Source organism: Stenotrophomonas sp. YJH_SMC_43, assembly GCF_059372535.1.
The window spans coordinates 1,064,924-1,177,456 of the sequence record NZ_JCAFVQ010000002.1 but is presented as its reverse complement, the minus strand read 5'-3'; the positions used below and the strand labels follow the sequence as shown (position 1 = coordinate 1,177,456).

Annotated in this window: 107 protein-coding genes and 1 tRNA gene (1 of these 108 running past the window's edge); 40 read left to right on the top strand and 68 right to left on the bottom strand. The window is 65.5% G+C overall.

Features of this window, described 5'->3' with window-relative positions:
• Positions 1–2,770, top strand: the 3' portion of a protein-coding gene (locus tag AC5QAH_RS11940; RefSeq protein WP_049453303.1) for a TonB-dependent receptor. It extends 308 nt beyond the left edge of the window; only the last 2,770 of its 3,078 coding nucleotides appear in the window; the start codon falls outside the window, past its left edge; it ends in the stop codon at positions 2,768–2,770.
• A 199-nt stretch (positions 2,771–2,969) separates the two neighbouring features.
• Positions 2,970–3,164, top strand: coding sequence for a heavy-metal-associated domain-containing protein (locus AC5QAH_RS11935; protein WP_019338512.1), 195 nt, complete (start codon positions 2,970–2,972; stop codon positions 3,162–3,164).
• Positions 3,165–3,242: 78 nt separating this feature from the next.
• Here AC5QAH_RS11935 and cueR read toward each other — a convergent pair whose 3' ends face one another.
• From cueR to hisS, 19 genes are all read right to left on the bottom strand, one after another.
• A complete protein-coding gene (cueR, locus tag AC5QAH_RS11930) occupies positions 3,243–3,698 on the bottom strand; it encodes a Cu(I)-responsive transcriptional regulator (RefSeq protein ID WP_495232353.1) in 456 nt (151 codons plus the stop codon).
• An 11-nt stretch (positions 3,699–3,709) separates the two neighbouring features.
• Complete coding sequence (locus AC5QAH_RS11925; protein WP_495232352.1) at positions 3,710–6,211, bottom strand: heavy metal translocating P-type ATPase; 2,502 nt, start codon at positions 6,209–6,211, stop codon at positions 3,710–3,712.
• Between the two features lie 128 nt (positions 6,212–6,339).
• The gene (locus tag AC5QAH_RS11920; RefSeq protein ID WP_495232351.1) at positions 6,340–9,297 is read right to left on the bottom strand and encodes a TonB-dependent receptor plug domain-containing protein; all 2,958 of its coding nucleotides are present in this window, start codon (positions 9,295–9,297) and stop codon (positions 6,340–6,342) included.
• Between the two features lie 295 nt (positions 9,298–9,592).
• Positions 9,593–10,222: a hypothetical protein gene (locus AC5QAH_RS11915; protein ID WP_239682753.1), complete on the bottom strand. Its 630-nt coding sequence runs from the start codon at positions 10,220–10,222 to the stop codon at positions 9,593–9,595.
• 165 nt (positions 10,223–10,387) lie between these two features.
• Entirely contained in the window at positions 10,388–11,125 is a 738-nt protein-coding gene (locus AC5QAH_RS11910; protein WP_049453315.1) for a copper homeostasis protein CutC, read from the bottom strand.
• The gene (locus tag AC5QAH_RS11905; RefSeq protein WP_049453317.1) at positions 11,122–12,120 is read right to left on the bottom strand and encodes an isoaspartyl peptidase/L-asparaginase; all 999 of its coding nucleotides are present in this window, start codon (positions 12,118–12,120) and stop codon (positions 11,122–11,124) included. The genes AC5QAH_RS11910 and AC5QAH_RS11905 overlap by 4 nt, the downstream gene beginning before the upstream one ends.
• Positions 12,121–12,171: 51 nt before the next feature.
• Positions 12,172–13,194, bottom strand: coding sequence for a glucokinase (locus AC5QAH_RS11900; protein WP_043397228.1), 1,023 nt, complete (start codon positions 13,192–13,194; stop codon positions 12,172–12,174).
• 84 nt (positions 13,195–13,278) lie between these two features.
• Positions 13,279–13,563, bottom strand: a complete 285-nt coding sequence (locus AC5QAH_RS11895; protein WP_005409434.1) for a hypothetical protein — start codon at positions 13,561–13,563, stop codon at positions 13,279–13,281.
• Between the two features lie 34 nt (positions 13,564–13,597).
• The gene (locus AC5QAH_RS11890) at positions 13,598–15,187 is read right to left on the bottom strand and encodes a calcineurin-like phosphoesterase C-terminal domain-containing protein (protein ID WP_010482581.1); all 1,590 of its coding nucleotides are present in this window, start codon (positions 15,185–15,187) and stop codon (positions 13,598–13,600) included.
• A 148-nt stretch (positions 15,188–15,335) separates the two neighbouring features.
• Positions 15,336–15,956, bottom strand: coding sequence for a bifunctional phosphoribosyl-AMP cyclohydrolase/phosphoribosyl-ATP diphosphatase HisIE (gene hisIE / locus AC5QAH_RS11885; protein WP_043397222.1), 621 nt, complete (start codon positions 15,954–15,956; stop codon positions 15,336–15,338).
• A complete protein-coding gene (hisF, locus tag AC5QAH_RS11880) occupies positions 15,946–16,722 on the bottom strand; it encodes an imidazole glycerol phosphate synthase subunit HisF (RefSeq protein ID WP_012480036.1) in 777 nt (258 codons plus the stop codon). The genes hisIE and hisF overlap by 11 nt, the downstream gene beginning before the upstream one ends.
• Positions 16,716–17,450 carry a 1-(5-phosphoribosyl)-5-[(5-phosphoribosylamino)methylideneamino]imidazole-4-carboxamide isomerase gene (gene hisA, locus AC5QAH_RS11875; RefSeq protein ID WP_010482585.1) on the bottom strand — a complete coding sequence of 245 codons (735 nt, stop codon included), beginning with the start codon at positions 17,448–17,450 and terminating at the stop codon, positions 16,716–16,718. The genes hisF and hisA overlap by 7 nt, the downstream gene beginning before the upstream one ends.
• Positions 17,447–18,049, bottom strand: coding sequence for an imidazole glycerol phosphate synthase subunit HisH (gene hisH, locus AC5QAH_RS11870; RefSeq protein ID WP_012480034.1), 603 nt, complete (start codon positions 18,047–18,049; stop codon positions 17,447–17,449). Before hisH ends, hisA begins: the two co-directional genes overlap by 4 nt.
• The gene (gene hisB / locus AC5QAH_RS11865; protein ID WP_311069135.1) at positions 18,046–19,119 is read right to left on the bottom strand and encodes a bifunctional histidinol-phosphatase/imidazoleglycerol-phosphate dehydratase HisB; all 1,074 of its coding nucleotides are present in this window, start codon (positions 19,117–19,119) and stop codon (positions 18,046–18,048) included. The genes hisH and hisB overlap by 4 nt, the downstream gene beginning before the upstream one ends.
• The gene (gene hisC / locus AC5QAH_RS11860; RefSeq protein WP_049453329.1) at positions 19,116–20,210 is read right to left on the bottom strand and encodes a histidinol-phosphate transaminase; all 1,095 of its coding nucleotides are present in this window, start codon (positions 20,208–20,210) and stop codon (positions 19,116–19,118) included. The genes hisB and hisC overlap by 4 nt, the downstream gene beginning before the upstream one ends.
• A complete protein-coding gene (gene hisD, locus AC5QAH_RS11855) occupies positions 20,207–21,502 on the bottom strand; it encodes a histidinol dehydrogenase (protein ID WP_049453331.1) in 1,296 nt (431 codons plus the stop codon). Before hisD ends, hisC begins: the two co-directional genes overlap by 4 nt.
• A complete protein-coding gene (gene hisG, locus AC5QAH_RS11850; RefSeq protein WP_019338500.1) occupies positions 21,499–22,410 on the bottom strand; it encodes an ATP phosphoribosyltransferase in 912 nt (303 codons plus the stop codon). The genes hisD and hisG overlap by 4 nt, the downstream gene beginning before the upstream one ends.
• A gap of 34 nt (positions 22,411–22,444) precedes the next feature.
• Positions 22,445–22,753, bottom strand: a complete 309-nt coding sequence (locus AC5QAH_RS11845) for a YerC/YecD family TrpR-related protein (RefSeq protein ID WP_167345309.1) — start codon at positions 22,751–22,753, stop codon at positions 22,445–22,447.
• A 519-nt stretch (positions 22,754–23,272) separates the two neighbouring features.
• The gene (gene hisS, locus AC5QAH_RS11840) at positions 23,273–24,667 is read right to left on the bottom strand and encodes a histidine--tRNA ligase (protein ID WP_049453131.1); all 1,395 of its coding nucleotides are present in this window, start codon (positions 24,665–24,667) and stop codon (positions 23,273–23,275) included.
• A gap of 126 nt (positions 24,668–24,793) precedes the next feature.
• On the opposite strand from hisS, the gene AC5QAH_RS11835 reads away from it, so the two are divergent.
• The gene (locus tag AC5QAH_RS11835) at positions 24,794–25,546 is read left to right on the top strand and encodes a Crp/Fnr family transcriptional regulator (RefSeq protein ID WP_043397202.1); all 753 of its coding nucleotides are present in this window, start codon (positions 24,794–24,796) and stop codon (positions 25,544–25,546) included.
• Between the two features lie 129 nt (positions 25,547–25,675).
• On the opposite strand, the gene thrC is transcribed toward AC5QAH_RS11835, so the two are convergent.
• From thrC to thrA, 3 genes are read right to left on the bottom strand one after another with little or no spacing between them, the layout of a single operon-like run.
• Positions 25,676–26,965, bottom strand: a complete 1,290-nt coding sequence (gene thrC / locus AC5QAH_RS11830; RefSeq protein WP_049453133.1) for a threonine synthase — start codon at positions 26,963–26,965, stop codon at positions 25,676–25,678.
• Between the two features lie 29 nt (positions 26,966–26,994).
• Entirely contained in the window at positions 26,995–27,909 is a 915-nt protein-coding gene (locus tag AC5QAH_RS11825; protein ID WP_043397198.1) for a homoserine kinase, read from the bottom strand.
• A complete protein-coding gene (gene thrA, locus AC5QAH_RS11820) occupies positions 27,906–30,410 on the bottom strand; it encodes a bifunctional aspartate kinase/homoserine dehydrogenase I (protein ID WP_049453135.1) in 2,505 nt (834 codons plus the stop codon). Before thrA ends, AC5QAH_RS11825 begins: the two co-directional genes overlap by 4 nt.
• Before the next feature lie 27 nt (positions 30,411–30,437).
• Between thrA and AC5QAH_RS11815 the strand changes: the two genes are divergently transcribed.
• Entirely contained in the window at positions 30,438–30,758 is a 321-nt protein-coding gene (locus AC5QAH_RS11815; RefSeq protein ID WP_162489810.1) for a hypothetical protein, read from the top strand.
• 9 nt (positions 30,759–30,767) lie between these two features.
• Here the strand turns inward: AC5QAH_RS11815 and AC5QAH_RS11810 are convergent, their stop codons facing one another.
• Positions 30,768–31,718 (bottom strand): EamA family transporter, encoded by a 951-nt coding sequence (locus AC5QAH_RS11810; protein WP_049453138.1) that lies wholly within the window; start codon positions 31,716–31,718, stop codon positions 30,768–30,770.
• A 166-nt stretch (positions 31,719–31,884) separates the two neighbouring features.
• The gene (locus AC5QAH_RS11805; protein ID WP_010482600.1) at positions 31,885–32,580 is read right to left on the bottom strand and encodes a helix-turn-helix transcriptional regulator; all 696 of its coding nucleotides are present in this window, start codon (positions 32,578–32,580) and stop codon (positions 31,885–31,887) included.
• 81 nt (positions 32,581–32,661) lie between these two features.
• Here AC5QAH_RS11805 and AC5QAH_RS11800 point away from each other — a divergent pair, with 81 nt between their 5' ends.
• On the top strand, positions 32,662–33,441 hold the full coding sequence (locus AC5QAH_RS11800) for a DUF6491 family protein (RefSeq protein ID WP_099560677.1): 780 nt from the start codon (positions 32,662–32,664) through the stop codon (positions 33,439–33,441).
• On the opposite strand, the gene AC5QAH_RS11795 is transcribed toward AC5QAH_RS11800, so the two are convergent.
• The 3 genes from AC5QAH_RS11795 to AC5QAH_RS11785 all read right to left on the bottom strand — a co-directional run bounded on the left by AC5QAH_RS11795 (position 33,438) and on the right by AC5QAH_RS11785 (position 35,405).
• The gene (locus AC5QAH_RS11795) at positions 33,438–34,490 is read right to left on the bottom strand and encodes a linear amide C-N hydrolase (protein WP_019338492.1); all 1,053 of its coding nucleotides are present in this window, start codon (positions 34,488–34,490) and stop codon (positions 33,438–33,440) included. The genes AC5QAH_RS11800 and AC5QAH_RS11795 overlap by 4 nt on opposite strands.
• A gap of 67 nt (positions 34,491–34,557) precedes the next feature.
• Positions 34,558–34,971, bottom strand: a complete 414-nt coding sequence (locus tag AC5QAH_RS11790; RefSeq protein WP_049453142.1) for a DUF6691 family protein — start codon at positions 34,969–34,971, stop codon at positions 34,558–34,560.
• Positions 34,968–35,405: a YeeE/YedE family protein gene (locus AC5QAH_RS11785; RefSeq protein ID WP_049483264.1), complete on the bottom strand. Its 438-nt coding sequence runs from the start codon at positions 35,403–35,405 to the stop codon at positions 34,968–34,970. The genes AC5QAH_RS11790 and AC5QAH_RS11785 overlap by 4 nt, the downstream gene beginning before the upstream one ends.
• Positions 35,406–35,491: 86 nt before the next feature.
• Between AC5QAH_RS11785 and AC5QAH_RS11780 the strand changes: the two genes are divergently transcribed.
• Positions 35,492–35,812 (top strand): ArsR/SmtB family transcription factor, encoded by a 321-nt coding sequence (locus AC5QAH_RS11780; protein ID WP_019338489.1) that lies wholly within the window; start codon positions 35,492–35,494, stop codon positions 35,810–35,812.
• A 3-nt stretch (positions 35,813–35,815) separates the two neighbouring features.
• Here the strand turns inward: AC5QAH_RS11780 and AC5QAH_RS11775 are convergent, their stop codons facing one another.
• The 5 genes from AC5QAH_RS11775 to AC5QAH_RS11755 all read right to left on the bottom strand — a co-directional run bounded on the left by AC5QAH_RS11775 (position 35,816) and on the right by AC5QAH_RS11755 (position 41,955).
• Complete coding sequence (locus AC5QAH_RS11775; RefSeq protein ID WP_010482608.1) at positions 35,816–36,244, bottom strand: BLUF domain-containing protein; 429 nt, start codon at positions 36,242–36,244, stop codon at positions 35,816–35,818.
• 83 nt (positions 36,245–36,327) lie between these two features.
• Complete coding sequence (locus AC5QAH_RS11770) at positions 36,328–37,461, bottom strand: hybrid sensor histidine kinase/response regulator (protein ID WP_010482609.1); 1,134 nt, start codon at positions 37,459–37,461, stop codon at positions 36,328–36,330.
• Positions 37,458–38,033 carry a chemotaxis protein CheB gene (locus AC5QAH_RS11765; protein WP_049449145.1) on the bottom strand — a complete coding sequence of 192 codons (576 nt, stop codon included), beginning with the start codon at positions 38,031–38,033 and terminating at the stop codon, positions 37,458–37,460. Before AC5QAH_RS11765 ends, AC5QAH_RS11770 begins: the two co-directional genes overlap by 4 nt.
• A complete protein-coding gene (locus AC5QAH_RS11760; RefSeq protein ID WP_010482611.1) occupies positions 38,033–38,857 on the bottom strand; it encodes a CheR family methyltransferase in 825 nt (274 codons plus the stop codon). The genes AC5QAH_RS11765 and AC5QAH_RS11760 overlap by 1 nt, the downstream gene beginning before the upstream one ends.
• Positions 38,854–41,955, bottom strand: a complete 3,102-nt coding sequence (locus AC5QAH_RS11755) for a response regulator (protein WP_049453146.1) — start codon at positions 41,953–41,955, stop codon at positions 38,854–38,856. The genes AC5QAH_RS11760 and AC5QAH_RS11755 overlap by 4 nt, the downstream gene beginning before the upstream one ends.
• A gap of 150 nt (positions 41,956–42,105) precedes the next feature.
• Between AC5QAH_RS11755 and AC5QAH_RS11750 the strand changes: the two genes are divergently transcribed.
• Entirely contained in the window at positions 42,106–43,269 is a 1,164-nt protein-coding gene (locus tag AC5QAH_RS11750; RefSeq protein WP_425531760.1) for a two-component system sensor histidine kinase NtrB, read from the top strand.
• Positions 43,259–43,618, top strand: coding sequence for a response regulator (locus AC5QAH_RS11745; protein WP_049453150.1), 360 nt, complete (start codon positions 43,259–43,261; stop codon positions 43,616–43,618). Before AC5QAH_RS11750 ends, AC5QAH_RS11745 begins: the two co-directional genes overlap by 11 nt.
• A gap of 31 nt (positions 43,619–43,649) precedes the next feature.
• Here AC5QAH_RS11745 and AC5QAH_RS11740 read toward each other — a convergent pair whose 3' ends face one another.
• A complete protein-coding gene (locus AC5QAH_RS11740) occupies positions 43,650–44,216 on the bottom strand; it encodes a TetR/AcrR family transcriptional regulator (RefSeq protein ID WP_049453152.1) in 567 nt (188 codons plus the stop codon).
• A gap of 171 nt (positions 44,217–44,387) precedes the next feature.
• Here AC5QAH_RS11740 and AC5QAH_RS11735 point away from each other — a divergent pair, with 171 nt between their 5' ends.
• The gene (locus AC5QAH_RS11735) at positions 44,388–45,218 is read left to right on the top strand and encodes a universal stress protein (RefSeq protein ID WP_019338486.1); all 831 of its coding nucleotides are present in this window, start codon (positions 44,388–44,390) and stop codon (positions 45,216–45,218) included.
• Here the strand turns inward: AC5QAH_RS11735 and AC5QAH_RS11730 are convergent.
• Positions 45,166–46,059 carry a helix-turn-helix domain-containing protein gene (locus AC5QAH_RS11730; protein ID WP_049453154.1) on the bottom strand — a complete coding sequence of 298 codons (894 nt, stop codon included), beginning with the start codon at positions 46,057–46,059 and terminating at the stop codon, positions 45,166–45,168. The genes AC5QAH_RS11735 and AC5QAH_RS11730 overlap by 53 nt on opposite strands.
• Positions 46,060–46,205: 146 nt before the next feature.
• Between AC5QAH_RS11730 and AC5QAH_RS11725 the strand changes: the two genes are divergently transcribed.
• A complete protein-coding gene (locus tag AC5QAH_RS11725; RefSeq protein ID WP_049453157.1) occupies positions 46,206–46,763 on the top strand; it encodes a GNAT family N-acetyltransferase in 558 nt (185 codons plus the stop codon).
• 7 nt (positions 46,764–46,770) lie between these two features.
• On the opposite strand, the gene AC5QAH_RS11720 is transcribed toward AC5QAH_RS11725, so the two are convergent.
• On the bottom strand, positions 46,771–47,235 hold the full coding sequence (locus tag AC5QAH_RS11720; RefSeq protein ID WP_313310729.1) for a GNAT family N-acetyltransferase: 465 nt from the start codon (positions 47,233–47,235) through the stop codon (positions 46,771–46,773).
• Positions 47,236–47,382: 147 nt separating this feature from the next.
• Between AC5QAH_RS11720 and AC5QAH_RS11715 the strand changes: the two genes are divergently transcribed.
• Positions 47,383–48,105 (top strand): dihydrodipicolinate synthase family protein, encoded by a 723-nt coding sequence (locus tag AC5QAH_RS11715; RefSeq protein ID WP_049453160.1) that lies wholly within the window; start codon positions 47,383–47,385, stop codon positions 48,103–48,105.
• Positions 48,106–48,728: 623 nt separating this feature from the next.
• On the opposite strand, the gene AC5QAH_RS11710 is transcribed toward AC5QAH_RS11715, so the two are convergent.
• Positions 48,729–48,805, bottom strand: a tRNA-Arg gene (locus AC5QAH_RS11710).
• 34 nt (positions 48,806–48,839) lie between these two features.
• On the opposite strand from AC5QAH_RS11710, the gene AC5QAH_RS11705 reads away from it, so the two are divergent.
• The 6 genes from AC5QAH_RS11705 (at position 48,840) to AC5QAH_RS11680 (ending at position 54,808) form a co-directional block, all read left to right on the top strand.
• The gene (locus AC5QAH_RS11705) at positions 48,840–49,562 is read left to right on the top strand and encodes a phosphatase PAP2 family protein (protein WP_239682750.1); all 723 of its coding nucleotides are present in this window, start codon (positions 48,840–48,842) and stop codon (positions 49,560–49,562) included.
• A gap of 84 nt (positions 49,563–49,646) precedes the next feature.
• Positions 49,647–49,988 (top strand): hypothetical protein, encoded by a 342-nt coding sequence (locus AC5QAH_RS11700; RefSeq protein ID WP_057503544.1) that lies wholly within the window; start codon positions 49,647–49,649, stop codon positions 49,986–49,988.
• 80 nt (positions 49,989–50,068) lie between these two features.
• The gene (locus AC5QAH_RS11695) at positions 50,069–51,178 is read left to right on the top strand and encodes a polysaccharide biosynthesis/export family protein (protein WP_049436285.1); all 1,110 of its coding nucleotides are present in this window, start codon (positions 50,069–50,071) and stop codon (positions 51,176–51,178) included.
• Positions 51,179–51,239: 61 nt separating this feature from the next.
• Positions 51,240–51,863 (top strand): YjbF family lipoprotein, encoded by a 624-nt coding sequence (locus AC5QAH_RS11690; protein ID WP_049453162.1) that lies wholly within the window; start codon positions 51,240–51,242, stop codon positions 51,861–51,863.
• A gap of 3 nt (positions 51,864–51,866) precedes the next feature.
• Positions 51,867–52,619, top strand: a complete 753-nt coding sequence (locus tag AC5QAH_RS11685) for a capsule biosynthesis GfcC family protein (RefSeq protein ID WP_049453163.1) — start codon at positions 51,867–51,869, stop codon at positions 52,617–52,619.
• A complete protein-coding gene (locus tag AC5QAH_RS11680) occupies positions 52,619–54,808 on the top strand; it encodes a YjbH domain-containing protein (RefSeq protein WP_049453165.1) in 2,190 nt (729 codons plus the stop codon). The genes AC5QAH_RS11685 and AC5QAH_RS11680 overlap by 1 nt, the downstream gene beginning before the upstream one ends.
• A gap of 66 nt (positions 54,809–54,874) precedes the next feature.
• On the opposite strand, the gene AC5QAH_RS11675 is transcribed toward AC5QAH_RS11680, so the two are convergent.
• Together AC5QAH_RS11675 and AC5QAH_RS11670 are read right to left on the bottom strand one after the other, a co-directional pair.
• The gene (locus tag AC5QAH_RS11675) at positions 54,875–55,309 is read right to left on the bottom strand and encodes a low molecular weight protein-tyrosine-phosphatase (protein ID WP_029550852.1); all 435 of its coding nucleotides are present in this window, start codon (positions 55,307–55,309) and stop codon (positions 54,875–54,877) included.
• Between the two features lie 110 nt (positions 55,310–55,419).
• Positions 55,420–56,772 (bottom strand): undecaprenyl-phosphate glucose phosphotransferase, encoded by a 1,353-nt coding sequence (locus AC5QAH_RS11670; RefSeq protein ID WP_236565185.1) that lies wholly within the window; start codon positions 56,770–56,772, stop codon positions 55,420–55,422.
• A 526-nt stretch (positions 56,773–57,298) separates the two neighbouring features.
• Between AC5QAH_RS11670 and amaB the strand changes: the two genes are divergently transcribed.
• From amaB to AC5QAH_RS11635, 7 genes are all read left to right on the top strand, one after another.
• Positions 57,299–58,831: an L-piperidine-6-carboxylate dehydrogenase gene (gene amaB / locus AC5QAH_RS11665; RefSeq protein WP_005413146.1), complete on the top strand. Its 1,533-nt coding sequence runs from the start codon at positions 57,299–57,301 to the stop codon at positions 58,829–58,831.
• 40 nt (positions 58,832–58,871) lie between these two features.
• Entirely contained in the window at positions 58,872–59,681 is an 810-nt protein-coding gene (locus AC5QAH_RS11660; protein WP_049453169.1) for an SDR family oxidoreductase, read from the top strand.
• 166 nt (positions 59,682–59,847) lie between these two features.
• Positions 59,848–60,132, top strand: coding sequence for a DUF4190 domain-containing protein (locus AC5QAH_RS11655; protein ID WP_010484694.1), 285 nt, complete (start codon positions 59,848–59,850; stop codon positions 60,130–60,132).
• A gap of 5 nt (positions 60,133–60,137) precedes the next feature.
• Positions 60,138–60,908, top strand: a complete 771-nt coding sequence (locus AC5QAH_RS11650; protein WP_049453170.1) for a methyltransferase domain-containing protein — start codon at positions 60,138–60,140, stop codon at positions 60,906–60,908.
• Between the two features lie 8 nt (positions 60,909–60,916).
• On the top strand, positions 60,917–61,972 hold the full coding sequence (locus tag AC5QAH_RS11645) for a quinone-dependent dihydroorotate dehydrogenase (protein WP_049453172.1): 1,056 nt from the start codon (positions 60,917–60,919) through the stop codon (positions 61,970–61,972).
• A gap of 8 nt (positions 61,973–61,980) precedes the next feature.
• On the top strand, positions 61,981–63,042 hold the full coding sequence (murB, locus tag AC5QAH_RS11640) for a UDP-N-acetylmuramate dehydrogenase (protein ID WP_049453174.1): 1,062 nt from the start codon (positions 61,981–61,983) through the stop codon (positions 63,040–63,042).
• 32 nt (positions 63,043–63,074) lie between these two features.
• Positions 63,075–63,962: a DMT family transporter gene (locus AC5QAH_RS11635; RefSeq protein ID WP_019338467.1), complete on the top strand. Its 888-nt coding sequence runs from the start codon at positions 63,075–63,077 to the stop codon at positions 63,960–63,962.
• Positions 63,963–64,080: 118 nt separating this feature from the next.
• On the opposite strand, the gene AC5QAH_RS11630 is transcribed toward AC5QAH_RS11635, so the two are convergent.
• From AC5QAH_RS11630 to AC5QAH_RS11620, 3 genes are all read right to left on the bottom strand, one after another.
• Entirely contained in the window at positions 64,081–65,085 is a 1,005-nt protein-coding gene (locus AC5QAH_RS11630; protein ID WP_049453176.1) for an aminoglycoside phosphotransferase family protein, read from the bottom strand.
• Positions 65,086–65,184: 99 nt separating this feature from the next.
• Positions 65,185–66,219 (bottom strand): DUF418 domain-containing protein, encoded by a 1,035-nt coding sequence (locus AC5QAH_RS11625; protein WP_241874318.1) that lies wholly within the window; start codon positions 66,217–66,219, stop codon positions 65,185–65,187.
• Positions 66,216–66,806 carry a TetR family transcriptional regulator gene (locus AC5QAH_RS11620; protein ID WP_049453180.1) on the bottom strand — a complete coding sequence of 197 codons (591 nt, stop codon included), beginning with the start codon at positions 66,804–66,806 and terminating at the stop codon, positions 66,216–66,218. Before AC5QAH_RS11620 ends, AC5QAH_RS11625 begins: the two co-directional genes overlap by 4 nt.
• 143 nt (positions 66,807–66,949) lie before the next feature.
• Here AC5QAH_RS11620 and AC5QAH_RS11615 point away from each other — a divergent pair, with 143 nt between their 5' ends.
• Positions 66,950–67,375 (top strand): DoxX family protein, encoded by a 426-nt coding sequence (locus AC5QAH_RS11615; RefSeq protein ID WP_049483203.1) that lies wholly within the window; start codon positions 66,950–66,952, stop codon positions 67,373–67,375.
• On the opposite strand, the gene AC5QAH_RS11610 is transcribed toward AC5QAH_RS11615, so the two are convergent.
• The gene (locus AC5QAH_RS11610; protein ID WP_495232350.1) at positions 67,348–68,151 is read right to left on the bottom strand and encodes an APH(3')-II family aminoglycoside O-phosphotransferase; all 804 of its coding nucleotides are present in this window, start codon (positions 68,149–68,151) and stop codon (positions 67,348–67,350) included. The genes AC5QAH_RS11615 and AC5QAH_RS11610 overlap by 28 nt on opposite strands.
• A 90-nt stretch (positions 68,152–68,241) precedes the next feature.
• Between AC5QAH_RS11610 and AC5QAH_RS11605 the strand changes: the two genes are divergently transcribed.
• Both AC5QAH_RS11605 and AC5QAH_RS11600 read left to right on the top strand, forming a co-directional pair.
• Entirely contained in the window at positions 68,242–68,958 is a 717-nt protein-coding gene (locus AC5QAH_RS11605) for an SDR family NAD(P)-dependent oxidoreductase (RefSeq protein WP_241874321.1), read from the top strand.
• A 96-nt stretch (positions 68,959–69,054) separates the two neighbouring features.
• On the top strand, positions 69,055–71,001 hold the full coding sequence (locus AC5QAH_RS11600; protein ID WP_241874322.1) for an EAL domain-containing protein: 1,947 nt from the start codon (positions 69,055–69,057) through the stop codon (positions 70,999–71,001).
• On the opposite strand, the gene AC5QAH_RS11595 is transcribed toward AC5QAH_RS11600, so the two are convergent.
• Complete coding sequence (locus tag AC5QAH_RS11595; protein ID WP_053442893.1) at positions 70,998–71,609, bottom strand: TetR/AcrR family transcriptional regulator; 612 nt, start codon at positions 71,607–71,609, stop codon at positions 70,998–71,000. The two genes, AC5QAH_RS11600 and AC5QAH_RS11595, sit on opposite strands and share 4 nt — an antisense overlap.
• Positions 71,610–71,713: 104 nt before the next feature.
• On the opposite strand from AC5QAH_RS11595, the gene AC5QAH_RS11590 reads away from it, so the two are divergent.
• Complete coding sequence (locus AC5QAH_RS11590; RefSeq protein WP_019338458.1) at positions 71,714–72,790, top strand: MBL fold metallo-hydrolase; 1,077 nt, start codon at positions 71,714–71,716, stop codon at positions 72,788–72,790.
• A gap of 165 nt (positions 72,791–72,955) precedes the next feature.
• Positions 72,956–76,075 (top strand): galactose-binding domain-containing protein, encoded by a 3,120-nt coding sequence (locus AC5QAH_RS11585; protein WP_049453189.1) that lies wholly within the window; start codon positions 72,956–72,958, stop codon positions 76,073–76,075.
• 143 nt (positions 76,076–76,218) lie between these two features.
• Here the strand turns inward: AC5QAH_RS11585 and AC5QAH_RS11580 are convergent, their stop codons facing one another.
• From AC5QAH_RS11580 to AC5QAH_RS11540, 9 genes are all read right to left on the bottom strand, one after another.
• Positions 76,219–77,196, bottom strand: a complete 978-nt coding sequence (locus AC5QAH_RS11580) for a transporter substrate-binding domain-containing protein (RefSeq protein ID WP_049453192.1) — start codon at positions 77,194–77,196, stop codon at positions 76,219–76,221.
• Between the two features lie 16 nt (positions 77,197–77,212).
• A complete protein-coding gene (locus tag AC5QAH_RS11575; protein WP_100051369.1) occupies positions 77,213–78,958 on the bottom strand; it encodes an ABC transporter permease subunit in 1,746 nt (581 codons plus the stop codon).
• Complete coding sequence (locus tag AC5QAH_RS11570; protein WP_019338454.1) at positions 78,955–79,506, bottom strand: GNAT family N-acetyltransferase; 552 nt, start codon at positions 79,504–79,506, stop codon at positions 78,955–78,957. Before AC5QAH_RS11570 ends, AC5QAH_RS11575 begins: the two co-directional genes overlap by 4 nt.
• The gene (locus tag AC5QAH_RS11565) at positions 79,503–80,723 is read right to left on the bottom strand and encodes a M20 aminoacylase family protein (protein ID WP_134958270.1); all 1,221 of its coding nucleotides are present in this window, start codon (positions 80,721–80,723) and stop codon (positions 79,503–79,505) included. The genes AC5QAH_RS11570 and AC5QAH_RS11565 overlap by 4 nt, the downstream gene beginning before the upstream one ends.
• 4 nt (positions 80,724–80,727) lie before the next feature.
• Positions 80,728–82,071: an LLM class flavin-dependent oxidoreductase gene (locus AC5QAH_RS11560; protein ID WP_049410859.1), complete on the bottom strand. Its 1,344-nt coding sequence runs from the start codon at positions 82,069–82,071 to the stop codon at positions 80,728–80,730.
• An 18-nt stretch (positions 82,072–82,089) separates the two neighbouring features.
• A complete protein-coding gene (locus AC5QAH_RS11555) occupies positions 82,090–83,067 on the bottom strand; it encodes an MsnO8 family LLM class oxidoreductase (RefSeq protein ID WP_313411841.1) in 978 nt (325 codons plus the stop codon).
• A gap of 14 nt (positions 83,068–83,081) precedes the next feature.
• Positions 83,082–83,444: a DUF3088 family protein gene (locus AC5QAH_RS11550; protein WP_014646898.1), complete on the bottom strand. Its 363-nt coding sequence runs from the start codon at positions 83,442–83,444 to the stop codon at positions 83,082–83,084.
• 157 nt (positions 83,445–83,601) lie between these two features.
• Positions 83,602–84,183, bottom strand: coding sequence for an FMN reductase (msuE, locus tag AC5QAH_RS11545; RefSeq protein ID WP_217015690.1), 582 nt, complete (start codon positions 84,181–84,183; stop codon positions 83,602–83,604).
• Between the two features lie 81 nt (positions 84,184–84,264).
• Complete coding sequence (locus tag AC5QAH_RS11540) at positions 84,265–86,841, bottom strand: TonB-dependent receptor plug domain-containing protein (protein WP_495232349.1); 2,577 nt, start codon at positions 86,839–86,841, stop codon at positions 84,265–84,267.
• A gap of 339 nt (positions 86,842–87,180) precedes the next feature.
• Between AC5QAH_RS11540 and ftrA the strand changes: the two genes are divergently transcribed.
• Positions 87,181–88,182 (top strand): transcriptional regulator FtrA, encoded by a 1,002-nt coding sequence (gene ftrA, locus AC5QAH_RS11535; protein WP_010484649.1) that lies wholly within the window; start codon positions 87,181–87,183, stop codon positions 88,180–88,182.
• A gap of 34 nt (positions 88,183–88,216) precedes the next feature.
• Here the strand turns inward: ftrA and AC5QAH_RS11530 are convergent, their stop codons facing one another.
• The 4 genes from AC5QAH_RS11530 to AC5QAH_RS11515 all read right to left on the bottom strand — a co-directional run bounded on the left by AC5QAH_RS11530 (position 88,217) and on the right by AC5QAH_RS11515 (position 91,912).
• Entirely contained in the window at positions 88,217–88,711 is a 495-nt protein-coding gene (locus AC5QAH_RS11530) for a hypothetical protein (RefSeq protein WP_049483177.1), read from the bottom strand.
• Positions 88,712–88,803: 92 nt separating this feature from the next.
• A complete protein-coding gene (locus AC5QAH_RS11525) occupies positions 88,804–89,391 on the bottom strand; it encodes a TetR family transcriptional regulator (protein WP_197576624.1) in 588 nt (195 codons plus the stop codon).
• Between the two features lie 85 nt (positions 89,392–89,476).
• Positions 89,477–91,246, bottom strand: coding sequence for an oleate hydratase (locus AC5QAH_RS11520; RefSeq protein WP_495232348.1), 1,770 nt, complete (start codon positions 91,244–91,246; stop codon positions 89,477–89,479).
• A gap of 141 nt (positions 91,247–91,387) precedes the next feature.
• Positions 91,388–91,912, bottom strand: a complete 525-nt coding sequence (locus tag AC5QAH_RS11515; RefSeq protein WP_495232347.1) for a GNAT family N-acetyltransferase — start codon at positions 91,910–91,912, stop codon at positions 91,388–91,390.
• 163 nt (positions 91,913–92,075) lie between these two features.
• On the opposite strand from AC5QAH_RS11515, the gene AC5QAH_RS11510 reads away from it, so the two are divergent.
• From AC5QAH_RS11510 to AC5QAH_RS11485, 6 genes are all read left to right on the top strand, one after another.
• Positions 92,076–92,531: an SRPBCC family protein gene (locus AC5QAH_RS11510; RefSeq protein ID WP_134958263.1), complete on the top strand. Its 456-nt coding sequence runs from the start codon at positions 92,076–92,078 to the stop codon at positions 92,529–92,531.
• 11 nt (positions 92,532–92,542) lie between these two features.
• A complete protein-coding gene (locus tag AC5QAH_RS11505) occupies positions 92,543–92,857 on the top strand; it encodes an ArsR/SmtB family transcription factor (RefSeq protein WP_010484635.1) in 315 nt (104 codons plus the stop codon).
• A 2-nt stretch (positions 92,858–92,859) separates the two neighbouring features.
• On the top strand, positions 92,860–93,318 hold the full coding sequence (locus AC5QAH_RS11500) for an SRPBCC domain-containing protein (RefSeq protein WP_241874326.1): 459 nt from the start codon (positions 92,860–92,862) through the stop codon (positions 93,316–93,318).
• 133 nt (positions 93,319–93,451) lie between these two features.
• Positions 93,452–93,871 (top strand): helix-turn-helix domain-containing protein, encoded by a 420-nt coding sequence (locus tag AC5QAH_RS11495; RefSeq protein WP_241874327.1) that lies wholly within the window; start codon positions 93,452–93,454, stop codon positions 93,869–93,871.
• The gene (locus tag AC5QAH_RS11490) at positions 93,868–94,734 is read left to right on the top strand and encodes an alpha/beta fold hydrolase (protein ID WP_010484629.1); all 867 of its coding nucleotides are present in this window, start codon (positions 93,868–93,870) and stop codon (positions 94,732–94,734) included. Before AC5QAH_RS11495 ends, AC5QAH_RS11490 begins: the two co-directional genes overlap by 4 nt.
• Complete coding sequence (locus AC5QAH_RS11485) at positions 94,727–95,098, top strand: DUF4180 domain-containing protein (protein WP_241874328.1); 372 nt, start codon at positions 94,727–94,729, stop codon at positions 95,096–95,098. The genes AC5QAH_RS11490 and AC5QAH_RS11485 overlap by 8 nt, the downstream gene beginning before the upstream one ends.
• Here the strand turns inward: AC5QAH_RS11485 and AC5QAH_RS11480 are convergent.
• On the bottom strand, positions 95,095–95,877 hold the full coding sequence (locus AC5QAH_RS11480) for a 3-hydroxybutyrate dehydrogenase (protein WP_241874329.1): 783 nt from the start codon (positions 95,875–95,877) through the stop codon (positions 95,095–95,097). The genes AC5QAH_RS11485 and AC5QAH_RS11480 overlap by 4 nt on opposite strands.
• A 61-nt stretch (positions 95,878–95,938) precedes the next feature.
• Positions 95,939–96,418, bottom strand: a complete 480-nt coding sequence (locus AC5QAH_RS11475; protein ID WP_162292581.1) for a tetratricopeptide repeat protein — start codon at positions 96,416–96,418, stop codon at positions 95,939–95,941.
• Between the two features lie 684 nt (positions 96,419–97,102).
• Between AC5QAH_RS11475 and AC5QAH_RS11470 the strand changes: the two genes are divergently transcribed.
• Together AC5QAH_RS11470 and AC5QAH_RS11465 are read left to right on the top strand one after the other, a co-directional pair.
• On the top strand, positions 97,103–97,486 hold the full coding sequence (locus AC5QAH_RS11470) for a hypothetical protein (protein ID WP_231298579.1): 384 nt from the start codon (positions 97,103–97,105) through the stop codon (positions 97,484–97,486).
• Positions 97,486–100,671 carry a zeta toxin family protein gene (locus AC5QAH_RS11465; RefSeq protein WP_495232346.1) on the top strand — a complete coding sequence of 1,062 codons (3,186 nt, stop codon included), beginning with the start codon at positions 97,486–97,488 and terminating at the stop codon, positions 100,669–100,671. The genes AC5QAH_RS11470 and AC5QAH_RS11465 overlap by 1 nt, the downstream gene beginning before the upstream one ends.
• Before the next feature lie 89 nt (positions 100,672–100,760).
• Here AC5QAH_RS11465 and AC5QAH_RS11460 read toward each other — a convergent pair whose 3' ends face one another.
• The 4 genes from AC5QAH_RS11460 to AC5QAH_RS11445 all read right to left on the bottom strand — a co-directional run bounded on the left by AC5QAH_RS11460 (position 100,761) and on the right by AC5QAH_RS11445 (position 103,815).
• Positions 100,761–101,216 carry a hypothetical protein gene (locus AC5QAH_RS11460; protein WP_235303976.1) on the bottom strand — a complete coding sequence of 152 codons (456 nt, stop codon included), beginning with the start codon at positions 101,214–101,216 and terminating at the stop codon, positions 100,761–100,763.
• A 109-nt stretch (positions 101,217–101,325) separates the two neighbouring features.
• Complete coding sequence (locus AC5QAH_RS11455; protein WP_241874332.1) at positions 101,326–102,063, bottom strand: hypothetical protein; 738 nt, start codon at positions 102,061–102,063, stop codon at positions 101,326–101,328.
• A gap of 249 nt (positions 102,064–102,312) precedes the next feature.
• On the bottom strand, positions 102,313–102,723 hold the full coding sequence (locus AC5QAH_RS11450; protein ID WP_049453228.1) for a hypothetical protein: 411 nt from the start codon (positions 102,721–102,723) through the stop codon (positions 102,313–102,315).
• Positions 102,724–102,975: 252 nt separating this feature from the next.
• Positions 102,976–103,815 (bottom strand): type 1 glutamine amidotransferase domain-containing protein, encoded by an 840-nt coding sequence (locus AC5QAH_RS11445; RefSeq protein ID WP_241874333.1) that lies wholly within the window; start codon positions 103,813–103,815, stop codon positions 102,976–102,978.
• Positions 103,816–103,912: 97 nt separating this feature from the next.
• Here AC5QAH_RS11445 and AC5QAH_RS11440 point away from each other — a divergent pair, with 97 nt between their 5' ends.
• Complete coding sequence (locus AC5QAH_RS11440) at positions 103,913–104,830, top strand: LysR family transcriptional regulator (protein ID WP_071305775.1); 918 nt, start codon at positions 103,913–103,915, stop codon at positions 104,828–104,830.
• A 551-nt stretch (positions 104,831–105,381) separates the two neighbouring features.
• On the top strand, positions 105,382–105,738 hold the full coding sequence (locus AC5QAH_RS11435) for a hypothetical protein (protein WP_071305776.1): 357 nt from the start codon (positions 105,382–105,384) through the stop codon (positions 105,736–105,738).
• Positions 105,739–105,877: 139 nt separating this feature from the next.
• On the opposite strand, the gene AC5QAH_RS11430 is transcribed toward AC5QAH_RS11435, so the two are convergent.
• The 6 genes from AC5QAH_RS11430 to AC5QAH_RS11405 all read right to left on the bottom strand — a co-directional run bounded on the left by AC5QAH_RS11430 (position 105,878) and on the right by AC5QAH_RS11405 (position 112,448).
• A complete protein-coding gene (locus tag AC5QAH_RS11430; RefSeq protein WP_100053213.1) occupies positions 105,878–106,819 on the bottom strand; it encodes a 5'-nucleotidase in 942 nt (313 codons plus the stop codon).
• Positions 106,820–107,100: 281 nt separating this feature from the next.
• Positions 107,101–108,255, bottom strand: coding sequence for a Shedu immune nuclease family protein (locus tag AC5QAH_RS11425; protein ID WP_095377725.1), 1,155 nt, complete (start codon positions 108,253–108,255; stop codon positions 107,101–107,103).
• A gap of 77 nt (positions 108,256–108,332) precedes the next feature.
• A complete protein-coding gene (locus AC5QAH_RS11420) occupies positions 108,333–108,656 on the bottom strand; it encodes a hypothetical protein (protein ID WP_141239350.1) in 324 nt (107 codons plus the stop codon).
• 107 nt (positions 108,657–108,763) lie between these two features.
• Positions 108,764–109,315, bottom strand: coding sequence for a hypothetical protein (locus AC5QAH_RS11415; protein ID WP_071305778.1), 552 nt, complete (start codon positions 109,313–109,315; stop codon positions 108,764–108,766).
• Positions 109,316–110,409: 1,094 nt separating this feature from the next.
• A complete protein-coding gene (gene guaA, locus AC5QAH_RS11410; protein ID WP_495232345.1) occupies positions 110,410–111,975 on the bottom strand; it encodes a glutamine-hydrolyzing GMP synthase in 1,566 nt (521 codons plus the stop codon).
• A complete protein-coding gene (locus AC5QAH_RS11405) occupies positions 111,972–112,448 on the bottom strand; it encodes a hypothetical protein (RefSeq protein WP_495232371.1) in 477 nt (158 codons plus the stop codon). The genes guaA and AC5QAH_RS11405 overlap by 4 nt, the downstream gene beginning before the upstream one ends.
• Positions 112,449–112,533: the final 85 nt, after the last annotated feature.

The window sequence follows — 112,533 nt, the reverse complement described above, 5'->3', positions numbered from 1 at the left end:
CCGCAGCGGCGGCGAAGGCAAGACCGTCAGCGTGCGTGGCCTGGCACCAGACCTGACCCTGACCCAGTTGAACGGCAACTACGTCGCCACGTCGGAAACCAACGACGAAGCGACCCGTTCGTTCAACTACACCCTGCTGCCGTCGAACATGCTGTCCAGCGCGGAGCTGTTCAAGTCGCCGGAAGCACGCATCGACGAAGGCGGCATCGGCGGCACGGTCATCCTGCACACCCGTCGTCCGCTGGACATGGAATCCAACTCGGGCTTCGTCACGCTCGAGGGCACCTCTTCCGATACCCACCACGATATCGACCCGCAGGCCTCGGCCCTGTATTCGTGGCACAGCAAAGATGAGCGTTTCGGCGTGCTGATCGGCGTGACGCAGCAGAAGCGCACCACCCGTACCATGGAAGCCAGCACCGAGGACTACCAGTGGTATGGCGCCGGCAAGGCGCGCGATGCCTATGGCAACGTGCAGGCGCAGGATGGCATCCACTACTGGTGGGGCAAGTCCGGTTTCAACAACCAGACCGGCGGCAACTACAGCGATTTCTTCATGCCGACGTCGGTCAACTTCGCGGTGAAGGAAGAGAAGCGCGAGCGCAAGGGCGGCCAGCTGACCTTCCAGTTCAAGCCGGTCGACAACGTCACGATGACGGCCAACTACTTCCGCTTCGAACTGCAGGGTGATTACACCCAGAACATGCTGAAGATTCCGGAATGGAGCATGGCCCGCTTCAATGGCGATGGAAACTGGGCCGGTGGACGCCTGCTCAACGGCCTGGACTTCGATCCCAGCGGCAACACCGTTACCGGCGCCCAGTTCGAAAAGCTGGCTGGAAAGACCTACTACTGCAATGAAGACCAGGCCAAGGCTGCCGGCCTCAAGCCCGGTGGCTGGGGCCCGGACGACTGCACGGTTCCGACGCCGCAGCTGACCGGTGGCTACAGCAAGGAAAAGGCGCTGTCGCAGACCGCTGACCTGACCATCGACTGGGACATCAGCCCGCTGTGGAAGGCCTCGTTCACCGGCGGCCGCACCTGGTCCGAAGGTGGTCCGTCGATGAACTTCCGGATGTCGGCCAAGCCGCGCCGCAAGGTCGGCAACGATTACCTGTCGGGCAATCTGTACAGCGCCTGGGATCTGACCGGCACGCCTTCGGCCACCTTCTCGCCCGACCTGCAGCAGCAGCTGATGAACGGCATCGCCGAAGTCGACACCGGCTCGACCGATTCGTCGTGGAAGCGCACCGAGGTCAAGCAGAACTACTTCCAGGCCGACGTCACCAAGCTGTTTGAATCCGGCTGGCTGGACTCCATCCAGTTCGGTGCCAAGTACCGTGATGGCAAGGTCCACCGCAACACCGGCAACACCTACTGGGTGTGCCCGGGCCGTGACCCGGCCGACTATGACAACAGCCGCTACCAGAGCGGCTGCGATCCGACTGCCGGCGATGCGCAGCCTGGCTTCTTCCTGTCCAACCCGATCAGCAACATCGCTGGTGGCTTCAATGCCAACGTTTTCCCGGGCATCAACTACCCGGCCTACATCGACTACCTGAACAAGACCTACGGCGGTTCGCACAACCGTACCGAGGAAGACTTCGTCTACAACGTCAACGAGAAGATCTATTCGGGCTACTTCCAGGCCAACTTCCGCACCGAGCGTCTGCGCGGCAACGTTGGCGTGCGCGTGGTGCGCACCAAGCAGTTCGCGCAGTCCTCCGACTCGATCGAGAAGTTCAACGACTACTTCCTGGACAACGCGTCCGGCGCGCCGATGGCGTGCACCGATCCGGCCGCTGCAGCCTACCCGACCTACAGCTGCGAGAGCGGCTTCGTGCGCCTGCCGCACGACCTGGCGCAGAGCAAGACCTACAGCCTGATCGGCGTGGATCGCACGTACACCGACGTGCTGCCGAGTTTCAATATCGCCTGGGACATCACCGACACGCTGGTGCTGCGTGGCGCCGCATCGAAGGTGATCGCCCGCCCCGGCTACACCGACATCGCAGCACCGGGCGCACTGAGCTATTACAGCGAAGAGTACGTCAATGATCGCCGCGTTGCCGGTGGCGCTTCGACCGCAGGCTGGGTGGGCCAGGGCAGCAACAAGCAGCTGGAACCGTTCAAGGCCACCCAGTTCGACCTGGGCCTGGAGTGGTACTTCCAGCCGGGCGCAGTCGCCGGCGTCGGCCTGTTCCGCAAGAACGTGGACAACTTCACTTTGCCGGTGGTGCGCGACACGCCGATGGTCATCAACGGTGAAGCGGTGAACGTGCAGCGCTACGAGACCCAGGCCAATGGCCGCGATGGTGTGTCGCAGGGCGTCGAGCTGTATGGCCAGTACACCTTCGATTTCGGCTTCGGCGTGCAGGCCAACTACACCTACAACGACACCAACCTGGCCTCGATTGTTCTGGACGGCCAGGAAATCGGCTCCTCGCCGCTGGTTGGCAGCGCCAAGAACCAGGCCAACGTCACGGTGTTCTACGAGAACGAGAAGTTCCTCGCGCGCGCTTCGTTCAACCGTCGCGGCCAGGTGGTCGGCGGGCTCAACAATGGCCTCACCGTCTACACCGAACCGTATGACCAGCTGGACCTGAATGTTGCCTACAACCTGACCCCGGACTGGACCCTGACCGCCTCGGTGATCAATGCCACCAAGTCCGAGCAGCGCGTGCACCTGGGCAATGACACCAAGGCCCGCCTCGTCTCCAACACCTACGCAGGCCGCCAGCTGTACTTCGGCGCCACCTGGAAGTTCTGAAGCACGACGGGTTGCGCGGGTACGCCCGGCGCAACCCACGCCCTGCTCCGGCGGGGACGTTCCTCCACGGCAGCCACGCTGGTACAGGTGGCTGCCGTTTTTTGTCGGCGCCTTGCCTGTCGTTCAGCCCGGCGCTTGACCCTGCCATCGTTGGAAGGTGCACACTGACTCCACCCCAAGAGCACCGAAGGAGCTACAGATGGAATTCCATGTTGAAGGCATGACCTGCGGTGGTTGCGCGCGCAGCGTGACCCGCGCGATCCAGCAGATCGATCCGAACGCCAGCGTGGTTGCCGACCCGCCGACCGGCCTGGTCAAGGTGCAGACCACCGCGTCGCAGGAACAGGTGTTCGCCGCGGTGAACGATGCAGGCTTTCCGCCTCGCACTGCCTGATTCCCTGAACTGCGTCCACAACGAAGCCCGCCCCGTGCACTGTCACAGGGCGGGCTTTTTGGTTCACGCGATATCGATTCAATGCTCCTGTGCGCGTCGCCGCACTGCACCGGTCTTCGCGGTATCAACCGGCCCCGGCGCCTCATCGTCCTCACCCAGCCGCTGCAGGATCGGGCACTCAGGGCGCTCGTCTCCCGCACAACAGCTGATCAGCGACTTCAGCGTGTCGGCCATCTGCCGCATGTGCTCGATGCGCTGTTCCAGATCGGCGATGTGCTGTTCGGCCAGATGCTTCACGTCGGCACTGTGCCGCGAGGTGTCGTTCCAGAGGCCCAGAAGATCGGTGATCTCGGCCACCTGGAAGCCGAGATCGCGCGCACGGCGGATGAAACGCAGGCGGTGGATGTCCGCCTGCGAATACGCCCGGTAGCCCGACTCGGTTCTATCAGCTGCGGGAATCAGGCCGATCTGCTCGTAGTAGCGGATCATCTTCGCCGACACGCTGGAGGCCTTGGCAGCTTCACCGATGTTCATGCGGATCTCCTTCAGTGGGTGGCAGCGGCGGCATCCGCCATCGGCGGCTGGAAGCGGCGCAGTCGCAGCGCGTTGCCCAGCACGAACACGCTGGACAATGCCATCGCACCGGCCGCGAACACCGGCGACAGCAGCACGCCCCACACCGGGTACAGCACGCCGGCCGCTACCGGAATCAACGCGGTGTTGTAGGCGAAGGCCCAGAACAGGTTCTGCCGGATGTTGCCCAGCGTCGCCTTGGACAGCGCGATGGCATTGGGCACGCCCTGCAGATTGCCCGACATCAGCACCACATCGGCCGACTCCACCGCGATATCGGTGCCGGTACCGATGGCCAGGCCGACATCGGCTTCGGCCAGTGCCGGCGCATCATTGATGCCATCGCCGACGAAGGCGACGTGGCCATGCGTGGCCTTCAGGCGGCGCACGGCCTCGACCTTGCCTTCCGGCAGCACCTCGGCCACCACCTCATCGATGCCCAGCTCGCGCGCGATCGCCTGCGCGGTACCGGCGTTGTCACCGGTGATCATCGCCACCTTCAGGCCGAGCTGGTGCAGTGCCGCGATCGCGGCCGGCGTGCTCGGCTTGATCGGATCGGATACCGCGATGATCGCGGCCAGGCGGCCGTCGATGGCGGCATACAGCGGCGACTTGCCCTGCGTTCCAAGCTGGGTGGCCAGCGCCGCGAACGGCGTGATATCCACCCTCAGATCGCGCATGAAACGATCCGCCCCCACCTCCACGCGCGCGCCATCAACGCTGGCACGCACGCCCATGCCGGTGACCGATTCGAAATCGGCTATCGCCGGCAACGCGATGCCCTGCTCGGTGGCCGCATCCACGATGGCGCGGGCAATCGGATGCTCCGAGCGCGACTCCGCTGCCGCCACCGCCCCCAGTACCGTACTGCGATCAAAACCGTCGGCGATCTCCAGGTCGGTCAGGCGCGGGCGGCCTTCGGTCAGCGTGCCGGTCTTGTCCACCGCCACCACCTGCGCGTCCTTCAGCAGCTGCAGCGCTTCACCCTTGCGGAAAAGCACACCCATTTCAGCGCCACGGCCAGTACCGACCATGATCGAGGTCGGCGTGGCCAAGCCCATCGCGCAGGGGCAGGCAATGATCAGCACCGCCACCGCATTGACCAGCGCGAAGCTCAGCGCCGGCGATGGACCGAAGATCAGCCAGACCGCGAAGGTCGCCAGCGCGGCCAGCATCACCGCCGGCACGAACCACAACGTGACCTTGTCGACCACCGCCTGGATCGGCAGCTTCGAGCCCTGCGCCTGTTCGACCATGCGGATGATCTGCGCCAACATCGTCTGCGCGCCCACCGCCGTGGCTCGCACCGTCAGTGCGCCCTTCTGGTTGACCGTGCCACCGACAACGCTGCTTCCCGGCTGCTTCTCGACCGGAATCGGCTCGCCGCTGATCATCGACTCGTCGATGTAGCTGCGACCCTCGACCACCTCGCCATCGACCGGCACGCGCTCGCCCGGGCGCACTTCCACCACGTCGCCGCTCTGCACTTCATTGACCGGGATGTCGACGGTGCGGCCGTCACGGATCACATGGGCGACCTTGGCCTGCAGGTTGACCAGGCGCTTGATCGCCTCGGAGGTACGGCCCTTGGCCCGAGCTTCAAGGAAGCGGCCGAGCAGGATCAGCGCGACGATCACCGCCGCCGCTTCGTAGTAGACGTTCACCGTGCCCGGCGGCAACAGCCGCGGTGCAAAGGTCGCTACCACCGAATAACCGAACGCCGCGGCGGTGCCCACCGCCACCAGTGAATTCATGTCCGGCGCCAGCCGCAGCAGTGCCGGGAAGCCCTTCTGGTAGAAACGGCGGCCGGGAATGGCCAGCACCAGGAGGGTCAGCACGAACTGCAGGTACCAGCTGGCCTGCATGCCGATGGTGGCCATCACCCACTCGTGCATGCCGGGAATCAGGTGCGAACCCATCTCCAGCACGAACACCGGTAGCGCCAGCGCGGACGCCACGATCAGGTCGCGTTTCAGTCCGGCGCGCTCGGCATCCTTCTTTTCTGCAGCCTCATCGTCGGACTGCACGCCGGCCTCGATCAGGTGTGCGGCGTAGCCGACCTTGTCGATGGCCGCCACCAGCGCGTCAACGCCTGCCACGCCGCGCACGGTCGCACGCTCCGTGGCCAGGTTCACGCTGGCCTGGCTGACGCCCGGCACCGCCAGCAGCGCGCGTTCCACGCGACCCACGCAGGAAGCGCAGGTCATGCCTTCCACGGCCAGTTCAACGGTAGCGGCGGGCACGTCATAGCCCACCCGCTCCACCGCCTGGATCAGCGCGGCCCGATCGACCGGGCCCGACGGGCGGATATCCGCGCGCTCGGTGGCCAGATTGACCGAAACACTGCCCACACCTTCGACCTTGGACAGCGCGGCCTCGACCCGGCCGACACAGCTGGCGCAGGTCATGCCCTCGATGGGCAGGCTGATGGTGGCGGGGCTTGCGGGGGCTGCAATGGCGCGGAGCGTGCTCATGATCGGATTCCCGGGGTTCCTTCTGGATGCGGACAGGCTAAACCTTGCCATCGTGGGAAGGTCAAATCCAGCCGCCACGTCCAGCCGGTATCGCCGGGCCAGGCCCGGCGTACCGCCCGCAATCCGCCTCAGAAGGTGAACACGTACTCCAGCGCGAACTCGCGGCCCACCGCGCCGAGCAGGCGGGTCGGGGCGAAGTCATAGTCCAGCTTGTACGGATCCTTGTGGTTCCAGCTGGCCGAATTGAACACGTTGTTGACGTAGACGTTGACCTTGGCGCGTTCGGTCACCTGGTAGCCCATGTTGAAGTTCCAGGTGATGAACGGCCCGACCCGCCCGTAGTAGCGCGTGGTCTGCTGGCCGGCGTTCGGGTTCGGGTTGGGCGAGCCATCCGGACGTGTTGCCGGTTCCAGGCAGTTCAGCGACGGGCTGTCGCTGGGCACATAGCCATCAGCGAACGGCAGACAGCCACCCGGGTTGTTCAGGCGATCGGTGCCCCAGTGGTAGCGCACGCCCGGCACCGAACCGATGCGGTCGGCATAGACATTGGCGTTCCAGTTGCCGCGCTGCCAGGCCAGGCTCGCGCGCAGCTTGCTGCGCAGGTCGCGGTCACGACGCTCCGGGTTCGGGTCGTTGGCGTAGCGCTGTTCCTTGGTCGAGATCTGGTTGGTGTAGTTCAGGCCCAGCTGGAAGCTGCCCCACTGCGCGGTTTCCAGGCGATAGCGCGCGGTCAGGTCGATACCGCGCACTTCGCGGCTGGCCAGGTTGAACGGCCCGCGCTCGATCGATACCAGACGGCCGTTGCTGTCGCGGTTCACGCGGGCCAGGATGCCGGCGCAGTATTCGCCACCGGCCGGATTGGCCCACGGTGTACCGTCGATGTTCTTGCCGGTCAGGCAGCCGGCTTCGCTGGCCAGCACCTCGTCGGCGCCGACGTCGACGATCATGTCTTCCAGCTTGATCGCCCAGTAGTCGGCACTGACCGACAGATTGGGCATCACATCCCAGACGAAACCGACCGTCCACGAATCGCCGGTTTCCGAACGCAGCAGTGGCGTGCCGCGGCGGTTCACGTCGAAGGTGTACCAGACGTCGGTGTTGCCCACGCCGCAGTTGTTGACCAGGTAAGCGCCGCTCTGGATGCAGCGCAGGCGGTCATAGGTCTGCACTTCGGAGCTGCTCGGCTGGCCCAGCAGGTAGTGCATGTCCGGCGCATGGAAACTGGTGGCGTAGGAGCCACGCACCAGCAGCGACTCCACCGGGCGCCATTCCAGGCCGACGTTCCAGGTGGTTTCCTTCTGGCTGCCGATGTCCAGCGCTTCGCCGCTGTTGTCAGCCTTGTAGTTGCCATAACGGTCATAGCGCGCGGCCGCAGTGGCGGTCACGCTCTCCAGCAGCGGGATCTTGAACTCGACGCCGGCCGAATAGCGGGTGCGCTCGCCGCCGCCGCGATCGACGTTCTGCAGGTCGAAGTCGATACCTGCACGCGGATCGGGGCTGAGCTGATAGCCCTGCTGCGCGACTTCGGCCACTGCCGCGAACGAAATCGGACCCGCCCACCCTTGGAAAAGCTCGCCGGTGATGTCCGCCGAAGCCTGGTTGACCCACGATGATGCGCGGTTCCTCGCCACCGTGCCCATCTGCCAGTACTGGTCCGGCGTCAGCGGATTCCACCAGCGCGATTCGTTCAGTGCGTAAATCGCCTCGCCATCGGCGGTGGTGCCCAGCTTCGGACCCAGGAAGTAGTCATACGACTTCTGCTTGTCGACCACGTTCTGCCGTTCTTCAACGCGGTAGTAGGAACGCCCCACTGTGGTGCTCCAGTCGAAGCGGTCAGCGAGGCGGCCACGCAGGCCGGCGCTCCAGTCCCAGGACAGTTCGCGGTTGGTGTTGCGCAGCGTATCCAGGCCACCGACTTCATTTGGCGTGAACTGGCGCACGCCCAGGATCGGGCGGTTGCGGTTGGCATCCCAGTAGTAGCCGTTGTCGTCGTCGATCAGCGACACGCTCGGCGGATTGGTGCCCCAGATCGCTTCGGAGCGGTAGACGGCCAGGTTGGTCCAGGCCTGCAGGTCATTGCTGAAGTCGAAGGTGGCATACAGGTTGCCGGACACGTTCTCGGCACCGCCCGTAAGCAGCCAGTTCGCATAGTCCGCACGCATGCCGCACAGGCGGCCGGTGTTGGTGATGGTGTTGGCGGCGTAGTTGTAGACCAATCGATCCGCGGTGTAGTACTCGCCATCGAACTTCTCGCAGGTGCCGGTGGGCGGCGCCAGGCGCTGACCGGTGGTCGGATCGATCAGCGCCAGGCCGGCGGTGGGACGGAAGCCGACTTTGCGTTGTTCCATGTTCCAGGACGGATACGGTGCATCATCGGCGTCGTCCATCTGCGGGCGGTCACGGCCAAACAGCGGGTCGCGCTTGGTGTACTGCAGTGCGTAGGTCACGCTCCAGTTGTCGCCGGTCCTGCCGCCGGCCCAGGACAGATCCCACGTATCGCGGCCGCCTTCGGTGGAGGTACCGCCGCGCACGCGCACTTCGTCGCCGTCGTAGTTGGTCTTGAGGATGACGTTGACCACGCCGGCGATCGCATCGGAGCCATAGATGGCCGAGGCGCCACCGGTCAGCACTTCGATGCGCTCCACCGCCGCGGCCGGAATGTTGCCGTAGTTGGAGAAGTTGGTTTCACCGCCATACGGCAGCGGGTAGTCCGCCACGCGACGGCCGTTGACCAGCAACAGCGAGCGGTTCGGGCCCATCCCGCGCAGGTTCAGGCCGCTGGCGTTGGGCGTGTGCGAGCCCCATTGCGAGGCAGCTTCAACGGTGCCGGTCGCTTCGGTGAGCGTCTTCAGCGCGTCATACACGCTGACGAAGCCCTCTTTCTGGATCTGCTGCGCGGTGATCACGTTGACCGGGGCCGGGCCTTCGACACTGGCGCGCTTGATGCGCGAGCCGGTGACGGTGACCGCGTCGAGATCCTTGGTAGACGAGCTTGAGGCTTGCTGCGCATTGGCAGCCAGGGGAAGCAGGGCCAGGATCAGGGCCTGGGACAGCAGGTGGCGATGCTTGTGGACGATCTGAGCCATGGTGGTTGCTCTTCGAAGATGTGGACGCACGGGCGGACGGTGGCGCGGCACTACGACGGATCCAGGCGCTTGGATCGGTTCACGACCGATATGGCACCTCCCCTGTGGATCGATCCAAACTAAAGCACAGCTGAACCACGCCCGGCATGCGGCGGCGCAGCAACAGCCGGCGGAATGCCGCTAGCGGCCACCGACATCCATAACAATCAATAAGTTGCGACACATCGCTGAGAGAACGGCGCACGAAGTAGTGACACGATCACGACAACCGCGCGCGGAACGGTTTTGTCCGCCCTCAGCGATTCCCCTCACCCGATCGAGTCGGGACGAAGCGGTCATTTCGGAGCGCGTAGTGGCTCGACGTATCGCCTCCGGGTCCGATACCCCACCACTCGATGGAGAACCCGTCCCCCTGCCAGATGACCGAGGAAAAGTCGGATTCACTGTTGGATCGCCCTGAGTTCTGGCTCACCAGAGACAGGGTTTCAAGGCAGCTGCTGATCAACACCCTGCCGCGCTCAATGGGCTTCGGCACGGTCAATTCGTAGACGAACAGATGGATCTCGCGCCCAGCGCCACAACGTCCCATCGGGTTGGAAGCGTTTGAATCGAACACCTGATACAGCGCGCGAAAGCGCTTCTCCCCGATCCGATGTACGCGCGTGTCGAGGAACGCGCCCCGCGCGGTTGGCTCAAGCCTCACACCAACCATTTCGGGGTCAACCTGCAGGTCCTTGTCGGCAGTCACCTCCCGCACCCACTCCGGTGCATGCCCTTCACGTGCGCCGATGGCAATGGCTGGCACCACGCAGACAAGCAGCAGGAACAGTCGAAACATGCGGGAATTCGTTGGCGAACGACGGTATGAACCACTATCGGCAATCACCGACTGCGCCGCCATGCGACGGCGCACCAGCGTATCCATTTCAACGACTTGGCCTGCCGCCCCAGCCGTTCGAACGTGCTGTAAGCGTCACTTCTTCGGCCGCAACGATGGGCAGGCCCGGGGTCGGAGCCATTCTGCGAAGGGATCCGACCCCGGGGCCCAAAGAGCAGCCGAGCGTGGGCTCGGCTCTACAGAAGAAGCGGGCTACCTTGCGCCGTCCAGCGCCTGCCGCAGCGCGGCAACAGTGGCGGTGGCGGTCTGGCTCCAGTCCGGGTCCAGCCCGCGCAGCGCCGGGTTCTGGAACTGCATCACCGACCGGCGCAGGCCCTTGGCTGAGGCGTGCAGTTCGGTGCAGCCGGTCCGTCGCGCAACGGCGGCGATATTGGCCGGGCCCAGCCCCGCGCCGGCCATCACACTGATGCGTCCCTTCGCCTTGGTCACCAGGCCCGCCAGCACTTCGGCACCGGCCTCGGCGCTGACCTGCCCGCCCGAGGTCAGCACGCGCTGGCAGCCCAGCCCGATCACCTGTTCCAGCGCTGCCGGCAGGTCGCGGGCCGCATCGAAGGCGCGATGGAAGGTCACCTGCAACGGCCCGGCCGCCTGCATCAGTTCACGGCACAACGCCACGTCAACGCCGCCCTGCACATCCAGCGCACCGATCACCACGCCATCGCAGCCCAGCGCGCGGCACTGCGCGATGTCACGCAGCATCAGTTCGGTTTCCAGCGCGTCGTAGTGGAAATCACCCGGGCGCGGGCGCACCAGTACGAACAGCGGAATCGACAGGCGTTCGCGGGCAATCGCGATGGTGGCAAACGACGGCGTGGTGCCACCCTCGACCAGGTTGTCGAACAGCTCGATGCGGTCGGCCCCGCCGGCCTGCGCCGCCAACGCCGAGGCCAGCGAGTTGCTGGCGATCTCCAGGGTCAGCCGCGTGCTCACGCCTGGGTGCTCGTGTAGATCGACGGCGAATCGCGCAGATCATCCTGGCGCTGCGCATCGCACACGGCGTAGACGAAGCCGCGATGCAGCGCGTAGGCGCCCACCTCGCCCTGCTTGTTCATGGCCAGGAAGCACACCTGCAGGGTCTTGCTCGCCTCCGGCCGCTTGCGCATCACACGGTCGATTGCCTCGCGGCAGGCCTGTGCCGGCGAGCGCCCCTGGCGCATCAGCTCAACCACCAGGAATGAAGCGGCGTTGCGGATCATCTCCTCACCCACGCCCGAGGCGGTGGCCGCACCCACTTCGTTGTCGACGTACAGGCCGGCACCGATGATCGGGCTGTCGCCCACGCGTCCGTGCAGTTTCCAGGCCATCCCACTGGTGGTGCAGGCACCGGCCAGATGGCCCTTGGCGTCCAGTGCCAGCATGCCGATGGTGTCGTGGTTGTCGCTGTTGCCGGGAATACCCCGGCGCTCGGCATTGATCTGTGGCTGGTACTTCTCGGTCTTCAGCCACTCGCGCCAGGCCGCTTCGGCCTGCGGCGTCAGCAAGTGCTTGCGCTCGAAACCCTGCTGCACCGCGAACTGCTGCGCGCCCTCGCCCACCAGCAAAACATGCGGGCTGTTTTCCATCACTTTGCGGGCCACCGACACCGGATGCAGGATGTCGACCAGCGCAGCCACCGCACCACAACGGCCATCGCCATCCATGATGCTGGCATCCAGGCTCAGCACGCCATCGCGATCCGGGTTGCCGCAATGACCGACGGTGGGGTTGCACAGCTCACTCTCGGCCCAGCGTGCGCCCGCTTCCACCGCATCCAGCGCGCTGCCGCCCTGCGCCAGCACCTTCCATGCGGCCTGGTTGGCCGGCACGCCGAAGTCCCAGGTCGAAACCACCTTGGCCCCACCCTGCGTGCGCGCCTGCACGCCCGGCAAAGCCGCCATGCCTGCGGCCAGTGCGCCGGCCTGCAGGAACTGCCTGCGATCCACCATCTTCCCCTCCCAGTCTGCAATGCACGGCCGGCCCGATGCCGGTCGTGCCGATCAGTCGTGCATGGGCTGTCGTGCGGCGTGCCAGACCGCTGCACCGAGTACGCCCAGCTGGCCGTGCTCCACGCGCCATACCGGCACCTGGCGCAGCACCTCGGTCAGCACGCCCTTGTTGAGGAAGCGCTCACGGAAGCGGCCATCGGCCAGGAAATCCTGCACATGCGCGGAAATGCCTCCGGCCAGGTACACCGAGCGTGCACCGACGGCGATCGCTGCGTCGCCGGCCAGGCTGCCCAGCCAGGCGCAGAACACCTGCAGCGTCTCCACCGCCAGCACGTCTTCACCGCTGCGGGCGGCACCGATCAGTGCTTCGGTACTGGTCCACACCGGGGTGACGCCGCGCAGCTCGCACAGGCACGGATACAGGTTCATCAGGCCACTACCGGACAGCACGCGCTCGTTGTCCACGTGCGCCCAGCGCTGCAGCAACTTGCCCAGCACCTGCAGTTCCAGCGCGTTGCCGGCGCCGAGCGCGGCGTGGCCGATCTCGCTGGCCAGCACCGGGCGCCCGCCATCGGCGAAACGCAGCGCGGCGCCCAGGCCGGTGCCCGCGCCCAGCACCAGCGCCGGGAACGCCTGTGCCGGATCGGCGTCGCCGTTCAGTGGCACCAGGGTTTCCGGCTGCAGGTACGGGATAGCCAGCGCCACCGCTTCGAAATCATTGATCAACTGCAGCTCATGCAGCCCGGACTGCGCGCGGGTGGCCGACAGCGAGACCGTCCACGGCAGGTTGGAATTGATCAGTACATCGCCATCGAGCAGGCCGGCGATGGCCACCACCGCGGTCTGCACTGGCTGGCCAAGGCCAGCGGTGAAATCAGCAAGGATCGCCGCCAGGCTGGGATGCTCGGCGCAGGCGTAGGTGCGATGGCTGCCCAGCAGCGGCGCCTGGCCGGGTTGGGTTCCAGCCAGCGCAAGGCGGGCGAAGGTGCCACCGACATCGGCGACCACCAGACAGCGCGGAGGACCGCCGCGGGCGGAGTCGGAGGAAACCGGGGACGCTGCTGCGATGGTCACGCTGGCCTGCTTGGATCGATTGAATCGCCCCGATTCTCAGGCATCGGGGCGGCTTTGCCTAGCACGCCGATGATTCAGGTTGGCCTACATGCCTTCCTGTTCGGCCACCTGCACACCATCCACCAGCACGCGCAGCCGCTGCGGGCGGAAGCCGGCAAACAGCAGCGGCCGGGTACGCTCGACCAGCACTTCGTGGCCTGCGATGTGGCGCAGCCACGACTGTACCAGCGAGAAGGAGAAGTGCGTGCCCGGATGCAGCGGGTGCTGCACCCAGACCTTCTCGGTGGCGCTCTGCAGCAGCATCGCGCCGGTGAACCAGTGGCGGCTGAGGGTCACCGGCGTGGTGCCGGCCATGAAGCGGATATCCATGCGGGGTCCTTTCGCTGGGGCCGTGATGCGGAGGTCAGGGCTGGGCAGTCTGCAGGCTGTAGCGGGTGGTGGCGGTGAACACCGCACCGTCAGGCTGGGTGGAGCGTACTTCGACCTTGTGGCTGCCCACCGCCAGATCGGTCGGCAGCGCGCCACGCCACAGGTGCGGCGATGCGGTGGCCTCCGGCGAGCGGTCGTAGCCACGCAGGCTGTCAGCCAGATCGTCGGCCACGTTCTCCACCATCAGGCGCGGATCGGGCTGGCTGACCTGCTTCATCGGCTGCCAGGCGCCGCCATCGACGCGGTACTCGACCACGCTGGCATCCTCACCCATGTAGACGTTGGCATAGATGCCCCACGCCGGGTAGGCCCCCTGGCGCAGCACCTTCGGCGCATGCAGGCCGATCTGCTCGCTGGCCGACTTGCCCGCCACGCGGTACTGCAGCTTGTAGCTGCCATTGCCGGCCACGTCGAGCAATGCATAGCCCTTCGGCGTGCCATCGCTCATGGTGCTGTCCGGCACGCCGGCGGCATTCTTCACGCCCGACCAGAACGCACCGCAGTTGGCACCCACGTTGTATTCGTGCAGCGGCTTGCCGCCGTTCCAGCCGTCGGCCTTGCCGTGGTAGACGTGCTGCTGGGTGTGGCTGTGGCCGCTGAGCACCAGCACGTTGCGGAAGTCCTTCAACAGGTCGAACAGGCGCTGACGGTCAGCATGGCGGAAGGTCTCGCGTCCCGGCGCGGCGTCGAACAGCGGGATGTGCATGCCCAGCACCAGCAGGCGGTCCTTGTGCAGGCCCTTCAGGTAGCTGGCAAGGAAGGCGAACTGGTCCTCGCGCAGTCCACCGACATACTTCGGCTTGGCCTTGGGGTCGTACACCACGTCATCGAGGAACACGAAACTGGCGCCACCCTCTTCCACCGCGTAGGTGTCCGGACCGTAGATGTTGCGCCAGCTGTCCAGCGAGTGTTCGTCGCTGGCCGCATCGAAATCGAGGTCGTGGTTGCCCGGCACATGGAACCACGGCACGCCAAGTCCGGTGGTGACCTTGTTGATCGCCGGGTAGAGAGTCAAGTCATCGTTGACGATGTCACCCAGGGTGGTGCCCATGCGCGCCTTGGTCTGGCCGACCAGCGGCGCCACGATCGACTGCTGGTAGTAGCCGATGTCCTTCAGGCTCGCGGTCTGGGAGTCGGTGAACACCAGCATCTGGAAGCCGCGCCGACTGTCATGGCGATCCGACTGCAGGGCGAAATCCCAGTTGCGGGTGACGTCGCTGGTCGCGGCGATGCCGCCGTACTTCAACGCCGGCGAACCGTTCGGGCGATAGTGCCGCCAGAACGAGGGCAGGCCATCGGCCGCCTTCGGGAACGAATACGCATCGGGCTTGATCACGAACACGGTCTGGCCATCACGCACCGGCAGGCTGTAGCTGCCGTCGGCGGCGGTCTTGACGAGGGTCTCGCCGTTGGAGACCTGCACCCCGGCCAGGCCCGGATCGGTCGCACCGCGACCCGGCCGGCCGTCGCGTTCCAGATAGACCTTGCCGGTGACCACAGTGTCCGCGGCCCAGGCCGGCGAGGTCAGCAACAGGCAGCACAGCCACGCGGCAGGCAGTTTCATGGGAGAGATCCAGCAGAAAGAGACGCGGTATTGTAGAGCCGAGCCATGCTCGGCTGCATTTCAAGATGGTAGTACCGGCCGCTGGCCGGCAACCTCACATTCGTCGGACGTCGGGTGGTTGCTGGCCAACGGCCGGCACTACCGCACCTCAACGATGGCGCTTTTCCAGCACCGCCCGCGCATCCTCCAGCGACAGCCCGCGCGCGCGCAGCAGCACCAGCAGGTGGTACAGCAGGTCCGAAGCCTCGCCCAGCAGCGCCTCGTCATCCTGCGCCACCGCCGCCAAGGCGGTCTCCACGCCCTCCTCGCCCACCTTCTGCGCGATGCGGCGGATGCCGCCCTCGAACAGGCTCGTGGTGTAGCTGCCCGTTGGCCGCTGTGCCTCGCGCATCGCCACCAACTGGGCCAGCCCGCCAAGGAAGTCCTTCGGCGCGCCATCGAAGCAGCTCTCCGCACCGGTGTGACAGGTCGGCCCGGCCGGGCGTGCCATCACCAGCAGCGTATCGGCATCGCAGTCCACGCTGATCGACTGCACCACCAGCACGTTGCCGGACTGCTCGCCCTTGGTCCACAGCCGCTGCTTGCTGCGGCTGAAGAACGTCATGTGCCCGATCGCCAGGGTGGCCGCCAATGATTCGGCGCTGACATAGCCCAGCATCAGCACCTGCAGGGTATCGGCATCCTGCACGACAGCGGGCAGCAGTCCGTCACCCTTGCCCCAGTCCAACGCCTGCAATGCGTCCGACGACGGCCTGACTTCAATAGACATCCCGCACCTCGATCTGCTGTCCGCGCAGGTAGCGCTTCAATTCCGGAATGGCGATGGCACCGCTGTGGAACACACTGGCCGCCAGCGCGCCGTCGACGTCGGCCTGGTCGAAGGCTTCGGCAAAGTGCTCCATCGCGCCGGCACCGCCAGAGGCGATCAACGGTACCTGGCACAGTGCCCGCGCCTGTTGCAGTTGCACGACATCGTAGCCACGGCGCACGCCATCGCTGTCCATGCAGTTCAGCACGATCTCACCGGCGCCCCGCCGTTGCGCCTCGACAATCCAGTCCAGGGTGCGCAGTGGCACCGCCTGGGTCTTGTCCGGGTCCCCGCTGAAGCGGCGCACCCGCCACTGTCCATCGGTCTCGCGTACCGAATCGACACCGACCACCACACACTGCACGCCGAACTCGTCGGCCAGTTCAGTGATCAGTTCCGGACGGCCCAACGCCGGCGAGTTGATCGACACCTTGTCGGCACCGGCGAACAGCACGCGACGCGCGGTTTCCACGCTGTCGATGCCACCGGCCACGCAGAACGGAATGTCGATCAGCCGCGCGATGCGCTCGATCCAGGCCACGTCCACTGAACGCGCCTCGGGGCTGGCGCCGATGTCATAGAACACCAGCTCGTCGGCGCCCTGGTCACGGTAGCGCTGCGCCAGCTCGGCGATATCGCCCATGTCGACGTGGTCGCGGAAACGCACGCCCTTGACCACGCGGCCATCGCGCACGTCCAGGCACGGAATGATGCGCCGGCTCAACATGCCAGTGCCTCCGCCAGGTCCATGCGCTGCTCCAGCAGCGCCTTGCCAAGGATCGCGCCACCGCAGCCTGCACGTCGCGCTTCGGCAACGTCGGCCACGTCACGGATGCCGCCGGAAGCCTGCACCGCCACGCCCGGCAGCAGCGCCGACAGGTGCTGGTAGAGGCTGATGTTGGGCCCGGCCAGCATGCCGTCGCGGGCGATGTCGGTGCACAGCAGGTGGCGCATGCCGGCGCGTGCGTAGCGCTGAGCCAGAACGTCCAGGGTCACCCCGGCGTTCTCGGTCCAGCCGTGCACCGGCAGCTGCCACTGGCCCTGTGCATCCTGGCGGGCGTCAAGCGCAATGGTGATGCGTTCGGCGCCGAACTCCTCCAGCCAGCCCACCACCTCATCGGGACGGCGCACGGCCAGCGAGCCGACCACTACGCGACCGGCGCCGGCATCGAGGATGCGCGCCACGTCGTCGCGACCGCGCACGCCACCGCCGGTCTGCACCTGCAGCGGCGTCTGCGCACGGACCGACGCGAGCAGCGGCGCAAGGGTGTAGCCACCGGCACGCGCAGCGTCCAGGTCGACCAGATGCATCCACTGCGCGCCCTGCGCAGCAAAGGCCTGCGCGCGCGGCAGGGCGTCGTCGCCATACGAGGTTTCCTGCGCATAGTCGCCCTGGCGCAGCCGCACCACGCGGCCATCACGGATATCCAGCGCGGGGTAAACGATGAAACTCATGCAGCCGTGCCCTCGAGGAAGTTGCGCAGCATCAGCGAGCCGGTCTCGCCGGAGCGCTCGGGGTGGAACTGTGCGCCGTAGTAACGCCCCTGCTCCACCACGGCAGTGAACAGGCCACCGTGGTCGCAGGCAGCGACAGTGTGGGTATTGAGTGGTGCCGCATAGCTGTGCACGAAGTAGGCGCTGGCGCGCTCCGGCACACCGCGCAGCAGCAGCGATTCGCGCAGCGGCAGCAGCCGGTTCCAGCCCATGTGCGGCACGCGGATGCCGCAGGCCGGCACCAGCTTGCGCACCACGCCGGGAATCAGCCCCAGTGTCTCCACACCCGCTTCCTCGGAGCGTTCGAACAGCAGCTGCATGCCGAGGCAGATACCCATCAGCGGCACCTCCAGTCGCTGCAGCGATTCCACCAGGCCCTGCGCGTGCAGGCGCTGCATGCCGGGACCGGCGGCGCCGACACCGGGCAGGATCACCCGCTGCGCGCCGATCAGGCCGTCCGCATCGCGCACCAGCCGCACCGTCGCACCCAGACGCTCCAATGCATAGCGCACCGAGCCCAGGTTGGCACCGCCGGCATCGATCAGCGCGACGTCGCTCACAACGCCCCCTTGGTGGAAGGCAGCGCGGTGCCCTGCCGGGCCAACGCCGGACGCAGCGCACGCGCCAGCGCCTTGAAGCAGGCCTCGACCTTGTGGTGATCGTTGTCGCCGCGCACCTGCAGGTTGAGGTTCAGGCCACTGGCGTCGCACAGCGAGCGGAAGAAGTGCGGCACCAGCTCGGTCGGCATATCGCCCACGCGCTCACGCTTGAACTCACCTTCGAACACGAAGTACGGCCGGCCGCTGAAATCCAGTGCGGCGCTGGCCAGCGTCTCATCCATCGGCAGGGTGAAGCCGTAGCGGCCAATGCCGCGCTTGTCGCCCAGCGCCTCGCGCAGCGCCTGGCCCAATGCGAGCCCGGTGTCCTCGATGGTGTGGTGCTCGTCGATGTGCAGGTCACCCTCGGCCTGGATGTCCAGCGCGAAGCCACCATGCTTGCCGATCTGCTCCAGCATGTGATCGAAGAACGGCAGTCCGGTGGAGATGCGCGCATCGCCCGCACGATCCAGATCGAGTTCTACGCGGATCTTCGTTTCTTTCGTATTGCGCTGGACCACGGCGGTACGCGGCGCGTCGGCCAGCGCGTGGGCAATGCCCGCCCAGTCCCACTCGCCACCAAACTGTTCGGTGCGCAGCTGGAAACCACGGATATTGAGGTTGTCGGCGAACTGCAGGTCGGTGATGCGGTCACCCACCATGCCCGAACGCGCCCAGTCGATGCTGCGGTCCTGCAGGTAGGCGGTCATCAGGCCGATGCCCGGCTTGCGGGTCGGCGCTTTGTCCTGCGGCCAGCTGCAGTCGATCAGCACATCACGGAAGGTGATGCCCTGGCTCTCGAAGATCTGCAGCATCAGGTCGTTGGGGCCATCGAAGCTGGCGCGCGGGTAGCTGTCGCTGCCGAGGCCGTCCTGGTTGGTGATGATCACGAACTGGTAGCCGGCATCCCGCAGTTTCAGCAGCGCCGGGATCACCTGCGGCACGAAGCGCAGCTTCTCGTAGGCATCGATCTGGAAGTCGGACGGCTCCTCGATGAGGGTGCCGTCGCGGTCGATGAACAGGATCGGGGTCATGCTGCGGCCCTCCGCGCCGACAGGGCCGCAAGCACGCGGTCATTCTCTGCGGGACTGCCGATGCTGATGCGCAATGCATCGTCCAGCTGCGGCGCGGCGCGCTGGTCGCGCACCACCACACCGACATTCAGCAACGTGTCGAACGCCGCCTGCGCATCGGCGAAGCGGACCAGCAGGTAGTTGCCGGACGAGGCGTACACCCGGCGTACACCGGGCAGGCTGGCCAGTGCCGTTCGCAGGCGCTCGCGTTCGGCGATGACCGTGGCCACGCGTTCGGCGGTGCGTGCCAGCGCTTCGGGTTGCAGTGCCTGCACGGCCAGCTCGGCGCACGGGGTCGGCACCGGGTACGGCGCCTGGCAGCGGCGCAGCACGGCAATCAGCTCGGGGGCGGCGATCAGGCTGCCAATGCGTGCGGCGGCGAGTGCATGGGCCTTCGACAGCGTGCGCAGCACCGCCACGTTGGCGTGCGCGGCCAACAACGTGGTCGCCGACGGGCGCAGCGCGTACTCGACGTAAGCCTCGTCGACCACCACCAGCGCCTGCCCGCGCAGAGCGGCGGCCACCCGCTCGATCTCGGCCAGGCCGATATCGCTGCCGGCCGGGTTGGACGGCGCGCACAGGAAGACCAGCTTGGCGTTGCGCGACTTGGCCGTATCGATCACAGCATCCAGATCCGTACGCAGGCCGACTTCGGTATCAACCAGCGGCACCTCAAGCAGTGCGGCGCCCTGCAGGCGCGCGCAGACCGCATACATGCCGAACACCGGCGGCGTGACCAGCACGCCATCGCGGCCCGGCACGCACAGCGCGCGCACCAGCAGATCAATGGCTTCGTCACTGCCGCGACCAATCAGCAGCTGCTGTGGCGTCACGCCGTACAGCGCCGCCAGTCCCTCGCGCAATGCCAACGGCTGCGGTTCGGGATAGCGCCGGCTGCTGCCTGCGGCATCAGCGGGATTGGCCCAGGCCGACTCATTGGCGTTCAACCAGACCTCGCCCTGCACCGCCGCGCTGCGCGCCGAGCTGTAGCCAGCGAACGCCTGCAGATCCGGGCGCACCAGTGCCAGCACGTCATCAATGGCGGCGCTCATGCGGCAGCCTCCATGCGCAGGGCAACCGCACGTTCGTGCGCGTCCAGGCCTTCAGCGCTGGCGATGATGCGTGCGCAGCCGCCGATTGCGGCCAGGCCGGCGGCGCTGGCGCTCTGCACGCTGATCAGGTTCTGGAAGCTGGCCACGCTGACGCCACTGTAGGCACGCGCGGCACCGGCGGTCGGCAGCACGTGGTTGGTGCCGCTGCAGTAGTCGCCCAGTGCTTCCGGCGTGTAATCGCCGAGGAACACCGAGCCGGCCGCCTGCACCTTGTCCAGCCACGCGCGCGGGTCGCGCAGGGCCAGGATCAGGTGCTCGGGCGCATAGCGGTTGCTGATCGCGAAGGCTTCCTCCAGCGAATCGACCTGGATCAGGCGCGAGGCCGACAGCGCCTGGCGTGCGATCTGCTGGCGCGGCAGCAGGGCCACCTGGCGCTCCACTTCCGCCTCGACCGCCGCCAGCATCGCGGCATCGTCGGTCAGCAGAAGGACCTGCGAATCCGGGCCATGCTCGGCCTGCGACAGCAGATCGGCAGCCACGAACGCCGGATTGGCACCCGCATCGGCGATCACCAGCACTTCCGACGGGCCGGCCGGCATGTCGATGGCGGCGGCGCCGTCCTGTGCGACCTGCTGCTTGGCTTCGGTGACGAAGCTGTTGCCGGGCCCGAACAGCTTGTCGCAGGCCGGGATGGTGGCGGTGCCATAGGCCATCGCGGCAATCGCCTGCGCGCCGCCGAGCTTGAACACGCGCTGCACGCCGGTCAGGCGCGCGGCCACCAGCACCGCCGGATCCGCGCTGCCATCGGCGCGTGGCGGCGTACACAGCACCACCTGCGGGCAGCCAGCTAGTTGCGCCGGCACGCCCAGCATCAACGCGGTGGACGGCAACGGCGCACTGCCTGCCGGTACGTACAGGCCGACCCGGCCGATCGGCCGCAGCATGCGTTCGCAGACCACGCCCGGTGCGGTCTCCACGGCATAGCCCTTGCCCATGCCAGCCTCATGGAAGCGCGTGATGCGCTCGGCAGCTTCGACCATCGCCTGGCGCAGTTCGGCCGGCACCGCCGCTTCGGCGGCCGCGAACTCGTTTTCGGACACTTCAAAGGAGACCAGCTCGACACCGTCGAAACGTGCGGTGATCGTACGCAGCGCGTCGTCACCCTGTTCGCGCACTTCTGCAATCAGCGTGGCCACCGCGTCGCAGGTCTGCTGCGCCACGGTCTGCACCGGGCGGGTCAATGCCGCGCTACGCGCGGCCTCATCAAGTCGGGACCAGATCAGACGGTTCATGCCAGCGATCGCTCCACGCTCAACACCATCAGGCCCTGCGCGCCAGCGCGCTCCAGTTCTTCCATGCGCTGCCAGCTCAACGGGCCGGGGCACATGGTCTGCAGGCGCAGCGCACCGCCATCGGCCGGCAGCCGCACCAGCGGCTCGGCATCGGCCAGCAGCTGTGCCAGCGCATCCACGCGGTCTTCGCTGGCGCGGAACATCAGCAGCTTGCGGTCCTGGCGCTGCACCACGCCGTCGAGACGGCGCAGCAGCATCGCCCGCAGCGACGCGCGTGCGTCATCCGGCACCCGCACCGCGCCCGCCAGCACCGCCTCGCTGTCGAGCAGGTTGTGCACCGGGGTCAACTGGTTGGCGCGCAGCGTGGCGCCGCTGGAGACCAGGTCGCAGATCAGGTCGGCGGTACCGAGGCGTGGCGCGATCTCCACCGAACCGGACAGCTCGACCACCTGTGCATCCACGCCCTGCTCATCCAGCCACTGCTTGAGGATGGCCGGATAGCTGGTGGCGATGCGGGTGCCGGCCAGCTGCGCCGGGCCCTGCCACTGCCATTCCTCAGGCACCGCCAGCATCAGCCGACACTGGCCGAAGCCCAGCCCGCGCAGCGCCTGGTAGGCATCGGGCAGGCCGATCTGACGGCGGGCCGCGGCCTGTTCATCCAGCTCGTTGCGGCCGACGATGCCGAGGTCGCAGACGCCGTCGGCGATCAGGCCCGGGATGTCGTCATCGCGCACCAGCAGCAGGTCCACCGGCAGCGATTCGCCGTAGCAGAACAGCTTGTCGCGGCTTTCGCGCCAGCTCAGGCCGCAGGCACTGAGCAGGTTGCGAGCGGGCTCGGCCAGCCGGCCACTCTTCTGGATGGCGATACGCAACCGGTCTCGTGCCGGCGCTGCCTGGGTTGCACTCATGGGGGAGGTCTCGAAGTTCGGAACGGGGCGCGGGTCAGCGCGAAGCAAGGCGGTCGATGGCGGCGGCATAGCCTCGATGGCCATGCTCGAGCGTGCGTGCCACTCGTCCGGTGGTGGTCACGCTGACCCCGGTGCGCTCGTGGATCTCGCGGTAGGGCACGCCCTGCTGCAGCAGCGGCACCACCTTCCAGCGGTCGGCCATGGCTTCCAGCTCGGCGGGGGTGCACAGGTCGCGCAGGAACGCTTCCACCTGCTCCGGCTCGCGCAGGGCGGCAAAGGCCCGGGCCAGGGCTTGCAGGTCGGCCTTCGGGTCTTTGGCGGCAATGTCCGGGCGGGCTTTCACGGGGTCGTTTCCATGCATCAATGTAATAGTGCGTTAGTACATTAGCGCATTCTTGCGCAGTGCGTCAAATCGTGGATTGGGTTGGGGTACGGCAGGGCCGCGCCCTGCTCCCGCAGAGGCAACGTCTACGTCAAAAGAAGGCATCCCAAGGGTTGCCGGGGCGGGTCCGGTCGAGGGGGACGCTGCAAGTACCCCTCCGGGGCCCGGCCCAGCCGCTGGCGGCTGTGCGTTCGGGCGCTTGCGAAGCAGTGCTTCGCAAGCAAAGCGCCCTCACCCATGTAGCTCGGTCGCCGCTTGCTCGTGTGCGCTGTCCTGCGCACACGGCAAGACCGGGGCTGGGCATCCCGCCCAACCCGCCCGAGGCATGCCTCGGGCCCATGCGGCTCACGCCCCTCAACCGGACCCACCCCGCCTTCGACAGTTGGCCGCGAGCTGTCGGGACGGCCGGGGCCCGGAAACGAGAACGCCCACCGGGTGGTGGGCGTTCTCGTGGCGTGTTGGCGCGCGGCCAACCGGCCGTTACATCACCTTCGACTGCTCCAGCTCGACCTGCAGGGTGCTGGCCAGCTCGTCGCGGGAGACTTCGAACTGCTGCTCGCGCAGCAGGTCCTTCACCGCCACCACGCCGCGCGCCAGTTCGTCCTCACCGGCCAGCACCACGAAGCGGATGCCGGCCTTGGCGGCGTACTGGAACTGCTTGCCGATCTTCTTCGGTTCCATCTGCACTTCGGTATTGATGCCACCGGCGCGCAGGCGGCGCGCGATGTCCAGCGACTGCGGCATACCCTGCTCGTCCATCAGCGCCACCAGCGCCTGCACGCTGCTGGCTTCGATGCCGTCGATCAGGCCGGCCTCGCGCAGCTGCCAGAACAGGCGCGACAGGCCGATGGAGATGCCCACGCCCGGCAGCTTCGACTTGCTGTAGTGGCTGGCCAGGTCTTCGTAGCGGCCGCCCGAGCAGATCGAGCCGATCTGCGGGTGATCGGTCAGCGTGGTCTCGTAGACGGTGCCGGTGTAGTAGTCCAGGCCGCGCGCGATGGAGAAGTTCAGGCAGTACGCGGTTTCCGGCACGCCCAGCGCCTGCACCAGCTGCAGCACTTCGCGTAGTTCAGCAACACCGGCACGCAGGATCTCCGAAGAACCGGCGTCGGCTTCAAGCGTGGCCAGGTGCGCCAGCGCATCGGCATGACCCTGCGAACGCACGGCCACGAATGCCAGGATCTTCTCGACCTGCTCGGCCGGAATCTCGAAGCCCTCGCCCACCAGCGTTTCGCGCACGTAATCGGCACCGCGCTTGTCCAGCTTGTCCACTTCGCGCAGTACCGCCAGCTGGCGCTCGCCTTCGGCCACGCCCAGGCTTTCGAAGAAGCCGCGCATCAGCTTGCGGTTGTTCAGCTGGATGCTGAAGTCACCGATGCGCAGTTCCGAGAACACCGCGTGGATGACCGCCAGCACTTCGGCGTCGTAACGCACGCTCAGGCTGTCCTTGCCGATCACGTCGATGTCGCACTGGTAGAACTCGCGGAAACGGCCGCGCTGGGCACGCTCGCCACGGTACACGCGCTGCATCTGGTAACGGCGGAACGGGAAGGTCAGTTCGTGTTCGTGCTCGGCCACGTAGCGCGCCAGCGGCACGGTCAGGTCGAAGCGCAGCGCCATTTCCGGCAGCGAACGATCACCCGATTCGGCGGCGTTGGCCAGCGCACCGGTGGACTGCACGAAATACACCTGGCGCTCGGTCTCGCCACCGGACTTGGTCAGCAGCACGTCGGACAGCTCGAACACCGGCGTCTCCACCGGCAGGAACCCGAAGCGCTCGTAGTTGCGGCGGATGACATCCAGCATGCGCTGGAACGCAATCTGCTCGCGCGGCAGCAGTTCAAGGGTGCCGGGCGGGGTACGGGGCTTGATCACGGGCGGAACTCCTGCTGGAACGGGACGTGGGAGGGGGCGACATTCTAGCGCCCCCGCCTCCGGCAAGGTCGAACGGCCGCTTGAAGTATCATAAGGCCCTCCCCGCCCGCGATACGCCCCCGCACCATGTCACGGCCTTCCGGCGCTCCGCCCGCCACCAACGATCCCGCCTCGCCGTCCTGCGCCACGCTGGACTGCCTGCACTGCTCGGTTCGCCACCTTGCGGTGTGCTCGGCGCTGTCGCCCGATGAAGTGCAGGCGCTGGAACAGGTCACCGTATCGCAGCAGGTCAGCATGGGCAGCACGCTGGCCCGCACCGGTGAAGAGCGCGACCATGTCTATACATTGACCGGCGGCGCACTGCGCCTGGTGCGCACCCTGGCCGACGGCCGCCGCCAGATCAACGGCTTCGTGCTGCCCGGCGACTACCTGGGCCTGAGCGGCAGCGATCACCACCGCTACGACATCGAGGCCATCGCCGACAGCCGGGTATGCCGCGTTGCGCTGCCACAGATGAAGGCGTTGCGCAGCCGCTTCCCGCACCTGGAGCGCAAGCTGCTGCAGCGCGCCTGCCAGGAACTGGATGCCGCACAGGATGCTGCGCTGGCACTCGCACGCCTGCAGCCTGCCGAAAAACTGGCCGATTTCCTGCTGCGCCTGGCTGCACGCGAGGCCAAGCTGGGTGGCGACGGCCTGCGTGTGTCGCTGCCAATGGGCCGCGGCGACATCGCCGACCACCTGGGCCTGACCATGGAAACGGTCAGCCGCACCTTCACCAAGCTGCGCCAGCAGGGGCTGATCGCCCTGCCCCACCTGAACGTGGTGGAGATCCTCGACGAGGACGGGCTGCGCACGCTGGCCGGTGAAGGGTTGATCTGACCGCATCGCGGTTGGTGGGGTTGCCGGCCAGCGGCCGGCACTACCCGTGTTGCGCGAAGGGCATTGTAGAGTCGAGCCATGCTCGACTCATCGCGCCGTGCGCGAACAGCAGCCGAGCATGGCTCGGCTCTACATGGGAGCCAACACCTCACGCAACGCCGCGTAATCGGCGGCCAACGGTTCGGCGTGCGCCGGCCGCTGCAACAACACATCCAATGCAGGCGGCACGGCCACGGGTTCGCCGATCAACGGTTCGACCACAGCCTCGAACTTGGCCGGATGGGCGGTAGCCACCACCGCCCAGTCACCCTTGGCACCACGCGCGCGCAGATCCTGCAGCACCTTCACCGCCGTCGCCGTGTGCGGGCAGAACAGTTCGCCGCGGCTCGCATACGCTGCGGCAATCGTGGCGCGGATGGTCACGTCGTCCACCGCGAACGCACGGAACGCAGCGCGCAGCTCGGCATCATCTCCGTGGTAAAGCCAGCGCAGGCGTTCGAAGTTGCTTGGCGCCCCTACGTCCATTGCATTGGCCACGGTGGCCACACTGGCCTGCGGCTGGTAGTCGCCGCCGCTGAAGTACGCTGGCAGTACCGCATTGGCATTGGTGGCCAGCACGATCTGTCCGATCGGCACACCCAGCGCACGCGCCAGCACCGCAGCCATTGCGTTGCCAAGGTTGCCGGTCGGCACCACCAGGTTGAGCCGGCGACGGGTTTCAGCATGATGGGTCAGTGCCGCATGCGCGTAATAACTCATCTGCGGCAGCAGGCGGCCCAGGCTGATGCTGTTGGCCGAGCTCAGCGGCACCTGTGCCTGTAGTTCGCGGTCAGCCAGCGCCTGCTTGACCATGGCCTGGCAGTCGTCGAAAGCACCGGCCACGCGCAGCGCCTGGATGTTGTCGCCGAAACAACCGAGCTGGTGCGCCTGGCGCGGTGACACGCGGCCATCCGGATACAGCACCACCACGCGCACGCCCGGCTGGCGATGGAACGCCGCCGCCACTGCAGCACCGGTATCGCCAGAGGTGGCGACAACAATGCTCAGGTCGCGGTCCTTGCCGGCCTGCAGCCGCGAAAGTGTTCCGGCCAGGAAACGCGCACCGATATCCTTGAACGCCGCCGTCGGCCCATGGAACAGCTCCAGCACATGGTCGCCGTCGCCGAGTGCACGCAGTGGCACCGGGAAGTCGAACGCCTCGCGGCAGATCGAAGGCAGCGCTGCCTCCAGAGCATCACCTGCGAAGAACGGTGCCAGCAGATCGGCGGCGGTATCGGCCAGCGTTGCGCCGGCCTGCAGCTCACGTGGCGCCGGCAGCACCTGCGGAACATACAGCCCACCATCGGGCGCCAATCCTGCAGCGATCGCCGCACTGAGGCCGACGGACGGGGACTGGCCGCGGGTCGAAACAAATTGCATGGGTTGGGTATCCAGTAAAGGGGAAGGATTCAGCACAAGCGGGCTCCCGGTGCATCCAGCGGCGACACCCAGGCATCGCTGTCGAAACCGGCGGCGGCGAATGCCGCCTGCACCGGTGCGGCAGCGGCGCGGGCCTGGTCGGCGTCCTCGAACCAGGCGAACACGCTGGGGCCAGCGCCCGAAATGCCCGCGCCCATCGCATGCGCAGACAGCGCCGCATCGCGTGCGGCCTCGAAGCCCGCAATCAGGCCGGCGCGGCGAGGCTCCACCAGCACATCACGCAGGCCTGCGCGGACCAGCGCGGCGTCGCTGCGATGGCAGCCACTGAGTACCAGCGCAAGGTTCGCACTCTGTGCCACGAATTCACCCAGCGCATAGCTGCCCTGCAGCGCCTGGCGTGCGCGGCGTGTTTCCAGTACCGCGTGCGGATGCACCAGCAGGCTGTGCCAGGTAGCCGGTACCGGAATCGGCAGCAGGCGGTCGGCCGTGCACAGTGCAAGCCCGCCCAGCAGCAATGGCCCCACGTTGTCACCGTGACGGCCACCACTGGCCACCGCCTCGCCATCCAGCGCAAATGGATACAGCGCCTCGCGCGTCAGCGGCGCATCCAGCAGTGCATTGGCGGCGACCAGCGCAGCGACGCACGACGCTGCCGAACCGCCCATGCCGGAGCCGAACGGAATGCCCTTGTCGATCTCCACCGCGAATCCGAAGTCCAGGGCCAGCCCTGCGCGAAGCGACATCAGCGCAGCACCTGCGGTGTTACCAGCCGCATCCAGTGGCAGCTCGACCGCACTGCCACGTATCGCATCGATGCGCACCACCGGTTCATCGATGCGGCGCACGCTCACGGTATCGCCAACACCGGCGATGGCATGACCAAGAATGTCGAAACCCACCGCCACGTTGGCCACCGAGGCAGGCGCGAACGCACGTGCGATCACAGGCGCGCTCCTTCGCCGGCGGCCACCCGCAGCAGATCGGCGAACACACCGGCCGCTGTGACTTCCGGACCGGCCCCCGGCCCCTGCACCACCAACGGATTGTCGCAGTAACGGCGGGTACGGAACTGCACCACGTTGTCGGTCAGCCGCAGATTGGCGAAGGCGTGGTCGGCGGGCAGTTCCTGCAGGCCCACCGAGGCGCCGTCGGCACCCAGTTGTGCCACGTAGCGCAGCACCGCGCCACGCGCCCGCGCGTCCTGCAGGCGCTGAAGCAGGCTGGCATCGGACTCGCCCAGCCGCGCCATGAAGTCATCCACGCTGCCCTCGCGCAGTAGCGCCGGCACCAGGCTTTCCACCTGTACCTGTTCCAGGCTGAGTGCGTGGCCGGCTTCGCGGGCCAGGATCACCAGCTTGCGTGCCACGTCCACGCCCGAAAGATCATCGCGCGGGTCCGGCTCGGTGTAGCCCATCGACCGCGCCTGCGCGACCAGCTGCGAGAACGGCTGGCTGCCATCGAAGCGATTGAACAGCCAGGCCAGCGTGCCGGAGAAGATGCCCTCGATGGCCAGCACTTCATCACCGGTATCAACCAGGTCACGCAGCGTGGTGATCACCGGCAGGCCTGCACCCACCGTAGCCTCGTAGCGGAAGCGTGCGCCACTTGCCGCCGCCGCGGCGCGGATGCGCTGGTAGCGCGGCAGCGGCCCGGCCCCGGCCTGCTTGTTCGGGGTGACCACATGGATGCCGGCCGCCAGCCAGCCCTCGTAGCGCTCGGCCACCTCGGCGCTGCCGCTGCAGTCGATCACCACCGCATGCGGCAGGTGCGCGGCCAGCAGGTGTTCGGTGAAGCGATCCAGATCGCTGCACTCGCCGGCGTCCTGCAGAGCCTCCCGCCAGTCGGCGTGCAGGCCGTCCACTTCCAACCGCATGCGCGAGCGTGAGGCCAGTGCACGCAGGCGCAGGTCGACATTGGCCTTGGCCAGCAGCTGCGGGCGGGCCGCCAGCAGCTGGTCCAGCAGTGCGGCACCGACATTGCCCGGCCCGATCACACCGACCGCGAAGGTCTGCGGCGACAGCCAGAAACCGGCATGCGCCGCGCGCAGCGCGCGGGTGGCATCGGCGCTGTCCACCGCGACCGAGATGTTGCGTTCGGACGAACCCTGTGCGATCGCCAGGATGTTCACCTGCGCACGCCCCAGTGCCTCGAACAGGCGTGCGGCCACACCCGGCTGGCCGGCCATGCCGTCACCGACCGCCGCCAGTACGCTGACGCCCTCACTGACCTGCACGCGCTGCACCTGACCCACCGACAATTCGTGCGCGAACGCGTGCAGCAGCGCCTCGCGGCCACGCGCCGCTTCAGCAGCACGCACCACGCAGCAGATCGAATGCTCCGACGAACCCTGCGAGATCATCACCACCGACACCTGTGCCTGGCGCAGGGCCGCGAACACACGCTCGGCCGTACCGGGTACACCGATCAGGCCGGTGCCTTCCAGGTTCAGCAGGGCCAGCCCGGGGCTCAGGGTCAGGCCCTTCACTGGCCCGCGCGGCGAGCGCTCGGCACTGATGCGCGTACCCGGATGCGCCGGCTGGAACGTGTTGCGGATGAAGATCGGCAGGCCCAGGCGGATCGCCGGCGACATCGTCTGCGGGTGCACCACCTTGGCGCCGAAATAAGCCAGCTCGCAGGCCTCGTCGTAGCTCAGTGACTCCAGCTGCACCGCCTCGGGCACCAGCCGCGGGTCGGCCGACAGCACGCCGTCAACATCGGTCCAGATGTGCAGTTCATCGGCGTTGAACAGCGCGGCGAAGATCGCGCCGGAGTAATCGCTGCCGTTGCGGCCGAGGGTGGTGATACGGTCATCGCGATCACGCGCGACGAATCCGGTGGCAACCAGGCGCGATTGCGGGTGCTGCAGACGCCACTTGGCCAGGCGGTCGGCACTGGCTTCCCAGTCGACATCCACGCCCAGTTCACCGTGCCCGACCACCAGCACATCACGCGCATCGAGCACCGCACACTCTTCGCCCAACGCCCGCAGGTGGGTGCCAAGCAGCTGCGCGGAGAACACTTCGCCCAGGCCCTGCACGCGGTCCAGGACCTCGCGCGGCAGTTCACCGATCACCGCCAGCGCGGCCAGCACTTCGGCCAGCTGATCAAAGCGGGCGTCGATCCATTCGACCGTCTCGCCCACCTGCTCGCCCAACAGCGCCACGGCAGCGCCGCGATGTCGCGCGCGCAGCGCATGCCAGGCTTCACGCCAGCTTTCATCACCCTTGGCCGCCAGTTGGGCCAGTTCAATCAAGGCATCGGTGACGCCCTTCATCGCCGAGACGACAGTGACCTGCAGCGATTCGGGACGGGCCAGCAGCAGGCCGGCAACATGGCGGTAACGTTCGGCATCAGCCACCGAGGTGCCACCGAACTTGTGCACGACAGTGGACGGTGCAGCCAGATCGGCCTGGGCAACGGGATGAGCGGGGGCGTGGGAAGACATGCAGACCTCGGCAGGAGGCCCCGTCGCATGCAGGTGTCGAGTTTCCCCGCCACCTGTATGGTGCGGGGCCGTGGTTTTCGGGAGTTACACGAAGACGACGGGCCGCACCAGGGCAGTGGTGACGGTGGTGGTGGTAATGGTGGTGGTGGCGACCGGCGCAGTCGAACGGCCCGCGGTGGCGGGGGCGATCAGGCTGGCGTGGGCGGCATCAAGAACCATGGCGTACAGAAAACACTGCGCGCCGGGCGGCTGTCAAGTGCTGCGATGCAAAAAACCATTGCGGCGATCATCGGCCAACGTGCGGGCATTTGGTTGCATCTGAGACCAAGCCGGCATCAGCACGCTTGACGAGCGCATTCAGCCGGCATGTTCGGCGATCGCCCGCGGCGTGCGGTGGGCATGCGCGCACCGCATCACGCCGGACAGCAGCAACACGATGGCCAGCGCCTCCAGCAGCGTCGGCCAGCGCTGCTGCCAGGCGAAGGCATAAAGCAGCGCGAACAAAGTCTCGAACACGATCATCTGGCCGGTCAGGGTCAGTGGCAGCAGGCGGCTGGCGCGGTTCCAGAATGCGTTGCCAAGGATCGAGGCCACCACTGCCACACCGGCGCTGATCGCCCAGAAACCACTCCACTGTGCGGCTGTATGCCCGCCGGTGTGACCGATGAAGGCCATCGGCACCAGCAGCAAGGCCAGGCCGCCGGTCGTCACACCGGTCAGCAGCGACCAGTCGTGGCTGGACAGATCCGGTCGGCGCGCCAGCCAGCGGCTGTTGCCGATCGAGTACAGCGCCCACGAGAACAGCGCCCCAAACGCACACAGCAGGCCGATCAGGCGCTGCCGCCACGGAGTTGCCAGGTGCTCGGACATCAGTGCTTCCCAGCCAACCAGGGCCACGCCGAGCACGCACAGGCCCAGTGCCGGCAGCAGCTGCCTCAGCGGCACCGCCCCCTGCTCGCGCACGCCAACCAGGGTGACCACCACCGGAATCAGGCCGACAATCAAGGACGCCGCCGCGCCACCGGCCCACTGCACCGCCGTGGCCAGCAACAGGAAATACACGAGGTTCCCGGCCAGGCTCAGCCACAGCAGGCCGATCCATTCGGCGCGGCCCAGCCGCGGCGCCAGCCGCCTCCATCGCGGCAGCAGCAGGGCTACGGCGATCAGGCCGTAGACCAGATAGCGACCGGCCGACAGTTGCAGGGCGTTGAACGACTGCAGCACGGCGGGCGCGAGGAAAACCACGCCCCACAGTGCGCCGGCGGCAACGCCATTGGCGATGCCCAGGGCCATCGGGTTGTTGCGCATTCGGGTTCTTCGGGGGAGAGAACGGGCCGCGCAGTGTAAGCGCTGGCCGGTGGGCGCTCTTGACCGAGGCTACTGCCTTGTCACCTCTGTAGGGCCGAGCCCATGCTCGGCTGCGATTCGCCCTTGTGCAGATAAGGGCAGCCGAGCGTGGGCTCGGCTCTACAGATCAGCCGGCGCTCCTGCGCCACGCGGCCGGGGTCTGGCCACACTCGCGGCGCAGCGCACGGGTCAGTGCGCTCTGCTCGGAATAGCCTGCGGCCAGCGCGATATCGCTGATCGGCGCCGTGCTGGTGCGCAACCGATGCTTGGCCCAGCGCAACCGGCACGCACTGAGCCAGGCTTGCGGGCTGAGCCCGAACTCCTGCTGGAACAGCGCGTGCAACCGGCTCTCGCTGACCCCGACGAACGCAGCCATGCGCGCCACCGGCCACGCACGCCCGGGGTCGGCCTGCACCGCCGCACACAGGCCCTGCATGCGCGCGCCACTGCCAGCAGGTGCAAATACCTGCAGCAACTGCGGCAGCAGCGCCGGCATCGGCTGCCCTGCCTGCACCTCGGCCAGGCGCCGACGCAATGCCAGCGGCAGATGCAGCCAGCGCTGCCGGCACAGATGCTCCTGCGTGCCGTCATCGAGCACGCCCGGAGGACAGTCAACGATCACGAACCCATTGGGACCGTCAGCCATCTGGTCATGCGCTTCGCCGGCAGCAACGAAAGCTCCCTGCAGCAGGTCCAGCCGACCGCCGCGCCCCTCCATCTCGAACTGCAGCTCACCCTGCAGCGGCAGCACCCACTGCGCGTAGTCATGGCGGTCCAGGCCAGTGGCCTGCCCGTAGTGCCGCAGATGGAAGATCGCGCCCATCCGTGCAGTGTGCGCGTGTAACAACGGCCGTGCAAACCGCTGCTATAGTCGATCCGTCATCCAACGCAGGGAGTGCAGGACATGACCCATCAGCAGGTGTCCCTGGTGCTCGCCACCAGCCTCGGCCTGATGCTCGCAGCTTCGGCCTCCGCACAGGAGCGTACGCCACCGGCTCCGCACTGCATGGACGCTGTCGGCGTACAGGAAGTGGAGCAGGCTTCACCGCGCTCGATCGCACTGCGCGCCGCCTCCGGCCAGGCCTATCGGATCGACTTCAACGAAGATTGCCCCGGCGTCCGCGGTGCCACCTCGTTGAAACTGGAAGCCCCCGCCGGCTGGGCCTGCGGCCGCCCCAGCGAACGCGTCGTGGTCGACGGCCGCCGATGCGCCATCAGCGCGGTCACCCCGCTGCAGGATCGTGACTACGCCAGTGTCGCCCGCGACAGCGACCGCCTGCGCACGGCCACCCTGCCCGCCGTGACCATCCGCGAACGCAAGGAGGTACGCCGCAGCTTCGGCGGCTCACCGTCCTACTGCTTTGCCACGCGCAACGTGCGCGCCTGGTCCTCCGACCCGCAGGGCATGCTGGTGGAGACCAATCCGCACCGAAATGGTGGCCATCGCTACTACCGGGTCGAACTCGGCAGCCACTGCCGCCAGCTCGACCGCGCGCCGCAGCTGAGCTTCCACTCGGGCCTGCAGAATGGCTTGATCTGCGGCAATCCTGGCGATCGGATCATGGCTGCCGAGTTCGAGACAGACGATCTGCGCAGTGAGAGCATCGCCCCGCTGCCGCAGTACACCCGCGGCAGCTGCGCGATCCAGGCGGTCTACCCGGCCTCCAGCCAGGCGTCGAACTAACCGTCGACGCCGAGGAAGGTGAACGGTGCGCTGGGCACGAAGTGACCCAGTGCATCGCCAGCGAAGGTGTTGCGCTGGTCCGGGCCGAGATCGAGCTTGAGCACCTTGCCGCCGAAATCGACCTTGTTCAGATCGACCCAGAAGGTGTTCGGGGTCAGCGCCGATTCGAAGAAGTACAGCCGCCGCTTGTGGTCAGCCACGGTGCGCCAGCGTGTGGATGAGATGTTCGGCTCGCCCGGCGTGGTGATGCCGTACGGCACCGAGGTGTTGCGGATCACGCTGAACACACTGGCCAGCGCCACCACCGGATCCTCGGCCTTGGGAATGGCGTTGATGTAGAACGAGGCGCGCGCGAAGCGGTCAGCGGAGCGGTTGGTACCCGGCAGCATCACCGTGCCGCCGATCTGCTGCCAGTAACTGTTGAGGGCCAGCTGCTGCTCGAAGATCGGCGAGTTGGTCATCACCTGATAGCGCCGGTCATGGTGTATCACCTGGCGACCGCCGATGTACTCGACGATGGCGCTGTCGCCGCTGGCATCGGACAGTGAAAGATGCAGTGTTGCCTGCCGATCCTCGCCGGGCACCTTGTCGGTGACGATGGAGTACGGCTCACGCTTCAGCGCTGCCACTGCCTCCTCCACCGTAGCGAAGTTGTCCAGCACGTACTGTGCCCACAACGAAATCGCCAGGCCCGGTTTGTTGCCACGCTGCTGTGGATACTCCGACTCGACCAGCCACAGCAGGTTGGCCACCAGGCCCTTTTCGTTCATGCCATCGGTGGTCGACACGTCGTAGCCGGTGGCCACCACCGAACCGTAGCGCGCGGTCCAGGCCAACGACTTCGGGCCGGCCTGACCGGTGCGGGCAATGCCGCGCGGCAGTATGTAGAGGTTGGTCGCCACATCGACCTTCCAGTCCATCGAGCGCGCGGTGATCACATCGCCGTTGTCGCCCAGGTACACCGCACGCGTGCAGGCCAGCGCTGGTGCTGCTGCGGCGGCCAATGCGACCGCAAGCAGTGCCTTTTCCTTCCACTTCATCCGTGCCATGTCGTTGCGCTCCTTTCCCCGTGATCCATGGATATGACCCCATGCAGGGTGACACAGCGGTGAAGCCTCAGCGGACTGCGCGATCGTGCAGCCAGAAACCTGCAAGCATCGCCGGCACGAACCACAGCGCCTCGCGCGATCCCACCGCCAGCCCGGCGATGGCAGGGCCCGGGCAATAGCCTGCCCAGCCCCAGCCGATGCCGAACAACGCCGCGCCCAGCACCAGGCGCAGATCGACACCGCGCGCAGCGGGCAACTGGAAGCGCGTTGCGCAGGACGGACGCGCGCGCCGCAGCACCCAGCGGTGGCCACCCGCGCTGACCAGCAGTGCAGAGGCCAGCACCCAGGCCAAGGTGGGATCGAAATCGCCGGCGATGTCGAGGAAACCGAGGATGCGGCGCGGATCGGTCATGCCGGCCAACGCCAGGCCTGCGCCGAAAAGCGCGCCTGCCGCACCGGCGGCCACCATCGCGCGGCTCATGCCAAGCCTCCGCCGTGACGGATCAGGAACGTGGTCAGCATCGCGCAGGCCATGAACACCAGCACCGCCAGCAGCGACCGCTTTGAGCCGCGGGCCAGGCCGCAGACCCCGTGACCACTGGTGCAGCCATTGCCCAACCGCGTACCGAAGCCGACCAGCAGGCCGGCACCGACCAGCTGCCACGCCGGCAAGGCATCACGCAGCAGGGCGCGGGGCGCTTGCCCTGGCGCGGCCTGCCACCACATCACCAACCCTGCAGCAGCCAGCAGGCCGAGCAGGAACGCCCAACGCCAACCTCGCTCACCTGGCGCGGCACGCACACTGCCAGCAGCGATGCCACTGATGCCGGCCACCCGGCCCGTGGTTGCCAGCAGCACCACCGCCGCCGCACCGATCAACGCGCCCCCCGCCACCGCGGCCCACGGCAGGGTCATGACCTGCCTCCGCCCATACCGTACATTCGCTTGCCTTTTTATTTAGCTTTTTCTAAATTAGCTTTTTCTAAATCCACAGGTCAACCATGGCCCGCCCCCCGCTCGACAGCGCCGCCATGGCCGAGCACGCCTCGCAGGCTGCAGCCCTGCTCAAGAGCCTGGCCCATCCTGCGCGGCTGCGTGTGTTATGCCGCCTGGTCGAAGGTGAGGCGCCGGTGCCGGAACTGCAGGCACTGACCGGACTCAGCGCATCAGCGCTGTCACAGCATCTGGCGGTGCTGCGCGAACTGGACATCGTCGCGACCCGGCGCGAAGCGCAGGCGATCCACTACCGCGTGATTGAAGGGCCCGCACTGGGCGTGCTGCAGGCGCTGCATGCCGCCTACTGCGGCGGCACCTCGCGTTGACGCTCAGCCGGCGTGCAGGACTGGCTGCACGACGTTGTCGAGCAGATCCACCGGCGTCGGCGCGGAACGATCGCCCTGGAGGGCACGGGTAAAACCCGACCAGTCGCTGGATGACAGCTGGCGCAGCAGCGCCTCTTCCACCGGCAACGCGCGCATCGACCAGTACGGAAACTGGCGCTGGCCGAGGCGGCCGCGCGCCAGCTCGATGATGTCGACATGGCTGCCGGCCTGCAGGATGCGCTCATAGACCGAATCGATACCGTCCGGCGGCCCCTCGATGTACTGCAGGAATCGCCCGCCGTCATGCAGCAGCACACCGGTCACGCCCGCCATCTTGTTGAAGCGGGCTGCATCGTCGACCAGCGCCCGCAACCGTTCAGCGGAAAGATCCGGCAGCGCCTGGCTGACATAGGCGATGGCACGCAGTGGCATGGTGCTTCCTTGACAGGATGTACACCCACGGTAGCAGTTGCGGACGAGTCCGTCTCAACACCCGCGGGCGTTTCCTGAAGAATTCAGGTTGCTGCTGCAGGCAGCCCCTCGACGCGCCTTGGCAGCAGGGCTTCGAAGACCACCTGCCCGGCCTCGTTGCGCGCGGCGATACGCCCCCCATGCGCGCGCACGAACTGATCGACGATGTACAGACCCAGCCCCAGGCCCTTGCTCTGGTGGAAGCTGGCCTTGAACGGCTCGAACAACCGCGGCAGCAGCGCGTCGTCGATCCGGCCGGCGTTGCTCACACGCAACAGCACGCTGCGGGGGTCGCGCCCGTCCACCTCCACCCTCGCCTCGCTGCCGTGGGTCAGCGCATTACCGACCAGGTTGGCGGCAACCTGGCCGAGACGGTCCAGATCGCCCTGCAGCCGCGTATCACCGTGCATGTCCAGATGAATCCGGCCTGCCCCATGCGCACTGCCCGCCTCAGCCACCACCGCGCGGGTCACGTCGGCCAGGTCGCAGGCACTGGCCTGCAGGCGCAGGCCACCGCTGCGGATCCGCGAGAAGTCCAGCAACTGCTCGACCATGCGTGCCATGCGCAGGGTGCTGGCCTCCAGGTACTGCAGCGTCTGCTGCGCGCCAGTGTTGTCTTCGGGAAGATCCAGCGCCAGCTTGTCGGCACACAGCAGGATGGCCGACAGCGGCGTGCGCAGGTCGTGGGTCAGTACCGCGGCCATCGTTTCGTTGAGCTTGAGCGCGCGTTCCAGCGCCTCGTTGCGCGCCTTCAGCAGCTGCCGCTGCTGGTACAGCTCGATGAAGACATTGACCTTGCTCAGGATCACCTGTGGCGCCACCGGCTTGTGCAGGAAATCGACCGCGCCGCTCTCGTAGCCCTTGAACACGCGCAGGGGATCATCCGGGGAGGCGGTCAGGAAGATGATCGGCACGTCGCGGCTGCGATGCGAACCGCGCATCAGTTCGGCCAGGGTGAAGCCATCGATCTCCGGCATGTGCACGTCAAGCAGGGCCAATGCCACCTCGTGCTCGAGCAGCAACTCCAGCGCCTGCGCACCCGAGCCGGCCAGCAGCAGGTTGACCCCTTCTCGCTGCAGCAGGGCCTGCATGGCTACCAGGTTCTGCGGCACGTCATCGACGATCAGCAGGTTGACCGGGGTCTGCGGCTGCGCAGGGTCCGGTGGCAACAGGTTCATGCAAACAACTCCTTCAGGCGGCGACACATCAGTTCAAGGGGCAGCACGGCATCGGCGCCGGCATGCTGCAGGGCGGAAGCCGGCATCATCGACGCCTCGGCCTCCTCGGGACATTGCAGCCAGGCACGGCCACCGGCGGCGCGCACCGCAGCCACGCCTTCACTGCCATCGCTGCTGGCACCGGTCAGCAGCAGGGCCAATACCTGCCCGCCGAACACTGCAGCAGCGGAGTCGAACAGTGGATCGATGGCCGGACGGGAAAACAGCACCGGCGCATCCACCGACAACGCCACCGATCCCTCGTCCTCCACCAGCAGGTGGTAATCCGGCGGCGCGAACGTCACCGTGCCCGGCTGCAACGGCTGCTTGTCTTCGGCTTCGCGCACCGGCAACGCGCAGTACGGCGCCAGCACCTCGGCGATGCGGCTGGCACGGTCACGCGGCAGGTGCAGCACGGCCAGTACCGGTACGGGCAGCGTACCCGGCAGTGCACCAAGTACCGCCTGCAAGGCGGCCACGCCACCGGCGGACGCGCCGATCACCAGCACGGCTGGACGCGCCGGCAACGCCATCAGGCCACCTTCCGGTACAGGCGATGCTCGCGCGAACAGACATCGAAGGCGTCATGGTGGCACCCAAACTGCAGCGACTCCTTGCTGCCCAGGCCAAGGAAGCCACGGTGCACCAGCGCTTCGCGGAACAGGCCGACGGCGCGGTCCTGCAGATCGCGGTTGAAATAGATCAGCACGTTGCGGCACGACACCAGGTGCACTTCGGAGAACACGGTATCGGTAGCCAGGCTGTGGTCGGCGAACACCACGTTGCGACGCAGCTGGCGGTCGAACACCGCACCATCGTAGGCGGTGGCGTAGTAGTCGGACAGCGACGCCGTGCCGCCGGCGGCCAGGTAGTTGCGGCTGAACTGGGCCATCCGGTCGATGCCATAGGCGCCCGCCTCGGCGGTGGCCAGCGCGGCCGGATTGATGTCGGTGGCATAGACGATGCTGCGATCAAGCAGGCCCTCTTCGTGCAGCAGGATCGCCAGCGACCACACTTCCTCGCCGGTGCTGCAACCGGCCACCCACAACTTCACCGAGGGATAGGTGCGCAGTACCGGCACCACCTGCTCGCGCAGCTCACGGAAGTACGCAGGGTCACGGAACATCTCCGAGACCTGCACGGTGAAGAACTGCATGGCCTGGGCGAACAGTTCCGGCTCGTGCAGCAGCCGGTACTGCAGGTCGACCAGCCGTTCGCACTCGTAGCGCTGCATCGCCTGGCGCATGCGCCGGCGCAGCGATGACACCGCATAGCTGCGGAAATCGTAGTGGTAACGCTGGTACAGCGCCTCCAGCAGGACCTTCAGTTCCAGGTCGAACAGGGCCTGTTCGTTCATTGCCGCGAGCACCAGACCCGGCACAGCGAGACCAGCTTGTCGACGTCGATGGGCTTGGCGATGTAGTCGTTGGCACCGGCCTGCAGGCAGCGCTCACGATCATCGGGCATTGCCTTGGCAGTCAACGCGATGATCGGCAGGTCCTGCAGGTGACGCTGCGCGCGGATCTCGCGCATCGCGGCCAGGCCATCCTTCTCCGGCATCATGATGTCCATCAGCACCAGGTCGACGTCGCGCTCGGCCAGGCGATCCACCGCTTCCTGGCCGTTGCGCGCGATCTCCAGCGTCACGCCCAGCGGCTCGAGCACGCTGGACAGCGCGAAGATGTTGCGCACGTCATCCTCGGCCAGCAGCACGGTGCGTCCATCGAGCACGGTGTCACGGCGGCGTGCCTCGCGCAGCAGGCGCTGCTGGTCGGTCGGCAGGCTGGCCTCCACGCTGTGCAGGAACAGGGTCACTTCATCCAGCAGGCGCTCGGGCGAGCGCGCGCCCTTGATGATGATGCTCTTGGAGTAGCGGCGCAGGCGCTGCTCTTCCTCGCGGTTGAGCGCACGGCCGGTGTAGACGATCACTGGCGGGAAGCCGACATCATCGTTGCCGGCCATGTGCTCGAGCAGGTCGTAACCACTGCCGTCAGGCAGAGACAGGTCCATCACCATGCAGTCGAAGGTGACCGTGCTCAGCTGCTCCAGCGCACCGGCCAGAGTGCCCACCGCGACAATCTGCAGCTGATCACGGCCCAGCAGCAGTTCCAGGTTGTGGCGCAGCTCACTGTCGTCCTCGACGATCAGCAGACGCCGCACGTCGCGCTGGCTGGTCTGCTCCAGCTGCTCGATGGCCGACACCAGACGCTCGCGCGTGGTCGGCTTGATCGCGAAACCAATCGCGCCCAGCTCGCGCGCCACCTGGCTGCGATCCATCGCCGAGACCACGTGCACCGGGATATGCCGGGTATCGGGGTTGCGCTTCAGGCGCTCCAGTACGCTCAGGCCGGACACGTCCGGCAGGCCGATATCGAGCAGGATGCCGTTCGGGCGCAATTCGCTGGCCAGGGTCAGCGCCTCTTCGGCGGTCCCGGCCACCACGCAGTCAAAGTCCAGTTCATGGGCCAGGGCCACCAGTGCTTCGGCGAACGTGGCGTCGTCCTCAACGGCCAGGATCAAGCGGCCAGCGCGTTGGCGACGACCGCGGTCATCGGCCACGCTGGGCACCGTCGTGGTCGGCGCCACCGCGGCCGCTGCAGGTACCGGCATCGCCGGCACAGTGGCCGTGGCGGGCGCCGCCACGGGCGCCGCAGAGATGTCAGTGGCGTTCGATGCGGGCGCACCCTGCAACGGCAGTTCCAGGATGAAGCAGCTGCCGCGGCCCGGTTCACTGTCGACCTGGATGCTGCCGCCCATGCGCTCGGCCAGATCGCGCGAGATCGACAGCCCCAGGCCGGTGCCACCGTAGCGGCGGCGGGTGCTGCCATCGGCCTGGCGGAACGCCTCGAAGATGACCTGCAACTGCTCGCGAGCAATGCCGATACCGCTGTCGCAGACCTCGAACCGGATGCGGCCCTGGCCGCCCGCACGCACGTGCAGGCTGACCTTTCCATGCTCGGTGAACTTCACCGCATTGGCCAGCAGGTTCTTCAGAATCTGCTGCAGGCGCTGGCTGTCGACCACCAGCTGGCTCGGCGCCAGCGCATCGGCCTCGATCTGCAGGGCCAGGCCCTTCTGCCGCGCCATCGGCTCGAAGGTCTCGCGCAGGCGCTGCAGCACGCTGTCCGTCACCACCACTTCATCGGCCAGCTCGACGTGGCCGGCCTCGATGCGCGACAGGTCCAGGATGTCATTGATCAGCGACAGCAGGTCGTTGTTGGACGACAGGATCGCGCGCGCATACTTCACCTGTTCTTCGGTGAGCGTGCCGTCCTTGTTGTCGGCCAGCAGCTTGGCCAGGATCAGCGAGCTGTTCAGCGGCGTACGCAGTTCATGCGACATGTTGGCCAGGAACTCGGACTTGTAGCGCGAGGTGGCGGCCAGTTCGTTGCTGTTGCGCACCAGCTGGCTCTGCGCGACCAGCAGCGCCTGCTTCTGCGCCTCCAGCTCGTGGGTGCGCTCTTCCAGCTGGACGTTGCTCTGTTCCAGCTCGGCCTGCTGTTCTTCCAGATGGCTCTGCGACTGCAGCAGGCTGCGGCTCTGCTCTTCCAGTTCCTCATTGGCCACGCGCAGCTCTTCCTGCTGGGCCTGCAGCTCCTCGCCCTGGCGCTGGGATTCCTCCAGCAGCACCACCAACTGTGCACGCAGCAGTGATGCGCGCAGCGCCATGCCGATGGTCTCTGCACAGCGCTCCAGCAGCTCGACATCGAGTCGATCCTGTTCGCCGGCGCGGGTGCGTCCCAGTTCAACGATGCCCACGACCGCACCATCGCTGCTGATCGGCGCCAGGATGCGCTCGCGCACCGGCAAGCGCCCCAGGCTGGTCTGCAGCTCAAGCACCGAATCGTCACCCCCGTGCAGGTGGCGGATGCGTTCGTCCCGCGCCACCTGCCCGGCCACGCCCTCCTGCAATGCCAGCGACGCCGGCATGCCGGACGGCAATGCCAGGCCACCGGTCAGCTGCAGTCGCCCCCCTTCCAGGCGGTAGACGGCGGCGACATCCGCCTGTAGCTGGGCCCCCAGGCTGGTTGCCGCGGCCTCGGCGATCTGCTCGGGACCGAGGTCGCCGCGTAGGCTCATCGCCACCGCGTTTTCGGCCTCCTGCAGCCACAACGCCCGCATTGCATCCCGGCGTGCCTGGATCGCGCGGGAAACGATCAGCGCGATCATCAGGAACGCACAGCCGCCGATGCTTCGGTTGACCAGCGAGAACGCCGAATTCGAGCTGGCCGGGGCGATGTTGAACCCGATGACCAGCAGGACGCAGGCGAGCACAGCCACGATGAACGGCGCGCGTGCACTACGCTGGAACACCGTGACGCCCACCGCCAGGAAATAGGCGAGCCAGACGGCATAGCCCAGTGGAACCACCAGCTCCAGGGCGATGGTCGCCCCCAGCAGCACGGCGGAGGTCATCCAGATCCAGCGGTCACGCGTGGTCGCACCAGGACGCATGCAGGTCGGTTCCAGCAAATAAAGGTGGGAGATGGTACCCCGTGTCGTATTCAGCCGCACAGTACGAATGGCACGTGCCATGCCTCTACACACTCTTCACACTGCACTGCCTAGCTTCACGTCCCTCCCAGGGGTAATGCTCATTTCCACGTGGACGCTGCCGCCTCTACGACGTCCGTGCTGACGGACACTTCCCGCCAACTGCGACTGCTGATCGACAGCGTGCGCGACCATGCGCTGTACCTGCTTGATCCTGATGGCATGGTCTGCAGCTGGAACCCGGGCGCGGAGCGCATCAAGGGCTATTCAGCCGATGAAGTGATAGGCACGCACTTTGGCCGTTTCTATCTGGCTGCCGATCGTGAGGCAGGTGAACCGCAGCGCCTGCTCCGCCATGCAGCTCAACATGGCCACGTTGCCAGTGAAGGGTGGCGGGTACGTCGCGATGGCTCCTCGTTCCGTGCCAGCGTGGTCATCGAGCCGGTCGTCGAGGCAGGCGAGCTGCTCGGCTTCGTCAAGATCACCCGCGACATCACCGAGCAGTGGCAGGCACAACGACTGCTGCGCGACGCCCAGCGTGCGCTGCGCAACACCCAGCAGTTCGAAACCGTCGGCCGCCTCAGCCGCGGCCTTTCACACGAATTCAACAACCTGCTGACCACCATCGGCAACGCGCTGGACCTGCTCTCACTGCGTGTAAGCGGTGACGATGCGCGTGCCGCCGAGCTGCTGGATGCTGCACAGGCAGCCACCGACCGCGGCGCGCTGTTGACCCGCCAGTTGCTGGCGTTCAGCACCGGCCAGACGCTGATCCGCGAGCCACTGGACATCAATGCCCTGGTACTGCAAGGGCTGCCGGACCTGCAACGCGCCTGCCCGCCCACGGTGACGCTGGATGCCCATCTCACCCCCGGCCTGCCGCAGGTGAGCACCGATGCGATGCAGCTGCAGACCGCCCTGGCAAACCTGGTGGCCAATGCCGTGGAGGCCACCGCCGATGGCGGCCGCATCCTGATCGGCACCGCACTGGAACATCGCCTCGACCCGGATGCGGACACCACGCTGCAACGCGGCTATGTCACCCTCAGCGTCTGCGACGAAGGCCACGGCATGGCCGCCGACATCGCCGAGCGGGCCAGCGAGCCCTTCTTCACCACCAAGGACATCGGCAAGGGCAGCGGCCTGGGCCTGAGCCAGGTGTTCGGATTCACTACCCAGAGCGGCGGCTTCGTCGATGTGTCCACCACCCCCGGTGTCGGCACCACGGTCAGCCTGCTACTCCCCGCAACAGAGGATGCAACCGATGACCGATGAACCGATCCGCGTACTGATGGTGGAGGACCAGACCGATCTGCGTGAGATGATCGGGCTGGCGCTGCGCGACCTTGGCATCGATGTGGCCACGACCGCCGACGCGCATGAGGCCGCCGCCCTGCTGAAGGGCGAAGCACGTTTCGACGTGGTGTTCAGCGACGTCAGCATGCCCAACGGCATGTCCGGCATCGAGCTGAGCGAGCATGTGGCGCGCGAGCAACCGCAGGCTCGGATGATCCTGTCGTCCGGTTATGCGCGCTCGCAGCTGCCGCCGCTGCCGGAACAGGTGGAGTTCCTGCCCAAGCCGTATCGGCTGCGCCAGCTGGTGCAGCTGCTGAAGCAGGCGTAAGCCACGGCGCCCCGGCCGCAAGCCCCTGCGGTCAATCCTTCATCGCCCCCCGCTGGAACGACGCGAGCAGCGTGGAGGCCGCCGCGGCCGGCGCCAGCCGACCACGTGCGAGTGACCAGGTGATGCCGTAGAAACACGTCCAGTAGAAGTCCGCGAGCCACACTGCGGTGAAACCGACGTTGAACTCTCCGGCCGCCTGACCACGCAGGAAAAAGGCCTCGAAGCGCTCGCCGATCGGCGCCCAGCGCTCCGGCAGCAGATGCAGGTCGCCTTGGCGCTGCTGCTCTTCCATCATCCGCGCGAACAGCAGCGTCACCAGTTCCCAGTCCGCCAGCAGCGTGGCGGTGACCTGCTCCAGCACGTGGCGTGCATCACCGCCCTCGTCGAACCAGACCGCCGCCGCTTCCAGACGCTCGAAGCCTGCGGCGAACAGTGCTTCGTCTATCGCTTCACGTGTTGGTGCAAACCGATACAGCGTGGCCCGGCTGATGCCTGCCCCCTGCGCCAGTTCGCTGAGCGTGCAGCGCGGATGGCTGACCAGGGTGGCTGCCAGGGCGTGGTGCAGGTCGCGGCGGGTGCGTGCTGCGGCAGGTCGCATGAAAGCGCTGAGGTGTGGGTTCACCCTCACGCTAGCATGAATCATCAATTAATAAACTGAATCACGGATGATTCATCCGAATCACCAATGCGCTAAAACGGGTGTGCGTCCGGTGCACCCGGGTCGGTGCGCGACAGGGAACGCGTCACAGGCATCGAAGGAGACAACGCCATGCTGCATCCACTACGCGATATCGCTGTACTGTTCGACGCCAGCGACACCGGGAACCGCGTTCTCAACATCGCCGCCCATCTGGCGCAGGCGCAGCAGGCGCATCTGGTCGCAGTCTCCACCGCCCAGCATCCCACCGACATCGCCAACGGCTTCGCGCGCGGCGCCGGCATCGCCGCCGCGCTCGACCATGAGGCGCGCGCGGATGCCGCCTGCACCGCACAGCTGATGCAGAACCTGCGTGCCGTGTCCGAGCCGCTGCAGATCAGCACCGAACTGCGCATCGTCTCGGACTATCTGGGCGGCGCCGACCTGGCCCTGCAGTCGCTGTACTGCGACCTGATCATCGCCGGCTATCCGCGCACGCCCGGCGCCCCTTCTGGCTGGCACCCGCTGGGCACGCTGCGCCAGACCGGCGTGCCGATGCTGTTGGTGCCGCCGCATTGGCAAGGCGATCAGGTAGGCCATCGCATTGTGGTGGCCTGGAATGCCAGCAAGCAGGCACGTCGCGCGGTGGCCGATGCGCTGCCCCTGCTCGCACGTGCACAAGCGGTGCACCTGCTGATGGTCGACACGCCCAAGGCCGAGGCCACACCCGGCACAGAGATGGCCCAGCATCTATCGCGGCATGGCGTTGAAGTGGAGATCCAGACGATCAGCTCGAGCCAGGGCGGCGTTGCCGCAGCCATCCGCCAGCACGTACTCGATGCCGACGCAGACCTGCTGGTGCTGGGCCCTTACAGCCGCAGCCGGGTGGTCGAGCGCGTGCTCGGCGGAGTCACCGAGGATCTGCTCGCCGAAGTACCGGCGCCGCTGTTCGTATCACATTAGTGCCACCCTGCCCCGCCCGGCGGTAGCCAGTCAGCGATTGACCGGTATGCCGCCGGAAGTAGCGACTCAGGTAGGACGCATCCTCGAAACACAGGCGCTCGGCGATGCGACCGATCGGCAATTCGCTGTAGGTGAGCAGTGCCTTGATCTCCAGCACCACCTGACGGTCGATCAACGCCTTCGGCGTCTCGTCGAAGCACTCGCGGGTCAGCTGCGAAAGATAGAACGGGGTGATGCACAGCGCCTCGGCGTAGGACTGCACGTCACGTTGGCGCGTGCTGCGCTGCCCGACCAGCTCCCAGAAGCTCCAGGCCAGGCGCTCGCGTCGGCTGACCTGCGCGGGCGCCCGCTTCTGCTTCGGCAGCAACGTGGCCATCTTCAGGAAGAAACTCTGCAGCAGATTGCGCAGCATCACGTGGCGATGCCGTCCACCGTTGTGCTGCGCGTCCATCATCAGCTGCAACCATCCCTGCAGCAACGGCACATCCAACGGTGATGGCCGGCAGTGCGGCTGTTCGTGCAGGAACTGGAACAGCGCATTGGGCAACACATAGGCCACCTCCGATGCCAGCGCTTTGGGCATCAGGCAGACCATCGCCAGGAAGCCGCGCGAGCGATGCCGCAGCAGCGCCAGCGTGTCCTCTGCCAGCACCAGCACATCATGACGCTGCACCGCAACTTCACGAAAATTCAGTGCAAAGCGCGCGCGCCCCGAGACGCATACCAGTACCGCCAGATAGGCGTGACCGAACGACAACGGGACGCCCTGCCCTTCGGCCAGCGTACTGACCTCCAGCCGCATGGATTCGTCCTGGTCCAGAAGCTGGGGTACGCGGTCCATGGGCCGATCCGGCGGTATTCCGGGCCCCAGCATACCCGGGCTCGACCATCAGTTGTGAAAAGTACCGAAACCATCAAGGTCCCACTCTGGGCCGGCCGCGCCTGGCGACCTAGCCTGTGCGCTCACTTTGTCTCCTTGGAATCGACATGCAGCTGCACACCGAACGCTTGATCCTTCGCCCCTGGCGAGACACCGACGCCGCCGATCTGTACGAGTACGCCCGCGACCCGCGCGTGGGTCCGATCGCCGGTTGGCCGGTGCACACCAGTGTCGAGGAAAGTACCGAAATCATCCGCACCGTCTTCAACCAGCCGGAGGTCTACGCTCTGCAGAACCGCGAAGACGGCCGCGCCATCGGCTGTGTCGGCATCCTGATCGGCGCTGACAGCAACTTCGAGATCAGCGACCGCGAAGGCGAGATCGCCTACTGGATCGGCGTACCGTACTGGGGCCGCGGGCTGGTCCCCGAAGCGGTGCGCGAAGTGATGCGGCATGCATTCCTGCAGCTGGAGCTGGAAGCGCTGTGGTGCGGTTACTTCGCTGATAACCTGCAATCGCTCACCGCGCAGAGCAAATGCGGTTTCCAGCATCACCATACCGAATTGAACAAGTTCAACAGCTTCCTTGGCGACTACCGTACCGAGCACATCAGCCGCATCACCCGGGAGCAATGGTGTGCCCTGCAGGCCGCCACACCGGCTTGAACAGGATTCAGCCCGACGTGCGCTGCATGAACAGAAGTTCCGGCGTTGAGGACGCTTCAACCTGCTGGAAACCGAGATCGCGGTACAGGGCCACGGCGGCCGTGTTGTCACGATAGACGCGCAGAGTGAGGCGTTGGATACCGCTTTCGCGCAGCGCCTGTGCACTCAAGGACTGAACGAGCAGCCGGCCAAGGCCGCGCCCGCGTGCCAGTGGGGAAATAATGATGCGACCCAGGTGCGCCGTGTCGGTTGCGGTCATCCAGTACTGGCCGAATCCAACACAAACACCCTGCTCGTCCAGCAGCGCCCAGCCCGGGCGCACCTCGAGCTCAAGCACCTGCGCGAACCGCTCCGGCGGTAGTGGAAACGGCACACCCGGGCCTGCCCAGCGCTGGGTGGCCCCGGCGGATTCGGGCCAGCTGGCGACGGTGGCGTAGTTCGAAGGCTGGACGGGGCGAAGGTTCGGTTCCATGACATTCATGGTGCGCCATTTGCACCGGATAGACACGCTGCATGGCCGCACTTGAGTTTTGTCATAGGACAATAAACAATTCCAGACGTCCAGTCGTCACGCCCCAGGCGCGGTGGCACCCAGCCCATTCCAGTTCCGGGAGATCCCATGTTCAATGGCCTCAGCGCGTTTCCCCTGACCCCGCTCTCTGAAGCCGGCATCATCGGTGCACTGCGTACCCGCGATGTGCTGGCACTGGCGCTGGATGCGGAGGATGCGGGTGCTGCTGGCCTGCTGCTAGCCCCGGTGTCCTACCAGCCCCTGAAGGATCATGAGGTGCAAGCGCTGTTCGAAACCGTATGCGCAGCGGTGCGCACACCGATCTGCGTCTACGACAATCCGGGCACCACGCATTTCCGCTTCACCGATGCGCTGCATGGCCGGATCGCCGCACTGCCCAACATCGCCTCGATCAAGATCCCGCGCCTTGCTGATGATCCGGTTGAGGTGGCCGCGCGCGTTGCTCCACTCCGTCCGTGCGTTCCTGCGCATGTGACGCTGGGCGTCAGTGGTGACGCCTCGGCGGTGCGTGGACTGCTGGCGGGGTGCGATGGCTGGTATTCGGTGACAGCAGGGTTGTTCCCTGAGGTTGCGCTGCAGATCGTGCGGGCCGTGGGAAACAGCGATGCCGAGGGTGCCATTGCCCTCTCGGCACGACTGGCGCCGCTGTGGTCGTTGTATGACCGGTTTGGCGGGATTCGCGTCATGGCCTGCGCGGCGGCCCTGCTGGGGCTGTGCGGCGAGAACTGCCTGCCGCTGCCGTTGCAGGGGCTGCGCGGTGGTGAGCGCGAGGAGGTGGCGACGGTGCTGGGCGGGCTGGGGTTGCTATAGAACTCCAGCCAGCGACTGCAATGCAGCAGTGCCGAATGGTGACCCCGGCCCGATTCGAACGGGCGACCTTATCCTGGTAGGCGGCCATGATCTGGGCGGTTTAACACATGGCGGCTATCTGACCACGGTGCCGTTCTGGGGACGTGATGGAGGCCTACCGCGTCAGCCGCACGGTGAACGCGCCCCGGAACAACCGCGAAGATCTGTTGCTGCAGATCACCTGGGATTCGCGACACCAAGATGCGAATTGTTCTCTGTAAGGCCCGCGAAAGCCCGGGACCATACCTTTGCCCCTTCGCAGTACAACACAAGCAGCAGAACGCTGTTCGCGCATCAGTCTTTGCATGGGGGCAACGTGGCGAGCTTGAGTTGGTTCGACGGAATGGTCCTCGGCTTTTTGCTTGGCGTCGCTGCAAGCGCAATTGCCGCATTCCTCGCCCTCCGCGACAGAAGCCGGGATGAATGACCACAGTAGTGCAAGCTGCGGGCCGCCTGAAATGAGCGGAGGTCCACACCATCAGCGCAGCGAACTTCCGCGCAGCGCCTGCATTCCGCACCTGTGGGAGCAACTGGCGCTTCAAGACAATCTGCAAGCTGGCCAAATGCCGCAAGCCATTGACTTATGGTGACCCCGGCCCGATTCGAACGGGCGACCTTCCCCTTAGGAGGGGGACGCTCTATCCAGCTGAGCTACGGGGCCACTGGCAGCGGCACAGGATACCGCGTCCAGCTGAATGGACCAAGCACTGGGCGTTCTGCAGGACGCCCAGCATCAGTATTCTGTGGGCATCTACCCGCTGCACTTATACCGTCGCCGCATGATGACCTTCTGGGAGAGCCTGTCTGCACTCGGCGACAGCCGCGCCTTGTTTCCGCTTGCCACTGTACTCGCCTTGTTCCTGCCAACCTCTAACCGCCACCTGCTGTGGCGCTGGGCCGTGGCCATCACTGTGGTCGCCGCGACCACTCTGGCCAGCAAGATCGCCTTCATGGGCTGGGGTTTCGGGTTGGAGCATCTGGATTTCACCGGCATCTCCGGGCATGCCGCCATGTCCAGCGTGCTCTATCCCGTGACCTTATGGCTGCTGGCCAGCGGCCGCAGCCGACACTTGCGGGCCTGGGCCGTCGCTGGCGCGGGGCTTGCAGTCGCGATCGGATACTCTCGACTGCCTTTGCGGGCCCATTCCCCCTCCGAGATCATCATAGGACTCAGCCTCGGCCTGGCTGCGTCGGCTTGGGTGCTGCGTCACGGACAGACGCTGGGCAACATCCTGGCGGTGCATGGCCGCGCCGCGTTGCTGACCATTGCCGCCGCCATGACCACGCCGATATTGCTCGCAGATTTACACACTCATGACCTCGTGAAGGCCGCTGCGAAGACACTGTCCGGCCGCACGCAGGCATTCGAGCGCCAGAATCTACGCGGCAATTCGTCGCCAGACAGAAGCCATCATTAGACACGAAGTTTTCACAAATCTTGACAGCAAGGGTTCATCCGCAGAATATGTGAAAGGAATTTCCCCTGACGGAGCAGGCCTCCCATGTTCAAGAAGACGATCGCAGTTGTGGCACTGGCGGCCCTGTCCGCCTCCCCGATGATGAGTTTCGCGCAGGAAGCGCAGGCTACGGCCGGCACGGAGGCTACTGCGGCTGAAGTTGCCGGCGCAGAAGCTGCTGGCGTCTCGACCGCTGCAGTCGTGGGCACCACCGTAATCGGCGTGGCCGCCGCTGCCGTTGCCTACAGCATCGGCGGCGACAGCACGAGCGGCAGCAATGACGGCGGCAGCGGCACTGATCCGGGCGGCCCGGGTCCGGGCGGCCCTGGTACGGGTGGCACCGGCGGTACGGGCGGCACCGGCGGTACGGGCGGCACCGGCGGCTGATCAGCGCACCGCGTACCACTCAGGCCCTCGCCGGGCGCGGCCCGGCGGGGGTTTTTTATGCCTGCCAGACTCTCATTCCCATGAATAACATCACCCCTCGCCTTCTTGCCGCTGCGTTGACCGCACTGGCACTGTCCAGCTGTGCGCTTGCGCCGGGACAGCACCTGCGCCGCAGCGACGTCGCCGTTGACCGCAAGAGCGGCGATGGTCAGCTGGAAATCGTCACCATCACGCCGAAGCTGATCGCGCAGGAAAACGCCGCGCGTACGCAGAATTCACTGCCGGCTGCATTGTTCGATTACCAGCCTGCACCGTACACGGTCGGCGCCGGCGACATTCTCTATGTCACCGTATGGGATCACCCGGAACTGACCGTGCCGGCCGGTCCCCAGCAGCAAGGCGCTCTGGCAGGGCGCCTTGTGCAGAGTGACGGCACGATGTTCTACCCATACATCGGCAAGGTCACAGCTTCAGGCAAGACGCCGATGCAGCTCCGCGAGGAGATCAGCACCCGCCTGGCCAAGTACGTGGAATCGCCCCAAGTGGACGTATCCGTCCTCACCTATGGCAGCCAGCGGGTCTGGGTGACAGGCGCTGCCCAGCGATCCTCACCGATTGCTCTGGGCACCTCGCCGCTGACGCTGGCGGATGCGATCAGCCAGTCCGGACTGGACAACCAGCAGGCCGACTTGTCCGGCATCCAGCTCAGCCGGGAAGGCACCACTTACACGATCAATCTGGAAACCCTGGCCCGCGAGTTTGGCGGCCGCCAATTGCTCCTCAAGGATGGCGACTCCATCTTCGTCCCTTATCTGGATCGCAAAGAGATCTTCGTGGTGGGCGAAGTCAATCAGCCTGGCGCCTACAGCTTCCGTACGGGCGATGTCTCGCTGAACCAGGCACTGGGCCGTGCTCGCGGCCTGCTTCAACAGACCGCAAACGGCAACGCCGTGTATGTCATCCGCGGCAGCACGGACCTGCAGCAGGAGCCGTCGATGGTCTATCAGCTGGAGGCGCGCTCGCCGACCGCATTTGCTGCCGGCAGCCAGTTCCATCTGCAGCCGGGCGACGTGGTATTTGTCGGCGCAGCCGGCGTCAGCCGTTGGAACCGCTTCGTAAATCAGCTGCTGCCCTTCACCAATATCCTGTACAACGCGGCGCGTACCGGAACCGAAATCAAGGACAACTGACATGGCTCGCATGGATGCGGCTTGCCACTGCCCAGCACATCGGGCCCATGGCGCGGTGTTGATGGTCATCGTCGCCGCCCTGCTGCTCACCGGGTGCACCACCGGCAGCCGTTCCACAGTGGACACCTTCCGGCTGATCACCCATCGCCCGGCACAGGCGACCGCAGAAGGCGTGGCCAACAACCGCTTCCCACAGATGCAGGTAGAAACTCCTGACCTCACCGCAGTGGCGGTGTTGGGCTACATCGATGGAGGCCGCCAGCAGTGGTTCGCAGGCTCACATGCGGTGTTCGAAATGGACGCTCACGGCCTGCTGCTGGGTGGCAGCGGCCTGGGGCAGCAATGGCGTGCGCGTATCGATGGCCCTTCGCCGTTCGACGACCTGCGTACAGTGACCGCGCCCGTTACGGTGCAACGCCACTATGACTGGGTTCCCGCCTACCAGGTCGACGTCGCCGTGACCGGCACACTGAGCAGGGGCGCACTGGAGCAGGTAGACATACTGGGTTCGCGTCGAACCCTGCAGCGGTTCGACGAGCGGCTACAGGGCGGCGGAATGAGTGGCCGCAATGTCTACTGGGCAGATCCGGTCACGGGCTTCATCTGGAAAAGCCAACAACATCTGGCACCCGGCCGCGTCGCAGAACTGACCCAGCTCAAACCCTATCGCACGGCCAAGGATTGAGCCATGACGTTCAGATTTCTCAACCCGGCAATCCTTGCCGCGCTGCTTGCTGCCAGTGGCGTCCAGGCCGCGCAGATACATATTGAAGGTGCCGTCGAAGCAGCCGGGGAGTACGAGCTGAGCGCTGGCGCCCGTCTGGCCGATGGGCTACTGCTAGCCCGCCCAAACACCGACGCCTACCTACTGGGGACAAGCCTCGAACGCCCACATGCCCTGCAGGCCCAAGTGCGGCTGCGCGCGGGGCTGCAGTATGGCGTCGGGCAGCTGGCAGAGTCTGCCGACGCACAGGTAGTGACGCTAGCGCAGGCATTGCAGACCTGGCTGGAGACACATCCGGCCACCGGCCGGACGCCCATCGCCGGACCCGCACGACTGATCCAGGTCCAGCCCGCGAACAACCCGATACTAGCCACAGGCGATAGGCTGCGGTTCCCACTGCAGCCACGCACGATCACCGTCATGGGCGCAGTGGAGCAGGAATGCGAGCTGCCGCACGTCCCGCAGCGCGATGCGCGCGACTATATGGGTGACTGTCATCCCAGTCCTCTTGCTGACCGCAACGATATTTACGTGATCCAACCCGACGGGCGAATCCAGCAGCTGGGTATCGGCCTGTGGAACCGCGCAGATCCCCAGGCCGTCGCGCCTGGAGGTACGGTCTTCGTGCCCGTACGTGCGTCCCTCATCAAGCATATCGACCCGCTGTTCAACAGCGATTTCGCCACGTTCATCGCCACCCAGCCCATCAACCCGTGATGACCCAGTCCTGCCTGCGCGCGCACCCGGTGCGCCCCGCCCGTTTCGCACTGAGCGCGCTCGCCTTGTCGCTGTCCTGCGCACTGCATGCACAGGAGGCACCGCCACCCACTGCCAACGAATGGGGCGGGATCGGCCTGTTGCAGACACCTACCGCGCGCATGGCAAGCGACGGAGACCTGAGCTTTACGGCGTCATACAACGCTCCGTACGCCCGCTATAACCTGACCATGCAGCCATTTCCATGGCTGGAGGCATCATTCCGCTACATTAATGTCAATAACTTACTGTACGGGCCCAGCGTTGCAGGCGATCAGCATTACAAGGACAAGTCGATCGACTTCAAACTGCGCCTGTGGCAGGAATCACGCCTGCTGCCGGAGCTGGCCTTTGGCGTGCGCGATCTGGGTGGCACTGGATTCTTTTCCAGCGAATACCTGGTTGCCAACAAGAATTTCGGTCCGATCGATGCGTCGATCGGACTTGCCACCGGCTACATTGGCAACCGCGGCGACTTCTCCAATCCACTCGGCGCTATCGATGATCGCTTCAAGAACCGCCGCTCCATTGCCAACAGTGACATCACCCAGTCCGGCAAGTTCGGCCTGAGCAACATGTTCAAGGGACCAGTTGGCGTTTTTGGCGGCATCACCTACCAGACGCCGATGGATGAGCTGCTGCTCAAAGTCGAATACGACGGCAACGACTACCGCCGCGAACCCCGCAACAACAACCTGCGCCAGCGCACGCCCGTCAACGTGGGCCTGGTCTATGTGCCAAACCGCAATGTAGAGCTGACTGCAGCCTGGGAGCGCGGCGACGCGGCGATGTTCTCGCTCACCCTGCGTGGCAACCCGGGCAATGCGCCTGCTGCACCGAAGCCGTTCGACCCGCCACCGCCGCGACTGCTGCCCGAGACGGCCGCCGTCGATCAGCGCGCATCAGTTGCCAACAGCGACGCTTCTGGTGCCGCACCTGGCACCAGCACCGATTGGGCAGCGATCAGCACCGAGCTGCAGCGCAATGCCGGCTTCCGTGTCGAACGCATTTCGCGCCGCGGCGACGAACTGTATGTCGACGGTTACCAGACCCGCTACCTGCATGCCGCCAAGGGCCTGGGACGCGCCACGCGCATTCTTGCCAACGCGACCGGCGATGACTACAACTGGTTCACCCTGCGTACCACCCGCGTGGGCATGCCGATTGCCGATCTGTCGATCAACCGCGAAGCGTTCGCGGGATACCTGGATGGCACCGTCAGCGAAGACATACTGCGGCGGAGCACGGAACTGCAGGCGCCCGACGCGCGCGCGCGCGAAACGCTTTACACACCCAAGCGCAACCCGTTCGGCGGCGGCTTCAACATCGGCTACCGGCAGAACCTTGGCGGCCCCGATGGCTTCATTCTGTACCAGGTCGCAGCCAACTATACGGGCAGCCTGTTCCTGCGCGACAACATCTGGCTGACCGGCACCATCAGTGCCGATGTCACCAACAACTACCACAAGTTCAAGTACAACGCCCCAAGCCGCCTGCCGCGTGTACGTACCGACATCCGCCAGTACCTGACCACCTCCGACATCATGCTGCCCAACCTGCAGGCCAACATCGCCGGGCGGCTGGCACCGGACTTGTATGGCATCGCCTACGCAGGCTACCTGGAGTGGATGTATGCTGGCGTCGGCGGCGAACTGCTGTATCGCCCAAGCGGCGAGCGCTGGGCGGTTGGCGCAAATCTCAACCGGGTGCAACAGCGCGACTATGACCAGCACTGGGGCCTTCGTGACTACCGCGTCACCACCGGCCACGCCACGTTCTATTACGCCCTCGACGCCCGTGAACGCATCATCGGCTCGCTATCGGTCGGCCAGTATCTGGCCGGCGACAAGGGCGCCACTCTGGACCTGGCCCGCGTATTCGACAACGGCGTGACAATGGGCGCGTATGCGACCAAGACCAATGTCTCGGCGCGCGACTTCGGTGAAGGCAGCTTCGACAAGGGTATCTACTTCAGCATTCCGCTCGATGGATTCCTGCCACGCTCCACGCGTGGCCGTGCGGCCTTCAATTGGAACCCACTGATCCGCGATGGTGGCGCCATGCTCGGCCGCAAGTACGGCCTGTACGGCATGACCGGTGATCGCGACGAGCGCTTCTTCTACGACAATCTGCGTAACGTCGGGGAATGACAAAAGCCGGGAGCCTGACGGCTCCCGGCCATTCGTCTGCAGCGCAACTTCAAAGAGCTTGTGCAATCAGAGGTAACGCACCCAGCTCTTCACCCCCTCATCCATCAGCGTGTAGACGTGCTCGAATGCAGCACGTTGCTGGCGATAGGGATCGGGAATCTCGCGATCGGACTGCCACTTGCCCAGCAGGAAGGTCTTGCCCGACGCCTCCGGCGCGATTTCGATGATGCGATGGACATGCTTGCGCTCCATCACCAGCACCAGATCCGAAGCTGCCAGGATGCCGCGGTCGATCTGCCGCGCACGATGACTGCTGCCATCCAGGCCATGCTCGGTCAACAGCGCCTGCGCGGTGGCATCCACACCATGATTGACCAGGGCCCCCAGCCCGGCCGAGGACACCGTGATGCCCCTGCCGCTCACAGCCTCACGCAGCATCACTTCCGCCGACGGACTACGGCAGATGTTGCCGACACACACAACCAGAATATTCTTGAACACGGACAACGGTTTCCATCAATTCTTCAATACATGGCACGCAACACCTGGCCGCCCCTACAGACCAGGCACTTCCATCCGAGCGTGCCGCCACATGCCGGCAGCAGCCTCGCCTAGTATGCCGATTTCTGGCCCAGCACTTTGAAGGCCGTCATCAAAATGATCCGTACGTCCAGCGTCGGACTCCAGCGCCGGATGTAATCAATGTCGTACTGGACCCGCTTCTTCATCGAGCGCAACTCCGGTGTCTCACCACGCAATCCGTGGACCTGCGCCCAGCCGGTAATCCCCGGCTTCACATAGTGGCGATGCATGTAGCGCTCGATCACACGCTCGTAGTGATTGTTATGCTGAATCGCGTGCGGTCGCGGCCCAACCACAGACATGTTACCGCCCAGCACATTGAAGAACTGTGGCAGCTCATCCAGGCTGCTGCGACGCAGGAACGCACCGAACCGGGTCACTCGCGGATCACCGCGCGTCGCCTGGGTGATCTGCCCGGAGCCCTCTGCATGTACGCGCATGGAGCGGAACTTGAGCATCCAGAATTCCTTTCCGCCCAGTCCATGGCGCTTCTGGCGGAACAGCACCGGCCCCGGAGAACTCAGCTTCACACCAATGGCCAACACGGCAAACAAAGGCGCCAGCAGGATTACTGCCACGCCTGCAACCATGATGTCCTCGACGCGCTTGAACAAGCGGAATCGATGATCAACCAAGCCTTGGCGTACACCGATCATCGGCACATCACCCACCTGGTGGACACCAGGGTTCAGCGCCCCAAGGCCCGTGGTATCAGGAATCAGACGCACAGGCACCGGAAAACGCTCGATCTGCTTGAGCATGTCCTTGATGGCGCCAGCATGCCCCATCGGCAGAGACACCCATACCTGATCGAATTCGCCGCGGTGCTGATCCATGTACTGCGGGACGTCTTCCAGTCGCCCCAGCCTGCACGGCGCGTCCCCACCACGGCGGGTGGCGATATCGCCCGCACTGGCAAAGTAGCCGATGACGTCCTTGCCAAGCTCTGGCTTCCCGCGCAGCAGGCGATGCAACCTCAAAGCGGGAGCCCTTAGCCCAACCAGCAAGATGCGCTCGTGGTCCATTCCGCGCGAGCGCAGGCCATGCAACTGCACTCTCAGCAATACGCGCAGCGCCGCCATCGATGCCAGACCAAAGGCGTACCAGCCAATCAGCCATGTCGAGGGCACCACGTCGGCAAGCCCGACCAGCACGACGTAGAGCGAAAACAGCGCAAAGGTGGCAGACCACGCCAGCAACAGCAGCCAGAGGTCAGCGAGCAGCCCCCGCATGCGCCAGTTCCGATACAGCGGCGCCACGGAGAAACACACGATGGCGCTGAGAATCACCGCGCCAAACACGATTCGCTGGGAGGAGTCCGGCGCAGCTGCTCCATACAACACGATATGGGAAAGCACTGCCATGCCTGGCAGTAGCAACATGTCGCCCAGGCGTAGCCCCAACTCCAGGGCAGCCCGGGCTTCGACGCGGCGGCGGCCAGCCCGGGCCCGCTCTGCGGAAAGGTCTTCTACTGATCCCTGTAGCAACGCACTTCTCCATTTTCGGCTCGACGGGACGCGGAATTGTCTGCGTCCACGTGCGCGGACTCCCCAGCCAGCACGGAATCGTCGAGGTTGTGTCAATCAAATGTGGAGGAATTGTGGATGAAGTCTGGGCCAAAAGATAGGAATTCCGACTGGGCACAGGCTCGGAGGAATGCCATGAAATCACCCCATCCAATTGAAAATATTGACAATTTCCAATGTGTCAATTTGCATCAACATGCGTCATTTAGCGTCAATAAATGAACGTCATTGCGCACTTCATGTCGGTTCACTGGCGCTCCACCCACCCCGCACCGCACCAAAGCCCAACCACCACCCTCTGCTACCATCGGCGGTTCTGTTCATCGCGTCCCCCACCTGCCCGCGATGGCGCCAAACAACGTAACGAAACACAGGAGTCTGCATGTCTTCCGAGCTGCTCAAGTCCCTTGGCCTGGACGCGATCAACGCTGGCACGTACCTGGGCAACGGGGAGTGGTCGAGCGCGACCAGCGGTGAGCTGATCACCCCGGTCAACCCGACCACCGGCGAGCCGATCGCGCAGGTCCGCGCGACCACCGAGGCCGAGTACGAGACCGTCGTCGCCCGTGCGCAGGAAGCCTTCAAGGTCTGGCGCACCACGCCTGCCCCGCGCCGCGGTGAGGCCGTGCGCCTGTGCGGCGAAGCGCTGCGCAAGCACAAGGATGCGCTGGGTTCGCTGGTCGCCCTGGAAATGGGCAAGAGCAAGCCGGAAGGCGATGGCGAAGTGCAGGAGATGATCGACATCGCCGATTTCGCCGTGGGCCAGAGCCGCATGCTGTACGGCTACACCATGCATTCCGAGCGCCCCGGCCACCGCATGTACGAGCAGTACCACCCGCTGGGCCTGGTCGGCATCATCTCGGCCTTCAACTTCCCGGTGGCGGTCTGGAGCTGGAACTCGTTCCTGGCGGCCATCTGTGGCGACGTGTGCATCTGGAAGCCGTCCAACAAAACGCCGCTGACCGCCATCGCCTCGCTGAAGATCTGCAACGACGCCCTGCGCGAAGCCGGTTTCCCGGACATCTTCTTCCTGATCAACGATGCCGGCACCGCGCTGTCGGAGAAGATGGTCGATGACCGTCGCGTGCCGCTGATCAGCTTCACCGGCTCGACCCAGGTCGGCCGCACCGTCAACGAAAAGGTCGCGCGCCGCCTGGGCCGCTGCCTGCTGGAGCTGGGCGGCAACAACGCCATCATCCTGGACGAAACCGCCGACCTGAAGCTGGCCGTGCCGGGCATCGTGTTCGGCGCCGTCGGTACCGCCGGCCAGCGCTGCACCACGACCCGCCGCCTGATCGTGCACCGCTCGATCTACGCCGACGTGCTGGCCACCCTGGTCAAGGCCTACAAGCAGGTGGAAGGCAAGATCGGCGACCCGACCGATGCCGCCAACCTGATGGGCCCGCTGAACAGCGACGGCGCCGTGCAGCAGTTCCTCGATGCCATCGCCCAGGCCAAGGCGGCCGGCGGCACCATCGAGACCGGTGGCACCCGCATCGACCGCGCCGGCAACTTCGTGCTGCCGGCGATCGTCTCCGGCCTGAAGAACAGCGACGCCGTGGTCCAGCACGAGACCTTCGCGCCGATCCTGTACGTGATGCCGTACGACACCCTCGACGAAGCCATCGACATGCAGAACGGCGTGCCGCAGGGCCTGTCGTCCTCGATCTTCACCCAGAACCTGAAGACCGCCGAGAAGTTCCTGTCGGCCGCCGGCAGCGACTGCGGCATCGCCAACATCAACATCGGCACGTCCGGTGCGGAGATCGGCGGCGCCTTCGGTGGCGAGAAGGACACCGGCGGTGGCCGCGAATCCGGTTCGGATGCGTGGAAGGTCTACATGCGCCGCCAGACCAATACCATCAACTATTCGGATTCGCTGCCGCTGGCACAGGGCATCAAGTTCGACCTGTAACGCTTTCTGTAGTGCCGGGCCATGCTCGGCAGGATGTGCAATGAACACCGCAGGAAATGCAGCCGAGCATGGCTCGGCGCTACAGGGTGGCAAGCCGGTGATTGATTTCACCGGCCGCCGCGTGCTCATCGCCGGTGGCAGCAAGGGCATTGGCCGTGAGATGGCGCTGGCATTTGCCGGCGCCGGTGCGCGGGTCTCGGTCTGCGCCCGCGGCCAGGCCGGCCTGGATGCCCTGCGTGCCGATGCAAAGGTACAGAGCGTCGAGTTGCACACGTTTCCTGCCGATCTGGGCGAGGCCAACCAGATCCAGGCCTGGCTGCAGGCTGCCGCCGATACACTCGGCGGCATCGATGTGCTGGTCAACAACGCCACCGGCTATGGCATGGCCGATGACGAGGACGGCTGGGCCGCCAGCCTGCAGATCGACCTGATGGCGGCGGTACGGGCCTCGCGCCTGGCACTGCCGTGGCTGCGCGCATCCAGCGATGCCTGCATCCTCAACCTGTCCTCGATCGCCGCCCAGCAGCCGCGTCCCGGTGGCGCGCCCTACGCTGCCGCCAAGGCCGCGCTGTCGCACTACACCACCTCGCAGGCACTGGCGCTGGCCAAGGACCGGATCCGGGTCAATGCCATCGCCCCGGGCTCGATCGAGTTCGATGAGGGCCTGTGGGATCGCCGCCGCACCGAAGATCCCGCGCTGTACCACGGCACCCTGGCGAAGATCCCGTTCGGCCGCTTCGGCCACCCGCGCGAGATTGCCGACGCCGCCCTGTTCCTGTGCTCGCCGCTGGCGCGCTGGATCACCGGCCATGTGCTCAACGTGGATGGCGGCCAGGTGTTGATGGGCTGATACCGGCACACCGGTCGCTGCCAACCTTGGTTGGCATGGCTTTCGTCGACCAAGGTCGACGCCTACCATGGCTGACATTCCGGTCGACGCCTGCCATCGCATCCGCCGGGCATGGGATTGCCCGGGCAGAGGCACTATCATGTGCACACTGCCAAGGAGGACCCCGATGAGCGTGGCACCCCGACAGACAAGCGCCCTGGCCGTGGTCAGCCTGGTCATGGGCATCGCCAGCTGGACCGTCCTGCCCTTCGTGGCCAGCATCGTGGCCATCATCACCGGCCACATGGCCCGCGCCGAGATCCGCCGCCGCCCGCATGAACTGGAAGGCGATGGCCTCGCCGTCACCGGCCTGGTGCTGGGCTGGGTGATGGTCGGCGCCGTGATCGCCGCCATCCTGGTCTTCATCCTGTTCTTCGGCGGCCTGGCCTGGCTCGCCGCGATGTCGAACTGATCATCATGACCACTTCCGACAGCACTGAACGCTTCAGCAGCCGCGTCGCCGACTACGTCCGCTACCGGCCCGATTACCCGCCCGCCCTGTTGGAGTGGCTGCATGGCCCGATGGGCGTCAGCCACGAGGCCGTGGTCGCCGACATCGGCGCCGGCACCGGTATTTCCAGTCGCCTGTTCCTGGCCAGCGGCCATCCAGTAGTCGCGGTTGAACCCAACGCCGCCATGCGGGGCGCGGCCGAGGAATGGCTGGCACCGCAGTACCCGCAGTTCCGTGCGGTGGACGGCCGCGCCGAGGCCACCACACTGGACGATGCCAGCATCGATCTGGTCAGCGTCGCGCAGGCCTTCCACTGGTTCGACACCGTGGCGGTGCGCGCCGAGTGGCAGCGCATCCTGCGCCCGGGTGGCCTGACACTGATCTACTGGAACTCGCGCCTGCTCGATGCCAGCCCGTTCCTGATCGGCTACGAGCAGCTGCTGCTGGACTACGGCACCGACTACACCGCCGTTGCCGAGCGCTACCAGGACGACGCCACCATGCAGGCTTGGTTCGGCCCCGGCCTGCGCGGCATGGTGGAGCTGCCGAACGTGCAATATCTGGATTTCGACGCCCTGCGCGGGCGCCTGCTGTCCTCCTCCTACGCACCCCAAGCCGGTCATCCGCGCCATGCGCCGATGATCGCCGCCCTGCAGGACCTGTTCGCCGCCCACGCGGTCGACGGCCAGGTTGCTTTTGAATATCGAACCCGAGCCTTCCTCGGCACGCTGGACTGAACCGACGCATGTATTCGCTTGCCCGCCCCTTCCTGTTCTCGCTCGACGCCGAGCGCGCCCACGGCCTCGGCCTGTCCGCACTGGACCTGGCCTATCGCACCGGCACCACGCCGCTGCTGGCCGCACGCATCGCGCCGATGCCGAGCACCGTGTTCGGGCTGACCTTCCCCAATCCGGTCGGCCTGGCCGCCGGCCTGGACAAGAATGGCGAGCACATCGATGCATTGTTCGCGCTGGGTTTCGGCTTCGTCGAGATCGGCACCATCACCCCGCGTCCGCAGGCCGGCAATCCGCAGCCGCGCCTGTTCCGCCTGCCGGCGCACAACGCAATCATCAACCGCATGGGCTTCAACAATGCGGGCGTGGACGCGCTGGTGCGCAACCTCGAACGCGCGCGCAACCGTCGCGGCCTGCTCGGCATCAACATCGGCAAGAACAAGGACACCCCCAACGAACAGGCGGTGGACGATTACATCGCCTGCCTGGACAAGGTGTATCCGCTGGCCGACTACATCACGGTCAACATCTCCTCGCCCAACACCGCCGGCCTGCGTGAGCTGCAGGAAGAAACCGCGCTGCGACAGCTGGTCAGCCAGTTGCGTGACCGCCAGGAAGCCCTGGCTGCGCAGCATGGTCGCCGCGTGCCGATGCTGGTGAAGGTGGCGCCGGACCTGAGCGAGCGCGACATCGATGCCGCCGCCCGCGTGCTCGGCGAGCTGCAGGTGGACGGCGTGATCGCCACCAACACCACCATCGACCACAGCAAGGTGGCAGGCGACCCGCTGGCCAACGAGGCCGGCGGCCTGTCCGGTGCGCCGGTGCTGGAGCAGTCCACGCTGGTGCTGCGCCGCCTGCGTTCGCGCCTGCCCGAATCGGTACCGCTGATCGGTGTCGGCGGCATCCTGTCCGGTGCCGATGCGGTGGCCAAGATGGCCGCCGGCGCGGCGCTGGTGCAGTGCTACAGCGGCCTGATCTTCCGTGGCCCGGCGCTGGTCTCCGAATGCGTGGAGGCGATCCGTCGCCGTCGCGAAGCACCGAGCCGCGGCGCGGTGGCCCCACTGTGAGCGCGCCCATGGATACCGTCGACGGCAACGCACCGCTGCGCTGGACGCTCACCCGCAATGCGCCGCTGCAGTCGCTGAACACCTTCCATGTGCAGGCCAGCGCCGCGCAGCTGCTGGAACTGCACGATGCCGCACTGCTGCCGGACGTGCTCGCGCTGCCCGAGGTGGCCAACGGCCCGCTGCTGGTGCTGGGCAGCGGCAGCAACGTACTGATCGCCGAGGACCTGCCTGGCACGGTACTGGTGTTCGGCAACCGTGACATCAGTTTCCTTGAACACCGCGCCGACCATGCGGTGATCCGCGCCGGTGCCGGCGTGCCCTGGCACGGGCTGGTGATGTGGTCCCTGCAGGAGGGCCTGTCCGGCCTGGAGAACCTGGCGCTGATTCCCGGCACCGCCGGTGCCGCGCCGATCCAGAACATCGGCGCCTACGGCGCGCAGGTCGGCGAATTCATCCAGGCCGTCGAGGCCTGGGACTGCCAGGAGCGGGCCTGGGTGCGGCTGGACAACGAACAGTGTGGCTTCGCCTACCGCGACAGCGTATTCAAGCAGCAGCCTGATCGCTACCTGATCACCGCCATCGAGCTCAAGCTGCCGCTGCTGCACGATCTGCGCATGGACTACGCCGGCATCCGCGAGGAACTGCAGGCGCAGGGCGTAGAATTGCCGAGCGCGGTGGACGTGGCCAACGCGGTGATCGCAATCCGCCGCCGCAAGCTGCCCGACCCGGATGTACTCGGCAACGCCGGCAGCTTCTTCAAGAACCCGATGCTGCCGCTGGAACAGGTCGACGTGCTGCTGCAGCACTTCCCCGAACTGCCGGTGTTCCCGTCCGACCAGGACGGCAAGCGCAAGGTCTCGGCGGCATGGATGATCGAGTCCTGCGGCTGGAAGGGCTTCCGCGAAGGTGATGCCGGCGTGGCGCCGAGCCACGCACTGGTGCTGGTCAACCACGGCAACGCCACCGGTGCTGAACTGCTGGCGCTGGCGCGACGTATTTCCGCTTCGGTGCTGGAGAAGTTCGGCGTACCGATCGAACCGGAGCCCCGCCTGCTCGGCGCACAGTGGTGAACAGCCCCGCCCTCTCCCCCAGCGCCACCCCGATGCGGGCGGCGCTGCTGATGCTCGGCAGCACCATGGCATTTGGCCTGATGGCGGTGGCCATCCGCTATGCCACGCGCTACGTGCCGACTCAGGAAGTGGCGTTCTTCCGCAATGCCTTCGGCCTGCTCGCGTTGCTGCCGATGCTGCTGCGCCCCGGCCACGCGCCGCTGAAGACCCAGCAGCTGCCACGCTATTTCGTGCGCAGTGCGATCGGCCTGGGCTCGATGCTGTGCGCGTTCTGGGCACTGGGCCACCTGCCGTTGGCGCAGGCGGTTTCGCTGTCGTACTCCACGCCGTTGTTCGTCACCATCGCTGCCGTGCTGTGGCTGGGCGAGACCGTGCGCGTACGGCGCTGGGCTGCAGTGGTGGTCGGCTTCATCGGCGTGCTGGTGATCGTGCGCCCCGGTACCGCCGGCTTCACCGCGGGCAGCCTGGTAGCGGTGGCTGCCGCCGTGCTCAGCTCGCTGGTGGCGATCCAGATCAAGCAGCTGACCCGTATCGACAGCGCCGATACCGTGGTGCTCTATACCTACGTGTTCTGGGTGCCGCTGTCGCTGCTGCCTGCCCTGTTCGTCTGGGTCTGGCCCACCGGCGTGGCGTGGCTGTGGCTGTTGGCCACCGGCGTGCTCGGCACGGTCGGCCAGCTGCTGTGGACGCGGGCGCTGCGCCTGGGCGAAGTCTCGGCGCTGACCCCGATCAGCTTCCTGCAGCTGCCGCTGGTGACGCTGTGCGGCTGGCTGCTGTTCAACGAAACGGTGGACCGCTGGACGATCATCGGCGCCGGCATCATCCTCGCCGCGAACGCGTACATCGCCCACCGCGAAGCCGTACTGTCGCGGCGTGCCGCAAGTGCAGCGGCCTCGGCAGCGGCCAAGCCCGCCGAGTAGATCCGCGCCACGCGTGGATGACGCTGCACCCCTCTGTAGAGCCGAGCCTACGCTCGGCTGCTCTTCGCGCCTCCACCGTTGACTGAGCGCGCAGGGTTCATCCACGCATGGCGTGGATCTACAGCGCGCGATACACCCGCTCCGCCGCATCGAACACATTGCCCGGTGCGAACTGCTCGCCCAGGTAGTGCAGCGACTGCCTGCGCAGTTGCGGCGAACGCTCCTCCCCATCGCTGCCCAGCAGCACCTGCTGGAACTCGATCAGGTCCTGCAGAACGCGCCAATGCCGGTACCAGGCGATCCAGCGCGGGTCGCCGCGGTCGCTGCCGTAGCCGTCCTCGAAGCCCAGCGGATTCTCGCGCCCCCAGCGCCCGCCAACAGCCGCACCGATGAACATCAGGTCGCGCTCGCGCGGTGCCAGCGACAGGCCATCCCAGTCAATCAGGTGCAGGCCCCCGTCATTGCCCATCAGCAGGTTGCCGGCATGCAGATCGGTGTGGCACAGATGCAGCTCTACCGGCACGTCCTGCAATGCCGCGAGCAGCTCCCGTGCCTGCGCATGCAGCGCCGCGATGCGCGCATGCTGCCGGTCCCATACCGAAACGAAGGCGCGGCCCAGCCCGTCCTTCGCGGCCGCCAGGCCCTCGCCAGCCAGCCATTGCCCAACGGTTTCCAGCGCCGCGGTTTCCAACCGTACGATCGGCAGCGCCTGCTGCAGGTCCGCTGGCAGCTGCGCGCCGTGCAGGCGCCGTAGCACCTCCCCCAGCCGTTTCCACTGCGTGCGGCTCAACGCCGCCTCGAACCCGGACTGGCCTTCCACATAAGGGAACAGGGTGAACTGCAATCCCCAACGCTGCACCGACGCACCACCGGTCAATGCCGGCCACGGCGCGACGATCTCATCGATACCCAGCGTGCCGCGCATCCAATGCAGGCTGTCCCACACTGCGGGGTCAACCTGGTAGGTGCGGCATTTCAACCACCACTGCCCGTGCCGCGCATCGACGCGATACACGCTGGCATTGGCGTCGGCACCCACCGGGCGTGGCACCACGGCGGTAGGGGTGATGCCATAGGATTGTTGCAGGACTTCGCCGAGATGCTGCGCCGAAGCGAATGACATGGATGCAAGCGGAAAGTGTTACCTGCCGCCACTATCGCAGATGCACTCGCCACGACACAGACATGTCCGTCACAACATCGCCTCGGCACGAGCAGAGAACTAGCCTGCGATGCGCCGCATCACCGCCTCCAGCGGGCCGCGCGCGAACTGCCACGACCACAGCCATGCCGCACCCGTCGCCAGCATCAGGAACAGCAGTGCCCACAGCAGCACCGACGCCAGCGATGCACTGCCATCGAGCAGGCCCAAGCTTTCCAGCGTGCCCATGCCCAGCAGGATGTGGCCGACGTACAGGGTCAGGGTCATGCGCCCGGCCGCGGTGAACGGCTCCGGCCAGTCCCCCTGTCGCACGCGCGTCAGCCACAGGCAGGCGGCAATGACACTGCACGCCGCGCCGGCACCCGTGAGTACGTAGGCCGGCCCCGGTGGCATCGGCTGCGTTCCCAGCCACGCCTGCCAGGGCGTTCCCTGCGCAAGCTGCTGAACGCCATGTCCAGCCGCGATCAGCAGCAGGCCCAGCACCAGCAGCGCGCGCTGGACCCGCGGCTGCGACAGTTGCAGGCGTGCCAGCAGCATCCCCAGCAGGAAGAAGCACAGCCACGGCAGCAGCGGATGGAAGCCGTTGAACAGCAGGTTGCGGGCCGCGCCCGGCCATTGCCACAGACCGGTGTATTCCAGCGCCTGCCAGTTCCATCCCTGGCTGTAGTCCCAGTGCAGCAACGCCCAGAACGAACAGGCCGCCAGGCCCACGATGCTGGCCAGCAACACCTGCGGCGAGGCACGCAGCCACAGCACGGCCAACGCGAAATACACCGCGTAGTAGTGCAGGATATCGGCTGGGAACAGGGTCAGGTTGAGTAGGCCCAGCACCATCAGGAACAGTGCGCGCCGCCAGGTCTGCACACTGGCCGGCCACCACCCCTGCCGCTGCGTGGCCAGCACCAGGCCAAGGCCGGCCAGCGTGACGAAGGTCGCCGAGGCCTTGCCTTCCAGCAGATGGAAGAACCCTGCCAGCCAACCCTCACCCTCTGCGGGCACGGCCATCGCCAGGCGGAAGTTGACCAGCACCATGCCGGCCAGCGCCAGATAGCGCGCCAGGTCCAGCCCGTGCAACCGCCGATCAACAGCGCTCATGCGCGTGCCCCGAGCAGCAGCGCGAGCAGGCCAAGATCCAGCGAAGCCTCATCGGTGCCACCGGCTTCGCCCAGCCCCCGACGCAGCGCGTCGCTTTCGATGGCATCCAGCAGCACCTGCGCCTGTAGCGCCGCTGCCAGCACGGGACGCCGCCGCTCGCGCTGCGCCACCTGCTGCAGGGCTTCGGCCAGCGTCATCTGCAATTGCCTGCGATTGGCCGCAAATGCCTCGGCCACGGCCGGATTGCGTGCGCTCTCGGCCAGCACTTCGACGGCAAGCGTCGCCCATTCCGGCTGGCGGCACAGTGCGTGGAAGTCCTGAAGGAAAACCAGTACCTGTGCACGCTCGCCATCGGACGCGGCCAGTCGCTGCAGCAACGGTGCCAGTTCTTCGCTCTCAGCCACCGCCACTGCAAGGATGATCGCTTCCTTGCCCGGGAAGTGGTTGTAGAGATTGCCCAGGCTGACACCGGCCGCCTGCGCGATGTCACGCATGCTGGTCTGGTGGAATCCCCTTGCGACGAAGCACTGCAGTGCCGCCTGCAGGATCAGGGTCACGCGCTGCTCATTGCGGTCGATTCTGCTCATGCTACAAATAATGAACGAACGTTCGTCCATTTTGAAGAGGGTAACCCGGCCACCACCGGGCTTCGTTCAGGCAGCCTTGACCTCAACCGCTGTTGAGGCCCGATGCTGCCCGCCCCGCCCAACGCTCAACCCGGAGTTGCTGCATGCCACGGATGATCTCCACCCTGCTCGACAGCCGCGTGCTGTGGTTCCTCGCCCGACTGCTGCTGGCCGTGGTGTTCCTGTCCTCGGGTCTGGCCAAGCTGCTGGCGTGGGACAACAGCGTGGCCGAAATGCAGGCGGCCGGGCTGCAACCGCCCGCGCTGTTCAACATCGCCAGCGCCGTGGTGCTGCTGGGTGGCTCACTGTGCCTGCTGCTCGATCGCCTGCTATGGCTGGGCAGCGGCGCGCTGGCGGTGTTCATGCTGCTGACCATCGTCATCGTGCATACCTTCTGGACCAAGCACGGCGCGGAACAGCAGCTGGCGATGTTCTTCGCGCTGGAACACCTGAGCGTGGTCGGTGGCCTGATCTGCGCGGCCATCGCCAGCCATGCGCGGGCTCAGAAGAACTCGTCGAGCAACCGGTAGAACGCCAGCCGGCGCTCATCAGCCACCACGCCATAGCGCTGGAACAGCGGCGCGACCCATCGCGTGTCGCCGAAGTTGTGGACCAGGCTGCGCGCGGCCAGCGCCAGGTCCTGGTAGCGGTCGGCCACGCCCAGCCGCCCACAGTCGATGAAACCACTGAAACGCCCCTCGACCGCCATCAAGTTCGGCAGGCACGCATCGCCATGGCTGACCACCAGATCTTCATGATCGGGCCGGGTGCTGCACAGTTCGGCGAAGACCTGCTGTGCGCTCTGCCCCAGGCGCTCGTCATCGAAGTCATCGGCGTCGACCAGACCCGCCTCGACGCGGGCGTCGGCGGCCTGCAAGCGCGAGGCCAATCGCTGGTCGAACGGACAGGCTGCCACCGGCAACACATGCAGCCTGCGCAGCGCGTCAGCCAGCAGTTCCACCAACTGCTGCGGCGCAAGTTCCGGCGACGAGGCCAGGTCGCGGCCGGGCAGCGCGCTCATCAGCAACCAGCGCCGGCCCGCTTCTTCGGCGGTGGCAATCACCGTTGGCGCCGGCAGTCCCTGTGCCTGCAGCCAGCGCAGGCGCGTGATCTCATCGCCCAGCTCACTGAAGGCGTCGATCACTTCCGACTTCAGGAAGGCGTCAGCCTGCCCGGGACGATGCACTCGCGCGACATCCGCACGAGACACGCCGATCGACTGCCGCTCGATGCGCGCATCGGCCAACGCTTCCTGCCACGCCCGCGGCAGCGGCAGGCCATCAGTGAAGGGATCGGGTGCTCCCATGTCGGGATGCTCCTGTTGCTGGGGACCCTACGGATTCTCGCCGATCCCGAAGCACACCGCCCAGCAGAGCGCGCAATGGAAGGAAGCAACATGAAATTGATGGTCATCGGCGCCAGCAGGGGCCTGGGTCGGGCGTTCGTGGAAGGCCTGTGCAGTGCGGGCGACACCGTCATCGGTGTTTCGCGCAGCCGTCCACGCGACCTTGAATGCCCCGAGGGTGTCACCCTGCAGTGGATCGAAGCCGATCTGTCCAAACCCACCCTGGCTGCCAATCACATCGCAGCGCAGGCACCGGCCGATCTGGATGTGCTGATCCACAACCTGGGCATCTGGGAAGAGACCGCCTTCAGCGACGAGTACGCCTTCCTCGACGAGAGCGATGCCGCGCTTACTCAACTGGTCGACGTCAACATCACCGCCACCCTGGTGCTGCTGCAGCGCTTGCTGCCGCGGGTGCTCGGGGCGCCACGCCCGCAGCTGGTGCTGACCGGCTCGACCTCGGCGCTGCCGCGCAGTGGCCGCCCGGAAGTGGCGTTCGGCGCATCCAAGTTCGCACTCAACGGCATCGCAGATGCACTGCGCGAGGGTTTCCGCGATCGCCGCCTGGCGGTGACCAGCCTGCAGCTGGGCTACCTCAACACCGACGATGCACTGTCGGTGCCGGCTGCAGAGGCCGCAGCGCGCGGCGACGGCGAGCTGGTGCCGGTGCACGACGTCGTTGCAATGGTGCGCGCGTCGCTGCAGTTGTCACCGTCCGGCTTCGTACGCGAACTGGTGCTGCCGGCCATCGCCGACCCGCGCTACTGACTGCAGAGGCCTCGGCCCGGGGCCCTTGGTGGCCGCTCGGGCGCCTGTGGTTTACCCTGCTCCCCACTGGCCGTCAGTCACAGGCGGGAACCTGCTATGGATGCGCTTTCACGGGTCTCGGCCCAGGTCCTGGACAGCGCCCTGCCCAGCCTGCCGCTGTACCTGCTGCAGGCCACGGCGGTGATCGGCATGATCGGCGTGCTGCTGATCGCCACCCGTCGCGCTGGCCATGCCATTGAAGGCCGCCGCCTGTACGTGGGCGTGGCGCTGGGCCTGATCTACCTGTTCAACGCCTGGTTCGTGGCCCGCTACACCCAGGGCGTGGTCAAGCTGCACCTCGGCTTCGACATCCTGCTGGTCAGCGGACTGCTCGGCGGCTGGCGCGGTGGCCTGGCCTGCCTGGGCGCCAGCCTGCTGGCCCGCTACCAGTTCGTCGGCACCCTATACTTCCTGCCAGCCGGCCTCGAGGCCACGCTGCAGATGCTGGCCGGTGTCTGGCTGCGCAGGCGCCTGCACCCGCGCATGCTCAATGAACTCTCGCTGCGCATGATCCTGCAGGCCTGGGGCGTGCGTATCGTCGTCACTGCGTTGGGCCTGGCACTGGGCGTCGCAATCATCGGCGCCCATCAGCTGCCCGTGGAGGAGTTGGCAATCCAGCGCCTGCTGGCACTGCCGCTGTCACTGCTGATGCTGGGCGCAGTGTTCGCACTGGTCTACAACGATGCGCAGATCGATGCACAGCGCCAGCGCGAACACGCCTGGCTGCGCATCGATCCGATCAGTGGCCTGCCCAACATGCGTGCGCTCGGCGAACGCCTGCAGCATTACTGGCGCGACAACGACGGCATCGGCAAGGCCTGCCTTATCGTGGCCGAGATGGGCAACCTGCGCGACCTGCGCCTGCGCTACGGTCCGCTGCAGGACAACGGCCTGTGGCAGCGCGACAGCACCGAAGAGGTGCATCGGCTGCTGCCCTCGCTGCCGGCCTGCCAGCTGGAGATCTACCAGTTCGGCGATGCCGCGCTGGCGATCCTGGTGCGCGACCTGACCTTGTCCGAACTGCGCACGCAACCGCAGATCACCGAGCTGGCCAGCAACCTGGCCGATCAGGTCGGCCGCGATTGGCCCGGCTTCCGGCCGCTGTTCCGCTGCGCGGTAGTCGAACTGAAGCCACCGGCCGCGGCAGACGATGGCCACCTGCCCTTCCGGGCAATCACCGTGGCGCTGAGTGCGATCGAATCCGGCGTCGTGTTCTTCGACGACCCGATCCAGCGCGACAGCGAGATCGACGCCCTGATTGAAGTCGCCCTTGATCGCTGGCTGCAGCAGGGCGACGCCCCGCTGTGCTACCAGCCCAAGCATCGCCTGCAGGATCGCCAGCTGGTCGGCGCCGAAGCACTGCTGCGCATGCGCGACGGCGAGGGTCGGCTGATCGCGCCGATGCGGGTGATCTCGCTGCTGCGCCGGCAGGGGCGGCTGGCTGAACTGGAATGGGCCACGCTGCAGTCGGCCATCCACTTCCTGCAGCAGTGCCGACGCGATGGCACGCAGCTGAAAATCGCCGTGAATGTTTCGGCCGAGTCACTGCGCCTGCCCGGCTTCGGCCTGCGCCTGCAGGAACTGCTGCAGCTGCACGATGTGCCCGGCGTGATGCTGCGCCTGGAGATCGTCGAATGGACCGAGATCGTCGAGCGCGACGTGGTCGATGCCAACATCGCACAGCTGCTGGCGGCGGAGGTCACGTTGTCACTGGATGATTTCGGCGCTGGCTATTCAACCCTGATCCTGCTCTCGCAGCTGGCCATCGCCGAGGTCAAGATCGAGCAGGCCCTGATCGCCACCCTGTCCGACGCCAAGTCGCAGTCGATCGTGCGCTTCATCGTCGAAGTCGCGCACCGCTGCGGTGCAATCGTGGTGGCCGAAGGTACCGAGACCCTGGCGCAGGAACAGCAACTGCGCGCACTGGGTGTGGATGTCGGCCAGGGCTATCTGTACTCGGCGGCGCTGCCGGCCGACGAGTTCCGCCGCTTCGCTGCCGGCTAGGCCGCGTAGAAACCCAGGAACATCGCCACCGCCGATTCGGCCACGCGTGCACGCTCCTGTGCGTTCAACGGCGCCTGCCCCATCGTCACCTGTGGCCAGAACGCAAAGCTCTTCACCAGCCCGTGCAGCTGGTGGCCAGCAAATTCCGGATCGACCTCGCGCAGCCGGCCATCAGCGATGGCCGCGCGGATCCAGGCACTCTCGCCGCTTTCCTTTTCGCCCATGCGGCAGACGATGGCCTGCGCGCGCTCCGGTGAGTGGATGATCTCGGCCATCGCCACCCGCGCCAGGTCAATGAAGTTGGCATCGCTGAGCAGTTCCAGCTTCTGGCCCAGCAACTGCAGCAGCTGCGCCTGCAGCGGCTGGTCGGTGCGGTACGGTAACGCGTCGCTGGCCACGCTGCGTTCCCAGAGCTCCTCCAGGATCATCGAGAACAACGCTTCCTTGCTGGGAAAGTGGTTGTAGACGGTGCGCTTGGAGACCCCGGCCGCCTCGGCGATGCGGTCCATGCTGGTGGCCTCGTAGCCCGAGGCACGGAACTCCTCCACCGCCGCGCGCACGATGGCATCGCGTTTACGGTCGGTCAGGCGTTGCGGGGCACGGGGCATGGCAGAAACCGGATAACTGAACGGATGCGCACATTTTACACCGGACAGTGTACTTTTGAAAAACACGAAACTACACTGTGCAGTGTACCCAGCGGACGTCACCCATGAAGCGCCTGCTCCTTGTCCTTTTGCTTGGAATCCTCGCCGTGACCGCCTACACCTTCTGCAAATCCTGGTCCCTCCCCGACTTCCCCGATTCACCGCAGTACCGCGACGGCAAGTTCCACAATGCCCTGCCCCGTCCGGCGATGGGCCTGCGCGACGGTGCGGAGATCTGGTGGACGTTCCTCTTCAACAAACCCAAGGGCACCGTCCCTGCGCACCCGATTCCGGTGCTGCCGCTGGACCGCGCCACCCTCGACGCCGCGCCGGACCGCAGCCTGTTCCGGCTTGGGCACTCCACGATCCTGCTGAAGCTGCGCGGCCAGTACTGGCTGACCGACCCGGTCTTCTCCGAGCGCGCCTCGCCGGTGCAGTGGATGGGCCCGGCCCGCTTCCACGCACCGCCGATCAGCATCGAAGAGCTGCCGCCGATCGCTGGCGTGATCCTCTCGCACAACCACTACGACCACCTGGACCATGCCGCCGTGATGCAGCTGGCAGGCAAGACCGCGCGCTTCATCGCCCCGCTCGGCGTCGGCGACCAGCTGATTGCCTGGGGTGTGGACGCCAGCAAGGTCGAACAGCTGGACTGGTGGCAATCGACCGAGGCCAGCGGCCTGCGCCTGACCGCCACCCCGGGCCAGCACTTCTCCGGCCGCGGCCTGGGCGATAGCGACCGCAGCCTGTGGGCGTCGTGGGTGATCCAGGACGACGACTTCCGCATCTTCTTCAGCGGCGACACCGGCTACTTCGACGGCTTCAAGGCCATCGGCGAGAAGTATGGTCCGTTCGATCTGACCATGATCGAGACCGGCGCCTATGATCCGCGCTGGGCGTTCGTGCACATGCAGCCGGAACAGACGCTGCAGGCGCACCTGGACCTGCGCGGCAAGTGGCTGCTGCCGATCCACAACGGCACCTTCGACCTGGCCCTGCACGAGTGGCAGCAGCCGTTCGAGCGCATCACCGCATTGGCGGCCGCGAAGAACGTGCCGGTGGCTACGCCGATGATGGGCGAAGCGCTGGACATGCAGGCGCCGCAGGCGGGTACGCGCTGGTGGGAGACGGTGGAGCTGTAGCGTGCGGTGCGCTTGACCTACCGGAAACCATGTAGAGCCGAGCCATGCTCGGCTGCGTCAACCACAGAAGCGGCCTGCGACGCTGCAGTGCGTCATGTAACCGATTACATCCCTTGCTAGCGTAGCGCTCGCCCGACACCGGCCGAACCTGCGAGGCTGTACGTAATGACATTGCGCGCCGAACGCTCCAAGGTCTCCCGCTCAGCCATTCCATGGCGAGCTGCCGCCACCCTGCTGTTGGCCGCCCTCGCCGCTGCCGCACAGGCACAGCCCCTTCCCCCGCGCAGCCAATGGCAGGCCAGCAGTTCCTCGCAGCAGGTGCCAGCGATGGCGATCAGCCACCTGATCGACGGCGACCCGAAGACCGTCACCGGCGGCGCCTTCAGCCCCGGCCACTGGTTCCAGATCGATCTGGGCACGCCCACCCGGCTGGCTGGCGCACGACTCACCTGGGATGTCTCCAACCCGGAAGGCTATTCACTGCAGACCTCAATGGATGGTACGCAGTGGCAGACCGCGTACACGATGGCCGATTCACTGGGCGATGTGGAAACGCTGTACTTCGCGCCGCGGCAGGCGCGCTATCTACGACTGGCCAGTCCGCAGCGCACCTCCGACTGGGGTGTGTCGATCTTCGAAATGGAGCCGCTGGACAGCACGCTCAGCGCACGCATCGCCGATGTCGATGCAACACAGGCAGCCGCGCTCTGGCAAGGCGGCGGCACCATTGCGGTTCCGACCGGAAAAGGTGGATCCCATGCGCTCGAGATCACGCTGCCGCAGGCTCAATCCACGGCTGGCCTGGTGGTCGACTGGGCCGATGGCGCGCGCGGCGCTGCACGACTGCAGGCGCAGGATGCACAGGGCCGCTGGCAGGACCTCGCACACGATGCACAGGCGGCCAATCATCGGCAAAGCTGGCTGGCTGCTGACACGGCACAACCCCTGCGTGCGTTCCGGCTGAGCGTGGACGGCCCCGCACCGCAGGTCGCGCGACTGCGCCTGCTCGGGCCAAAGGCGGTAATGACGCCGATGAAGCGGTACCAGATCACCGCCAGCGGCGTGCAGCGTGCGTTGTTCCCGGCGTCGCTGCAGATGCAGCAGACCTTCTGGACCGCCGTCGGTGTGCACGCAGGACGACAGAAATCAATCTTCGACGAGTACGGCAATCTGGAAGCTTTCAAGGGCGCGCCGCTGGTGCAGCCGATCTGGCGTGGCGCTGACGGGCGTGCCGCGGGCGCGGCAGGACAGCCGATACAGCACGCGTTGCGGGATGGCTGGAAGCCGATGCCCTCCGCTACGTGGTCACCGCAGCCCGGCCTGGAGCTGCGCAGCGAGGTATTCGCCATCGAGCGCGACGGCCAGCCGGTAACGTTCTTGCGGCATCGCCTGCACAACACGGGCAGCGCCAGGATCGAAGGCACGCTCAGCCTGGTCGTGCGCCCGATGCAGATGAATCCGCCGTGGCAGAACGGCGGGCTGTCACCGATCCGCGATGTGACCATCGATGGGCAGGCGGTGCGCATCAATGGACGCACGCTGCTGCAGTCGCTCACGCCAGTGGCTGCGTCCGGCGCGGCGCCGTTCGGCAAGGATGGCGCAACGGAAATCACCGCGACCCTCGCTGCCGGCCAGCTGCCCTCCACGCAACAGACGCGCGACGACCAGGGTCTTGCCTCGGCTGCGTTGAACTACCGCGTATCACTGGCACCGGGGGCCAGCGATGCCATCGTGGTCGCGTTCCCGCTGGGTACTACCGCCGCCGATACCAAGGGCGCACTGCCCGAAGCGCCTGCGCTCGATCTAGCCACGCTGCCCCGCGATGCCAATGCGGCGTTCGATTCACTGGCCGCGCAGGCCTCCGCGGACTGGCAGGCACGGCTGGGCCAGGTCGGGCTGCGCCTGCCCGATCCCTCACTGGTCGACATGCTGCGTGCGCAGGCCGCCTACATGCTGATCAACCAGACCGGCCCGGCGATGCAGCCCGGCCCGCGCAACTACAACCGCTCCTTCATCCGCGACGGCATGGCCACCTCGGCGGTGCTGCTGCGCATGGGCGAGGCCAAGGTCGCGCGCGACTACCTGGGCTGGTACAGCGAACACGGCGTGCATGCCAACGGCCTGGTCTCGCCGATCCTCAACGACGATGGCAGCGTCAACACCGGTTTCGGTTCGGATATCGAGTACGACAGCCAGGGCCAGTACGTGGCGCTGGTGGCCGATGTCGCGCGCCTCGATGGCGGACCCGAATCGGTACGTGCCTATCTGCCGAAAGTGAAGGCAGCGCTGCGCTTCCTGCAGGAACTGCGCGAACGCACGCTGGCGCCCGGCTACAAGGCCGACCAGCCAGCGCCGGAGCGCTTCGCGGGCATTCTTGCGCCGTCGATCAGCCATGAGGGTTATCCGTCTCCCACTCACAGCTACTGGGACGACTATTGGGGCCTCAAAGGGTGGCACGACGGCGCGTGGCTGGCCGAGGCACTGGGCGACCGCGAGACTGCGATGTGGGCACGGGAACAGTACAAACTGCTTTACGACGCGCTGCATGCCTCGATCCGGGCGACGATGGCGTGGAAGGGCATCGACTTCATTCCCTCCTCGGCCGACCTGGGCGATGGCGATCCCACCGGCGTTTCGATCGCACTGGACCCGACCGGCGCACAGAGCGTGCTGCCCGCCAAGGCGCTGCGGACCACCTTCGCGCGCTATCTGGACGATGTGCGCAAGCGCAGTCAGCCTGGTGCGTTGTACGCGTACACACCGTACGAGATCCGCAATGTGCTGAGCTATGTGCACCTGGGCCAGCCGCAGGTGGCCGATGAGCTGCTGCAGGGACTGCTGCATGATCGGCGCCCGCTTGAGTGGCAGGTGCTGGCTGAGGTCGTGCACTCACGCCTGCGTTTTCCGCGTTACCTGGGCGACATGCCGCATACCTGGATTGGTGCCGAGTACGGCCGCACGCTGTTCGGCATGCTGATGCGCGAAGACGATGATGCCCTCTCACTGCTGCCGGGTACGCCGCCCTCGTGGGTGGCAGGCGATGGATTGGCGGTGGAGCGGTTGCCGACAGCGTATGGCGCGTTGCAGATGCAGGCGCGGCAACGCGACGGCGTGCTGACGGTGGCGCTTGGTGAGGGGCTGCGCGGCGGGACGGTGGTGAAGGTCTGGTGGCCGGCGCGGACGATGCCGAAGACCGTGCGTGTGGATGGGCGTAGCGTTTCCGACTTCGATGCCGAGGGTGTGCGGTTGTCGAAGCCGTTCCGGACACTGGAGGCGCGTTGGTAGAGTCGAGCCATGCTCGACTCATCGCGCATCGCGCGAACCGCAGCCGAGCATGGCTCGGCTCTACAAAAGGCAGACTCCGCGATTAGATCCACGCCATGGCTCGGCTCTACAAAGACGGAGGTAGCGCCGGGCCACGCCCGGCGTCATTGCAGCGTCGGCAACCCCGGCGGATTGGTCTGCGACTGCGGCACCGCTTCCTCGGCCACATTCCATCGCTTCAGCGCCTGCGCATAGGTGCCGCTGCCGATCTGGGTATTCAGCGCCTGCGTCACCGCGTCGGCCAGGCCGCTGCCCTTGCGCGTGGTCACCGAAATCGCCGCAGCGTTCGGCCAGCCGCCAGGGAACAGGCCCACACGCCGCACCTTGCCATCGCGTGCCGAATAAGCGCCGGTGGCATTGGGCTCGAACGAGACATCGGCGCGGCCGGTGATCACCGCCAAGCGGCCGACCACCGCGTCGTCGAAGTACTGGTACTCCACCGGCTTCAGGCCCGCGGCGATGTTCTGCTGATCCCACTGACGCAGGATCTGGTCCTGGTTGGTGCTGGCGCCCACCACCACCTTCAGCCCCGCGACATCCGCCGGCTTCTCGATCTTCTGGATCGGCCCATCAGTGCGCGTGTAGATGCCCAGCAGGTCGTAACGATAGCTGGAGAAATCGAATTTCTTCTTGCGCTCCTCGGTGACCGTCACATTGGACAGCACCGCATCGTACTTGCCCGATTCCAGCCCCAGCGGCCAATCGGGCCAGGCCACCGGTACGATCACCAGCTTCAGGCCCAACCCATCGGCGATCAGCCGCGCGATGTCCGGCTCGATGCCGACCACGTCCTTGCTGTCGGCACCATAGTCGGCCAGCGGCAGCTGCCCCGGATGAGTGGCCACGGTGAACGTACCGGGGGTGACGAAGCGATAGTCGGCCGGAATCAACGCCTGCGCCTTCGGGTCAAACGTGCCCTTCAGCACGGCTGTGTTCGCACCGGCCAGGCTGGTCGCGGCCACGGCGCCGGCATCCGCTGCCTGGCGTACGCGCGAATAGACGATACCGGCGATGCCGATGACCAGCACGCCCACGATCAACAGGGTGCTGCGCGAGGGGCGACGCGGTGCTGCAGGGCTCATGGTGTTCCTTCCGGGGCTACAGGGTCTTGGCCAGGAAATCGGCCGTGCGTTGCTGGCGCGGGCGCTCGAACAGGGCCTCGGGCGTGCCCTGCTCGATCACCCGCCCTTGGTCCATCATCACCACGTGGTCGGCCACGCGGCGGGCGAAGCTCAGTTCATGGGTGACGATCACCAGCGTGGTGCCGGAACTGGCCAGCTCCTCGATCACGCTCAGCACTTCAGCCACCAGTTCCGGGTCCAGTGCCGAGGTCGGTTCATCGAACAGCAGCACCTTCGGTTGCAGCGCCAGTGCGCGGGCGATCGCGATGCGCTGCTGCTGGCCACCGGACAGCTGGCGCGGGAAGGCATCGGCCTTGTCGGCCAGGCCGACCCGCTCCAGCAGTGTGCGCGCCTGCTGCTCGGCCTGCGCGCGCGATACACCACGTACCGCGATCGGTGCCTCGATGATGTTCTCCAACGCGGTCAGATGCGGGAACAGGTTGAAGCCCTGGAACACCATGCCCACTTCCGCACGACGGCGGCGGATCTCGCGCTCGGGCAGTTCGTACAACGTGTCACCCTCGCGGCGGTAGCCGATCAGCTGGCCGCCCACAGTCACGTAGCCGCTGTCGGCACGTTCCAGGTGGTTGATCAACCGCAGCAGCGTGGATTTCCCGGCGCCGGACGGTCCGATCAGCACCGTCACGCTGCCGGCGCGCAGGTCCAGGTTCACGTCTTCCAGCACCGGCTGATCGCCGAACACCTTGCCCACGCCATGCAGCGATACCGCCGCACCCTTGCCCGCTTCGACCTGGGTGGCGATGCGCGGGCGGTTGGCCACGCGTGGCGCAGCATCACTGGATGTCCGCACGGGTGACGACACCCGCGACACCGAGCGCTCGCGCTGCAGCTGGCCGCGCGCGAAGCGCTGCTCCACGCGCCGCTGCAGCAGCGACAACACGGTCAGGATCACCAGGTACCAGACCGTGGCGACCATCAGCAGCGGCACCACCTCAAGGTTGCGCCGGTAGATCACCTGCACGGTGTAGAACAGCTCCGGCAACGCCAGCACATAGACCACCGAGGTACTCTTGGCCAGGCCGATCACATCGTTGAACGCGGCCGGCAGGATCGAGCGCATCGCCTGCGGCAGGATGATGCGCCGCACCTGGCGACCACGCGGCAGGCCGAGCGCGGCCGCGGCCTCGTACTGGCCGTGGTCGACCGAGAGGATGCCACCGCGGATCACTTCGGCCGAGAACGCTGCCTGGTTCAGGGTCAGGCCCAGCACCGCGGCGGTGAACACACCGATCAGCTGTGTGGTCGGATACGAGAACAGGCTGATGCCGGTGAACGGCACGCCCAGTTCGATGGTGCTGTACAGATAGCCCAGGTTGTTCAGCAGCAGCAACAGCACCAGCAACGGGATCGAACGGAACAACCACACATAGCCCCACGACACCGCCGACAGCAGCGGCGAACCGGAGACGCGTGCCAGCGCGAGCAGCGTACCCAGCGCGAAACCGAGGCCGGTGCCAAGCGCGGTCAGCAGCAGCGTGCGACCCAGGCCTTCCAGCACCGGGCGTGCGAAGAACCACTCGGCGAAGGTGCCCCAACCCCAGCGCGGATTGCCCAGCACGGACTGCAGCCCGATCAGGATCAGCGCCAGTGCCAGCACCGTGCCGAAGACCTGCAGCGGATGCCGGGCCGGCACGATCTTCAGTGCCTGTCCGGGCGCCGGACGAGCGGCGATGCCCTCCAGCGCGGTCGACGGTGTGCTCATGCGTGGGCTCCGTGCAGCAGTGCCTGTGCAGGGGTAACGACAGGCGTCGTCGCCCGCAGGTGCTTCTCGAACGGCAGATGCGCAACCGTTTCCGGGTCGGCCTCCAGATCGAACAGCGCGGTGTAGCCGTGGCTCAGGTACAGGCCAACAGCTTCAGGCTGGCGGAAGCCGGTCGTCAGGAACACCCTCCGGTACCCTTGCCGCGCCGCCTGCTCTTCCAGCTCCTGCAGCACGCGCCGCGCAATGCCCTGGCGACGCAGCCCGGGCAGCGTCCAGATGCGCTTGAATTCGGCGGTATCCGGATCGCGGTGCGGCATGAACGCACCGCCGGAAATCGCCACCCCGTCGCGCAGCAGCAGCACGAAGGCGCCCACCGGGGCCGCAAAAGCCTGCGCCGGATAGCGCTGCAGCTCCTCGCGAGCGCTGCCGCCGATGCGTCGGCGCACGTCGGCGTAGCGACTGTCGTATTCCTGCTCCAGGCCATCGAACAACGGCCGCGCCAGCGGATCATCCACCGAGGTATAGAGGAAGCGTTCGTTGCTGCTCATGCCACGTCCTTCACCAGATAGTCTTCGGCCAGTCGCGCCCACAGGCTGGCGGCGGGGGCAATGGCGGCGTCGTTGAACACATAGCGCGGGCTGTGCAGCGGTGCGCTCTCGCCGTTCCCGACGAACACGAAGCTGCCCGGTCGTGCCTGCAGCAGGAAGGCGAAATCCTCGCTGGCCGTGCGCGGCGCAAACTCGGGAACGACCTGTTCGGCACCGAAGCCCTGCACGGCCACCTCGCGGATGTAGGCGGTCTGCTGCGGATGGTTGATCACACTGGGGAAGCCGCGCGGGAACTCGATCTCGGCGCGCGCACCGAACGCGGCGGCGGTCTGTTCGGCAATCTCGGTGACCCGGCGCCGCAGGGTGTCGCGCACCTCCGGTAGATAGGCGCGCACGGTCAGCTTCAGCTCGACCACGTCTGGAATCACATTGGCGGCCTGCCCGCCGTGGATCGAGCCCACGGTGACCACGCCCATCTGCCGCGGATCGACATTGCGTGACACCACGCTCTGCAGCGCGGTGATGATGTGCGCCGCCACCAAGATCGGATCGACGCTGCCCTGTGGCTCGGCGCCGTGGCCACCCTGGCCGATCACCCTCAGCCGTGCCCAGTCCACCGATGCCATCGCCGGACCATCGACGAAGCCGAAGTGGCCCACCGGCACGCCCGGCCAGTTGTGCAAGCCATAGATGGCATCCACCGGGAAGCGCTCGAACAGGCCATCGGCAATCATCTTCGACGCACCCGAGCCGGTTTCCTCGGCCGGCTGGAATACCAGCTGCAGGGTGCCGTCGATGCGCCCGTGGTGGGCCAGGTAATGCGCGGCAGACAGCAGGATGGCGGTATGCCCATCGTGACCACAGGCATGCATCAGGCCCTCGGTCTGGCTGGCGTAGGCCAGGCCGGAGTCCTCATGGATCGGCAGTGCATCGATGTCTGCACGCAGGCCGAGATGGCGACTGCCCTGCCCACGCTGCAGCGTGCCGACCACGCCGGTGCCACCGAGGCCGGTGGTCACCTCATAGCCCCATTGCTGCAGAAGCTCGGCCACGCGGGCGCTGGTGCGGTGCTCCTCGAAGGCCAGCTCCGGGTGCTGGTGCAGGTCATGGCGGATCGCGATGGCGGCCTCGGCACGTGCTGCAATTTCCGGCAACACGCCGATGGACGCGGGATTCCGCCGGGCGTGGCCCGGTGCTGCCGCAGTTTCTCCGCTCATCGCCCTACCCCACCTTCCGCGCCGGTTCGGCGTCGGTCGAATAGCGGCTGGCCTTGTACGGCAGACCCAGATGCTCGCGCAGGGTCTGTCCTTCCAGCTCGCGCTGGTGGTAGCCGCGCGCCTGCAGGATCGGCAGCACCTGGGTCACGAAATCGTCCAGGCCCTCGCGCTGCGCGGCGAAGCCGAGAATGAAGCCATCGCTGGCACCGGCATCGAACCAGCGGATCAGCTCATCGGCCACATGCTCCGGTGTGCCGATGAAGTTCGGCCGTGGGCTCACTGCTTCCAGTGCCACCTGGCGCAGGCTCAGGCCCTTCTCACGCGCATCCTGCTTGATGCGGTCGGTGGTGGAACGGAACGAGTTGCTGCCGATGTCACCCAGCTCCGGGAACGGTGCATCCGGATCGTACTGGCTGAAATCGTGGTGATCGAAGAAGCGCCCCAGGTACGCCAGTGCATCCTCCAGCGTGGCCAGTGCGGCAATCGCCTGATACTTGGCTTCGGCTTCCTCGGCGGTGCGGCCGACGATGGGGCCGATGCCCGGAAAGATCTTCACGTCATTGCCGCTGCGGCCGTGCGCGATCGCCGAGTTCTTCACCTTCTGGGTGAATGCACGGGTTTCTTCCAGCGACGGCGAATGGGTGAACACCGCATCGGCGTACTTGCCGGCCAGCGCGATGCCGTCGTCAGACGAACCGGCCTGAAAGATTACCGGCTGTCCCTGCGGCGAACGCTGGATGTTGAGCGGGCCTTCCACCTGGAAGAAGCGGCCCTTGTGGTCGAGGCGGCGGAATTTCTCCGGTGCGAAGAAGGTGCCGCTGTCGCGCTCACGCACGAAGGCGTCGTCATCCCACGAATCCCACAGCCCCTGCACGACGTCCAGGTACTCATCGGCGATCTGGTAGCGCAGCGCGTGCTCCGGGTGCGGCCGGCCATAGTTGCGGCCCGAACCTTCCAACGGCGACGTCACCACATTCCAACCGGCACGGCCGCCGCTGAGCAGATCCAGCGAGGCGAACTGGCGGGCCACGGTGAACGGGTCGCTGTAGGAGGTCGACAGCGTGCCGGCCAGGCCGATCTTCTTCGTTGCCGTGGCCAGCGCCGACAGCAGCGAGATCGGCTCGAAGCGGTTCAGGAAGTGCGGGATCGACTTCTCGTTGATATACAGGCCATCGGCCACGAAGCCGAAGGCGATGCCGTTGTCCTCGGCGGTGCGCGCGATGTCAATGTAGAACTGCAGGTTGACGCTGGCATCGGCCGGATTGGATGGATGCTTCCAGGCATGCATGTGGCTGCCGGGGCCCTGCAGCATGATGCCGAACGGAATTTGGCGCGGGGTGGTGCTCATGGGAATCGCTCCTGCAGGTCAGGCCACCGCCGCGCGTGGCGCGGGCGACAGCAGCTCAAGGGAAGTCAGGCGTGCGTCGAGGTCGGCCACCGGCGCGTCGAGGACGAATTCGCCCACGCCGAAGCGCCGATGCAGCGCATCCAGTTCATCACGCACGTGCTGCGCATCACCGGACAGCACGCTGGGGCGCGTTTCCTCGATGCGGAAGTCGGCCACGCCTACCTGGCGTGCGTACTCGGCAGCCGCCTCGGGGCTGGGCAGGTTCACCGCCTGCCCGGGACCAAGGTGCAGCTTGTAGACGCGTAGCGCACCGATATGCCGCGCAGCCGCTTCGGCCGTAGGTGCGGCGAAGGCCACCGTGGCCAGCAGCGGGGGCTGCGAGGAGACGCTGCGGTAGGCTTCGAACGCGGCCTCGATGTGCTTCGGATCACCATCGAAGTGCGCGGCGTAGACGAAGCGCCAGCCCAGCGCGGCCGCCTGCTGCGCACTCTGCGGGCTGGCACCGAGCAGGAAGCGCTCCGGCGCCTGCTGCGGAATCGGCCGCGCCAGCACATCGGCTTCGGCGCCGGACAGATAGCCCTCAAGATCGCGCAGTTGCTGGTCGAAGTCGGCGAACGCCGGGCGCCCGGCCGCCAGCGCCGCGGTCGATGCCGGCAGGCCGCCGGGTGCCTTGCCCACGCCCAGATCCACGCGCCCTGGCGCCAACGCTGCCAGCAGGTTGAAGTTCTCCGCCACCTTGTACGGGGCGTAGTGGCGCAGCATCACCCCGCCACTGCCGATGCGGATGCGCCGGGTCTGCGCCAGCACCCAGGCCGCCAGCACTTCCGGCGCCGGGCTGGCCAAGGTCGGCGCGGCGTGGTGTTCGGCGAACCAGTAGCGGTGGTAGCCCAGCTGCTCGGCACGCTGCGCCAGCTGCAGGCTGTTGCGCAGCGCCTGCTCCGGCGACGCGCCTTCGGCCACCGGGCTCTTGTCCAGTACGCTGATCTGATAGCTCATCGTCGCGTCCTCGCTCAGGGATGGGCCACGGGGATGCCGAGCAACCCGTTCAGTGCGGCCAGTATCGGCTCGGCGCCGGAGATGTACTGGCGGTCCTGGTGCGCGCCACTCGCAAGATCACTGCGCACGCCCTGCGGCAGCACCAGCTTCGGCAGCGACTGGTCCTGCTCGCCGATCTCGGCGATCACCTCGCGGCGCGGCCGAGCGAAGCCGATGCGGCGCACGTCCAGCTGCGCGTCCAGGCCGTCGATGCTCGACAGCGCCCCTTCCAGCAGCAGGCTGTGCCGGCAGAAGAAGCGCTGGCCGGGAATCTGCCCGTCCTCGAACTCACGGTCGAGCAGGAACAGGATGGGCTTGTCGGTTGCGTCCAGACTCACGGGGTCGTCCTCATCGGGGGGCGGCAATGCGATGCCGCTTCGATATCGATGCTAGAGATGACGGCCGTCGGCACGGCGATGCCAGACGACAATCGGCGGTCAGATCCGGCCACGCAGATGCGCCTTGGCCATAAGCAAAGCGCCGCCGGTTATGCCGTCAGGCGATGCGTCGCAGCGGCGCCGCTACCGCCAGCGCCTGCGTAGCCAGATGGCCGGCCGCACGCTCGGTCGCCAGCGCGATCCGCGCCTGCAAAGCGGTACTGTTGATGCGCTCGCCATCGAAGTCGGCAGGCGTGGCATACACCCCGATCGGCAGCGTGTGCGCCTGCAGGAAACTGAACAACGGCCGCAGCTGGTGGTCGATCACCAGCGCATGGCGCTCGCTGCCGCCGGTCGCTGCCAGCAATACCGGCGTATCCACCAGCGCTTCCAGCCCGATGAAGTCGACCAGGTGCTTGAACAGCCCCGGATACGATCCCCGATAGACCGGCGCGGCCACCACCAGCAGCCCGGCCGCCTCGATCGTCTGCAGCGCCTGCTCCACGGCGGGCTCCACTTCGTCGCGCGACAACGACTGCCCCAGCGAACGCGCGATCGGCGCCAGCTCCACCAGATCCACACTGGCGTGCACCCGCTGCTGCAACGACTCCAGCAGGTGCCGCACCAGCAGCAACGTGCGCGACGTCGCCGAACTGGTCGGGGACCCCACCACTGCAACCACCTTCAATGCAGAAGACATGAACTGCTCCTCGATGATGCCGAACTGCCGCCGGCCGCCTTTCGCCTTGTGTAGAGCCGAGCCATGCTCGACTGCTCCAGATCAGAACCGGTAATTGATCCGCCCGTACCAGAACGCCCCGATGCGGCTCAGCACGTCGCCCGAATCCCACGTCGTCTCGATGCTCGCCACATCGGTGGCACTGCGCGCGTACTCGGGCACCTTGCGGGTGCGCTTGTCGAACACATTGTTGATGCCCAGTGCCGCACTCCAGCCCGCACCCAGTTCCACCCCACCGGACAGGTTGGTCACCAGCACCGGCGGCTTCTTGTACTCCACGCCGTTGTTCAAGCGCTTGATCGGGCCGTAATAGGTGAAGTCCAGGTTCGAGCGCCAGCGCCCGTTCTGCCACCCCAGGCCGGCCACCTGCGTGTAGCTCGGCGTGCGGAAGCGCAGCGCGTACTCACTGCTCTTGGTCAGCAGGTTGATGTTCGGCAGCCCCTGCAGCGCCGCCGGAATGTCGCTGACCTTCTGGATGGTGGTGCGCCCCACGTTGGCCGCGTAGCTCCAGCGCAGCTTGCCCCACGTGGTTTCCTGGTTCGCCTCCAGGGTCAGCTCGACACCGCGTGTGCGGGTGTTGCCCACGTTGGTGAAGTAGCTCGCGTAGAACGCATCACCCGGCAGGATGCTGATGCCGGCCGAACCCAGCAGCGCATCGATGGTGTTCTTCTGCGCCGCGCTCAGCACCGTACCGCTGTTGTCGGTAACGCGCGCCGGATCCTGTGCGTTGTAGCCGATCTGGCTGGACTGCCCTAGCTGGCCACGGATATCGATCTGGTACGCATCCACGGCCAGGTGGAAGGCCGGGCTCGGGTCCCAGGTCACGCCGAGGCTGTAATTGGTGGCTTTCTCAGGCTTCAGCGGCGTGGCACCCAGTGCGATCGCCGCCGGCGACGACACCTGTGCCACCAGCGTGGTGCCGCACGGGCAGCTGCCAGTGGCCTGGTAGAACTGCGCACCCAGGCTGGGCGCATGGAAGCCGTTGCTGACCGTGGCCCGCACACCCAGCGCATCGGTGAAGTCGAAGCGCGTGGTCAGGCGGCCCGTGGAGACACTGCCGAAGTCGGAATGGTCTTCCCAGCGCGCGGCCGCATCCAGGTACCAGCGCGAGGTGACGTTGGTGGCCGCGCCCACATAGACCGCCTTGCTGTTGCGGGTAGCCTTCACCGCGTCCGCAGTGGAATAGCCGACGAAGGCCGCAGCACCAAAGCCGGTATACGACTCCCACTGCCCGGCCCCGCGTTCGTACTTTTCGTGCTGGTACTCGGCGCCCGCGCTCACTTCCAGCGGCGAGGCGAACGCGGCCACCTCGAAGCCACGGCGCAGGTCCAGGTTGGCGATGCCCTGCTGGTAGTCCAGCTTGCCGTCGTAGAAGTCCGTGGGCGAGCCGGGATACGGCAGCGAGTAGTTCACCGAGTTACGGGTGTAGGTGCGCACCGTGCTGCGGTTGCCGGTCAGGCTGGCGTCGTAGTCCCAGCCCGCGATCTGGCCTTTCACGCCCGCGGTGCCGGTGTACTGCTTCTCCTTGGTTTCCAGCACCGGCAGGAAGCCATCCGGGAACACACTCAGCACGCCGGGGGCCTTGTAGGTGGTGAAGATGGTCGCCGGCAGGCGGAAGTTCTGGATCGCCTGCGCGGTGCGGTCGCTGGCGGTGGCATTGGCGTAGAACTGCGCGCTTTCGCCCAGGCCATGGCCCACGTTCACCGCGAAGGCCTTCAACGCGTACGACGGCGAGCTGAGGATGGTGTTGGCCTCGGCATCGCGGTTGGCCTCAGCCGGGTTCAGCGACGCACCCGCAGGCAACCGGTTGTTCGGGCGCAATGCCACCAGATTGCCGTTGCCGTCCACCGCCGGGTAGCTCAGATAGCCATCGATGTAGCGGCGGGTGCGGATCGCATGATGCTGGCGCGTGGTCTCGCCAGACAGATTGACGAAGCCATCCTGTCCCCACGGCAGGCCCACGTTGGCACGCACGCTGGTACGCGAACCATCACCGTCGATGCTCTGCCCGCTCTCCACGGCAAACTCACCGCCGTGCGCCTGCGACTTCAGGATCACGTTGACCACGCCGGTGATCGCATCCGAGCCGTAGATGGCCGAGGCACCATCGCGCAGCACTTCGACATGGTCGATGGCCGAGACCGGAATCAACGCCAGATCGGCCCAGGCATGGCCCGGATAGCCGCCGCCGTTTGCCCCGCTCACATAGGCACTGGCATTGCGACGCTTGCCGTTCACCAGCACCAGCGTGTAGCCCGGCGACAGGTTGCGCAGCTGGTAGCCGCGGATCAGGCTTTCCTGGTCACTCTGGTAGCCGCCGATCTGGCTCAGCGACGGCAGGCTGCGCTGCAACGCTTCCAGCAGGTTGCCCTGCCCGGTAGCGGCAAGGTCCTCGGCGGAGATCACATCGATGGGCGTGGAGCTGTTCTTTACCGTGCGCGTGCTGGTGCGCGAACCGGTCACTACCACCGCATCCAGCGTGGACGCTGCCACGTTGGCTGTCGCGGCGGTGGCGGCAGGATCGGCATCGGCTTCCGCCGCATGGGTGGGCGACGCGGCGAGGATAGCAGTGATCAGAACAGCGAGAGTGCTCAGGACAGGGGCGTGGGCGGCAGGCATGGGGGCTCGTGGGGGTGGGCCGGAAACACGCTTCCATTCAAGGGCCTGTTCACCTGGCGCGACAGGCGGGATCACGTCACCCAACCGTCATATCCGGCCACCCACATGACCGCTGGTAATGAGGTTAGGCGGCATTGCCGGTGCACTGCTGTCTGTAGAGCCGAGCCCACGCTCGGCTGCTCTTCGCGACGGCGTCAGATGCATCCACTTCTGCCAATTTTGAGCCGGGCGTGGGCTCGGCTCTACAAGAGGGGAGCGACCGCTCCATATGCCTGGCCGGCATCACCTCATGCCCGCGCACCACTCAGCGCCATGCATCTGCACCCGTAGCATCAAGCCATGCCCAGCCCACCCGCCGATCCCGCCGCGCCGCTCGTTGCCATCGTCGCCTGCCACGGCCAGGGGCTGTTCGAATTCGGCTGTGCGGTGGGCCTGTTCGCGCCGATAAGACCCGAGCTCGGCGTGGCCTGGTACCGCACCCAGCTATGCGCAGGCGAGCCCGGCGCACTGCGCATGCTCGGCAATGCGCAGGTGCAGCTGCCCTGCGATCTCAGCACGGTTGATGACGCCGACATCATCGTCATCCCCGGTTGGCGCGAACCCAGCGAACGCCCGCCGCAGGCACTGCTCGATGCGCTCAACCGTGCCCACGCACGCGGCGCGCGCATCGCCTCGATCTGCTCCGGTGCGTTCGTGCTGGCCTGGGCCGGGCTGCTCGACGGTCGCCAGGCCACCACCCATTGGCGCCTCACCGAAGCGCTCGCACGTGAGTTCCCACGCATCGATGTGCGCGAAGATGCGCTGTATGTGGATACCGGCAGCATCATCACCTCGGCCGGCTCGGCCACCGGCATGGACATGATGCTGCACATGGTGCGCAAGGACTACGGCGCGCGTGTAGCCAACCTGGTGGCCGAGCGGCTGGTGCTGGCGCCGTGGCGCGACGCCGGCCGCAGCCAGCGCGTCAGCCGGGCCATTCCCCATGGCGAGCCCACGCGCTTGGCAAAGCTGATGGAATGGATGCGCCGCAACCTGCGCGAGCCACATTCCCTTGGCAGTCTCGCCGAGCAGGCTGCACTCAGCCAGCGCACGCTGCAGCGGCAGTTCCTGGAAGCCACCGGCCTGTCGCCGATCGACTGGCTGATCCGCGAGCGCGTAGCCTTCGCGCGCGAACTGCTGGAAACCACCGACCGGCCGCTGCAGTGGGTCGCCGAGCAGGCCGGGTTTGGTTCGCAGGAGTCATTCCGTCGGCATTTCCGGGGTCAGGTCGATGCGAGCCCTACCGAGTATCGCAGCCAGCATCGTGGCGGTATTGGCGCGGATCGGTTGGTGGGCTGCTGATTCAGCGGTACTTCGTGCTGCGGGCCTGCATCGCTTACAACGTGGTGGTGCGCCGATGGATCCGCCAGCACTGCGCGGCAAAGCCCATCACAAACACCACAGCCAATCCCAGCAGCGTCTGCAGCACCACCGGGGCCATCGGCGCCGCAGCAATCGGATGCGCTGCCGGCAAGCGGGTCAGCGTTTCATTGACGCCGGGCACCAGCGACAACAGGAAACTGAACGACAGCGCGAAGGTCGACAGGTAACGCGCTGCGCGCCCCAGCCAGCGCAGCCGCGCGGCCAGCACGCCGCCGAATGCCACCAGCAGCACGATCACCCCGAATGCGTGGCCCGGGTTGATCCCGCCCGTGCTGGAGACGGTGAATGAGGTAGCGACAGACAGCACCAGTCCCGCCAGGTACAGCTTGCCCGAGCGTGTTGCAGGGTCGATTGCGCGATGGCGAATGAAGGCATACAGGCCGCTGAGGACCGGGATCAGGCTGACAACGGTATGGAACACGCCCAGCGTGGACAGAGAGTGCGACATGGAATATCTCCAGAGTTAAATAAACCTACTAGTAGGTAGGCGCATGATTCAAAAAAATGACCCGCGTCACCGCGGGCCCCACCACAGTCATGTCAGGCAGTCGCGCTCACCCGCGCAATGGCCAACCGCGCCAGTGCCGCGAACGTCGCCGCATCGCCGAAACCGCGCGCAGCCAGCATCGCGCCATGTACCGACGACATGAAGGCCCTCGCCTCGTCCGTCGCCGAACCCTGCAGGCGCAGTTGACCCAGTGCCGCGCCCTTTTCCAGCGTCGCGGTCAGCCACCCGCTCAGATCCTCGAAATGCCCGCGTACTTCTTCGGCAATCTCCGCAGGGATCATCGGTGCCTCTGCCGCCAGCATCGCGCAGATGCAGAACGAAGACGTGCCACCGGCGATACAGCTGGACCAGTAGTCCACATAGGCGTTGAGCTCCTGCAGCGGGTCGCCCAGCTGCCGGTCCAGCAGCGCCAGGCCCTCACGCGCCTCGGCCCGGTACAGCTCAACCACCGTGCGCACCAGATCCACCTTGCTTGGGAAATGGTGGTGGATGCTGGCCTTGCTGATGTTCACCCGCGCCGACACGTCGGCGTAGCTGAAGCCGTTGTAGCCACCGGCCTCCAGCAGCGAACGGGCGTGGGCCAGGATCTCCTGGGCCTTGGGCGAGAGCGACTCTTTCATGCCGCCAACCTACTAGTAGGTTGAGGCGCTGTCAACTCCCCCTGTTGGACTCGCCGGGCGTGGCCCGGCGCTACCCACGCCCCGCTCAGTCCTCCTGTACCAGCTTGAACTCGCGCAGCAGGCCACCGATCTGGGTCTTGTCCAGCTTGTTCATCAGCAGGTTGCGCAGGAACGCAGGCCCGGGAATATTCAGTTCCTTGCCATCGCGCAGACGACCGGCGGCGGCCAGCAGCGAGCGCACGTCGTAGGTGGAATTGAACACCTCCGGCACGCCGCGTTCGATATCCAGCAACGTGTACACCGCTTCCATCGGCGTACGCACCGAATACTCGGTGGTGAAAATGCAGTCGCGCTGCTTCGATTCGGCGAACTGGCCGATGAAGGCGAAGTTCACCGCACCTTCCGGCACCACGTCAGGGCGATCACCGGCCTGGCGCGGCATGAAGAACGCGGTGATGTACGGCATCATCACCGGTACCGTCTTCGCACCGGTCGCGGCCAGCTCGTCGATCTCGTCCACCGGCACGCCCAGGTGGTACAGCCACTCGCGGGCGATCTCCTCGCCGGTGCAGTCCTGCATCGGCTTGTTCACGTAGTCGCCGGGCGTATCCACGAACAGCGAATACACCCAGACCACGATCTGGTCCTTGGGCTGGTTCTTGAAATGTGGCTGCCGGTTCACCGTCCAGCTCATCAGCCAGCGCGAGTCACGCACGCTGACGATGCCGCCGGTCACCACCTTGCCGCTGAAGGGATCGCGCTTGGCGATCTTCTGGATGTAGGCCGGAATGCGCGCATCCAGCGTGGTCACCGTCGCCGATTCCCACTTGGTTTCCGGAATGTGCGCGCCGAACACGTCCGGACGCCCGAACGCTGCATCCTTCGCGGCAATGCGTCGCCACAGGTCCCAGGCCGGCGCGGGGCCTTCGTTCAGGCGTGCCGCAGTGTGGTGGTCGCCATTGTCCGAGTTCTCAGTCAGCGAGCCGATGGTCATGAACAGAAGATCGTCCGCGCCCAGATCCACGCCACCGGGTACACCATCACGCATCCAGTGGATGCGCGTGGCCTGCTTGCGGCCCGGCTGCAGATCGAAGTCGACGTCGGTCACTTCGGTGCCGTACTGGAACACCACGCCATGGTCCTGCAGCCACTTCACCAGCGGCAGCACCAGCGATTCGTACTGGTTGTACTTGGTGAACTTCAGTGCCGAAAAGTCCGGCAGCCCGCCAATGTGGTGGATGAAGCGATGCAGGTACAGCTTCATCTCCAGCGCCGAATGCCATTCCTCGAACGCGAACATGGTGCGCCAGTACAGCCAGAAATTGCTGTCCAGGAAGTCGCGGCCCAGCACTTCGTTGATGCGCTTGTTCTCCATCTCCTGCCGGGTGGCCAGGAACAGCGCGATGATGTCCTTCTGCGCCTGCTCGGTCAGCGTGAACAGGCCATCGGTGTGCGCATCCTCGCCGCGATTGACCGTGGCACGCTGCAGCGAATAGTTCGGGTCGTCCTTGTTCAACCAGTAGAACTCGTCCAGCACGCTGGCGTCCTCGATCTCCAGCGAGGGGATCGAGCGGAACAGGTCCCACAGGCACTCGAAATGGTTCTCCATCTCGCGGCCACCACGGATCACGAAACCCTTTTCCGGCACCTTCAGGCCATCCAGCGCGCCGCCGGCAATCTGCTGCTGTTCAAGGATGGTGATGCGTTCACCGGCCATGCGGCCATCGCGCACCAGGAACGCGGCGCCGGCCAGCGAGGCCAGGCCTGAACCCACGAACCAGGCCCGCTTGCCCTCGACACCGGCCGGCTTGCGCGGGCGCGCGAAGGCTTCGTAGTTGCCACTGCTGTAGTACATGCGCTGCTCCTTCCTGGAGGGGGTCATCAGGAACCCGCAGCGGGATGACACAGCCATCCCGTGCAGGTCATGGCCCTACTCTAGCGCCGAACCGATGTACCGTTTCCTGCACACACGCTGCGGCCGAATGACGCAGCCGCGTCAGAGCTGCCGGCCGAGCAGCATGCCCGGCCAACCGTCCACGTTGAACGGTGCGACGCGTGTGTAGCCACAGGACTCATAGAAGCGCACCAGATCACCATTGCCACCGCCGTAGCAGTCCACGCGCAGATGGTCGAGTCCGGCAGCGCGCGCCTGCTCATCGGCAAACGCCATCAAGCGGCGGCCGACGCCGCGCACGCGGCCATCGCGCGAAGCCACCAGCACGCGTACGTACAGCTCTGGCCCATCGGGCGCCGGTACATAGGGCATCGACTCACCCAGCGCCAGGAACGCACGCACCTCACCCAGTGCGTTCTGCGCCACCCACGCGCCGGGCAGCGCGCAGGCATCAGTCACCTGGGTGATCCGACGCGGCACCGTCGACCACGGCTCGCTGCCGCACTGCTGCAGATTACCGATCAACACGAACCATTCGATCACCTCGTCGAAGAGCCGCAGCACCGCAGGGGCATCGGCCACGCTGGCGCGGCGGATGGTCAAGGTGTCCTTTCCAGCTTCAGTCATGCACGTACTCCTTCCAACGCATCAATCGGCTGCACCGAGGATGCCGGCCAGCGGCCAGCACTGCCAGGGCCGGACGTCCGTGGGCCGGATTTGACATGCAGGCATTTACCTGCATATAGTCCACTCGACGGCGGCGCCTGCCCGCCCACGCGAGGAACCTGCAATGGTGGACATCGCACATCGGGTCGGCATCAAGGCCCCCGCAAGCCAGGTGTACCAGGCCCTGGCCACCCCCGAAGGCGTCGCCGCCTGGTGGGCTGAAGACACCCACGGCGACCGCGAGACCGGCGGTACGGTCAGGGTGCGCTTCACGAACAACGGCCAGGAAATCGGCGCCATGGAAATGCAACTGGAACAGCTGATTCCCGGCGAGCTGGTGCTCTGGAAGTTCCTGGTCGGCCCCGCCGAATGGATCGGCACGCATGCACGCTTCGCACTGAAACAGGAAGGCGACTACTGCATCGTGCTGTTCACCCACGAAGGCTGGAAGGAACGCGTCGAGTTCACCTCCCACTGCAGCACCAAGTGGGCGGTGTTCCTGTTGAGCCTCAAAGCCCTGCTGGAAACCGGCAAGGGCCAGCCCAACCCGCACGACGTCAGGATCGACAACTGGAACTGAAGACGCCCCGCATGAATGCAGACAAGGTGTTCAAGGCCCTGGCCGACCCCACGCGCAGAACGCTGCTGGACCTGCTCTGCGCAGACAACGGCCAGACCCTGGGCCAGCTCTGCGAGCACCTGGACATGGCCCGGCAATCGGTCACCCAGCACCTGGGCCTGCTGGAAGACGCGAACCTGATCAGCACCGTGCGTCGTGGTCGCGAAAAGCTGCACTTCATCAACCCGGTGCCGCTGCATGAAGTCTACGAGCGCTGGGTACGCAAGTTCGAGCAGCAGCGCCTGAGCCTGCTGCATGACCTGAAACGAGAACTGGAAGGAGAATGACGATGTCCGCAGAGACCACCCGCTTCATCCACGTGATCTATATCGCCTCCACGCCACAGAAGGTGTTCGAGGCCATCACCCGCCCCGAGATCGCCCGCCGCTACTGGGGCCATGAGAACGTCTCGGACTGGAAGCCCGGCTCGCGCTGGCAGCACGTGCGCGCCAACGAAACGCGCTCGGTCGAGCTGGTCGGCGAGGTGGTGGAAAGCACCCCGCCCTCGCGGCTGGTCATCACCTGGGCCGCCGCCTCGCAGGCCAACAACCCGGATGCTTACAGCCGCGTGACCTTCGACATCGTGCCCTACCAGGACATGGTGCGGCTGACCGTTACCCACGAGGAGCTGGAACCCGGCAGCGGCATGGATACCGGCATCCGCCAGGGCTGGCCGATCGTGCTGTCCAGCCTGAAGTCGTTGTTGGAGACGGGCAAGGGGCTGGATGTGTTTGCGAAGCCAGCGTAGTCGTCGGGATGGCTGGCCCGCGCGAGCGGCACCGGGGAGATGGCCCCTGTTGCCGCCGCCGCACAATCCCCAATCGCTCCCCCACATTGCATTTCATGGAACAATAGGGAGCACATGGTTCTCGAGTTCCGTTATGTCCCCCGTGTTGCTAACCGTCGATCAGGCTGCCCAGCAGCTCCGCCTGCACCCCAAAACCGTCCTGCGGCATATCCGTAGCGGCCAACTGCGCGCGACCCGCATCGGCAAGTCCTATCGCATCACCGCTGAAGACCTCGACGTGTTCACCGGCACCGTGCGTGAGCCCTCCGCTGCGCGCCCACAGCTGACCACAGTGGTGGATATTCCCGGATGCGGTGCGGCACGTGCCGCCGACCTGGTGCGTGCCCTGCATGCGCGCGTCACCGGCCGCGAGGCCGACGATGAGCCGCTGCGCATGGAGACGATCTATTCGCCTGAGCACGATGTGCTCAAGCTGATCGTGATCGGTGGCCTGGCGGGTTCCGCAGCGCTGCTGGTCAGCCTGCAGCGCCTGCTGCAGGACCGCAGCGCATGAAGCGGCAGCGCCCCGGCATTCCCACGCAGCACGTACTTGCCGCCTATCGCCAGGTGCTTTCGGACTGGCCGGTACCCCACGAATCGCACCATCTCGCCACCCGCGCCGGTTCGACATTTGTGGTCAGCTGCGGCCCGGAACACGGCCCTGCCCTGGTGCTGCTGCATGGCACCCTCAGCAATGCCGCCAGCTGGATGTTCGATGCCGAACGTTGGAGCGAGTACTACCGCGTGCATGCCGTCGACATCATTGGCGAACCGGGCCTCAGCGAAGGCACGCAACCTGCGCTGGACAGCGACGCGCATGCGCAATGGCTGGATGATGTCCTCGACGCACTTGGCGTGGAAAGCGCAGCATTCGTGGGCCTGTCGTTCGGCGGCTTCCTGGCACTGGACTACGCGCTGCGAAGGCCTGCCCGGGTCAACGCACTGGTCCTGGTCAGCCCCTCGGGTATCGGGCGCCAGCGTGCATTCCTGCTCAAGGCGCTGCCACTGTTGCTGCTTGGCCGATGGGGACGCGAGCGCCTGCGCCGCGCGGTCATGGGTCCCGCGCCACTGCATGCACCTGCACGTGCGCAGCCGCTGCTCGACCTGCTGGCATTGATCCGTGCCGAGGTTCGGCCACGTCCGCTGCGCATTCCCCGCATCAGCGACGAGCGCCTGGCTACGTTGCATCCGCCGGCAGCCCTTGTCATGGGCGCGCGTGATGCCCTCATCGACGCCCCTGCCGCCGCCGAACGCATGAAACGGCTCGTCCCGACGGCGGACGTCACCCTGCTCGCAGACGCCTATCACTACATCCCCGGCCTGCGCGAAGACATCCTCGCCCGGCTGCGTCAACTGCAGAACCTCCAGCATGAATGATTCCATTGAACACATCGGCACCACCCGCCTCCTGCGCATCGCGCCGCAGGGCCCCGCACTCGATGCCAACGGCCTGCGCGATCTGGTCGGCGATGCCCTCGGGCATCAGGCCGAGTGGATTGCCGTGCCGGTGCAGCGCCTTCCGGCAGACTTCTTCGAGCTGCGCTCCGGCATGGCCGGGCAATGGCTGCAGATGCTGGTGAACTACCGCCTGCGTTTCGCCGTGCTGGGCGATGTCAGCGCTTACCGCGCACAAAGCGAATCACTGGACGCGTGGATCACCGAATGCAACCGCGGCCACAACGGCTGCTTCGTGTCCGACTGGGATGCCCTGCTGGCACGTCTTCCCGTGTCGGCCAGCTAGCGCGCCGTCCAGCCCCCATCCACCGGCAGCGCCGTGCCGGTGATCTGCGCCGCAGCGTCCGAGGCCAGGAACACCACCATCTCGCCCAGCTGCTCGGGCGTCACGAACTGCAACGACGGCTGCTTCTCGGCCAGCAGCGCACGCGCGGCGGTTTCCTGATCCGTGCCTTCCTTCTCCGCCAACGCGGTGATCTGCTGCTCGACCAGCGCCGTTCGCACCCAGCCCGGGCAGATGGCATTAGCGGTGATGCCGGTGCCCGCATTCTCCAGCGCGGTCACCTTGGTGAACCCCACCACGCCATGCTTGGCCGCCACATAGGCCGACTTGTTCACCGAGCCCACCAGCCCGTGCACCGACGCGATGTTGATGATGCGGCCGGCGCCCTGCTGCTTCATGTGGGGCAAGGCTGCCGCCGTGGCATGGAACACCGCCGACAGATTCAGCGCCAGGATTGCATCCCACTTGTCGACGGGAAACTCCTCGATCGCGGCCGTGTGCTGGATGCCGGCATTGTTCACCAGGATGTCGATGCGCCCCATCTTCGCAACGGCGTGGTCGATCATTGCGCGCACCGCCTCGCCCCGGGAAAGGTCCGCGCCATCGTGCGCCACCCGTACACCGAACTCGGCTTCCAGTTTGGAACGGATGCGTTCGATCTCCGCCGCATCGCCGAAGCCATTCAGCACGATATCGACACCTTGCCGCGCCAGCGCCGTGGCGATGCCAAGACCGATACCGCTGGTGGAGCCGGTGACCACCGCAACCTTTCCAGAGAACATGGGCGAGCTTCCATTGGGGGTGGGCCGCCAGTGTAGCGTTACCGGCCTCCGCACCCTCCTCCTACGTGCCCACGTCCAACGAATACGCCAACAGGAACTCCCTGGCGTACTCATTCCCACCCTGCGCCGAAGCGCGAATCAGGTCCACCGCACGCGGCACGTCCCTGGCAACACCCTTGCCATGGAAAAACGCCAAGCCAAACTCGAACATGGCCGACGGATAGCCGGCCTCCGATGCCCGCTCAAAACACGAGGCCGCCCGCATGACGTCCTGCTCGACGCGGTCGCCGGTCAGCAGGCACAGTCCTACCGCATGGATTGCCGGGATATAACCCTTCTCTGCGGCCTGCTTGAGGGTCGCGAAGCTGTCCGCCTCGGCATGTGCGTCGTCCTCCCCAACGGGCATCGAAGAAGAGAGGAACAACGCTTCGGCACAGCCGCTTGCAAGCTGTGGAGTCAACAGCCGCCGCGCCTCGGCAATGTCACCACGGTCGAGCACCGCATCGAAGTCGGTCGTGAGCTGGGTTGGCATGTTCGTCATGGCGCAGGCGTCCTTCCTGTTTGCGGGCATCCTTTCGTCCCGTTGGCATTATGCCAGCACCATCCCAGGGCATCCCGCCAGACCCACAAGACCGGGTGCCCAGAAGACCCTCCGCGTCCATCGGTGTTGGCCCTATAGTCAGCGCAATCCACCCATGGATGGCCCGACGGAGGCCGCTCAGGCACTCCGCCCGATGTCGCAAATGACATTGGACCCGCCACGGAATGTGCGGATACCCTTGAATCCGCATGGATCTGCCGAAAGGGTGATAGTCATGGCTTTTGCTTCCCCTCCGCCTGTCCCGGCGAACCTCCAGGAAATGCTCAAGGACTATCCGGAGCACATCGAACAGCTACAGAAGGCTCTCATTTCAGTGAGCCATAGGCGACAGAGTTACGCCCCCCCTTGAGGCCGCAGTATGGAGGACTGTCTCACTAGCTTTGTCGCCGAAGCGCGAGCTGAACCAGCAATTGCCGAAGCTTCAGACGCCCCCAAGGCAGTCGCACAGTCTCAAACAAAGGAAAGGCTCATGTCCTTTGCGAGATCCAGCAACTTTGGCATGGCCAGACTCGGCGATCTCAGGAAGTACTTCGAGCTTCATTCAAGGCCCGACTAGCGACGGCTTCTGTTAGTCGGCTGGCTATTTAGGGGGCATTGAACTCGCCATTACAAGTACAGATACTCATGAAAACGCGTCAGACAGCTGAACAGGTACCCACCATGCCTCAATCCTCCCCCCCGGTTCCGGCTAAGCTCCAGGAAATGCTCAAAGACTATCCGGAGTATATCGAACGACTGCAGAAGGCTCTCAACTCGGTGAAGGACAGGAGGATAAAGTCCACCCCTCCTTTTGAGGCCGCAGTCTGGCTATTGGAAGACCACCTCAGTGGCTTTATCGCTGAAGCGCGAGCTGAACTAGCCACCGCCGAAACGTCAGGCAATCCGCAGGCCATTGCACAGGCAAATGAGAAGCTCGAACTGATGTTCATGGCACGAAGCGGTGGCGGCGGGATGCTGAACATCAGTGATCTTGCGGCCTACTTTGAAACTCATAAAGAGCACTACTGATGCCAGCTCCCAGTGCCGTTCTTGCCCCCGCGACTCATGCAGAATACCTGGAGCGGCACGTCATCCCTCGGAGTGGATTCAATTCCGCAAACCATCATGAAGTACCGCGCGCCATCGTCTTGGCCGGGCAACCAGGTGCTGGCAAGAGAAAACTGAATGATGCGGCAAAGATCGACCTGGGGTATGACGTAGTGCCCATCGATCCTGACGATCTACGCGATACACATCCGGACGTCGAACGCCTGCGTCAGCAGCACCCATACACTTGGGCCGGCCACACCCACGAAGACGCCAGCCAATGGGCAAAAGAGCTGCGATCGGCAGCAATCGGTGGGCGTAGAAATCTCATCCTCGATACCACGCTCGGCAACGGTGATAGCGCGGTCACACTGATCAAGGACCTTCAGGCCAAAGGCTACGACGTAGAGATTCGGGGCGTCGTCGCGCATCGGCTGGAAAGCGAACTTGGTGTGGATGCGCGCTTTGCGGACTCTTTGAATAGCGCCGGTTTCGGCCGCTACGTCCCCGAAGACGTGCGCAAACACGTTTACGATGCCCTGCCCGGCAATCTGGACAAGGTTCATGCCGAGACCGGCATCCAGATTCGACTCTACGGACGCGAAGGCGCTCAGGTCTACGACAGCCATAGCGATACCCGTCTACCGGGCGCAGCGCTGGAAGCCGAACGTGAGGCTCGGCTGAAAGACCCCCGAATCACCCAATCATTGCGCGATGGCTGGCGCGCACAAGGCCGCTGGCACGCCGAGCTTGGGGACACCCTGCCCCTCAACGACAAGGTCAGTCCACCAACAGCGGCAGCCGTTTTCGATGAGCGCGCAACGCTCAAGGTTGTTGAAGGCATTACACCCAACATCCAGGAAGCACGCGTCATCGACCACACCATCCGCGTGCGTCCAAACATGGTGCGGGGCGCCGTCATCGGTGGCGCCGCAGCGACGGTCGTTGAAGCCGCGACGGAAGGAACAAGGATCGCCGACCTGTACGCACGCGACAACCGGACGGGCGCGGAAGCCGCGCTGCTGGACTTCGGAGCACGCAGCGTCGGCGGTTGGACCGGCGCAGTGGTGGGCGCCAAGGTCGGTACGCTGCTGGGCATCGAATCCGGCCCTGGCGCCATTGTCACCGGCATCATTGGTGGCGGGTTAGGCGCCTGGGGTGGCAGTGAGATCGTCGACTGGATCGAGAAGTACCAGATCAACAACCAGGCCGACAGCACCGGCAGGGTTTGGACATTTGACCCTGCGCATCCCGAGAAGGGCTGGACGCACAGCGAGCGGGAGATCGTGGGCACCGTCGGCACCCTGGCCGATCGCCCGATCTACGGCGCGACTACACTGCTCACGGCCGACGCCGAATTGACCCAGCAACTGAACTACCAGGCCTCAAGCCGGGCCGTCGGGCTGCGGCTGTCCGCGCCGGATCAACCGATCAATCCCTTCAGCATCGCCGGCGATGCCAGCGATACGCCCAGCGCACTGCCACGCTCCTGGGAGCGCAATCCAGAAACCGGCGAATGGCGGCGCGAGGTCGTCCATCAGGTCCTCGAACACGGCATCAAGAACACCACGGTCGAAGTAGCCGACGCCACCAAGGCTGCCCAGCTTGATGACGCCGCACAGGGCATCATGGCCTTCAACGCCGCCCGTAGCTCGGCGGCCTTTGCCAAGCAGTACGAGCAGGCCTACACCGCCCAAGGCTGGTCCCAGTACGGACCGATTCCGGATGAAGTGATCTGGGCCCAAGACCATCCCGATCACGTACTGGCATCCGATGGACGCACCTATCAGCAACAGGGCGACGGCGAATGGCTGCATGACGGCTGGATCTACGATTCGCTCGCCGAGGGCAACATCCGCGACGAGTTGAACCGAACCTATCCGCAGATCCGCGCCATCCAACAGATGGAGGCGCCGGTACCCGGCGCCCACGAACGCAGTATCGAGGCACTGACCGTCAACGAACGCGAAGCCCGCGACCAGGCCATGCAGGAAGCCAATCGACTGGGTGTCGCTGCACCGCAAGCGCAGCAGGTTGCCGCCGCTGCCGTGGCTGAGGTTCGCGGCGAGCACGCCGAAGAACGGCTGACGCCACAAGCCGTGATCGATGCGCACAGCGTTGAACGCGCTGCACTGTCGCCCAACACATCACCCTTGGTACAGGAGCATCGCGCTCCTGCGCCTGCAGCGCCGACGCCTTCGGATCGTGTGGAATCCGTGCAGGAACCGGCTCGCCGCGAAGCACCACGACGGGAGCCGATCGCGGCCGCTGCAACGCAACCTGCACCGGATGAGTCAAGCGAGCGGCAAGCGCATACCGAGGCAAATCCTCCTGCGCACCCGATGCCGGCAGCCCCTGTGCCGTCACCCGGCATTCCCTCCGCTGAGCGATCTCCCGCACAGCCAGAAGTGAGTGCATTACCTACGTCGGATGTCGGACACCCCGCTCCTGCGCAGGAGCCCGTTGCGACTCAGACCCACTCTCTGGCCCCGTCAATCCAGGCCGAAGTGGCTGACGCCGCCCCGGCTACTGCTCGTCTCCACGAAGCCGAAGCAACACCAGCGCCAGTCCAACTTGAGCCAGACGTTCCAGCCCCCCTCGCAGCAGCCGAGGCCGCTGCGCCCAGGGTCTCAGAGCACGAGCCTCCTTACGCGCCACCACCCGTGGAAGCACTGGCGGCACCACCCTCAAGCGCAACGGCCCAGCAAGAGCCCGAAGCGCCGCCCGCCCCCCTGCTGCCTACCCAGCCTGAGCATCCCGATCACGCCCTCTACCAGCAGGTGCGCACAGGCGTAGCCACATTAGATGCAAAGCACGGCCGCACGTTCGACGAAGCCAGCGAGCGCATGACTGCCAGCTTGCTGGTGCTCGCCAAGGACAACGACCTGGATCGCGTGGACCACGTACTGCTGAGCAACGCCACCGCGGACAAACCCGCCGGTCATACTCTGTTCGTCGTACAGGGCGAGCCCAGCGACCCCGCACACCAGCGCGCTGCGATGCCGACCGAACTGGCCGCACAGACCTCAGTCGAAGAATCCATGCAGCAGTTCGACGCCGTCAGCCGCGAAGCGCATCAGCGCGTCATCGCTAACCAGCTGGAGCAGCAGCTGGAAGATCAGCGCGTGCAGCAGGATATCCAGATCCGTGCCGCCAGCATGGGCTGAGTGGGTAAGACACGCGCGAAATCATTCACAACAGCCCGCCCTCTTGGTCCCTCTGCTTGCCAATCGGCGCTATTGATATCGCCGCACAATCAGAAGAACAGACTCGCTCGCTCAACGGTCGCGAGCGGATTGGCCTTCCGCACCGCCTCCAGAAAAAGCAGAAAGTCGCGGTTGAACAGCGAAAGGTTGTTGGTGAACGTCACGCACTTTTTACCCGATGCTCTGCTGAAGCATACCTGCCAGACATAGCGCGCATAGATGACGTCGGACGTTCGGGTGACTGAGGTGATCTGCGAAAGCGGAACTGCCGTGGGAACCGGTCCCCGCCGCAGGTAGAAAGCTTCCGTATCGAAGAAGTAGTGCTCGCGATCCTCTTTGCCATCCACCATCACCAAGGTCATGGACGTGCCGGAGATCCGGCGAGGCGGATTCAATCGCAGCCCGGATCCCAACGCGGATCGCGCAGTCGCTGACATTCGCCGAAGGGTGAACCAGAGGATCACCAACGGAAGCGCCACAAGGACAATGAAGCCTACGGTCTTCAAAACAACTTCCAATGTGCTGGGCACACAGATCTCCAGGCTGAACGTTCAGGCATTGGCGATGCCCAGGTAGATCCACGCCACGCGTGGATGGCTCTCCCTCAACGCCCCATCACTTCCAATGATCCGGCCCCAAAAACGGCAGGCTCAACACAAACACCGGCACCGCCACCGGCACCAACGCCGCGCCCAGCACCTTCCCGGCCGCCGTGCCAACCCCCGGCTTGTCCGTATCGTCCGGCCGGATCCGCTCAGCACGCGCGGTGATCGACTGCGGCAGCTTCGCCTTCGCGGCCAGCACCGCGGCATCCGGCAACGTCACCCGTTCGCCGTCACTCTCGAACAGCGCGCTGTAGTAGCTGCCGCCCTGCCTGGAAAGATTGCAGTCCGGGTTGGCCGCCAGCTCGTAACGGCTCCGGGCTTCAAGGATGTACGGCCGGCGCGTCAATGCATCGATGGCCTTGGCCACCCGCGGGCTGATCTCCAACCGCTCCAGCTTGAACTGCGCCGCCTGTTCCGGCGTCACCTGCTCTGGCCGCAGCAGCAGCGCGTAGCTGCCATGCACCTTGCTCCTGTCGGCCGGCACGCGCCAGTCCTCACGGAAATACAGCTGCGCGCAGACCACGGCCTCGCGCAGCGGGCTGTCCATCAGCGCACGGTAATCACGGAACGGCGCCGCGTCGAAGCGCATCGGCTCGTCATAGACCGGCAACAGGTACAGCTTGCCGTCGTCGGCCACGAACGCGCCGGTGATCTCGCGATTGGAATGGTGGTAGTCCGGCCCACTGGCGCAGCCAGACAGCAAGCCCAGGCACAGGGCGGAGAGAATGAAGCGGATGGACGCTCGCATGTCGTGTTCGAGGGATTCCCTGGGAAAATGGCCTCGGCCATAGGGACGAAGCCAGTCCGCCATAGTGCCACGGCGGTCGTTCGCGCTCCAAGCTGCGGCGGTGGAGACCCACGCCATCGGTTGTTCTTGCAAAGCCCTCTGGCCGGCCTGCGCTGCCACCGGGCCGTCGATAGAACCGCACACTTCCAAGAGGCATCGATTGCGTCGCCGGAAAGCGCGCCGAGCGCAAGCGCACTTGCCACGCGCCAGTCATCCCATATCGGAAACTGTGAGCCGATAGCGCACAGCGCGATTGCCCCGCTTGAACTCTGAAACGAGATGAAAAATCTTCTCAACCTGAGTGTAATGGTCCTCGTGTCCCGGCTCGCTCCGCCATTCCATCATCGACCGAAAGCCGCGATGCTTGGCCAGTAAAGCCTCGATATCAGGCGGCCCCACGAGATCAAGATACTCGGCCTCGGTGATCTCACGCGACCAATCAGCGAGCGCATGTGGATCCGACACGAGTGGAAGATTGAAACGGTCTATCAAGCGAATGCCGTCGCGGCAGATTCCTAGCAGGCTGAGATTGAGGTAGAAATCCCGAGATTTGGCCCCGGGACGTCCCTCGTACAGAATCGGTTCCGCAAAGGTCACTATGACACCGCTTGAAACACCCATACGCTACTCCTCGATTCAGACGGCCATGCACGAGGAGTTAAACACCTCGCGTGATGGACGCTTCTGCAAAAGCACCGAATTTCCCTCTCGCGTATCAGAGTTTGTTCAAGAACGAGTCAAAGACAGCAACCGCATTTGCCACTTGTGCAGATCCTCTCGCATTCCTGAGAACATAGTTGATACGTCCCTGCACAGAGCAAGAAAGTTGTTCTGCGACGGCTGAGGCTGACAGATTACATTGAAGAACCTACCCTACTTCAACCGCTCCACCAACCGCTGCCCCACCTCCAGCGCCGAAGCCGGGTTCTGCCCGGTAATCAGCTCGCGGTCCACCACCACATGCCCGGTCCACGGCGTGGCATTGCTGCTGAACGTCGCGCCCGCCTGCTGCAACGCCGTCTGCGGGTAGAACTTCATCTCACCGCCGCCCAGCAGCGGCTTGGCCTGTTCTTCTTCCTGGTTGCTGATCACCGTCATCCGGTAGCCGCTGTAGATCCACTTCGGCGCGACCGGCATCGCACCCGCTTCCAGCTTCGCCACGAACCCCGCCGCATCCGGCAGCGTGGACAGCAGCGCGATCGGCCCGTGACAGACCAGCGCGGTGGTCTTGTTGCGCTGGTGGAAGTCGGCCAGCAGCCGGCCCAGCGCCGGGCTCTTCAGCAGGTCCTGCATCGGCGCGTGGCCACCGGGAATGTAGACCGCATCGAAACGCGCGTAGCCCAGCTGCTCGACGCGCGCCAGGCTCACCACCGGCGAGGCCGTCGGCGAGGTCAGCGCCAGTTTCTCCAGCAGGTCCTTGTGCAGCGTCAGTTGTGCGGCATCGTTGCCGAAGTAGGCCGGCGTCACCGAGGACGCATCCACCGTCGGCGCCCGCCCCTGCGGCGTGGCGAAGGTCACCTCGTGGCCCGCGTCCAGCAACAGCTTGACCGGCTGCATCAGCTCGTTGAGATAGAAGCCGGTGGACAGCACCTTGCCGTCCTTCAGGTCCAGGTGGTTTTCGTCGGACAGCACCACCAGCACGTTGGCGGCATGCGCGCCGGTCGCGGCCAGGGTCAGGGCCAGCGCTGCGGCCAGCCGGGTCATCAGGTTCATGGGGTAGCTCCTATCGGGGAATGGCGGCCACTTTATTCATCGCCCCAGCGGCGATAAATTGGCCCCATCGCAAAACATCTGTTCGCCGGAGAGCCAAATGAGCCGCAAGTTCGACTACCTGGGCGATGTGGAGGTGTTCCTGGCGGTGGTCGAGCACGGCTCGTTCACTGCCGGCGCGGTGGCGCTGTCCACCACGCCCTCGGTGCTGAGCCGCGCGGTCACCCGCCTGGAAGCGCGGCTGGGCCGGCAGCTGCTGCAGCGGACCACCCGCCGCGTGGGCCTGACCGACGCCGGGCGGCTCTATCTGGAACAGGTGCGCACCGCCTTCGGCCTGCTGGACGACGCCGAGCGCGACGTACTGGCCCAGGACGGTGCGCTGGCCGGCCGCGTGCGCCTGAGCGTGCCCACCACCTACGGCCACTACCGGCTGCCGCCCGTGCTGGCGCGCTTTGCGCAGCAGTACCCCCAAGTGCAGGTGGAACTGAACATCACCAACCGCAACGTGGACCTGGTGGCCGAAGGCTTCGATCTGGCCATCCGCCTGGGCCAGTTGCCGGACAGCGGGCTGGTGGCGCGAAAGCTGGAAGACGCCCCACTGCTGCTGGTGGCCGCGCCGGACTATCTGCAACGCCGCGGCACGCCGCAGACGCTGGACGACCTGCAGCAGCACCTCTGCCTGCCCTTCGTGATGCCGCGTACTGGGCGGTTGGCGCCGTGGATCTTCCGCGACGACGGGCGCGACGTGGACTGGCTGCCGCGTTCGTCCATCGAAACCTCCGACGATGTGCTGGGCGTGGTTTCGCTGGCCGAACAGGCCATTGGCATCTGCCAGAGCTATGAGTTCATCGTGCGGGAGCGATTGCTGCGGGGGGAATTGGTGGAAGTGCTGCCGCAGCTGCGGGGGCGGTCGAAGCCGTTCTCGGTGATCTATGCGCCGCATCGACGGCAGTCTGCGGCGGCGCGGGCGATGATTGAGTTGTTGGTGGGGCATGCGCGTGAGGATGGCGCTGGTTGAAGCCGCTAGGCTCGCTGGCGGTGTCGGGTTTGAACCGCTTTTCGAGGTGTGCGGCTGATCGCGTGCCGTTGCTTGGCGAGGCGGACTAAGAACTGTTGCAAAGCAGGCCGTCGCGCTATTCGCTTGTGGCATGGTCGATTGCGCCACTTTGATTCGCCATCAGCAGAGCAGCTGCGCGAATGCGTCTGCTGGCGTCGCGTGCTGCACGAATGGTGCGTGCAACAATAGCCCTCTGCTCTTGGATTCCGCGTTTCCTTCGCGAATTTCTATTGGCATTCGAAGCGACTGCGTAAACACCATGGCGCGCCACCGAAAGCGGGTGGCTCGGGCCTGCAAACCCGAAGAAAGCGATGTCTGTAGTTTGCGCTTGCCCGCCGGCACCGTCCTTAACCGGTGCCGGCGGGCAATCCGTCGGCCTTTTTGGCGGGCGGTGCGTGGGGGCTTTCGGGCCCGCCGGTTTATGACATCGCTTCTTCCGGTTTGCAGCCACGCATCGTCCGCCACCTCGCTACGCGGTGGCGCTGTTAAGCACAGCCACGGAAGCCGACGCCATGAACGAATCAGACACCTTCTCTTCGTACACCGTTGTTGAGCCCATCAACGACGACACTCCCCTGCCCGATCTGAACTCCCTGCTCGGCATCCTCAAGCGCATGCGCGGTTGCGAGGGGGCTGATGGGCATCCCTGGCCAGAGAACGATGTATCACCCGGCCGCCGCGTGAGCCTGGCGCGGAGCGAGCGCGCGATGGTGGGTGCGCTCACGGTGCTGGAGCTGCTGCACGCGGCAGACCGCTGCCGGGTGGCAGCGGAGCCGGAGCGGCATCTGGATGAGGGGGTGGTGGATGGGTTGTTTCTGGCTTGCCGCGGGCTGGTTGAGTGGGCTTGCCACGAGGTTAGGCCAGAGTGACCTGCTCGATCGGAGCACACTTACGGTAGGGTTGGTCGAGCCTCACTTCGACCAGTGCCGCTCCGAGCCAGTAGCTAACCTTCAACGCCTGAACTAATTCGCGCCGTGATGCGGCGTCGCCTGAAACATCCGCTAGCGATCACTCTTCTCGTTTATTGGTGATGCCGAACGGAATATGTACCGATGGAGCCACCTCGCTGGCCGTTACAAGGTGCCCCGATTGATCATCAAAGAAGATGTGTGGCTGCAGAACGTTCAAGACAAGCTTTTTTTCAACCCCGCCAAGAAAGAATGCATCGTTCGCCATCACTCCCCAACTCTTCAACGTGTTGATAGCCCTCTCATGGGAGGGCGCGTTCCTTGCCGTGACAATAGATACTCGAAGTCGATTTCTATAGGCTGAATCTTCTTTTCGCCTCTCTTCCTCTACCTTTTGAATCTTTGAGATCTTTAGCAAGAAGGTCTTGAGCGGACCACCACCGAGCGGCTCCATAACGTTGGCAGTCTCATGATCGTGGAATTTTAAAACATCCTTGGTGTTCTGCATAACTGTCTCAGCAGTATCATCAGCAAGTACACCATCAAAGTCAAAGGCGATCCGCAAGGTTTTATCCTGAGGATCATCGATTTTTTTTGAATCCATTACGTAGCCAGCCGGAAATCCCTTGGCGATGGCCTCAACAACATCGCTCTGGTTGGATGAAAGAAATAATGAAATATTCAAAGCTGGAATGTAATCGTACGGAGACAAACCTTGCTGAAAGATCGCACGAGTGATCCCCAAGGCGTGATGCTCGATAGACTTCATCACGCGAAGTCCTGTATCCGGGTCATTACGAGACAGCAGAACGACCTCTATCAATGGTCCAACACCTGCGGGACTCAGATCATTCAGTGACAGCAGACGTTTGATGAATGAAAAAGCAACCCCCTCACTCAACGGATCATTCTTATGAGCTTCCTGATACTGCCGATAATTTTCCTCGCCCTGAGTCCTGAAAATTCGGTCTGACTCGGTCAAATCAAACATGGCACTCGATGCGACACCAACCACCAGCCTGTCTTTCAACTCATATGCCACGATATTCCCCTGTGCGCGCGAGATAACTAATAGACAAACTCACCAATCCGGTTACACGACTCATCCACAAAGCATCGCACGCCCTCCGTTTTACAAATCAAATTCAGAGCGGGCAAGTCCGGCAAACAGGCTTGCCACTTCCCTAGACAATCTAAGTACAAGGCCTCAGACCGAATTCACATGAAAGCTCGCGTTGGATCTGGCGCCCTCTGATCAGGAGTAGCCGTGTGTAACGACTGAGTAGGGCCGATTCTTAAAGCGACGTCAACTTAGACGAACTGCTAGCCTTCACTGGTACCTACAATGTGGCGGGCGCGCTCATAGAGCTCATCAAAAGTAATCACTTCCGGCTGATGCAGGTTGCGACGATAAAGCTCGAAGGACCTTAGCTGCCCCTCATTCACACCGTGCTCTCCGGAAAACTGCCCAAGCGTGCCAACAACAACAAAGGATCTGGGTGAGAAATTAAAAGCCTCTTCTGCCGTGGGAAAGCCTTTCTTGTCCGCGAGGCAGAGTCTTCCAAAAATAGTTTCCCCCGCGTATGACACGGTGCCTTGCACCTGTGCCACTGCGCCAGATAGATACTCTGATGGTGCCCAGCAGCCCCTGCGATAATCCGAGGAGGCAAGTAGAGGTGTCCTATGGGTCTTGATTTCCACGAAGCACAGGGTTGAGGCTAGCGCCCGTGTCTTTAGAAGCGCATCTACACGCTTCCCAGGCTGATCGACCTGGTAACCTCGAACCACTTGCTCAAGATTTTTTTCATCAAGCCCCGACGAATAAACATAACTTAGCCCATATCCAAATATCCACTGATTGGCCTCGAAAAACTGCTGCCACAGCGCCTCATCCTTGCATTTCTTTCTTTTCTTTAGGTCATTGAAGTAGCTTTCGCTCTCTAGAAGTTTGCCAAAGACCTCAAGTTGTCTCTTACGGTATCCAAGCGCCACTATGTCTCTCTTTGTAACAGAGTGCCGCAAAACTTCCGCGATGAGCTCCTCGTTATCCACCACCAGCTCTTTCGCTTGACGTGACGTGAGTGCGATTTTGCGCAACTCAGCATCTGAGATGTTAACCGAGCTTCCATTTTCCAAGCTAACAGCCTGAATATTGGCGAGAAATTCACAAAAGCGCCCGATCTCCTCGCCGACGAATGAGAAGCCAGCACCATAGGGCATGCCAGTATCCGCAGAGAACTTCTGAATAGTGAGAACGAAAACACCCTTAGTGTCTTCGAGAAATTTCGCCCTGATGTAAGTGGCCGCATCGGGCTTCTGCCGCACGACAACTTCATCCCGCTCTTTGACGTACTCGTATCCATCCTTAGATGCCAGAACTTTCGACGCTATGCGGACTCGACGAGTCTTGTCCCCAAAAGCCGGAAGCGCTGGACTTATGTATGTCTTCCCGGGCTTAGGATGCTGATAGTTGTCCATGATCACCAGAAGATGGGGTGTGAAAGCTGACTCTGAATTCGACCCCGCTGCCAAGCGGATCAGACTAGAATGGACTACTACGCGGCGGTCGAGAAGAACTCACTTATGCGCACCAGGTCGCTTCGGTCTGAAGCATGATTCTGAAGAATCTGCTGCAGCATTTTTGACCCTGATGCCAGCCACTCCTCTACGAGCCGGTCAAATGCCGGCGTGCGCTCAATGTCCGGAGCCAACCGACGGATATAAGCGTCTGAAATGGTCTGGCACTCAACTCCTCGTTGTTTAGCGATTTGACGCACTACCTGAATCCTCACCCTTCGAATTGCGCCTGGCTTATCGGGCTGGTAGCCACCGCGGATTCCTGCGAGAACCCGAAGAACGTCCTCAATTTTCTGACTCATTACCACACACCCCTAGCAACCCACCTAATGTTGGATTTGACTGGAACGCAGAGCCATTGCGCATGGCGAATAATACCAACTCGCACACACGCCGAACGACATATTAGTTATAGCACATTGTTCATCTCCGCTCGCTGAGCCCCCCAATCTGCGCAGACTCGCTTTAAGAGTGACACGTATTCCTCCACATCCTGGCGATCGACCGCCACAGGATGAAAGTGCTCCGGAGGCGAATGCGACAAAAGGTTCCGAAGGTTCGCCCACGCCAGCAGCTCGGCAACATCGGCTTCGGGAGTCCGATATTCTTCAGCTGCCATGGCCTCCAGCTTGGCCTTCAATCCGAAGAGCCGCTTTCCCGGCTTTTTGGAAAGGTAGCGCACAACCAAGACTGCCTCGAACATCCCCTGCAGCCGCCACAAAGCGAACGACCAGAGAAGATCTTTCTCGAGATGGTTGTAGTAGCGGAGATCAGATGACACCTCGACGTGCGCATCGGCGAACTCAGGAGGGACATCAGCGCCTGAGATCATTTGCTCTACACAGGCATCAGCATAGTCCGAGTATTTCTGAATGAGCCCTACAACTTCATCGAACTCATGGACATTCGGTCCATATAGCCAGTAGTCGTCCTCGGTCAGAACACGAAGGGCATCTCTCATGCGCTCTATCCATTTAATAGACGGACCTGTTGACCCGGTTACACGACTCACCCACAAATCACCGCATAGCGGGCTTTCCCCTTGATACATCTCGTTTTTGGGCCGACCAAGTCAAGCTGACCGGCCAGCACTGTAGCCCGTCACAGCCGCAAGCTCAGCGCTCACCGCAAGTAGGTCAGCCCCCCCCTCCCCAAAAAAAGCAATCTAGCGTGCGGAGCACCCGCAAGAGCCAGCAACATCTTCCGCGTTTCCTTATCAGGGCGGAGCGTCGTTGTCCCGCCATTGGACGTGTAGACATGCACACGCCATGTGAATACCGCCCACCGCGTAATTTGGGATTTGGATGCCAAATCTCTCAACCATCGATTGTCTGGCCCGAGCGGGACGCTCCAACTCCCGGTTTCTCCATCAGCCAATGGCTTCGGGATGCCGTGACCGAACTGATCTTGCACAAGCGCAATGATGCCGTGCCTCTTCCAACGCCAAGCTCCAAAGGTAAATCCAATATTAGTTACTACTGTTGGACGCTGCGAAATATTAGTGACTGAAACTGAAAAAACTTCTACCCGCGGCTGGCCTGGACCGATGATCAAGCGATGTCCAGCGTAGCCGCGAAGCTTTATCTTCTGGGAAGAATGAGCTACGTGCAGGGCAACTACTGCTGCCGCCAACGAGCCGATGCCTGATACCCAATCAGCGATAGATCCCCATTCGACTGCCACAATCATCTCCTCCGAGATTTAAAGCCAAGTCACACCGGCTGGGACTAGTTGGGCTTGCATGCTCAGCGCGGGCTCTGGCCTCCCACTCCGCCAGTGATTCATCCTGATCGGGAGCCCTTCGACGCTCGCTTCCAACCGTACATGGGCAACCAACAATGAATGGTCAGGGAACTCAAAGAGAAGGCTCGCCCTGAATCATCCCCGCCAGACAGCTGACCTGTCTACAACCCCCTCAATGCCTGCCCCTCTTGGGGGCCACGATTCTGGACATGATGCCAGTCCAGCACGACGCGCCAGAAGACTCGCAACGGGGCCCCATAAGCAAACCCCTCAAACAACAAGGGCGCCTCTCGGCGCCCTCGTTCTTTCAACTCATTCCCACTCAATGGTCGCCGGCGGCTTCCCCGAGATGTCATAAACCACCCGCGACACCCCCCGCAACTCATTGATGATCCGGTTGCTCACCGTCCCCAGGAACTCATACGGCAGATGCGCCCAGTGCGCCGTCATGAAGTCGATCGTCTCCACCGCCCGCAGCGCAATCACCCACTCGTAAGCGCGCGCATCGCCCACCACGCCCACCGACTTCACCGGCAGGAACACGGCAAACGCCTGGCTGGTCTTGTCGTACAGGTCGGCCTTGCGCAGCTCATCAATGAAGATGGCATCGGCCTTGGCCAACAGTTCGGCGTATTCGCGCTTCACTTCGCCCAGGATACGCACGCCCAAGCCCGGGCCCGGGAACGGATGGCGGTAGACCATGGTGCGCGGCAGGCCCAGCTCCACGCCCAGGCGGCGCACTTCGTCCTTGAACAGCTCGCGCAGCGGCTCCACCAGGCCCAGCTTCATGTGCTCCGGCAGGCCGCCCACGTTGTGGTGGCTCTTGATCACATGCGCCTTGCCGGTCTTGCTGCCAGCCGACTCGATCACGTCCGGGTAGATGGTGCCCTGCGCCAGCCACTTGGCGTTCTTCAGCTTGTTCGACTCTTCGTCGAAGATCTCAACGAACAGGTTGCCGATGATCTTGCGCTTGGCTTCCGGGTCGCTCACGCCTTCCAGCGCGGCGAAGTAACGGTCGGCGGCATTCACGCGTACCACCTTCACGCCCATGTGCTCGGCGAACATCGCCATCACCTGGTCGCCTTCCTGCCAGCGCAGCAGGCCGGTATCCACGAACACGCAGGTCAGCTTCTCGCCGATGGCCTTGTGCAGCAGCGTCGCCACCACGGACGAATCGACGCCGCCGGACAGGCCCAGGATCACTTCGTCATCGCCCACCTGTTCGCGCACGCGGGCGATCTGGTCGTCGATGATGTTGGCGGCGGTCCACAGGGTCTGGCAGCCGCACACGTCCACCACAAAGCGGCGCAGCAGCGCCTGGCCCTGCAGGGTGTGGGTCACTTCCGGGTGGAACTGCACGCCGTACCAGCGCTTTTCTTCGTTGGCCATGGCGGCCACCGGAATGCGGTCGGTGGTGGCGGTGATGGTGAAGCCCGGCGGTGCAACGGAGACGTGGTCGCCGTGGCTCATCCAGACATTCAGCTTCGGCTCGCCGCCGTGGTCGCTCAGGCCCTTGAACAGCGCATCCGGGTTGATGACGTTCACTTCGGCGTGGCCGAACTCGCGCTGGTCAGCGGCTTCGGTGGCACCGCCCAGCTGCGCGGCCAGGGTCTGCATGCCGTAGCAGATGCCGAAGATCGGCAGGCCGCTGTCGAACACTTCCTGCGGTGCGGCCGGTGCACCCGGCAGCGTGGTCGATTCAGGGCCGCCGGACAGGATGATGCCCTTGGCGCCGAACGCCGCGATCTCGGCCGGGTTGTGGTCCCAGGCCCAGATTTCGCAGTAGACGCCCAGCTCGCGGATGCGGCGGGCGATCAGCTGCGTGTACTGCGCGCCGAAATCGAGGATCAGGATCTTGTCGTTATGGATGTTGGTCATGGTGCCGTTCCAGTGGTGTTTTTCGCAGCGCCCGGCGCTTCAAGGCTCTGCGTCAGCGTGGCGATGAACGCCTCGCGTTGTTGAATATGTGAGGGGTCTTCCTCGTCCCAGCGCAGCATCAGCAGGCCGTGCGGTGCGTTGGGGTTGGCGCGGTCAGCGCGCGGCAGCTCGACGATTTCCTGCACTTCGGTGCCGGGCACGATGCGCCGTTGCAGCGCCGCCATCGAGAAGCCCGACTCCGCAGCGCCCCAGGACGCCCATTGCACGCTCATCCGTGCGGGCTCCAGCGCGCCCAGTACCGGCGTCAGCACCGGATCATCCGGCCCGTGCAGCAGCTCGGTGATGCATTGCAGCGTGACCTGCAGCGGGCGCTCGCCGGTGCCTTTCAGCAGCCAGCGCTGCTCGCCTGCGGCCTGCACCTGCCAGCCCTTCGGCAGCGAGAACGCGTTCTGGCAGGCCTGCACGTCCTGCAATTGCGAAACCGCCGCGCCCGGAGACCCGGAGCGCGGCGGCGGTTCGGACAACGAACAGCCTGCCATCAGCAGGCTGCCCGTAATC

Bases quoted from the DNA above. Each gene is read 5' to 3' on its own strand.
- AC5QAH_RS11935 (WP_019338512.1), top strand. From the start codon at position 2,970: ATGGAATTCCATGTTGAAGGCATGACCTGCGGTGGTTGCGCGCGCAGC.
- cueR (WP_495232353.1), bottom strand. From the start codon at position 3,698: ATGAACATCGGTGAAGCTGCCAAGGCCTCCAGCGTGTCGGCGAAGATG.
- AC5QAH_RS11925 (WP_495232352.1), bottom strand. From the start codon at position 6,211: ATGAGCACGCTCCGCGCCATTGCAGCCCCCGCAAGCCCCGCCACCATC.
- AC5QAH_RS11920 (WP_495232351.1), bottom strand. From the start codon at position 9,297: ATGGCTCAGATCGTCCACAAGCATCGCCACCTGCTGTCCCAGGCCCTG.
- AC5QAH_RS11915 (WP_239682753.1), bottom strand. From the start codon at position 10,222: ATGGATACGCTGGTGCGCCGTCGCATGGCGGCGCAGTCGGTGATTGCC.
- AC5QAH_RS11905 (WP_049453317.1), bottom strand. From the start codon at position 12,120: ATGGTGGATCGCAGGCAGTTCCTGCAGGCCGGCGCACTGGCCGCAGGC.
- AC5QAH_RS11895 (WP_005409434.1), bottom strand. From the start codon at position 13,563: ATGGATATCCGCTTCATGGCCGGCACCACGCCGGTGACCCTCAGCCGC.
- AC5QAH_RS11890 (WP_010482581.1), bottom strand. From the start codon at position 15,187: ATGAAACTGCCTGCCGCGTGGCTGTGCTGCCTGTTGCTGACCTCGCCG.
- hisIE (WP_043397222.1), bottom strand. From the start codon at position 15,956: ATGTCTATTGAAGTCAGGCCGTCGTCGGACGCATTGCAGGCGTTGGAC.
- hisF (WP_012480036.1), bottom strand. From the start codon at position 16,722: ATGTTGAGCCGGCGCATCATTCCGTGCCTGGACGTGCGCGATGGCCGC.
- hisA (WP_010482585.1), bottom strand. From the start codon at position 17,450: ATGAGTTTCATCGTTTACCCCGCGCTGGATATCCGTGATGGCCGCGTG.
- hisB (WP_311069135.1), bottom strand. From the start codon at position 19,119: ATGACCCCGATCCTGTTCATCGACCGCGACGGCACCCTCATCGAGGAG.
- hisC (WP_049453329.1), bottom strand. From the start codon at position 20,210: ATGAGCGCCGCCATTGATGACGTGCTGGCACTGGTGCGCCCGGATCTG.
- hisD (WP_049453331.1), bottom strand. From the start codon at position 21,502: ATGAACCGTCTGATCTGGTCCCGACTTGATGAGGCCGCGCGTAGCGCG.
- hisG (WP_019338500.1), bottom strand. From the start codon at position 22,410: ATGAGTGCAACCCAGGCAGCGCCGGCACGAGACCGGTTGCGTATCGCC.
- AC5QAH_RS11835 (WP_043397202.1), top strand. From the start codon at position 24,794: ATGTCACGGCCTTCCGGCGCTCCGCCCGCCACCAACGATCCCGCCTCG.
- thrC (WP_049453133.1), bottom strand. From the start codon at position 26,965: ATGCAATTTGTTTCGACCCGCGGCCAGTCCCCGTCCGTCGGCCTCAGT.
- thrA (WP_049453135.1), bottom strand. From the start codon at position 30,410: ATGTCTTCCCACGCCCCCGCTCATCCCGTTGCCCAGGCCGATCTGGCT.
- AC5QAH_RS11815 (WP_162489810.1), top strand. From the start codon at position 30,438: ATGCAGGTGTCGAGTTTCCCCGCCACCTGTATGGTGCGGGGCCGTGGT.
- AC5QAH_RS11810 (WP_049453138.1), bottom strand. From the start codon at position 31,718: ATGCGCAACAACCCGATGGCCCTGGGCATCGCCAATGGCGTTGCCGCC.
- AC5QAH_RS11805 (WP_010482600.1), bottom strand. From the start codon at position 32,580: ATGGGCGCGATCTTCCATCTGCGGCACTACGGGCAGGCCACTGGCCTG.
- AC5QAH_RS11800 (WP_099560677.1), top strand. From the start codon at position 32,662: ATGACCCATCAGCAGGTGTCCCTGGTGCTCGCCACCAGCCTCGGCCTG.
- AC5QAH_RS11795 (WP_019338492.1), bottom strand. From the start codon at position 34,490: ATGGCACGGATGAAGTGGAAGGAAAAGGCACTGCTTGCGGTCGCATTG.
- AC5QAH_RS11790 (WP_049453142.1), bottom strand. From the start codon at position 34,971: ATGAGCCGCGCGATGGTGGCCGCCGGTGCGGCAGGCGCGCTTTTCGGC.
- AC5QAH_RS11785 (WP_049483264.1), bottom strand. From the start codon at position 35,405: ATGACCCTGCCGTGGGCCGCGGTGGCGGGGGGCGCGTTGATCGGTGCG.
- AC5QAH_RS11780 (WP_019338489.1), top strand. From the start codon at position 35,492: ATGGCCCGCCCCCCGCTCGACAGCGCCGCCATGGCCGAGCACGCCTCG.
- AC5QAH_RS11775 (WP_010482608.1), bottom strand. From the start codon at position 36,244: ATGCCACTGCGTGCCATCGCCTATGTCAGCCAGGCGCTGCCGGATCTT.
- AC5QAH_RS11770 (WP_010482609.1), bottom strand. From the start codon at position 37,461: ATGAACCTGTTGCCACCGGACCCTGCGCAGCCGCAGACCCCGGTCAAC.
- AC5QAH_RS11765 (WP_049449145.1), bottom strand. From the start codon at position 38,033: ATGGCGTTGCCGGCGCGTCCAGCCGTGCTGGTGATCGGCGCGTCCGCC.
- AC5QAH_RS11760 (WP_010482611.1), bottom strand. From the start codon at position 38,857: ATGAACGAACAGGCCCTGTTCGACCTGGAACTGAAGGTCCTGCTGGAG.
- AC5QAH_RS11755 (WP_049453146.1), bottom strand. From the start codon at position 41,955: ATGCGTCCTGGTGCGACCACGCGTGACCGCTGGATCTGGATGACCTCC.
- AC5QAH_RS11745 (WP_049453150.1), top strand. From the start codon at position 43,259: ATGACCGATGAACCGATCCGCGTACTGATGGTGGAGGACCAGACCGAT.
- AC5QAH_RS11740 (WP_049453152.1), bottom strand. From the start codon at position 44,216: ATGCGACCTGCCGCAGCACGCACCCGCCGCGACCTGCACCACGCCCTG.
- AC5QAH_RS11735 (WP_019338486.1), top strand. From the start codon at position 44,388: ATGCTGCATCCACTACGCGATATCGCTGTACTGTTCGACGCCAGCGAC.
- AC5QAH_RS11730 (WP_049453154.1), bottom strand. From the start codon at position 46,059: ATGGACCGCGTACCCCAGCTTCTGGACCAGGACGAATCCATGCGGCTG.
- AC5QAH_RS11725 (WP_049453157.1), top strand. From the start codon at position 46,206: ATGCAGCTGCACACCGAACGCTTGATCCTTCGCCCCTGGCGAGACACC.
- AC5QAH_RS11720 (WP_313310729.1), bottom strand. From the start codon at position 47,235: ATGGAACCGAACCTTCGCCCCGTCCAGCCTTCGAACTACGCCACCGTC.
- AC5QAH_RS11715 (WP_049453160.1), top strand. From the start codon at position 47,383: ATGTTCAATGGCCTCAGCGCGTTTCCCCTGACCCCGCTCTCTGAAGCC.
- AC5QAH_RS11705 (WP_239682750.1), top strand. From the start codon at position 48,840: ATGGACCAAGCACTGGGCGTTCTGCAGGACGCCCAGCATCAGTATTCT.
- AC5QAH_RS11700 (WP_057503544.1), top strand. From the start codon at position 49,647: ATGTTCAAGAAGACGATCGCAGTTGTGGCACTGGCGGCCCTGTCCGCC.
- AC5QAH_RS11695 (WP_049436285.1), top strand. From the start codon at position 50,069: ATGAATAACATCACCCCTCGCCTTCTTGCCGCTGCGTTGACCGCACTG.
- AC5QAH_RS11690 (WP_049453162.1), top strand. From the start codon at position 51,240: ATGGTCATCGTCGCCGCCCTGCTGCTCACCGGGTGCACCACCGGCAGC.
- AC5QAH_RS11685 (WP_049453163.1), top strand. From the start codon at position 51,867: ATGACGTTCAGATTTCTCAACCCGGCAATCCTTGCCGCGCTGCTTGCT.
- AC5QAH_RS11680 (WP_049453165.1), top strand. From the start codon at position 52,619: ATGACCCAGTCCTGCCTGCGCGCGCACCCGGTGCGCCCCGCCCGTTTC.
- AC5QAH_RS11670 (WP_236565185.1), bottom strand. From the start codon at position 56,772: ATGTTGCTACTGCCAGGCATGGCAGTGCTTTCCCATATCGTGTTGTAT.
- amaB (WP_005413146.1), top strand. From the start codon at position 57,299: ATGTCTTCCGAGCTGCTCAAGTCCCTTGGCCTGGACGCGATCAACGCT.
- AC5QAH_RS11660 (WP_049453169.1), top strand. From the start codon at position 58,872: ATGAACACCGCAGGAAATGCAGCCGAGCATGGCTCGGCGCTACAGGGT.
- AC5QAH_RS11655 (WP_010484694.1), top strand. From the start codon at position 59,848: ATGAGCGTGGCACCCCGACAGACAAGCGCCCTGGCCGTGGTCAGCCTG.
- AC5QAH_RS11650 (WP_049453170.1), top strand. From the start codon at position 60,138: ATGACCACTTCCGACAGCACTGAACGCTTCAGCAGCCGCGTCGCCGAC.
- AC5QAH_RS11645 (WP_049453172.1), top strand. From the start codon at position 60,917: ATGTATTCGCTTGCCCGCCCCTTCCTGTTCTCGCTCGACGCCGAGCGC.
- murB (WP_049453174.1), top strand. From the start codon at position 61,981: ATGGATACCGTCGACGGCAACGCACCGCTGCGCTGGACGCTCACCCGC.
- AC5QAH_RS11635 (WP_019338467.1), top strand. From the start codon at position 63,075: ATGCGGGCGGCGCTGCTGATGCTCGGCAGCACCATGGCATTTGGCCTG.
- AC5QAH_RS11630 (WP_049453176.1), bottom strand. From the start codon at position 65,085: ATGTCATTCGCTTCGGCGCAGCATCTCGGCGAAGTCCTGCAACAATCC.
- AC5QAH_RS11625 (WP_241874318.1), bottom strand. From the start codon at position 66,219: ATGAGCGCTGTTGATCGGCGGTTGCACGGGCTGGACCTGGCGCGCTAT.
- AC5QAH_RS11620 (WP_049453180.1), bottom strand. From the start codon at position 66,806: ATGAGCAGAATCGACCGCAATGAGCAGCGCGTGACCCTGATCCTGCAG.
- AC5QAH_RS11615 (WP_049483203.1), top strand. From the start codon at position 66,950: ATGCCACGGATGATCTCCACCCTGCTCGACAGCCGCGTGCTGTGGTTC.
- AC5QAH_RS11610 (WP_495232350.1), bottom strand. From the start codon at position 68,151: ATGGGAGCACCCGATCCCTTCACTGATGGCCTGCCGCTGCCGCGGGCG.
- AC5QAH_RS11605 (WP_241874321.1), top strand. From the start codon at position 68,242: ATGAAATTGATGGTCATCGGCGCCAGCAGGGGCCTGGGTCGGGCGTTC.
- AC5QAH_RS11600 (WP_241874322.1), top strand. From the start codon at position 69,055: ATGGATGCGCTTTCACGGGTCTCGGCCCAGGTCCTGGACAGCGCCCTG.
- AC5QAH_RS11595 (WP_053442893.1), bottom strand. From the start codon at position 71,609: ATGCCCCGTGCCCCGCAACGCCTGACCGACCGTAAACGCGATGCCATC.
- AC5QAH_RS11590 (WP_019338458.1), top strand. From the start codon at position 71,714: ATGAAGCGCCTGCTCCTTGTCCTTTTGCTTGGAATCCTCGCCGTGACC.
- AC5QAH_RS11585 (WP_049453189.1), top strand. From the start codon at position 72,956: ATGACATTGCGCGCCGAACGCTCCAAGGTCTCCCGCTCAGCCATTCCA.
- AC5QAH_RS11580 (WP_049453192.1), bottom strand. From the start codon at position 77,196: ATGAGCCCTGCAGCACCGCGTCGCCCCTCGCGCAGCACCCTGTTGATC.
- AC5QAH_RS11575 (WP_100051369.1), bottom strand. From the start codon at position 78,958: ATGAGCACACCGTCGACCGCGCTGGAGGGCATCGCCGCTCGTCCGGCG.
- AC5QAH_RS11570 (WP_019338454.1), bottom strand. From the start codon at position 79,506: ATGAGCAGCAACGAACGCTTCCTCTATACCTCGGTGGATGATCCGCTG.
- AC5QAH_RS11565 (WP_134958270.1), bottom strand. From the start codon at position 80,723: ATGAGCGGAGAAACTGCGGCAGCACCGGGCCACGCCCGGCGGAATCCC.
- AC5QAH_RS11560 (WP_049410859.1), bottom strand. From the start codon at position 82,071: ATGAGCACCACCCCGCGCCAAATTCCGTTCGGCATCATGCTGCAGGGC.
- AC5QAH_RS11555 (WP_313411841.1), bottom strand. From the start codon at position 83,067: ATGAGCTATCAGATCAGCGTACTGGACAAGAGCCCGGTGGCCGAAGGC.
- msuE (WP_217015690.1), bottom strand. From the start codon at position 84,183: ATGTCTTCTGCATTGAAGGTGGTTGCAGTGGTGGGGTCCCCGACCAGT.
- AC5QAH_RS11540 (WP_495232349.1), bottom strand. From the start codon at position 86,841: ATGCCTGCCGCCCACGCCCCTGTCCTGAGCACTCTCGCTGTTCTGATC.
- ftrA (WP_010484649.1), top strand. From the start codon at position 87,181: ATGCCCAGCCCACCCGCCGATCCCGCCGCGCCGCTCGTTGCCATCGTC.
- AC5QAH_RS11530 (WP_049483177.1), bottom strand. From the start codon at position 88,711: ATGTCGCACTCTCTGTCCACGCTGGGCGTGTTCCATACCGTTGTCAGC.
- AC5QAH_RS11525 (WP_197576624.1), bottom strand. From the start codon at position 89,391: ATGAAAGAGTCGCTCTCGCCCAAGGCCCAGGAGATCCTGGCCCACGCC.
- AC5QAH_RS11520 (WP_495232348.1), bottom strand. From the start codon at position 91,246: ATGTACTACAGCAGTGGCAACTACGAAGCCTTCGCGCGCCCGCGCAAG.
- AC5QAH_RS11515 (WP_495232347.1), bottom strand. From the start codon at position 91,912: ATGACTGAAGCTGGAAAGGACACCTTGACCATCCGCCGCGCCAGCGTG.
- AC5QAH_RS11510 (WP_134958263.1), top strand. From the start codon at position 92,076: ATGGTGGACATCGCACATCGGGTCGGCATCAAGGCCCCCGCAAGCCAG.
- AC5QAH_RS11505 (WP_010484635.1), top strand. From the start codon at position 92,543: ATGAATGCAGACAAGGTGTTCAAGGCCCTGGCCGACCCCACGCGCAGA.
- AC5QAH_RS11500 (WP_241874326.1), top strand. From the start codon at position 92,860: ATGTCCGCAGAGACCACCCGCTTCATCCACGTGATCTATATCGCCTCC.
- AC5QAH_RS11495 (WP_241874327.1), top strand. From the start codon at position 93,452: ATGTCCCCCGTGTTGCTAACCGTCGATCAGGCTGCCCAGCAGCTCCGC.
- AC5QAH_RS11490 (WP_010484629.1), top strand. From the start codon at position 93,868: ATGAAGCGGCAGCGCCCCGGCATTCCCACGCAGCACGTACTTGCCGCC.
- AC5QAH_RS11485 (WP_241874328.1), top strand. From the start codon at position 94,727: ATGAATGATTCCATTGAACACATCGGCACCACCCGCCTCCTGCGCATC.
- AC5QAH_RS11480 (WP_241874329.1), bottom strand. From the start codon at position 95,877: ATGTTCTCTGGAAAGGTTGCGGTGGTCACCGGCTCCACCAGCGGTATC.
- AC5QAH_RS11475 (WP_162292581.1), bottom strand. From the start codon at position 96,418: ATGACGAACATGCCAACCCAGCTCACGACCGACTTCGATGCGGTGCTC.
- AC5QAH_RS11470 (WP_231298579.1), top strand. From the start codon at position 97,103: ATGAAAACGCGTCAGACAGCTGAACAGGTACCCACCATGCCTCAATCC.
- AC5QAH_RS11465 (WP_495232346.1), top strand. From the start codon at position 97,486: ATGCCAGCTCCCAGTGCCGTTCTTGCCCCCGCGACTCATGCAGAATAC.
- AC5QAH_RS11455 (WP_241874332.1), bottom strand. From the start codon at position 102,063: ATGCGAGCGTCCATCCGCTTCATTCTCTCCGCCCTGTGCCTGGGCTTG.
- AC5QAH_RS11450 (WP_049453228.1), bottom strand. From the start codon at position 102,723: ATGGGTGTTTCAAGCGGTGTCATAGTGACCTTTGCGGAACCGATTCTG.
- AC5QAH_RS11445 (WP_241874333.1), bottom strand. From the start codon at position 103,815: ATGAACCTGATGACCCGGCTGGCCGCAGCGCTGGCCCTGACCCTGGCC.
- AC5QAH_RS11440 (WP_071305775.1), top strand. From the start codon at position 103,913: ATGAGCCGCAAGTTCGACTACCTGGGCGATGTGGAGGTGTTCCTGGCG.
- AC5QAH_RS11435 (WP_071305776.1), top strand. From the start codon at position 105,382: ATGAACGAATCAGACACCTTCTCTTCGTACACCGTTGTTGAGCCCATC.
- AC5QAH_RS11425 (WP_095377725.1), bottom strand. From the start codon at position 108,255: ATGGACAACTATCAGCATCCTAAGCCCGGGAAGACATACATAAGTCCA.
- AC5QAH_RS11420 (WP_141239350.1), bottom strand. From the start codon at position 108,656: ATGAGTCAGAAAATTGAGGACGTTCTTCGGGTTCTCGCAGGAATCCGC.
- AC5QAH_RS11415 (WP_071305778.1), bottom strand. From the start codon at position 109,315: ATGAGAGATGCCCTTCGTGTTCTGACCGAGGACGACTACTGGCTATAT.
- guaA (WP_495232345.1), bottom strand. From the start codon at position 111,975: ATGACCAACATCCATAACGACAAGATCCTGATCCTCGATTTCGGCGCG.